The organism is Kaistia adipata DSM 17808, assembly GCF_000423225.1.
GTDB classification, from domain to species: Bacteria; Pseudomonadota; Alphaproteobacteria; order Rhizobiales; family Kaistiaceae; genus Kaistia; species Kaistia adipata.
In genome coordinates, this window is sequence record NZ_AUHO01000007.1 from 1 (window position 1) to 111281 (window position 111281).

The window sequence follows — 111281 nt, forward strand, 5'->3', positions numbered from 1 at the left end:
GGCCGGCGCGCGCAGCGAAGGTCAGGGGCGGCCATCGGCCGGCGCTTGCGCCTTGCCCTTGACCGCAGCGAGCACGCTGGCAGGCTGGCGGCGAAGCGGAGACAGGCCGGCATGGCATTATGCCGTCCTGCTGCTGGCGGGGGCGCTTTCCGTCTGCATCGGATCGGGCGTCGCTGTCGCGCAATCCGCGTCGGTCGAGCGCCCGGCCGCCGCCCATCCCTATGCGGCGCACATCGCCGAGGCGTCGCAGCGTTTCGGCATCCCCGAGCACTGGATTCGCGCGGTGCTGCGCGCCGAGAGCGCGGGCGACGTGCGCGCGATTTCGTCGGCCGGGGCCATGGGATTGATGCAGGTGATGCCCGACACATGGGCGGGCCTGCGCGTCCGCCATGGCCTCGGCCGTGATCCCTACGACCCGCGCGACAACATCATGGCAGGCACGGCCTATCTGCGCGAGATGTTCGACCGCTACGGCAATGTCGGCGCGATGCTTGCGGCCTACAATGCCGGTCCCGGCCGCTACGACGAGCACCACGCGACGGGCCGACCGCTTCCCGCCGAGACACGCGCCTATGTCGCCGCGCTCGCCCCGATCCTTGGCGGCGCGGCTCCATCGGATGCGCCGTTGCAACCACCGGCACCGCCGCCCGATTGGCGCGAGGCACCGCTATTCGTCATGCGCCCGGCCGACACGCGGGGTGCCGCCGCGCCGCCGTCCGAGGCGCAATCCAGCGACGGCCGCGCTGCCGTTCCGGCGCGCGACCCCGCCCGTGCGGAGCCGCAGGACGGCAGCATTTTCGTGGCGAGCGCCAGCGACGGGGGAACGCCATGAGGGCGGCGTTCCCGCGCTCGGCGGCGCTGGTTTCGGCATCCGGTCGGGCAGGTTTGCGCCCGGCAGGATTCCCGGCAGGAGGGGCAGAAAAGACAGAAAGGGCGGAGGGCAAGATTAAAGAAGACGGCACCATATCGGGCCGCTTCTGGAAATTGTTGTTGTCTGCACACTGGTTAGGTGGCCGGTTCCGGCACCATGGTTTTGAGGGGTCGCGTGCCGCGATTTCGCACAAAGCCTTGGCTTTGCTGGGTTTCGAGCGGCACCATAGGCCCATATCAGCCGTTTTTCGGTGGTTTTATCAGGAGTCGCGCCCATGAGCGCCGACGATGAAAACCGCTTCCGTCCGAAGCCGGGCCGTATCCGATCCGACACACCGAAGGCCGGCAAGACCAAGAGCTTTTTCACGCAGGTCAAGAAGATCACCCGGCAGCATCAGGCAGCAGCCTCCCGCGATCCTTCCATGCCGTCATCCGCTCGCCCGTCATCGCCGGGGCGGTCCCGTGCCGTGGTCGCCAGCGGCAAGGGCGTGAAGCGCGGCCGGGGCGCGAGCTTCGTGCGCGCTCGGAACATCTCCGGCCAATGGCATCATCGCCAGCCCGGCAGCCGCCGCGTGATCGTCAAGCAGCGCAGCGTTCGGGCCGCGTGGAAGGGCGCACGCGCCCGCGCGCATCTGCGCTATGTCCAGCGCGACGGCACGTCACGCGACGGCGAGCGGGGCCGGCTCTATTCGGCGACCGAGGACCGCGCCGATGGCGACGCCTTCCTTGATCGCGGCAAGGACGACCGCCACCAGTTCAGATTCATCGTCTCGCCCGAGGATGGCGCGGAGCTATCGGACCTCACGGCCTACACCCGCGATTTCATGAAGCAGGTGGAAGCCGACCTCGGCACGAAACTCGATTGGGTCGCCGTCAACCACTACAACACCGGCCATCCCCATGTGCATGTCATCGTCAACGGCCGCGACGAGATGGGCGAGGATCTAATCATCAATGGCGACTACCTCGCCAACGGCCTACGGGAGCGCGCCAGCGAGCTTGCCAGTCTGGAACTCGGCCCCGTCACCGAAATCGAGCAGACCCGCAAGCTGTCGGCCGAGATAGACCAGGACCGTTTCACCCGGATTGACCGCGCCATGGCCGAGGAAGCCGATGCCCGGTTCCTCGACCTGCGCCATGAACCGGCCGCACCGCGCCGCCAGTTCGAGCGCACCTTACGCCTGCGCCGTCTCGCCAAGCTGGAGAAGATGGGACTGGCGACCGAGCACGCGCCCGGCGTTTGGGAGTTGAGCAAGGACATGGAGCCGGCCCTGCGCGAGTTGGGCGAGCGCGGCGACATTATCCGCACCATGCAGAAGGCGCTCGGCCCGCAGGGAGGCGAACGCGATCCCATGAGCTTTCAAATCCATGACGGAGCGCCAGAGACACCCATCGTCGGCCGCGTCGTGGACAAGCACCTGTCGGACGAGCTGGGCGAGAACCTGACCATTGTGGTGGACGGGATCGACGGCAGGACGCACCACATCGCAGGCATCGCGCCCGAGCGGCTGGAGGACGCCCGCGTTTGCAGCGTCGTCCAGATCGGCCCGGCCGAGGCGACCGCCCGACCGTCCGAACGCGCCATTGCCGCCATCACCGAGGACGGCATCTATCGTCCGAGCCGCCATCTGGAGCAGGCGAAGTTCGAGGGCCGCGTTCCGGGCGGCGATTATGAGGGCTATGTCGATGCCCATGTCCGGCGACTGGAGGCATTGCGCCGCGCCGGGATCGTCGAGAGGATCGACGCCGACCAATGGCGCATCCCCGATGATCTGGTCAGCCGCGCCGCCGCCTATGACGCCGGCCGTGACCGGCAGGCCAGCGTTCGCATCCTTTCCCCGGTCGATCTAGGCAAGCAGATCGGATCGGACGGCACGACATGGCTGGACCGGCGATTGGTCCATGGCGAAACGGCCGACCTTGCGCCGGCCGGCTTCGGCCAGCAGGTGCGTGAGGCGATGGACCAGCGGCGCGAGCATCACATCGAACAGGGCGATGCCACCCGAGCACGGAACGGCCGCATCTTCTACCGGCGCAGCCTTCTCGCCACCTTGCGCGAGCGGGAGGTTGCCCGCATTGGCGCGGAGATGGCCGAGGGCAAGGGGTTGCCGTTCCGTGCCGCCACGGACGGCGAGAACGTCAGCGGCAAGTTCACCGGGACCGTTCAGCTATCGAGCGGCAAGTTCGCCGTGGTGGAAAAGAGCCATGAGTTCACGCTTGTCCCGTGGCGGCCGGTGATCGACCGCCAGCTCGGCCGCGAGATCACTGGCGTCGTGCAGGGCGGATCGGTGTCGTGGCAGTTGGGGCGAAGGCATGACCTTGGCCTTTAGCACATACGCGTGTTTCATCCGGTATCTATCATGCCCCGTGTATCTCACGCTGGATGCCGGCTATTGTAGGGGCCATCATTCAAGCGAGCAGTAGAAAAGAAGATATGCCGAGACCGAAACTTCATAGCGATGAGTTCATTCTAGATACCGCGCTAGGCATCCTTCTTCAGAAAGGTCCATCGGCCTTCACCCTCTCCGATGTTGCGGAAGCGGTCGGCATCTCGCGGGCTGCACTGATCCAGCGGTTCAAAGACAAGGCGACGCTGCATCTAAAGGTCATGGAGCGCAACACGCAGGAGGTGCGCGACTATTTCGCGGGTGCGAGTCCCGAAAAGGGCCTCGATCCGCTGTGGGCGATGCTCAAGGACCTCATCGCCGGTATGGGTGACGGTGCCGGAACGGAAGGCTACCTTCTTCTATTGTGGGGAGACGTTCAGGAGCCGTCGCTTCGCGCCCTTGCGGCGGAGCGGAACAGACTGGTCCTGAAAGCTATCGAGGCACGACTGCCCGCCGGGCCGCGCCCACCCGAGCATACCGCCGGCTTGATTCAGACGGTCATTCAGGGGTCTTGCATGCAATGGCTCGTTGAGCCGGAAGGCGAGCTAGCGGCTTTCATGACCAAGCGCACCCACATGCTTCTGTCCGTCCTCTATCCCGACCATGTGTTCGGGTAACACCATCTGGAGGGTTGTTTATAACAGTCGTGTCGGTTATTTATAAGGCGTGCGCCACGGTATCGCCGGGCACGGAAACCCGGAACGACTATCATGCCTATACAAGAACCCAGCCCGTTGGGGGGCGAACGACAAAAAGCACTGCCTGCGCCAACCTTGGCGCTGAACCTCATGGCCGACGAGTTCGATGCGTTGAACGCGAGCAGCGGGCCGCAAATCGCTTATCGCGACCTGTTCTGCCCACACATGGACCTGCCGCGCGCCTTGCGGAACTGGTCAGAGGCTCGGGGCGTCCAGTTGCGGAGCCTTCGCAAAATCACGCATGAGCGCGGCGGTCGGTCGCAGAAGGTGCTTTTCGGCCTTCATGACGGTTATGCCGTTGAAAGCGTTCTGATCCGTCGTCACGACGGACACACCGCCTGTATTTCGTCACAGGTTGGATGTGCCTTCGCCTGCCAGTTCTGCGCTTCCGGCCAAGCCGGCCTCAAGCGCAACCTTTCGGCGGGCGAGATTGTCGAACAGGTCGTTCAACTCGGGCCGAAGGTCAACCGGATCGTGTTCATGGGCATCGGCGAGCCTTTGAACAACTACGAGCAGGTGATGAAGGCGATTCGTATCCTGCGCGACCGGCGAGGGATGAATTTTCCCACCACGGGAATCACGCTTTCGACCATCGGCATACCGAAGGCTCTAGCGCAATTGCGAGAAGAGCATCTGGCGATCAATCTGACTATATCGCTGCATGCGACGACGCAGGAAGTTCGCGACCGTCTCATCCCCGGATCGCGTAAGCACGACATCAAGGAAGTCATCGCGCGCGCTTCGTCATGGGCGGAACGGCACAACCGGATCGTCACCTTTGTCTATCTGGTCCTCCCCGGCATCAACGACACGCTTGCTGATGCGAAACGGCTTGCCGGTCTCATGAACAAGCGAAGGGCGCGTGTGAACCTTATGCGCTGGAATCCTGTCGATGGCATCGCGCTTGATCGAACCGGCGACCGCAGCCTCGGACTTTTCCGTGAAGTGCTGGATCGCGCCGGTGTGCCGGTCGTGGTGCGGGATACACAGGGGCGGGATATTTCGGCGGCATGCGGTCAGCTCTGGTTGCGCGATCTGCGCGGAATCCCGGTCGAAAAACGCGGAGCCACAAAAAAGGCCGCCTAGCGGGAGCTTAGGATGCGGCGTTCGAAAAGACATGCGAACGATGCCTTCCGATCAAGTGAAACGCTGCTCGGGTCGCGCATACCTCTCTTGTCGCTGATCCAGACGCTTGCGGTCGCTGAATATCTCAACTTCCGCCACGCAGCGAACGCACTCGGGGTTGCACAATCCAGCGTCAGCGCCCGCGTGAAGGCGCTGGAAGAAGACCTTGGCATCCTCCTGTTCGAGCGTCGTGCGCGTGGCGTTCGGTTGACCGAAGCCGGACGCCACTTCGTCGAGCGGATCGCAGCCGGCGTCGATCAACTCGACCATGCGGTGAAGACCGCAGGCATGGCGGCGACGGGGGAATGGGGCCGCCTGCGCATCGGCGTCCATGCCTTGATTCCGCGCAGCTTCCTCGCCGATCTGATCGGGCAGTATCGGGAAAACCATCCCGGCATCGAGGTCGAAATCACCGAAGGCACGGCCCGCGATGCGGTCATGCAGCTTCGTGCCGACCGGCTGGACGTGGCGTTCGTCGCTGGCACACCAGAGCTGCCCGACTGCCATACACGGCCGGTCTGGACTGAATCGCTGGTAGCGGTGCTACCGGATAGGCATCGTCTTGCCGGGCAGCCGGCAATCACTTGGGCCGATCTGGTCGGCGAAACCTTCCTTGTCCGCTATGGTGGCACTGGCCCGCAGGTTCATGACCATATCGTGCTGCGCCTTGCCGGGCGCTGGCCCGCGCCTTCGATACTGCGCTTCGACGTAGGACGTGGCACGCTACTATCCATGGTCGGACAGGGATTCGGCATTACCATCGTCGGGGCAGCGACGGCACTGCTGCCGACTGCCGGCATCACCTTCCTGCCTTTCGCCGATGAGCCAGAGCCGGTTGCCTTTACCGCCGTCTGGTCGCCGTTCAATCGAAGCGCCGCGCTCCGTGATCTGCTCTCTCTCGCAAAAGAAATGGGTCGGCTGATCCGCGTCGACTGAACCTCTGCCCGTTCCAGCCAACCGCCAAAGCAAGGCATAGGGGTTTCATACGGCCAAGAATGACGGGAACGTCAACAGCGGGGGATTGGGTGGCTACGAGCCAGCGATACGGCATTGCGAGGCAACAGCTGATCGTATAAGTGATAGCTAGTCAAATTTGTGATCGTGGAGTGGTCAGCATGGGAAATCCAAAGTCAGCAGACAAGTAAGCCGCAACAGCAAAATTGTTGTTGCGGCGCTCTGTGAGACCAATCCCATGTGATTGCTGATGTGCAGACGCCGCCCGAGATTTCTTAATCGAGCGGTTGACTTATCATGACCATCACACGCCCTGCATGGGCCTATACGCTGCCGGCAGCCCTACTGCTGATGGCTCCCTTCGACATCCTCGCTTCACTGGCGATGGATATTTATCTCCCCGTCGTTCCAGCGATGCCCGGCATCCTGAACACGACGCCCGCCATGATCCAACTCACGTTGAGCCTCTATATTGTGATGCTCGGTGTGGGCCAGGTGATTTTTGGTCCGCTCTCAGACCGCATCGGGCGACGGCCAATTCTACTTGCGGGCGCAACGGCTTTCGTCATTGCGTCTCTGGGAGCAGCTTGGTCTTCAACTGCACCAGCCTTTGTCGCTTTCCGTCTGCTTCAAGCAGTCGGCGCGTCGGCCATGCTGGTGGCGACGTTCGCGACGGTTCGCGACGTTTATGCCAGTCGTCCTGAGGGTGTCGTCATCTACGGCCTTTTCAGTTCGATGCTGGCGTTCGTACCTGCGCTCGGCCCTATCGCCGGAGCGTTGATCGGCGAGTTCTTGGGATGGCAGGCGATATTCATTGCTTTGGCTATACTGGCGATGCTCGCACTCCTAAATGCGGGTTTCAGGTGGCACGAAACCCGCCCTCTGGATCAAGCGAAGACGCGCCGATCTGTTTTGCCGATCTTCGCGAGTCCGGCTTTTTGGGTTTACACCATCGGCTTTAGCGCCGGTATGGGCACCTTCTTCGTCTTCTTCTCGACGGCTCCCCGTGTGCTCATAGGCCAAGCGGAATATTCCGAGATCGGATTCAGCTTTGCCTTCGCCACTGTCGCGCTTGTAATGATCGTGACAACTCGTTTCGCGAAGTCCTTTGTCACCAGATGGGGCATCGCGGGATGCGTAGCGCGTGGAATGGCGTTGCTCGTTTTCGGGGCGGTCCTGTTGGGGATCGGCGAACTCTTCGGTTCGCCGTCATTCCTCACCTTCATCGTGCCGATGTGGGTCATGGCGGTCGCCATTGTCTTCACTGTGTCCGTTACCGCGAACGGCGCTTTGGCAGAGTTCGACGACATCGCAGGATCAGCGGTCGCGTTCTACTTCTGCGTTCAAAGCCTGATAGTCAGCATTGTCGGGACATTGGCGGTGACGCTGTTAAACGGTGACACAGCGTGGCCGGTGATCTGTTACGCCACGGCGATGGCAGTGCTGGTGTCGTTGGGGCTGGCGCTCCTTCGGCTCCGTGGGACTGCCACCGAGAAGTCGCCAGTCGTCTAACCGACGACTGGTGGCAGGCCCGCTCCGATGCGGCGCACTAACCATCGAAACCTCGTGAATGGCGGTATCCTGTCTGGCAGGATACCGCTCATTTCCCTTGTTCAGTTCATCGCCGTCGCCGAGCATCTGAATTTTCGGCATGCGGCCAAGGCACTCGGCGTCAGCCAGTCGAGCGTCAGCGCGCGTGTGAAAGCGCTGGAGGATAACCTTGGTATCCTGCTGTTTGAGCGCCATGCGCGGGGCGTTCGGCTAACAGACGCAGGCAGGCACTTCATGGAGCGTGTCACGGCGGGTGTCGATCAACTCGATCACGCGGTGAAGACCGCCGGCATGACAGCTCAAGGAGAATGTGGCCGGCTTCGCATCGGCATCCATGCCTTGATCCCACGCAGCTTTCTCACGGAGCTGATCCGTCATTATCGGGAAGCCCATACCGGCATTGAGGTCGAGATAACCGAAGGCACGGCCCGCGATGCGGTGATGCAGCTTCGTGCTGACCAGCTCGACGTGGCGTTCGTCGCGGGCAAGCCCGAGATGCCCGACTGCCATACCCGACCGATCTGGACCGAACCGCTGGTGGTGGTGCTATCGGATGGGCATCGCCTCGCCGGGCAGTCCGCAATCACTTGGTCCGATCTGGTCGGCGAGACTTTCATTGTTCGCTATGGTGGCACCGGCCCGCAGGTCCATGACCATATCGTGCTGCGCCTTGCCGGGCGTTGGCCCGCACCGTCGATCCTGCGCTTTGATGTGGGGCGCGGCACGCTGCTATCTATGGTCGGACAAGGCTTCGGCATCACTATCGTCGGCGAGGCCACGTCATTATTGCCGACGACCGGCATCGTCTTCCTGCCCTTCCTCGATGAACCGGAGCCGGTTGCCTTTACAGCCGTCTGGTCGCCGTTCAATCGCAGCTCCGCACTGAAAAATCTACTCAACCTCGCAGGCAAAATGAAGCGTGACGGCGATTCGCCCAATCGTTTCCTCGATGGCACTCGACCGGCACGATAACGGCAAAGGCGACCCGTCCTATTTGCCGCCGATAGTATCCAGCAGCCCTCCGGCATCCTCTTTCCTGTTGCCCGTCCCGATTTTGCCTACTCTCTGATCGGCTCCGTCTTTTTTTGCCGACTGGAGCCTGTATGCGCGGAGGCCGAATCCTTTGGGGGCAGATTGGTGCCGTCTTCACCATCGTTCTGGTGATGGTGTGGGCAGCGACGCAATGGACGGCGTTCCGCCTCGGCTTCCAGCCGCAGCTTGGAGCACCATGGTTCGAGCTGGCGGGCCTGCCGGTCTATTATCCGCCCGCCTTCTTCTGGTGGTGGTTTTCGTTCGACGCCTACGCGCCCGCGATCTTCGTCGAGGGCGGCATCATCGCGGTATCGGGCGGCTTCCTCGCCATCGCCGCCGCCATCTTCATGTCGATCATCCGGGCGCGGGAGGCGCGCAACGTCGCCACCTACGGATCGGCGCGATGGGCTGAGGACCGGGAAATCCGTGCGGCCGGATTGCTCGGCCCCGATGGCGTCTTGCTCGGCCGATACGACCGGGACTATCTGCGCCATGACGGTCCCGAGCATGTCCTATGCTTTGCCCCGACGCGTAGCGGCAAAGGCGTCGGGCTGGTGGTGCCGACGCTGCTGACATGGCCGGCATCCGCCATCGTTCACGACATAAAAGGCGAGAACTGGACGCTGACAGCGGGCTTCCGCGCGAAGCATGGCCGCGTGCTGCTGTTCGATCCGACCAACGCCAGATCGTCGGCCTACAACCCGCTGCTGGAGGTCCGGCAAGGGGAATGGGAAGTCCGCGACGTGCAGAATATCGCGGATATTCTGGTCGATCCCGAAGGCAGTCTCGACAAGCGCAACCATTGGGAAAAGACCAGCCATAGCTTGCTGGTCGGCGCGATCCTGCATGTTCTCTATGCGGAGAAGGACAAGACCTTGGCGGGCGTCGCCAACTTCCTGTCCGATCCCCGCCGCCCGGTCGAGGCAACCTTGCGCGCGATGATGGACACGCCGCATCTCGGCGAAGCAGGCGCTCATCCCGTCATCGCGTCGTCCGCCCGCGAACTGTTGAACAAATCCGAGAACGAGCGGTCGGGCGTGCTCTCCACCGCCATGTCGTTTCTCGGCCTCTACCGCGATCCCGTGGTGGCGCGGGTGACGGCGCGGTGCGACTGGCGCATTGCCGACCTGGTCGGCAGCCGCCAGCCCGTCACGCTCTATCTGGTCGTGCCGCCATCCGACATAAACCGCACCAAGCCGCTCATTCGCCTGATCCTCAACCAGATCGGCAGGCGGTTGACCGAGGAACTGACCACCTCCGGCAAGCGCCATCGGCTGCTGTTGATGCTGGACGAGTTTCCGGCGCTCGGCCGGCTCGACTTCTTTGAATCGGCGCTCGCCTTCATGGCGGGGTATGGAATCAAAGGCTTCCTGATCGCGCAGAGCCTCAACCAGATCGAGCGCGCCTATGGCCCGAACAACGCGATCCTCGACAACTGCCATGTGCGCGTCAGCTTCGCCACGAACGACGAAAGGACGGCCAAGCGGGTGAGCGACGCACTCGGCACCGCGACCGAACTGCGCGACTCCACCAACTACGCCGGGCACAGATTGGCCCCGTGGCTTGGGCATCTCATGGTTTCACGGCAGGAGACGGCCCGCCCGCTACTCACGCCGGGCGAAATCATGCAGCTTCCGCCCACCGATGAAATCGTGATGGTCGCGGGCACACCGCCGATCCGCGCGACCAAGGCCCGCTATTTCGAGGACGCGCGGTTGCAGGAACGCATCCTGACCCCGCCCGATCTGGTCGCCGCTCCGCTGGCGCCCAGTCCATCCGCCGATGATTGGTCCGGCCGTGTGGTCGCGGCGGAAAGCCATTCCGCGACCGACGCCGCACACGGGGCCGAGGGCGATCCGGCCAATGCTGGCATCCGCCGCGAGCCGGAGCTGCCTGAGCATGAGGAAATCGTCGCCCCGCCGCCATCACCCGAACAGGAGTTCGAGTTTGTGGACGACGAGCCGGACGTTGACGCGGCCAAGGCCCGCGCCATGCGCCAACGTATGAGGATGGTCGCGCGGCAGGTCGCATTGAACCCCGATGACGGAATCGACCTTTGAGGACACGACCATGGCAACCAGAACCCGCCTGAATCTCTATTTCGACCCCGCGCTCATTCCGCAGATCGAAGCGATGGCGCTGCGCCGCTCGGTGGCGCTGCGCCGTAATGTCTCAAAATCCGCCATCGTGGAGGCGGCGGTCATATCTTACCTGTCCGGCGATGCCGACGACCAGCTTGAAGCCGCCATGTCGCGCCGCATGGACAAGCTCGGCCGCCAGATCGACACGCTCGACCTGGATCTCGCCGTCCTCGGCGAGACGGTCGCGCAGTTCATCCATTTCTGGATGACCATCACACCGCCGCTTACGGGAGCCGCACAATCCGCTGCCCGAGCGAAAGGCGCGGAGCGGTTCGAGGGCTTCATGCAAAATCTCGGCCGGCGTCTGGCGACGGGCGACAGGTTCCTCAAGGAGCTGTCGCGTGACCTCGACTCACTTCCCGACGATCAGTTGCCGGACGAGTCCGAGAGCAACGGCGATCAAGAATGAGTATTCGGACCCATCCTATTTACCGCCGTTCGCCGCCGATCACCGCCGCCTCATAGATACTTGTTGAACCGGCCGCATTTCGGTCTCTCTTAATCGACCCCGATCTGGGGATTGCCTGTCGCGCCCCATGAAGAAACGGGGCCGACATGACCACCAACCACCAAAAACCGGAATCCATCGCGCGCGGCGCGCGCATGTTGCGCACCGCGCTCGGCCCCGCCATTGCCCGGCTGCTCGAAGACCCGGCCGTCGTCGAGGTGATGCTGAACCCGGATGGTCGCCTTTGGGTGGACCGGCTATCCGAAGGGCTTTCCGACACGGGCGAGCGACTGTCCGCCGCCGATGGCGAACGCATCGTTCGGCTAGTCGCGCATCATGTCGGCGCGGAGGTTCATGCCCGCAGCCCCCGCGTCTCGGCCGAACTGCCCGAGAGCGGGGAGCGGTTTGAAGGGCTATTGCCGCCCGTGGTCGCTGCCCCGACCTTCGCCATCCGCAAGCCCGCCGTCGCGGTGTTCACGCTCGACGACTATGTGGCGGCGGGCATCATGTCCACCGATCAGGCGGAAACGCTGCGCGAAGCCGTCGCATCCCGCGCCAATATCTTGGTAGCGGGCGGCACCAGCACCGGCAAAACCACGCTGACCAATGCGCTGCTCGCCGAGGTGGCGAAGACGGCGGATCGCGTCGTCATCATCGAGGACACGCGCGAGCTGCAATGCGCCGCGCCCAACCTTGTCGCCATGCGGACGAAAGACGGCGTGGCGACGCTTTCCGATCTGGTCCGGTCCTCGCTGCGCCTGCGCCCCGACCGCATCCCTATCGGCGAGGTGCGCGGATCGGAAGCCCTCGACCTGCTCAAAGCATGGGGCACGGGCCATCCGGGCGGGATCGGCACCATTCATGCAGGCACCGGCATCGGCGCGCTGCGCCGCCTTGAACAGCTCATCCAAGAGGCTGTCGTCACCGTCCCGCGCGCCCTGATCGCCGAGACAATCGACCTCGTTGCCGTCCTTTCCGGGCGCGGTTCCGCGCGCCGGCTGGCCGAACTCGCCCGCGTCGAAGGGCTGGGACCGGACGGCGACTACCGCATCACGCATCCCATCCCTTTGGCAATCCCCACCAGCACAGGAGAATCTTCATGATCCGCACGATTTCGCGCGGCTATCGCTTCGCCGCGACCGCCGCATCCACCCTTGTCATCAGCTTCATGCTCGCCCCGGCCGCCCATGCGTCCGGTTCGTCGATGCCGTGGGAAGCACCGCTCCAAAGCATCCTCCAGTCCATCGAAGGGCCGGTCGCCAAGATCATCGCCGTCATCATCATCATCGTGACCGGCCTGACTTTGGCCTTCGGCGATACGGGCGGCGGCTTTCGCAAGCTGATCCAGATCGTGTTCGGCCTGTCCATCGCCTTCGCGGCGTCGAGCTTCTTCCTGTCGTTCTTCTCGTTCGGCGGCGGGGCGCTCATCTGATGGCGGGCGGCCTCGAACAGCTCGACGCGGTGCCGGGGTTCACGGTCCCGGTCCATCGGGCGCTGACCGAGCATATTTTGCTCGGCGGCGCACCGCGCTCCATCGCGATTCTGAACGGCACGCTGGCCGGGGCCGTGGGCCTCGGCCTGCGCCTCTGGCTGGTCGGCATCGCCATCTGGGCCATCGGTCATTTCGCGGCCGTGTGGGCGGCAAAGCGCGATCCCCTCTTTGTCGAGGTCGGGCGGCGGCATCTGCGCATCCCCGGCCATCTGGCGGTGTGAGGGAGGCGCGTCGATGATGAACCTTGCCGAATACCGCAGCACCGCCACCCGACTCGCCGACTATCTGCCATGGGCGGCACTGGTCGGCTCCGGCGTCGTCTTGAACAAGGATGGGAGTTTTCAGAGGACCGCGAAGTTTCGCGGCCCCGATCTGGATTCCGCCGTCGCGGCCGAGCTGGTCGCCGTCGCCGGCCGCATCAACAACGCCGTGCGCCGTCTCGGCTCCGGCTGGAGCATCTTCGTCGAGGCACAGCGCAGCGAGGCGGCGACCTATCCCGATAGTCGCTTTCCCGATGCCGCGTCGGCGCTGGTCGATGCGGAACGGAAGGCTGGTTTCGAGGAAGCGGACGCGCATTTCGTGTCCGGCTACTTCCTCACCTTCCTCTGGCTGCCCCCGGCCGAGGAAGCCGCCCGCACTGAGGCATGGCTCTATGAGGGCCGCGAGAAAACCGGCGTGGACCCGTGGGAGCTGATGCGCGGCTTCATCGACCGCACCGACCGCGTGCTGGCGCTGCTCGACGGCTTCATGCCCGAGTGCCGTTGGATGGATGACGGCGCAACGCTGACCTACCTCCATTCCACCATCTCAACCAACCGCCATCGCGTGCGCGTGCCCGAGGTGCCGATGCACCTCGACGCGCTGCTCGCCGACCAGCCGTTGACTGGCGGGCTGGAGCCGCGCCTTGGCGACACACATCTGCGCGTCCTGACCATCGTGGGATTCCCGACCGCAACGATGCCGGGCCTGCTCGACGAGATGAACCGGCTGCCGTTCCCCTACAGGTGGGGCACGCGCGCGATCCTGCTCGACAAGACCGATGCGACCCGGTTGCTGACCCGCATCCGTCGCCAATGGTTCGCTAAGCGCAAGAGCATCGCGGCGATCTTGAAAGAGGTGATGACCAACGAGGCGTCCGCCCTTGTGGACACCGACGCGGCGAACAAGGCGCTCGACGCCGACATGGCGTTGCAGGAGCTTGGGGCAGACGTGGCGGGCATGGCCTACGTCACGGCGACCGTCACCGTATGGGATGCCGACCCGCGCGTGGCGCAAGAGAAGCTGCGCCTGGTCGAGAAGATCGTTCAGGGCCGTGACTTCACCGTCATGCCCGAGAGCGTCAACGCGGTTGACGCATGGCTCGGCAGTCTGCCCGGACACGCCTACGCCAATGTCCGCCAGCCGCCCATCAGCACTTTGAATCTCGCCCACATGATCCCGCTTTCAGCGGTGTGGGCGGGGCCGGAACGGGACGAGCATTTCGGTGCACCCCCTTTGCTCTTTGGAAAGACTGAAGGCTCAACCCCGTTCCGGCTAAGTCTCCATGTCGGCGACGTAGGACACACCCTTGTCGTTGGCCCGACCGGCGCGGGCAAATCCGTGCTGCTGGCGCTCATGGCCTTGCAGTTCCGGCGCTATGCGGGATCGCAGGTTTTCGCCTTCGACTTCGGCGGCAGCATCCGCGCCGCCGCGCTCGCCATGGGCGGGGATTGGCACGATTTGGGCGGTGGCCTCACGGAAGGAGATGAGGCGTCCGTTTCGCTCCAGCCACTTGCCCGCATCCACGACACCTATGAACGCGCATGGGCGGCGGACTGGATTGCGGCCATCCTCATGCGCGAGGGGCTGGCGATCACGCCCGAGGTCAAGGAACACCTTTGGACGGCGCTGACTTCGCTCGCTTCCGCGCCGGTCGAGGAACGGACCATCACCGGCCTTGCGGTGCTGTTGCAATCCAACGATCTGAAACAGGCGCTCCGTCCGTTCTGCGTCGGCGGTGCCTATGGCCGGCTGCTCGACGCCGAGACAGAGCATTTGGGATCGGCGGACGTGCAAGCCTTCGAGATCGAGGGCCTTGTCGGGACCGGCGCGGCCCCTGCCGTGCTTGCTTATCTGTTCCATCGTATCGGCGACCGGCTCGATGGCCGCCCCACGCTGCTCATCATAGATGAAGGCTGGCTTGCGCTGGACGACGAGGGTTTCGCCGGCCAGCTCCGTGAGTGGCTGAAAACGCTGCGCAAGAAGAACGCCAGCGTCATCTTCGCCACACAAAGCCTGTCCGACATTGACGGCAGCAACATCGCGCCCGCGATTATCGAGAGCTGCCCGACGCGACTCTTGCTGCCGAACGAGCGCGCCATCGAGCCGCAGATCACGGCCATCTATCGCCGCTTCGGCCTCAATGACAGGCAGATCGAAATCCTCGCACGGGCCACGCCCAAGCGGGATTATTACTGCCAGTCACGGCGCGGCAATCGCCTGTTCGAGCTTGGCCTGTCCGAAGTCGGCCTCGCCCTCTGCGCCGCATCCGCCAAATCCGACCAGACCCTCATTGCGCAGATCGTCGCCGAACGCGGCCGCGACGGCTTCCTCGCCGCATGGCTGCGCGAGCGCGGCGTCGATTGGGCGGCCGACCTGATCCCGAACCTCACCAATCTTGCCGACCGGCCGGAATCCGCCGCGCCGGCCCCGCTCGATAGCCACCCCACACAGGAGATTCTTCCATGACCTATCCCAAGATCGTTGGGGCCTCGGCCCTCGCGCTGGCGCTCGCCATGCCCGTCGCGCTTTCGCCCATGCTGGCAAGCCCGGCCCATGCACAATTCGGCTTCGGCCGGATCGTCTATGACCCGACCAACTATGCGCAAAACCTGCTTACCGCCGCGCGCACGCTGGAGCAGATCAACAACCAGATTCAGAGCCTCCAGAACGAGGCGCAGATGCTCATCAATCAGGCCCGCAATCTGGCGAGCCTGCCATATTCCTCGCTCCAGCAGCTCCAGCAGAGCGTCCAGCGCACGCAGCAGCTTCTCGGGCAGGCACAGAACATCGCCTTCGAGGTCGGCCAGATCGACCAAGCGTTCCAGAAGCAATATGGCAATGTCTCGCTTTCGGCGACCGACGCCCAGCTTGTCGCCGATGCGCGCAGCCGGTGGGAGAACACGGTCGGCAGCTTGCAGGACGCCATGCGCGTGCAGGCGGGAGCGGTCGGCAATATCGACAGCAACCGCGCCGAAATGGCCGCGCTGGTCGGCCAGAGCCAAGGCGCGACCGGCGCGCTGCAAGCCACGCAGGCCGGCAACCAGCTTCTCGCCCTCCAGTCGCAGCAGCTTTCCGACCTGATCGCGGTCATCTCGGCCAATGGCCGGGCCGACGCGCTGACCGAGGCCGAGCGCGCGACCGCTGCTGAACAGGGCCGCATCCAGCGCGAGCGGTTCCTGACACCCGGCACCGGCTACCTGCCGGGCAACGCGCAGATGTTCAACAACGGCAACAACTGACCGGGAGGCTCGCCATGGACGGCAAGATGCTGGCCCGGCTCGGGGCCGTGGTGTTCGTTGCGATTGCCTTGACAGTGACCGCAATCGACATGGCGCGGAAGGATGAACCTTCCGCGCCGCTCCCGGCCTCGGCCCTCCAGCCGCCGCCCGATCCCCTGCGCGCCAGCCTGCGCCGTTGCCAGCAGCTCGGCGAGGCCGCCGCAAGCGATGCCGACTGCCTCGCCGCTTGGGCTGAATCCCGCGACCGCTTCCTCGGCCGTGACCGCAGCGAGGCGCGCTGACCATGGGCAACACGGGCGTCATCGACAATTTCCTCGGAGTCTTCACCTCCTACATCGACAGTGGTTTTGGGCTGCTCGGCGGCGAGGTCGCCTTCATCGCCACAACGCTGATCGTCATCGACGTGACGCTCGCCGCGCTCTTTTGGGCATGGGGCGCGGATGACGACATTATCGCGCGGCTGGTCAAAAAGACGCTGTTCATCGGCGTCTTCGCCTACATCATCGGCAATTGGAACAACCTCGCCCGCATCGTCTTCGAGAGTTTCGCCGGCCTCGGCCTCATGGCCTCGGGCACCGGCTTTTCCGTCACCGATCTGATGCGGCCGGGCCGCGTGGCGCAGACCGGCCTCGACGCCGGCCGTCCGCTTCTCGATTCCATTTCCGACCTGATGGGCTGGATCAGCTTCTTCGAGAACTTCATCCAGATCGCGTGCCTGCTGTTTGCATGGGCGCTGGTGGTGCTGGCCTTCTTCATCCTCGCCATCCAGCTTTTCGTGACGCTGATCGAGTTCAAGCTGACCACGCTCGCCGGCTTCGTCCTGATCCCCTTCGGCCTGTTCGGCAAGACCGCCTTCATGGCCGAGAAGGTCTTGGGCAATGTGGTGTCGTCCGGCATCAAGGTCTTGGTGCTCGCCGTCATCATCGGCATCGGCAGCACCTTATTTTCGCAATTCACGGCCGGTTTCGGCGGGGCAACCCCGACCATCGACGACGCCATGGCGATTGTGCTGGCAGCCCTGTCGCTGCTCGGCCTCGGCATCTTCGGCCCCGGCATCGCCAACGGCATCGTCTCTGGCGGCCCGCAGCTCGGCGCGGGCGCGGCCGTGGGAACCGGCCTTGCGGTCGCAGGTGCAGGTGTCGCCGCTGGCGGCGGGGCTATGCTTGCGGCCAAGGGCGGTGCTGCCGCCCTCTCCGGTGGGGCCGCGGCCGTCCGCGGCGGTGCGACCGCCGCGGGCGCGGCAACCGCAGCCTATAGCGTCGGCGCGCTCGGCCAGTCCGGCGCGGTCGGTGTTGCTTCCGGCCTTGGTGGTGTTGCCCGCGCCGCAGGCTCGGCCGCCGTCTCTCCCTTGAAGCGCGCCGTCTCGAAAGCCACCGAGAGCGTCAAGTCCAGCTTTTCCGGTGGCGCACGCGCCGCCTTCGGTGTGACCGGCGGCTCATCCACCGCAGGCACGGTCGGCGGCGCGAGCGCCGATCCCACCGCAGCAGCATCCGGCCCGGCCGGCAGCCCGCCCGCATGGGCGCAACGGATGCGGCGCTCGCAGGCCATGAACCACGGCACGACCATGGCCGCCCATGCGGTGCGCTCCGGCGACAGCCACGGCTCCGGTTCCTCCATCAACCTTTCCGAAAGTGACCGCTCATGAGCATCTTCAAACGACCAGCAACCCACTACGGCAAATCGCCGGAACCCGAGACGCCCTATCAGAAGGCCGCGCAGGCATGGGACGAGCGTATCGGCTCGGCCCGCGTGCAGGCGAGGAACTGGCGTTATATGGCCTTCGGTTCCCTGATCCTGTCGGCCGGCTTCGCCTCGGCGCTGGTCTGGCAATCCGCGCGCGGGACCGTGGTGCCGTGGGTGGTGCAGGTGGACAATCTTGGACAGGCGCAGACCGTCGCGCCGGCCGCCGCCGATTATCGCCCGACCGACCCGCAGATCGCTTTCCATCTCGGCCGATTCATCGAGCAGGTCCGCGCGATCCCGGCCGACGCGATCATTGTCCGCCAGAACTGGCTTCGCGCCTACGAATGGACCACGGATCGCGGGGCGGCGGCGCTCAACGACTACGCCCGCGCCAATGATCCTTTCGCCAAGGTCGGCCGTCAACAGGTCGCCGTCGAGGTGTCTAGCGTCATCCGGGCGTCCCCCAACAGCTTCCGCGTCGCGTGGACCGAACGCCATTTCGAGAACGGCCAGCTTTCCAGCACGGAACGATGGACCGCGATCCTGACCATCGCCATCCAGCCGCCGCGCGATGCCGAACGGCTGCGCGCCAATCCGCTCGGCATCTACGTCAACGCAATTTCGTGGTCGCGGGAGATGAGCCAATGAGGACGATCACCCGCACCCCCACAATCGCGGCCGTGCTGCTTTCTGCCACCATGCTCGCAGGCTGCGCCACCAACCGGACGCCGCAATTCAGCTATGACGCCAGCGTACCCCCGCTGCCAACCGTGCAGGCGGCGGCAACCGATAACACGCCCCGGCCTTTGCGTGTGCCCCCTGCATGGACCGTCGCGCGTGGAGGAACCGCCGCAGGGACGCCGGCCGGCCGCGTCGAGAACGCCAATGCAGCCGCCCGCGTCGAGCCGCGCCGGGAAGGCTACTACAATGCAATCCAGATTTATCCGTGGTCGGAAGGCGCGCTCTATCAGGTCTATGCCGCAGTCGGGCAGATCACGACCATTGCGCTGGAGCCGGGCGAGAGCCTGACAGGCGCGGGGCCGATTGCGGCCGGCGACACCGCCCGCTGGATCATAGGCGACACCGAGAGCGGCAGCGGTGCGAACCGCCGCGTCCATATCCTCGTGAAACCGACGCGACCTGACATTTCCACCAACCTTGTCGTCACCACCGACCGGCGCACCTACATGATCGAGTTGCGCGCGCGGGAATCACTCTACATGCCGGCCGTCGCATGGGCCTATCCCGCACCGCCTGCCGGCCAGCGTCACACCGTTCCAGCCGCACCGATCATCCCGGCCGAGGCTGCGCGGAACTACCGCTATGCATTGCACGTGCAGGGCGACAACCCGCCATGGCGGCCGGCTTCCGTGTTCGACGATGGCCGGCGCGTCTATGTCGTCTTCCCGGCCGGGATCGTGCAGGGCGAAATGCCGCCGATTTTCGTGCTCGGCACGAATGGCGAACCGCAGATCGTCAACAGCCGAGTCCACCAGAACGTCCTGATCGTGGACCGCCTGTTCGGCGCGGCCGAGCTGCGCCTTGGCAACGGCAACCGCCAGCAGGTCGTCAGGATCGTTCGCATCAACCCGACGCAGGCCGCTGCCGCACAGCCCGCCAGCGCGACCGGAGGCTCCCCGTCATGACCGACAACACCATCAGCGACACCATCGCGCCCATGCGCCTGCGCGCCGAACCGCCGCGCGTCACCCGCCTGTCTCGCAAGATGCTGGCAGGCGTCGGCGCGGTCGCCTTGCTCGGCATCGGCGGCGCACTGATCTACGCGCTCCAGATCCGCGATGCAGGGCCGGGAGGCGAAGAACTCTATTCGACCGAGAACCGCCCAACGGCGGACGGCCTGTCCGGCTTGCCGCGCGACTATACGGGGCCGGTGCTCGGCCCGGCGCTGCCCGGCGACCTCGGCCGTCCGATCCTCGACGCGCAGAACAGGGGACAGCCGGTCGCGCCGCCCGTCATGACGACGCCCGCCGTCGATCCCGAAGAAGAACGCCGCCGCGCCGAGGAAGAAGCCGCGCGCTTGAGCAACGTGTTTTTCCAGTCCGGCCCACGCACGGGAGCGCCGGCAGGAACGTCCATGCCCGGCCTTGCAGGACTCGGCCTCGGCGGACAGCCCGCGACGCAAGACCGGCACGCGGCTTTCCTCAACGGACCCGTGGACCGGCAGACCATCGCGCCGGATCGCGTCGCGCCGCCGGCATCGCCCTACATCCTTCAGGCCGGGGCCGTGATCCCCGCCGCGCTCATCACCGGCATCCGCTCGGACCTGCCGGGCCAGATCACGGCGCAAGTGACCGAGAACGTCTATGACAGCCCGACCGGCAGCCTGCTCCTGATCCCGCAAGGGACGCGCATCATCGGTCAATACGATGACGGCGTGACCTTCGGCCAGCGCAGGGTGCTCTTGGTGTGGAATCGCCTGATCCTGCCCGGTGGCCGTTCCATCGTCCTTGAGCGCCTGCCGGGCGCGGACGCCAGCGGCTATGCCGGGCTGGAAGACGGGGTTGATTACCATTGGTGGGATCTGATGAAGGCCGCAGGGCTGTCCACGCTGCTCGCAGTCGGCACGGAGCTGGCGACCAGCGACGAGGACCGGCTTGTTCGAGCTATCCGCGACGGGGCGCAGGATACCGTCAATCAGGCGGGCCAGCAGATCGTGCAGCGCCAGTTGCAGGTTGCGCCGACTCTCACCATCCGGCCCGGCTTCCCGGTCAGGATCATCGTCACCCGCGACCTTGTATTTGAGCCGGCAGGAGGTTGACCATGACCAAGCTGAAACTCGGCCCGCTTCCCGACGACAAGCCCGTGAAGGTGACGGTGGAGCTACCCGCGCCGCTTCACCGCGATCTGACCGCCTATGCCGAGGTGCTGGCCCGCGAGAGCGGCCAGCCCGTCGCCGATCCCGTCAGGCTCATCGTGCCCATGCTGGAGCGGTTCATCGCCACGGATCGCGGCTTCGCCAAGGCACGGCGAGCCGCCAACTGAGTCCCATCCCGGCAGGGGTGCCGCCAGCGCATAGACGCAAATGCGGCACGCTACAGCCCGCCGACTGCCCTCCATGGTTCGCCCAATTCCGGGGCCTACAGCGCCCCGGAATCCACCAGAACCAAGGAGGATTCCATGTGTGCAGAGCGCCGTCGCGCCCGCAAAGGGCGACCGCGACAGCCGGTCCCCGAGACACTTCCCGACGATCTTTTCGACTATGCCGACGAACCTACGCCGGACGGCCGGGAGCGCCGCAGGTCGCCGCTTCGCATCGTCGATGTGGTGTCGTTGCCTGTCTTCGACGACTGGCCCGAGAAGGTGCCGATCACCGAGGAAGAACTGCAAATCTTCGAGCGGTATTTCGGTGACGTGCTCGACCGACTGTTCGGCCCAATCGACGATCCTGGCAATCAGGACTTGCAACGGTTATCCTCCGATGATAACACTAAGCCATGAGCGAGGATCGTGACCCGAGCCTCGACACGCTTCTGGACCTCGACGGACAGGTGCTCGTTGTCGATCCCGAGGGCGGCCATTGGGTGAAGTTCGTCGTCACCCGCGTTCCGGCCTCGCCGGAAAAGCCGCACGGCCTCGATTATTCGCTCACGCTTCACGGGCCTTCGGGCGAACGGTTGGTCGGATTCGATAACGCCCATCCGGTCGGCCGAGGAAGGCGGGGCGAGCCGATGGACCACCGGCATCGCCTCCAGACCGTGAAGCCCTACGCCTACGAGGATGCGGCCACGCTGCTGGCCGACTTCTGGCAGGCGGCGGACGCGGTGTTGAAGGAACGAGGCGTAACATGACCACATTGAAAGTCGGGATTGCCGACTACGACGAGATGAAGGCGCGCACCATGCGGATCGCCAAAGGCGAGGAAAAGCCCGCACCCGACGATCCGAAGGTGTGGTTCACATCCATGGAATCCTTCGCGCAGCTCCTTTCGAGCGGGAACCGCGAGTTGCTGCGCGTCATCGACGAGCAGTCACCCGGTTCGCTGGAGGAACTGTCGCGGATCACGGGACGGGCGAAGCCTAACCTGTCCCGAACCCTCAAGAAGATGGCGAGCTACGGCCTGATCCGTATGGACCCCGGCGAGGGCCAGAAGCTCGTCCCTAAGGTGCTGCATGACCGCGTGGAGCTGGAATTGCCGCTGATAGAACGTCGCACGGCGGAAGGAGTCCGGTCATGAATATGCAAAGTCCCCATGTTGCGCTGCGCGCCGCGCTCTACCTGCGCGTTTCCACCACGCGGCAGGCCGAGCATGACGTGTCGATCCCCGACCAGCGCAAGCAGGGCGAGGCTTATTGTGTCTCGCGCGGCTACCAGCTTGTCGAAACCTTCGTGGAAGCCGGCGCTTCGGCCACCAATGACCGCCGCCCCGAGTTCCAACGGATGATCGAGGCCGGCACGTCCAAGCCCGCGCCCTTCGATGTCGTCGTGGTCCATTCGTTCAGCCGGTTCTTCCGCGATCACTTCGAGCTGGAGTTCAACGTCAGGAAGCTCGCCAAGAACGGCGTCAAGCTGGTGTCCATCACGCAGGAGATGGGCGACGACCCCATGCACGTCATGATGCGGCAGATCATGGCGCTGTTCGACGAATACCAGTCGAAGGAGAACGGCAAGCACGTCATGCGCGCCTTGAAGGAGAACGCCCGGCAAGGCTTCTGGAACGGCTCCCTGCCGCCCATCGGCTACCGTGTCGTCGATGCCGAGCAGCGCGGCGCGAAGATGAAGAAGAAGCTGGAGATCGACCCGCTCCATGCCGACACCGTGCGGCTGATTTTCCGCCTTGCATCGGAAGGCGACGGCACGTCCGGCCCCATGGGCGTCAAGAACATCGTCAATCACCTGAACAAGCACCGCATGTTTACCCGCAACGGCGGGCGTTGGGGCATCGGCCAGCTTCACCGTGTCCTGACCCGGCGCACCTATATCGGCGAGCATCGCTTCAATCGCCGCTCCAATAAGGGCGTGGTGAAGCCGGAGGAGGAAATCGTCACCGTCGCCGTGCCGCCGCTGATCGACCTTGAGATATTCGAGGCCGTGCAGAATCGCTTGAAGGTCAACAATCCGAAGGTGACGCCGCCGCGCGTCGTCAGCGGCCCGAACCTGCTGACCGGCATCTGCCATTGCGGCAATTGCGGAGGCGCAATGACGCTGCGCACCGGCAAGAACGGCCGGTATCGCTACTATGCTTGCTCGATTCGGGCACGGCAGGGCGACACAGGCTGCAAGGGCCGCGCGATCCCGATGGATAAGCTCGACCGCATGGTGGTGACGCATATCGAGGAAAGGCTTCTCGACCCCGAGCGGATCGAAGACGTTCTCGCCTCGCTTCTGGATCGCCGGCAGGAAGGCGTCGAGCGGCGCAGCCAGCATATTGCCGAGTTGAACCATCGCGCGGCCGAGGCCGACAACCGCCTCAAGCGCCTCTACGATGCCATTGAAGCCGGTTCGCTCGACCCGGCCGAGTCTTCCCTTGGCGAGCGCATCGCGGGCCTCACGGCGCTTCGGGATCAGGCGCGGGCCGATGCCACGCGGATCGAAGCCATGCTCGCAAGCTCTACCCACCAGCGCCTCACCGGGGCAGCCGTGCGGGAACTGGCGAGCGAAGCACGCACCCGACTGCGGCTTGGAAAGGGCGGCTATCGGCGGGAACACGTCCGGGCCTTCGCCCAACACGTCGAGGTCGCAGACGACGCGATCTACATCAAAGGAAGCAAAAACGTCCTGTTGAGGACGCTGGTAGCCGCCAAGGGAGGGAAATCGGCGGGAATCGGCGTTCCCGGTTTTGTTCCGAAGTGGCGGAGGGAGCGGGATTCGAACCCGCGATACGGTTGCCCGTATACACACTTTCCAGGCGTGCGCCTTCAACCACTCGGCCACCCCTCCGTACCGGCACGCATCGCGTCCGGTTCCTTTGACAGCGTCGGAATTCGGCTTGTCGCCACGCGCTGCTCAGGACAGGCCGTGCGGTATCACGAAGCGATGGCCGGCCGCAAGGCTTCCGTCGCAATCGGGCGGAGATGGCGGTGGATCACGGGGCGTGTCGCTGCGGCACGCCGCATTGCCGAATGCGCGCCGAGCCACTATCTCTTGGCCAGTCGCGCCCCGACGGCAACCCGGCCGGGCGGCGCGCGGCGAGGGATCCTCGCATGTTCACGCTCTTCGTCCGCCTTCTCGGCCTCTTCGCCCTTGCCGGCGCCGTGGTCGGGCTCGTCGTCGACGGCACGAAGACGATCGCCGCCTCGTCGCTGACGGTCACCCCGCTCGGCCAGGCGTGGTTCTCCTTCGATCCCGGCAGCCTGACCGCGTTCCAGGGCTTCGTCGCCAGCCATGTCGAGGCCTATGTCGGCCCGTGGGTGTGGTCGCCGGTCGTCGAGTTCCTGCTGACGCTGCCGATCTGGTTCGTCCTGGGCGGGCTCGGCGCCTTCCTGCTTCTGGTCGGTCGCCGTCGTCGCTACCGCTCCATCGCCGCCTGACATCCCCTCAGACAAAGGAGACAAGCCATGAATCTCCTCGACCTCTTCGCGCGCAAGGCGCGCATGCCGGAGCCGGGCGAGGCGCTCCCCGGCCGCGCCCAGCCGATCACGACGCCGGGCGAGCATTTCGTCAACGGCCATCCGATTGCCGGGCCCTATCCGGAAGGAATCCGCACCGCCCTGTTCGGCCTCGGCTGCTTCTGGGGCGCCGAGCGCAAGTTCTGGCAGACCAAGGGCGTCTTCGCGACCGCGGTCGGCTATGCCGCCGGCACGACGCCGAACCCGACCTATGGCGAGGTCTGCACCGGCATGACCGGCCACAACGAGGTGGTGCTCGTCGCCTACGACCCGGCCGTCGTCTCCTATGACGACCTGCTCAGGGTCTTCTTCGAGAGCCACGATCCGACCCAGGGCATGCGCCAGGGCAACGACGTCGGCACGCAATACCGGTCCGGCATCTATGTCGCCGACGCCGCCGAGCGCCGCCAGGCCGAGGCGGCCCGTGATGCCTATCAGCAGGCGCTCGCGGCGCGCGGCTATGGCGCGATCACGACCGAGATCGTCGATCGGCCGCCCTTCTATTTCGCCGAAAAGGATCACCAGCAATACCTCGCCAAGAACCCGGGAGGCTATTGCGGTCTCGGGGGGACGGGCGTTTCCTGCCCGATTGGAACCGGAGTGACTGCCCAGTGACGGAAGTGTTGGTGGAGACCGATGATTTCGACAGTTCCGCCAGCGACGCGTTGATCGCGTCGCTGGCGGACAATGGTTATGCCGTCGTCGACAATATGTTCGACCCGGCGCTCATCAAGGCTCTCGCCGCCGATCTCGGTGCGATGGAGAGCTTTGGTGCGATGACGATGGCGGCCGTCGGCCGCGAGGCCGGCCGGCGCCAGGATGCCGATATCCGGCGCGCCGCGATCCGCTGGTTCGATGGCGGCACGGAGGCCGAGCGCCGCTTCCTGGCGGTGGCGGAGCTTCTGCGCATCGCGATCAACCGGCGGCTGTTTCTCGGCCTGTTCGACTTCGAGTGCAATTTCATCGCCTATCCGACCGGCGGCTTCTATGGCCGCCACCTCGACAGCCTGGCCGGCGCGAAGAACCGGGTCGTTTCCCTCGTCGTCTATCTCGATGAAGGCTGGCAGGCGGACTATGGTGGGGCGCTCCGGATCTGGTCCGGGCTGGAGGAGCATGGCGAGCCGGTGGCGGAAATCGTGCCGCAGGCCGGCCGCGTGGTCCTGATGATGTCGGAGGAGATCCCGCACGAGGTTCTGCCCACGCATCGCCCGCGCAAGGCCATCGCCGGCTGGTGGCGGGTCAACGCCTCGTCGGCCGGTCGCCTCGACACGGCGCGCTGAAGACCGGCGAGCGGCGCCAGCCGCTCCCGCACCCCACCAGCCGGACCTCGCCCGCCGTGGCGGACGGTCCTTCCCGCCACTGTAATGGAATGATCGATGTCCTCCGCGCTCTTCACGCCCATTCGGTTGGGTGAATTCACGATTCCGAACCGCATCGCCGTCGCGCCGATGTGCATGTATTCCGCCGATGACGGCTCGGCGACCGACTGGCATGTCCAGCACTGGATGTCGCTCGCCATGTCGGGCGCCGGCATGATTACCTTCGAGGCGACGGGCGTGGAGCGGCGCGGCCGCATCTCGATGAACTGCACCGGCCTCTATTCCGACGCCAACGAGGCCGCCATGGCGCGGGCGCTGGCGCCGGCCCGCCGGGTCGCCGCGCCGGGCGCCGTCTTCGGCGTCCAGCTCGGCCATGCCGGCCGCAAGGCCTCGACGCAATTGCCCTGGCTCGGCGGCGGGCCGCTGACGCCCGAACAGGATGCCTGGCAGACGGTCGGTCCCTCGGCCGTGCCCTTCGCGCCGGATTGGCCGGTGCCGGAGGCGCTCGACGAGGCCGGCATCGAGCGGGTCGTCGCCGCCTTCGTCCAGGCGGCGGAACGCGCGCATCGCATCGGCCTCGATTTCGTCGAGTTGCATGGCGCGCATGGCTATCTGCTGCACGAATTCCTGTCGCCGATCTCGAACAAGCGGAGCGATCGCTGGGGCGGCAGCCTCGAAAACCGCATGCGCCTGATCGTGACGGTGGCGCGCGCCGTGCGGGCGGCGCTGCCGGAGTCCATGTTCGTGGGCGCGCGGCTCTCGTCGACCGATTGGGTCGAGGGCGGCTTCACCGTCGAGGAGGCGATCGAGGTCGCGTCGGCGCTGAAGGCGGAGGGCGTCGTCTATATCTGCGCCTCGAGCGGCGGTAACGCGCATGACCAGAAGATCCCGCTCGGCCCGCTCTACCAGGTCGATTTCGCGACCCGGATCCGCGAGGGTGCCGGCATTCCGACCCGCGCCGTCGGGCTGATCACGACGCCGGCCGAGGCAGAGGCCCTGCTGCGCGAGGGCAGGGCCGACATGGTGGCGCTGGCCCGCGCCATCCTCGCCGATCCGCGCTGGCCGTGGCGCGCCGCCTATGAACTCGGCGGCGAGCCCTATGCGCCGCCGCAATATCTGCGCTCGCTGACCACGGTGAAGCACTGGGTGGTCGAGGAAGACGACGACTGAGGCGCGCGACGACGCCTCAGCCGGTGATCGCGAGATAGAGCGACAGGGTGGCCACCGACAGGACGGTGGTCGCCAGCACGACGCGGCTGGTGCGCACCGCCTCGCGTTCGTAGAACTCGGCCAGCATGAAGGGGCCTGTGCCGGTCGGCAGCGCCGCGAGCAGCACGGCCGTGTGCGCGGCGGCCGAGGGCAGGCCCAGCAGCGGCACCGCGACTAGCCAGGTGACGGCGGGCTGCGCCAGCAGCTTGAGGGCGACGAGCGCGGTCTCGACGCGGGCGCTGGCGGGGCGATGCCGCTGCGCGCCGTTGCCGGCCAGGAACAGGCCGAGGGCGATCAGCGCGCAGGGCGAGGCGGCGCCGCCGAGGAGCTGCAGGAAGCGGTCGAGCGGGCCCGGGAGCGCCCAGCCCGAGGCCATGAACAGCGCGCCGGCGACCGGCGCCACCAGCAGCGGGTTCTTCGCCAGCGCGACCAAGGTCCGGAAGGCGATGTCGCGCCGGCTCGATCCCGACCGGAGGCTGCTCTCGATCAGGATGATGGCGACGGCGAAGAGCACGCAGACGGTCAGGATCGTCGCCACCAGCGTCGGGCCCATGCCGGACCCGCCGACGACCGCCAGCACCAGCGGAAAGCCCATGAAGCCGGTATTGGCATAGCTGGCGTTGAGCGCGTCGATGGCCGCGTCGGCCAGCGGCGATCCCTGCCGCGTTCGGACCCACAGCGTCAGCGCGAAGATGACGGCGCTGCCGGACGCGAAGGCGAGGATGAAGCCCGGCTGCCAGATCTCGGCCCAGCTTGCCTTGGCCATGATGTCGAACAGGAGCGCGGGCAGCGCCAGGTAGACCACCAGCCGGTTCACCTCGCGCGTGGCGTGGGGGCCGAGCGCGTTGCTGCGTCGTGCGATCCAGCCGGCCAGGATCAACCCGAAGATCGGCAGGACGATGAGGAGATTGGAGAGCATGGCGGCCTCGATGGCGGATGGCCGCTTTCCTTATGCCGCTCGGGCGATACAATCCAATCCAACCATGACATCCGATCAATGCGATTGAGGTATCGATGGATACGCGGCAGATGCGTTATTTCGTGGCCCTGGCCGAGACGCTGCATTTCGGCCATGCCGCGGCGCGCATGAACATGACCCAGCCGCCGTTCAGCCGGCAGATCGCCAATCTGGAGCGCGAGCTCGGTGTCCGGCTGGTCGAGCGCAATTCGCGGCATGTGGCGCTGACCCAGGCCGGCGAGCGCTTTCTCGCCGATTCCCGCGCCGTGCTGGCCCAGTTCGACAATGCCTGCCGCGACGCCCAGCTGGTCGCGGCGGGGCAGAAGGGCGAGCTGCGCCTCGGCTTCATGATGAACGCGGCGCATCGCGTCGTGCCGCGCATCGTCAGCGCCTATGCGGAGCGCTGGCCGGATGTCCGGATCGTGCTCGCCGAAACCACGCCGGCGGATATCGAGCGGCGGCTGCTCTTTGGCGAACTCGACGCGGCCGTCACCTTTGCCGGCCGCAATTTTCCGCAGCTGGAAAGCGTGCCGATCTTCACCGACCGGCTGTGCCTGATCGTGCCGCCCTCGCATCGCCTCGCCAGGCGGGCGTCGGTGACGCCGCAGGACCTTGCGGAGGAAAGTCTGATCGCAGCGCCCGCCGCCGTCGCGGCGCCGCTGCGCGCGGCGATCACGGCCTATTTCGAGGCGGCCGGGATCGTGCCGCGCGTCCGGTTCGAGCCGCTGCTGCAGCACACCGTGATGCGCCTCGTCGCGTCGGAGCTCGGCGTGGCGCTGGTGCCGGCGTCGATCTGCGACGAGCGGATGCCCGACCTTGTCGCCCGGCCGCTCGCCGACGCGCCGACGCTCGACGTCGTCCTTGTCGTGCCGCGCCACACGATCAACCCGGCGGTCGCCTCGCTCGTCGCGCAGGTCCGGCCTGAGGTCGGGATGTCGCCCCGCTGGGAGCGCTAGGCGGCAGCGCAAGAAAGAGGGCGCCGCGGCAGGAACCGGGCGCCCTCGTTCTGGATCCCTCGATCTCAGTGCAGCGAGCCGGTCACCGGCTGGTCGACCGGCGCCTCGATGTCGGCCGGCGGCGCGCCGTCATAGGACATCGCCTGGCTCGGCTCCGGCTCGGGCGTGATGCCGGCGGGCGCGCCGATCAGCACCTGGCGGCAGGCGGGCGGCAGGTCGGCCAGCACCATCGGCCGCGGCTTCACGGCCGGCTTGGTCGGCTTGGTGGGCTTGGTCGGCTTCGGCGGCTGCAGCCAGGCCGTCAGTTCCTCGCCGCAGCCGTCGCCGGGCGGCGTCGCCTTCTGCGGCAAGCAGCTCGCCATGCCGGGCGGGCAGTCGAGCCGGACGTGGAAATGATAGGTATGGCCCCACCACGGGCGGACCTTGTTGAGCCAGGCCCGGTCGGCCCCGGCGCCGTCGCAGAGCGCCTTCTTGATCGCCGGGTTGACGAAGATGCGGGCGACGCGCGGATCGAGCGCGGCGCGGCGGATCAGCTTGTGCTGGCCCATGGTCCAGACGGAGCTGTCGATCTTGCGGGCCTTCTCGTTGACCATCGAGACGGCCGACATGTTCTCGCGCTCGTCGCGGGAAAGCCTGCGGTTCGGCATCGGCGTCAGCCAGAGGTCGACGTCGAGGCCGATCTGGTGGCTGGCGTGCCCGGTACGGGCCGGGCCGCCGCGCGGCTGGCCCATGTCGCCGACCAGCAGGCCCGGCCAGCCGTCCTTGGCCTTGGCGTCATGGGCGAGCTTCTCGGTGAAGGCGATCAGCTCCGGCGTACCCCAGTTGCGGTTGCGCGACAGGCGCATCGCCTGCCATTGCGGGCCGTTGACCGGCAGCGCCACGGCGCCGGCGAGGCAGCCCTTGGCGTAGGAACCGATGGCGCGCGCCTCGAGCGGGATCGGCGTCTTGACGTCGCCGAACAGGATCTTGGCCGGGGTCGTGTCGATCGATTCCGCCGCGGCCGGGACTACGGCGAGAAGCGGCAGCAGCATGGAGAGCGCCAGCGCGCGGATCGGGCTTTTCAGCATGTTGACACCTTCGGGTTCAGCGCTTCCACGCCGGGATTATCGGTCATCAAGATTGACGATTTATCAACCATGCGCCGGCTGTTCCTGGATCTACTCGCGGGATCAATTTTCCAGAACGGCGGGGTGTGCGTATCGGGATTGAAAAATGGTTCTGATTTCAGGGCATTTCTTGGTCGACTGGGCCTGGCTTCGGCTGGATTCCGCAATTGACCCGGGTGCCAGTCATGCGATACTCGCGCCAGAAATCTCGGCGGAGCCAAGCGCTCCGCGTTCAACACGCTGAGGGAATACGGAAAATGGCACTCAATCTGGGGGACGTCGTTCCCGATTTCACCGCCGACACGACCGAAGGAAAGATCTCCTTCCACGAGTGGCTCGGCGACAGCTGGGGCGTCCTGTTCTCGCATCCGAAGAACTTCACGCCCGTCTGCACCACCGAACTCGGCGCCGTCGCCAAGCTGAAGCCGGAATTCGACAAGCGCGGCGTCAAGGTGCTGGGCCTCTCGGTCGACAAGCTCGCCAACCATGACCAGTGGATCGGCGACATCCGCGACGCGACGGGCGCGACGCTGAATTTCCCGCTCATCGCCGACGAGGACAAGACGGTCTCGAATCTCTACGGCATGATCCATCCGAATGCCTCCGACACGATGACCGTCCGCTCGGTCTACGTCATCGGCCCCGACAAGAAGCTGAAGCTGACGCTGACCTATCCTGCCTCGACGGGGCGGAATTTTGACGAGATCATCCGCGTCATCGACAGCCTGCAGCTGACCGCCAAGTTCTCGGTCGCGACGCCGGTCGACTGGAAGCATGGCGAGGACGTGATCATCGTGCCGTCGGTTTCCGACGAGGCGGCCAAGGAGAAGTTCCCCGGCGGCTGGAAGGCGCTGAAGCCCTATCTGCGCTTCGTGCCGCAGCCGGGCGTCACCAAGGCGAACTGATCGCGGCGATTTCGACAGACATGACGAGGGCGTCGGCTTCGGCCGGCGCCCTTTTCGATTCGGGATGGCCTCAGGCGATGGCGACGATCTCGGCGTCGTGGCCGGCGACCGTGATCTCGTCGCCGACCTGGCGGCCGAGCAGCGCAATCGCCAGCGGCGCGACATGCGAGATCGTGCCGTGCTTCGGGTCGGCCTCGTCCTCGCCGACGATGCGATAGGTCTGGCGGCGACCGTCGTCGCGCAGGATCGTCACCGTCGCGCCGAACTGGACGGTGTTGCGGTCGACCGGCGGGGCCATCAGCTCCGCGCTGGCGCGGCGGCGCTGGAAATAGCGCAGGTCGCGACCGAGCGCGGCGATGGCGAGGGCGTCGTCCCGGCGGCGCGCGTCGGAGAGCGCCTCGCCGAGCCGCGCGATCTCCGCCTCGATCGCCGCGAGGCCTTCCGGCGTCACGAGGTTCGGATGGGGCGAGACGGGGCGTTCGGGCAGCTCGTCGCCCGCGTCGTCGTCTTCCTTGACAAAGGCCCTGCTCATGCGGGGAGGGTAGGGCCCCGCCGCCGCGCCGTCCACCGGGGAACGGACGCCGCGAGGCTGCATTCAAGAAAATGGCGCTCCGAGGGGGATCGGAACGGCCATGTCGGGTTCGAGACGGAGCGGCGGAGCCTGGCTCAATCGTCCATCTTCAGCGCGGCGATGAAGGCTTCCTGCGGGATGTCGACCTTGCCGAACTGCCGCATCTTGCGCTTGCCTTCCTTCTGCTTGTCCAGAAGCTTGCGCTTGCGGGTGATGTCGCCGCCATAGCACTTCGCCGTCACGTCCTTGCGCATGGCGCGCACGGTCTCGCGGGCGATGATCTTGCCGCCGATCGCGGCCTGGATCGGGATGACGAAGAGGTGCTGCGGGATCAGGTCCTTCAGCTTCTCGCACATGGCGCGGCCGCGCCGTTCCGCCTGGGTACGGTGCACCAGCATGGAGAGCGCGTCGACCGGCTCGCCATTGACGAGGATCTGCAGCTTGACCAGGTCGCCGGGACGATGGTCGGTCAGGTGGTAGTCGAAGGACGCGTAGCCCTTCGAGATCGACTTCAGGCGATCGTAGAAGTCGAACACCACCTCATTGAGCGGCAGGTCGTAGGTGACCATGGCGCGGGTGCCGACATAGGACAGGTCGGACTGCACGCCGCGTCGCTCCTGGCAAAGCTTCAGGATCGCGCCGAGATATTCGTCCGGCGTCATGATCGTGGCGCGGATCCAGGGCTCGGCGATCTCCTCGATCTTCATCACGTCCGGCATGTCGGCCGGGTTGTGCAGGTCGATCTCGCTGCCGTCGGTCATCTGGATCTTGTAGATGACCGAGGGGGCCGTCGCGATCAGGTCGAGGTTGAACTCGCGCTCCAGGCGTTCCTGGATGATCTCCAGATGCAGCAGGCCGAGGAAGCCGCAGCGGAAGCCGAAGCCGAGCGCGGCCGAGGATTCCATCTCGAACGAGAACGACGCGTCGTTCAGGCGGAGGCGGCCCATCGCGGCGCGCAGTTCCTCGAAATCGGCGGCGTCGACCGGGAACAGGCCGCAGAACACCACAGGCTGCGCCGGCTTGAAGCCCGGCAGCGCTTCCGCCGTCGGCTTCTTGTCGTCGGTGATGGTGTCGCCGACGCGCGTATCCGCGACTTCCTTGATTGAGGCGGTCAGGAAGCCGATCTCGCCGGGGCCGAGGCTCTCGACGGGCACCAGCTTCGGCGTGAAGTAGCCGACGCGCTCGACGTCGTAGACGGCGTCGGCGCCCATCATGCGGATGCGCATGCCCTTCTTGAGCTGGCCGTCGATGACGCGCACCAGCACGATGACGCCGAGATAGGCGTCGTACCAGCTGTCGACGAGCATCGCCTTCAGCGGCGCGGCGCTGTCGCCCTTGGGCGGCGGCAGGCGGGTGACGATCGCCTCCAGCACGTCCGGGATGCCGATGCCGGTCTTGGCCGAGATGAGCACGGCGTCGGAAGCATCGATGCCGATCACTTCCTCGATCTGCGCCTTGATCCGGTCGGGCTCGGCCGCCGGCAGGTCGATCTTGTTGAGGACCGGCAGGATCTCGAGGTCGTTGTCGATCGCCTGGTAGACGTTGGCGAGCGTCTGCGCCTCGACGCCCTGCGAGGCGTCGACGACGAGCAGCGCGCCCTCGCAGGCGGCGAGCGACCGCGACACCTCATAGGCGAAGTCGACGTGGCCGGGCGTGTCCATCAGGTTCAGGATGTAGCTCTTGCCATCCTTCGCCTTGTAGTCGAGCCGGACGGTCTGCGCCTTGATGGTGATGCCGCGCTCGCGCTCGATATCCATCGAATCGAGCACCTGCTCCTTCATCTCGCGATCGGACAGGCCACCGGTCGCCTGGATCAACCGGTCGGCAAGTGTCGACTTGCCATGGTCGATATGGGCGACGATGGAGAAATTGCGGATGTTGTCTTGCGCCGTGGTGCTCATGGCGCGCTCAATAGCATCAAGGTTGTTGGCCGCAAAGCGCTGAAAATTGCCTTTTTAACGCCGATCCGCATGGAGCACGCCAAGTTCGCCGGCACGGCGCACGATTCGGTCGGCGAGCTCGGCTACGAGCGGTCGTGAAAGCGTGTCCTGGGCGCCTGCGACGAGGGCTGAATCGCGCCAGATCGGCGGCATGTCGATCGGCGCGAGATCGACCAGTTCGCCGCGCGCGAGTTCGTCGGCGATCCCGGCCTCCAACAGGTGGCCGATGGCTTCGCCGCGCGCGATCAGCGCCCGGCCGGAGCCGAACAGCACCTGCGATGCGGCGCGGGCGCGGTGGCGCAGCGAGGTGATGGCGTCCGGCGTCACTTGCCACCAGTAGAAGGAGAGGAAATGCGGCGCGACGGCGAAGACGCGGTCGAGCGTCGGCGCCGGCCCGATCTCGCGGGCGAGCGCCGGCGAGGCGGCCAGAACCGCCTTCTCGCGGATGATCGCGATCGGCTCGAGCGCCTCGAGCAGCGGATCGAAATTCGGCCAGCCGATGAGGGCGAGGTCGATGCGGCGATCATGCAGCCATTCGGCGATGTCGCGATGACGGCCTTCCTCGAACAGCAGCTCGACGCGGGGATGCGCGCGCATGAAGTCGAGCACGGTCGGCGTCGCCAGCGGGTCGACCAGGCTGCGCAGCGAGGCGAGCGCGATGCGGCCGCGGTCGACATTGCGCAGCGCATCCTCGCTTTCGAGCAGGGTGGCGAGCACGCGCCTCGCGTAGGGCAGGAACGTCGCGCCGCGTTCCGTCAGCTCGACCTTGCGGCCACGGGTGAACAAGGTTCCGCCGACATGGCTCTCCAGCGTGCGGATGCGGGTGGAGATCGTCGCCTGGGTGACGTTGAGCCGGGCCGCCGCCTTGGTGAAGCTGCCGTCGCGCACGATCCGGTCGAAGCTGCGGAGCTGATCGATATCCATCGAGATTTTCTATGACGTCGTTCGAGAATAGCTATCGAACGAGTTTATCATTGACAAATTTTATCATGAAGCCCGATTTTCGGACATCGGCGCCAGGGAGACGACATGGCCACGACCACCATCCGCGAGTTGGATGCCCCCGCGGCGCGCGCCGCCGTTCCGGAGCTCGCCGTCATCCTCGTCGATGCGGTCGCGCATGGCGCTTCGGTGAACTTCCTGGCCGGGCTGTCGGAGGCGGAGGCAGCCACCTTCTGGCAGGGCCAGATGGAGGCGATCGAGGCGGGCGGCCGCGTGCTGCTTGTCGCCGAGGCGGACGGCCGGATCGTTGGCACCGTCGTCGTCACCTTCGCGCCGCAGCCGAACGGTCCGCACCGGGCCGAGATCGGCAAGATGCTGGTGCATTCCAGCGTCCGCCGTCGGGGCGTCGGCCGGCAACTTCTCGCGGCGGCGGAAGAGGTGGCGCGGCGCGCCGGCAAGACGCTATTGCATCTCGATACGCAGACCGGCTCGGCCGGCGAGGCGCTCTACCGCGCCACCGGCTGGATCGAGTTCGGCGTGATGCCGGGGCACTCGCTCACGCCCGACGGGCGGCTCGAAGCCGCGACTTTCTTCTACAAGACAATCTGATCGGCCTGAACCATGACCCTGATCCGCCCGGCCACCGAGGCCGATATTCCCGCCATCCTGGCGATCTACAACGATGCCGTCTTGAATACCGCGGCGATCTGGAACGACGACGTCGTCGACCTCGACAACCGTCTTGCCTGGTTCGCGGCGCGGCAGGGCCAGGGCTATCCCGTGCTGGTCGCGGTGGAGGGCGGGGACGTCCTCGGCTATGCGAGCTACGGCGATTTCCGTGCCTTCCAGGGCTATCGCTTCACCGTCGAAAACTCGATCTATGTGGCGAGCGCCGCGCGCGGCAAGGGCGCCGGCACGGCGCTGCTCGGCGCGCTGGTCGAGCACGCGGCGGCGAACGGCAAGCATGTCATGGTCGCCGGCATCGAGGCGGGCAACGAGGTGTCGATCCGCCTGCATGCCCGCCACGGCTTCGTCGAGACCGCCCGCATGCCGGAACTCGGCTTCAAGTTCGGCCGCTATCTCGATCTCGTCTTCCTGCAGAAGACGCTCGGCTGACGATCTACATCGCCAGCGCGCGGGCCCGCATGGCGAGGGCCGCGCCGTCGGCCACGGCGGCATAGGCGACGGCCTTCTTGCGGAACAGGATGAAGGCGGGGTGCACCTCCTTCGCCATCGGGCTCGATTCCCCGATCTCGGCAAGGACGTCGGCCGAAGTCTTGGCGAGCGCCTCGATCACGGTGTCGGGGAAGGCTTTCACCACCGTGCCGCGCTCGACCAGCATCGGCAGGGCGATGATGTTGTTGGCGGTGAAGTCGGCGGAGGTCGCACTGGCGGTTGCCTGCGCGGCGGCGCGGACGATCGCCTTGAGATCGTCCGGCAGGGCGTCGAAGGCGGCCTGGTTGACGGTCAGCTCGAGCGCCGTCGCCAGCTCGTGGAAGGCCGGCATGTAGCAGAAGGGCGCGGCGCGCGGCAGATTGAGCGCCAGGTCGTTCCAGGGGCCGACCCATTCGGCCGCGTCGATCGTTCCCGCTTCGAGCGCGGCGGCGATGTCGCCCTGCGGCAGCAGCACCGGATTGGCGCCGAGCCGCTTCAGGACCTCGGCGCCGAGCCCGGTGATCCGGATGGCGAGGCCCTTGAAGTCTTCCGGCTTCTGGATCTCGCGCTTGAACCAGCCGGCGGCCTGCGGACCGGTCGACCCCGCATAGAAGGGCAGCACGCCGAACGGCTCATAGGCACGCTCCCACAATGCCTGGCCGCCGCCCGTCGCGAGCCAGGCGGCATGCTCGCCGGCCGTCAGGCCGAAGGGGACGCCGGAGAAATAGTGGAACGCCGGATCCTTCGCCGCCCAGAAGAAGGGCGAGCCGTGGCCCATTTCGGCCTTGCCGGTCGAGACCGCGTCGAACACCTGGTTGGGCGCGACCAGGTCGCCGGCCGGGAATACCTGCACCGTCATGCGCCCGGCGGATAGCGCGGCGATGGTGTCGGCGAGGCGCTGCGCATTGGCGGCAACGCCCGGCGCATCCTTCTGCCAGCAGGTCGCCATCTTCCAGACGACGCTGTCGGCGGCGCGGGCGATGGCCGGCATGCCGAGGCTCGCTCCGAGCCCGGCTGCGCCGAAGCCGATCACGCGGCGCCGATCCACCATCTTCCGTTCCGACATGCAACCCTCTCGAAAAAGTCGATTACAGCCTATCAGTGCTGAATGACGGCTGAATACATATCAGGCGTGCGTGAACAGAAAACTCGCGTCCTTGACGCAGCCGGATCGGAACGCCAGTTTCTGTCCCGTGCATATCGTCAGGCGGCTTGCCGTCCTCATCCTGATCGCGATCAACCTGCTCCTGCCGGGCGGCGTAGCGCCTGCCCAGGCGATGCCGGTGCACGCGACGGCGGACTGTCCGCATGCGATGGCGCCGCAGCCAGGTCCGGATCGACACGGGCATGCGGGACTGCCGGTCATGGCGCAGTGCTGCTACGCGCTGCCGATGATGGCCGAGGTGGTCGGCGCCCCGCCGCTTCTGCCGGCGATGCCCGAGGCGATTCTGCGTCCGGGCTCCGATACCATGCCGGTGTCGATCGCGCTGGGACCGGATCTGCCACCGCCGCGCGCCTGATCGTTCGCGCGCATTCATCCTTCGCCGGCGCTCGCGGGTCCGCGACGGCGACAGCAGGGGACCCGCCTCATCACCATAAGAGAAACGATCATGAAATCCGTTCTGACCATCGCGGCGATCGCCGCTTCCCTTGCCTTCACAGCGCTGCCGGCCTCGGCGCAGGAGATGGACCACAGCAAGATGGACCATGGCGCCATGTCGGCGCCGAAGGCGGGCGACACCGCCTCGACCAAGGCGTTCCGCGCGGCCGACAAGGCCATGATGGAGGGCATGGCGATCGACTATTCCGGCAATGCCGATGTCGATTTCATCCGCGCCATGATCCCGCATCACGAGGGCGCGGTCGCCATGGCCGAGATCGAGCTGAAATATGGCAAGGATCCGGAGGCGCGGAAGCTGGCCGAGGCCATCATCAAGGCCCAGAAAGAAGAGATCGCCTTCATGAAGGACTGGCTCGCCAAGAACGCCGGCAAGAACAGCCAGTAGCAGGCTAACCAGATGCAAGCTCACGGCCGCCGGTTTGGCGGCCGTGATGCTTTGCGACGACTTCGCCGATATTTACCCTGAACCATGCGCGGCGATTGACACGCGCTCCGGCTGGATGTTCCTTCGCCTCTGGGGGCAAGGTTCGACGACCTGCCGCCTCGTCAGGCCCGTTGCCGTTTGGCGGCATCGAAGGAGATCGGCACTATGAAGATGCAAGCAAGGCTTCTCTTGGTCGGCGCGAGCATGGCCCTCGGCCTGTTTGCCGCGACCTTGCCCGCGGCAGCGCAGTCGACGGCCATGCAGTCCTGCAGCGACGACTGGGCCAAGATGAAGGCCGCCGGCACGGTTCCCGATGGCCAGACCTGGCCGAAATTCTGGAGCCAGTGCGCCAAGGATTACGACGCCGCCCATCCGTCCGAGGATGCGGCTCCGGCCGCCAAGTCGACGAACAGCAAGTCGACGAACAGCAAGGCGACCGACACCAAGGCGGCCAAGGCCAAGCCGGCCGAGAAGGCGGCGGAGCCGGCTGCCGCGGCTGGCGGCAAGTCGACGGCCATGGCCTCGTGCAGCGCCGAATGGGCCAAGATGAAGGAGGCCGGCAGCATTCCGGCCGGCCAGACCTGGCCGAAGTTCTGGAGCCAGTGTTCCAAGGATTACGCCGCCGCCAATCCGGCGGATGATGCCGCGCCGGCGAAGGCCGCCAAGGGCAAGGCCGCCAAGGCCGCCGACAACGCGATCGAGGCGGACGAAGGCATTGCGCTGCCCGATCCGGAGCAGGCCGCCAAGATGAACACGGCGGCGAAGACCGCCGGCAAGCGTCCGCTCACCCCCGGCCAGCAGGCGGCGATCGTGCGCATTCGCGCCTGCGGCGCCGAGTGGCAGGAGCGCAAGGCGGCCGGCAAGCTGCCGCAGGGCGCCAAGTGGCCGCAATACTGGAGCGACTGCAACAAGCGCCTGAAGGCCAAGGGCCAGTAAGGCAGGCGGGGTCGACCGAACCGAATTCCGCTTCGGGGGGCGATGAACGGCGTTCCGTTTTGAAGGAGAACCATCATGGGTATCTTTGACGGTATTGTCGGCAATGTCCTCGGCGCGCTTCAGGGCAAGAGCGGCGAGGGCGTCCAGCTGGACGCCCTTGGTCAGGCCCTGAACGGGGCGCTCGCGAACACGCAGTTCGGCAGTCTCGACGGCGTGCTGAACCAGTTGCAGAGTTCGGGCCTCGGGGCGCAGGTCGCCTCCTGGCTCGGCCAGGGCAGCAACCTGCCGATCAGCGCCGATGATCTTCGTTCGGCGCTCGGCAATGAGCAGTTGCAGACGATCGGCACCCAGCTCGGCATTCCGATGGATCAGGTCGGCGAGCTCCTGGCCAAGGTGCTGCCGCCCACGGTCGACAAGCTGAGCCCGGACGGCACGCTGACGCCGCCTCCGGTCTGAGGCACGGATCGATGACGTGATGCGTGGCCGGGGCTCGTCTCCGGCCATGTTCGTTTCTGGAGCCGCTGTTTCGCTCGGGTCCCGCCGGTGCCGTCGTCCGGTGGCTTATTGCACAGACTGGGACTGGAGATCGCAGGCGCGGGTGGTGCGCGCGGCGCGCTGACCTGATAGGACGGGGGCGAAACGATTTCTTAACCATGAGCCCGCCGTGACCATCGAATCCAGCCCCGCCGATCAGCTCGTCACGATCCGCGACTTCCTCCGCTATGCGATCAGCCGCTTCAACCAGGCGGGTCTGGCCTTCGGCCATGGCGCCTCGACGGCGTTCGACGACGCCGCCTATCTGGTGCTCGAGGGGCTGAAGCTGCCGATCGACACGCTCGAGCCGTTCCTCGATGCGCGCCTGATGCCGGACGAGCGCAAGCGTCTCGCCGACCTGATCGAGGCGCGCGTGACGACGCGCAAGCCGACCCCCTATCTGCTCAAGCGCGCCTATATCCAGGGCGTGCCCTTCTATGTCGACGAGCGGGTGATCGTGCCGCGCTCCTTCATCGGCGAGCTGCTCTACTCCGAGTTCTTCGGCGGCGACGAGTTCACGCTGGTCGAGGACCTGTCGTCGATCGAGACCGTGCTCGACCTCTGCACCGGCTCGGCCTCGCTGGCGATCCTCGCCGCGGACGTGTTCGGCAATGCCGAGATCGATGCCGTCGACCTGTCGCCGGATGCGCTCGAGGTCGCCAAGATCAACGTCGCCGAGCATGGCCTCGGCAACCGGATCGAGCTCTACGAGGGCGACCTGTTCGCGCCGCTCGGCGACAAGCGCTACGACCTGATCCTAACCAACCCGCCCTATGTCGACGAGATCGCCATGGAAGAGCTGCCGGAAGAGTACCGGCACGAGCCGGAGATGGCGCTGGCCTCCGGCCTCGACGGTCTGGACATCGTGCGGCGAATCCTCGAGGCGGCGCCTGCCCATCTCAATCCGGGCGGCGGCATCCTGTGCGAGATCGGCGCCGGCCGCGAGATCATCGAAGCGGAGTATCCGCATCTCGACTTCTTCTGGCTCGATACCGACGAGAGCGAGGGCGAGGTGTTCTGGCTCTCGGCCCAGAGCCTCGGCGTCGCCGATCTCGATACCGAGGACTTCGAGGACGAGACGCCCGCCGACGATTGATTGTCACGCCGGCAATCGAATTGGCCCTCTCCCGCGTCGCGGGGGAGGGCCTTTCTCATGCGCCGGTCAGGCGCCGATCTCCAGCATGATCGGCTCGGCCGCCGGCTTCGGCCGGCGCGCGCGCAACGTGACCAGCGTCACCAGCGCGGCGGCGAAGGTGATCGCGGCGCAGACGAGCATGGTGGCGCGGAAGGCGTCGCCATAGGCGTCGGCGGCGGCCATGCGAGCGATCGACGGGGCCAGCGCCGCGGCGGCATCGAGGTCGCCGCCGGCGATCGCATTGGCTGCGCCGGCGGGCATGCCGCCGAACCCGTTCGACACGAACACCGTCATCAGCGCGCCGACCAGCGCGATCGCGACCGTCTCGCCGGCGACCCGCATCGTGCCGAAGATGCCGGTCGCCATGCCGGCGCGTTCCGTCGGCACGACGCTGATGGCAAGATCGTCCATCAGGCCCCAGGGCAGCGCAGCGCCGGCGCCGATCAGGACGAGCGGCAGGATGAAGGCCGTGCCGGGGCTTCCGACGGGAACCAGCGCCAGCAGCAGCACGCCCACGCCGGCGACGACGAGCCCGAGCCCGGCCAGGATGCCGGACGGAATCCAGCGCGTGAGGTTGGCGGCGATGAACGGGATCGTCGCGATCGGCAGGCTGAGCGGCAGCAGCATCAGCCCGACTTCCAGCTCGCTCATGCCCTCGATCCGGATGAAGCGCGCCGGCAGCAGGATGAACGGCACGATGAAGGAGTAGGCGACCGCGACCGGCAATGCCTGCACCGAGACGAAGCGGGCATAGCGGAAGAGCGACAGGTCGAGCATCGGCCGCTTCTGCATGAGCTCGATGGCGATGAAGCCGGCCAGCAGGATCGCCGCGCCGGCGAGCAGCGCCACGACGAGTGGGTGGGCCCAGCCATGGTCGGGGCCCAGCATGATGCCGAAGATCAGGGCGACCAGCATGGCGGTGAAGCTCGCCGCGCCCCAGTGGTCGATGCCGGTCGCGCCGGGATCGCGCGTCTCGCGCATGCGCGGCACGCCGGCGACGAGGATGACGATGCCGGCCAGGGCGGTGGCGAAGAACAGGGCCCGCCAGCCGAGGCTTTCGATCAGCGCGCCGGCGATGATCGGGCCGAAGGCGATGCCGATGCCAAAGCCGGTGCCGAGCAGGCCGAGCGCGCGGGTGCGGGCCGGGCCCTCATAATCCTGCGCCACGGCGGCGAAACCGGCCGAGATGGTCAGCGCCGCGGCGATGCCCTGCAGCGCGCGCAGCAGGTCGAGGATCAGCACGTTCGGGGCGAGGCCGACGGCGAAGGAGGCGAGGGTGAAGCCGATCGCGCCGATCCGGAACATGCGCTTGCGGCCGAACTGGTCGGCGAGCGCGCCGCCGAGCATGATCGTGCTGCCGAAGGCGAGCATGAAGCCGTTGACGATCCAGACCAGCTGCGAGAGCTCGCCGGCGAAGTCGCGGCCGATCGCCGGCGTCGCGACGGCGGGGCCGGTGAAGGACAGCGGCATTATGACGGCAACGAGGAAAACGGCGGCGAGGACGAGATGTCGCCCCGCGGCCGCCTGGTGAGAGGCGTCGGTCATGATGGTCTCGAATCTGTTGGGCAGGGGCGGTCGTTGGCGGCCGCCCGTCGCAAAGGGTGAAGCGCGCGGCGGGAGAGGCGCCGCGCGCTCTGGTCACCACCGGCACAATTTATGTGTCGGTCGATACATAAACCATAATCGCTTGCTTCCCGCCGTCAAGCGCTTTATTTGTTGATCGATACAAAAAGAAAAGGGCTGCTGCACGCCATGAATGCACGCGGACGTCCCCGGAGCTTCGACCGAGCCGTGGCCCTCGAGCGGGCGATGGAAGTGTTCTGGGCTCGCGGCTACGCCGGCACCTCGATCTCGGAGCTGACCGAGGCGATGGGCATCAATTCGCCGTCGCTCTACGCCGCCTTCGGCTCGAAGGAGGGGCTTTTTCGCGAGGCGGTCGCGCTTTATGTGGCGACCGACGATTCCTGCACGCTGAAGATGCTCGAGGGCGATCTGACGACGCGGGATTCGATCGCCGCCATGCTGATCGCCAGCGCCCGCTCCTGCGCGCAGCCCGACAAGCCGACCGGCTGTTTCCTGATGCTGGGCGCCACCAATGGCGGTCCCGACACGGATTCGGCGCAGCAGTTCCTCTGCGACCAGCGCAAGGACATGGCGCAGCGCATCCGCGCCCGGCTGGAGCGCGGCGTCGCCGACGGCGAACTGCCGCCCGGCCTCGACCTCGCCCGCATCGCCGCCTATTTCGGCACGATCATCAAGGGCATGTCGATCGAGGCGCGCGACGGCGCCGATGCGGAGACGCTGATCTCCGTGGCGCATAGCGCCATGCGCGGCTGGGATGCGCTGACCTCGACGCAGGGTTGATGACCACGGCCGTGCCAGCCTAGGCTAGCGCCATGTCCGAACCTCGCCTTTTCATCATCACCGGCGCCATGGCGGCGGGAAAATCCACGGTCGCCCAGGCTGTCGCCGAGGCGCTGCCGAAAGCCGTGCATCTCAGAGGCGACGTGTTTCGCCGGATGATCGTCAGCGGGGCGGCCACCATGGGCCCGATCCTCGACGACGAGGCGCAGGCGCAGCTGAAGCTGCGCCACGATCTCGCCTGCGACGCGGCCCGGCGCTATCACGCGGCTGGGTTCTCCGTGGTCTATCAGGACATCCTGATCGGTCCCTATCTGCTCGCGGTGGCGGAACGCCTCGCCGATCTCGATCCGCGCATCGTGGTGCTGGCGCCGGACGCCGCGACGCTGGCGCGCCGCGACCGGGAAAGGCCCAAGACGGGCTACAGCGACGCTTTCCCGCCCGAGATCCTCGCCGAGGCGCTGGTCCGCGAGGCGCCGCGGATCGGGCTTTGGATCGACAGCTCGGCGATGAGCGTCGGCGAGGTCGTGGCCGCCATTCTGGCGGATGCGGCCGTCTGACACGGGCGTTCAACGAGCGTCGGCGACGGCCGATCGCGGCTGCCCCTTGCCGGGCGCGGGGCGGCGTCTCATTTGAAGCATTCCTGAATTCCGCCGAATTGTGATATGAGGCCGGCAACCAAGATGATTGATGGCCCTGATGCGCGCCTTTCGCGCCGGCCGCTCACCCGGAACCCGACAAGATGACCGCACCGCTCGCCGTGGCACCCGCTCCTGCTTCGTCCCCGCTTTCCGAGACGCCGTCGCTCGTCGGCCTGTCGCGGCCCGAGATCGGCGAGAAGCTCGCCGGCATCGGCATCGAGCCGAAGCAGATCCGCATGCGCACGGCGCAGATCTGGAACTGGATCTATGCGCGCGGCGTCACCGACTTCAACGACATGCTCAATGTCTCGAAGGACCTGCGGGCGACGCTCGCCGCCAACTTCACGCTGAAGCGGCCCGAGATCGTCACGGAGCAGATCTCCCAGGACGGCACGCGCAAGTGGCTGCTGCGCTTCCCGGCGCGCGGCGCCGGCCGGCCGGTCGAGATCGAGACCGTCTACATTCCCGAGATCGGCCGCGGCACGCTCTGCGTCTCCTCGCAGGTCGGCTGCACGCTGACCTGCTCGTTCTGCCACACCGGCACGCAGAAGATGGTGCGTAACCTGACGGCCGAGGAGATCGTCGGCCAGATCCTCGTCGCCCGCGACCGGCTGGGCGATTTCCCGGACAAGACGACGCCGGTCGGCGCCGCCGTGCCGTCCGAGGGCCGCCTCGTCTCCAACATCGTCATGATGGGCATGGGCGAGCCGCTCTACAATTTCGACAACGTCAAGCAGGCGCTCCTGATCGCCTCGGACGGCGAGGGCCTGTCGCTGTCGAAGCGCCGCATCACGCTGTCGACCTCCGGCGTCGTGCCGATGATCCCGCGCACCGGCGAGGAGATCGGCTCGATGCTGGCGATCTCGCTGCACGCCGTCCGCGACGACCTGCGCGACATGCTGGTGCCGCTCAACAAGAAATACCCGATCGCCGAGCTGCTCGAGGCCTGCCGCAACTATCCCGGCCTCTCCAATGCCCGCCGCATCACCTTCGAATATGTGATGCTGAAGGACGTCAACGACTCGGCCGCCGACGCGCGCGAGCTGGTGCGGCTGCTGCGCGGCATCCCGGCCAAGATCAACCTGATCCCGTTCAACCCGTGGCCGGGCGTCAACTACCAGTGCTCGGAGTGGGAGACGATCGAGGCCTTCTCCGACATCGTCAACCGCGCCGGCTACGCTTCGCCGATCCGCACGCCGCGCGGCCGCGACATCCTCGCCGCCTGCGGCCAGCTGAAGAGCGAGAGCGAGCGCATGCGCGTCCGCGAGCGCCTGGCGCTCGAGGCAATGGTCACCAGCGACGAGGACTGATGCGCGCCTTCCTCCGGATCGTTTTCCTCATTCCAATTGGGCTGATCGTGGCGATCCTTGCCGCCGCCGCGATCTATCTCGGCTCGTTCGGCTTCTTCGAGACGGAGAGCTGGGTCGGTCCGGACGGCGACATCACCGCGATCTTCGGCCCTGTCGTCATCGTGTTCTACGACATCACCCGCTTCGCGCTGCTGCCGTTCCTGGGCGGGATCTTGGTGGCCGAGATGCTCGGCATTCGGTCGATGATCCTGTGGACGCTGTTCGGCGGCGCCATCGGCCTTGCCATGCACCTCTCCGCCTATGGCACCGACTATTCGCCCTTGCCGCCGGTCGCCGCCGGGCTGGTCGCCGGCTTCGCCTACTGGCTGATCGCCGGTCGCCTCGCGGGCACCGGCTTCCGCGCCGCGCCTACTTCCCCTGCGCCAGAATAAGGCGGACGGCGAAGCCGCCCATCACGCTGGCGAACAGCCAGTCGACGACGCGGGTCGCCCGCGGCGAACGTTTCAGGAAAGTGGCGAGCGAGCCGGCGAACCAGATCATGGCGATGCTGATCGGCGTCGCCACGACGACGAACATCAGCCCGAGGAAGATCAGCTTGCCGCTCGCATGCGGGTCGGACGGCATGACGAACTGCGGCAGGAAGGTCACGAAGAAGACGATGATCTTCGGGTTCAGCAGGTTGACCATCAGGCCCTTCAGATAGACCTTGCTGATCGCGTCGCTCGAGCCCTTGCCGCCGACCGACAGCGCCGATCCGTGCCGGATCGCCTGCACGGCAAGATAGACCAGGTAGGCGGCGCCGACGACCTTCAGGATCAGGAAGGCGGTGGGCGAGGCGGCGAGCAGCGCCGACAGGCCGATCGCCACCGCGATCGTGTGCACCACCAGCCCCGTCGAGGCGCCGGCAAAGGCGGCGACGCCGGCCATGCGCGACTGGCCGATCGCCTTGCCCAGGAACAGCGTCATGTCGGGGCCCGGCGTTAGCGTCAGCGCGATGACGGCGGCGAGATAGGCGAGGAAGACGGACAGCGACGGCAGGAAGGTGAGCATGGCGGAGGCTCCGTTGGAGCCCGAGCTATAACACGAGGATTCGTCCGGCTCCTACGGTCTGTTTTCGCCCCGGAACCCGCGAGCCGGGGCGCCGTTGCGCCGTTGTCCCGGTGCCGGCTAGGCCGGGCCGGGGATAGTGACGAAACACACCGCGGTCGGCGTGCCGACGGCGATGTCCTGGCCGAGATGGCTGAGTCCGCCATCGTCGGGATCGACGGCGAACAGCGCGATGCGGTCGCTGTCCTGGTTCGCGACGGCGAGCGTGCGGCCGTCCGGCGCGAAGGCGAAGTGGCGCGGCGTCCGGCCGCCGCTCGCCACCGTGCTGCGCAGCCGGGCGATGCCGTCGTCGCCGATTGTGAAGATCGACAGGCTGTCATGGCCGCGATTGGCGACATAGAGGAAGCGGCCGTCCGGTCCGAGCCGGATCTCCGAGCAATGATTGCCGGAGCGCGCGCTTTCGGCGACGGTCGGGGTCACGTCGAGCACGGTGAAGCTGCCGGTCTCCGCGTCGAAGGCGAGCGAGGCGACGGTCGAGCCGAGTTCGTTGACGACATAGGCGAACGGCTTCGACGGATGGAAGACGAAATGACGGGGGCCGGAGCCCGGCGGCAGCGCGGTCTCGCCCGCCTTCTCCAGCGTCCCGGCCACGGAGTCGAGGCGATAGGTGACGAGACGGTCGATGCCGAGGTCGCTGACGACGACGTGGCGATTGTCGGGCGTCGCCAGCACGCAATGCGCATGCGACCGGTCCTGCCGGGCCGGATCGTGTCCCTTGCCGGGATGGGCGGCCGAGGCCGAGGCCGGCGCCAGGCCGCCATCGGCGCGGATCGGGAAGACGGCGACCGACTGGTTGGGCAGCTCGGTCTCGGGCAGCATCATGTAGTTGGCGAGCAGCAGGTTGCGGCCGGAGCGGTCGAGGCTCGCATGCGCCGTGATGCCGCCGAGCGCCGACTGGCGGTTGATATAGGCGAGCTTGCCGCTGGCCGGATTGATCCGGTAGGCGCTGATCAGGCCCTCGTTCCACTCCATCACCTCGCTCGTCGCATAGAGCGTGGCGCCGTCGGCGGCCGCGGCGAGGAAGGTCGGGTTCTCGATGCCGGCCTGGGTGGCGACGAGCGTCGCGGTCGCCGTTTCCGTATCGAAGGCGAAGACGGAAATGCCGCGCGCATTGGCCGAGGCAAAATAGGGCGTCGGGCGGCTGCAGCCTCCGACATAGACGAATACCTTCTGCTCAGCCAAGTCGATGCTCCCCCCGAATGCGGCCGATGTCGCCGTCCCGGTCGGTACGATAGCCATTTTCGGCCGGCCTCGTCACGGAGCATTCGCAATATTCACGGTTGCGATCCCTGGCAAACGCACTTCCGCGTTCCGCATGCTGCGACGGCGCGTCTGGCGCAATTTCGCCATCTGAGCCGGCTTAAGCTTCTGCCTCCATACGAAATGTTGGCGGGAGACCAACTTGTCCGGATGGCGCGAGCGAAAACGGCGGAAACGCTGGGCAGCTCGTTCCCTTAGCCGGCGATCCATGCTCTAGATCGCCGCGCCTGCCGCCGGGCAGGGCGCCGACACAGGCTGGTCGACGATCAGGAGGTTTTGTTCGTGATCCTTCCATTCGGGCAGCGCATCGCCATGCCCGCGCAATATGGGCTGACCTGCCTGTTCGTGCTGCCCTGCTTCGCGCTCCGCCTGCAATGGCCCTGGCACAGCTTCTCCTTCTTCCTGTTCGCGCCGGCCGTCCTGCTGGGAGCTGCCCTGTTCGGGCGGGGCCCCGCCATTCTCGCTACGGCGCTGACCTCGCTGCTCGCCGTCTTCTTCTGGCTGGAGCCGATCTACACGTTCCGCATGTCGTCGCAGCAGGTGCCGCCGCTGGTGCTCTACGCGCTGGTCTGCGCCGGCATCGTCGCGCTCTGCGAATGGTCGCGCGCGGCGCTTAATCGGGATCGCCGCGCGGCGCTCGCCGAGCAGCGCGCCGCGGCCGGCGCGCGCTTCGACGGCATCGATTTCTGGCGCGGCCTCATCCTCTGCACCATCTTCGTCAACCACGTCCCCGGCAACATCGTCGAGGCGATCACGCATCGCAATTTTGGCGCCTCGGATTCAGCCGAGGCCTTCGTCTTCCTGTCCGGCATGTCGCTGGCGCTCGCCTATGGCCATCGCCTCCAGCCCGGCGCGCAGACCGGCGTTCTCCTGGCGCTGCTGCGGCGCGTCCTGAAGCTCTATGGCGTCCATGTCGCGCTCTCCTTCGCGGCGATCGCCATCTTCTCGGCCGGCGCGCTCTACTGGCGCGATCCGTCGCTCCTGAAGGGGCTCGGCCTGCAGCTCTACGTCGCCGACGCCTGGACCTGCCTGATCGGCATCCTGACGCTTGGCCACCAGCTCGGCTATTTCAACATCCTGCCGCTCTATCTGGTGCTGATCCTCGCCGTACCGGCCCAGCTCTGGCTGGCGCGGATCGACATCGGGCTGATGCTGGTCGCCTCGGCGCTGCTTTATGCCGTGGCACGCGGCTTCGGCTGGAACCTGCCCAACTGGCCGGGGCAGGGCGGCTGGTTCCTTAACCCCCTCACCTGGCAGTTCGTGATGGCGATCGGCGTCGCCGCCGGGCTGACCTTGCGCCGGACGGGCACGGTCCCGATTCAGCCGGCGCTGGTCGCCGTCGCCGCCGCCGTCGTGGCCATCGGGTTCCTGATCTCGCCGAGCGGGCCGGGCGCCGTCCGCAACTGGATCGGCGTGCATGGTCATCTCGACGTCAACAAGTCGGCGCTGGGGCTGACGCGGCTGACGCATTTCCTGGCGCTCGCCTACGTCATCCATGCCTCCGGGCTGACGAAGCTCTGCCGCCGCCTGCCCGTGTTCGCGCCGCTCGCCGCGATCGGCCGGCACGGCCTTTTGATGTTCGCGCTGCTCTCGCTGCTGTCGGCCGTGGGCCAGGTACTGGTGAGCCATGTGCGCGCCGGCGCGCTGTTCGACATCGTCTTCCTGGGCGGCGGGCTGGTCCTGCTCTGGGTCGCCGCGCGGCTTGCCGATGCGGCGCGGCCGCTGCGGCCGCGCGTGGCGGCCGGCATGGCCCCGGCGCCGGCGGGCTGATCGAAGGCCGCCGCGGCGGCATGGCGCGGGCGGAAGCCGGCCCGGCACGCGATGTTGCCGTCGGTTGGCCGCCGAGCGACGTGCCGGGCGACCGGTTGCATGGTAGCCGGGAGCCTCGCGATCGGGTCGGCGGCCGGGCGATCGGACGGCGTTCGCGGCGGAGGAGAATTCCGAGGTTGCGAACTCTTCGTTGAAAGCTTGGCTTTCGGCATTGCTGCCGGCCGGTGCTTCGGTTATGTAGTCCGGCACGCGGCCCTGCCGCCTCCGGCCTGCACCCGTAGCTCAGCTGGATAGAGCGCTGCCCTCCGAAGGCAGAGGTCACACGTTCGAATCGTGTCGGGTGCGCCATTTCAGAACAGAACTATGAACGCCGAACGCCGCCGTTTCTACGCTTGAAGCGGCGACCAGCGTTCGCAGCAGTTCCGACTTCGATCCCATGATGCGAACCTCGTCGTCGGCAACCTCGACACGCTGCGCCAGCGCGCGTAGATGGTCGCGGCGGTAGCCGCCATCGTTGAGCCTGATCCGTTCACGGGCTTTGCGGGCAAACCCCTTGAGCATATCGGGGGTGACGCCCTGATTGCCTGAACTATCGAGCGCGAGCTGCGTGCGCTCCGCGTCGGCGGCGGCTTGATCCCGCAATGCCTTGAGGCTCACCATGCGTTCCTTTGCCATGGCGTCGTCCTTGTCCACCATGCCGGCTTCGATGGCGTCAAAGAGACGGCCGAGCCGCTGGTCGGCTTCCGTGATTCGCCTTTGAAGCTCGGCAAGATGCTCGCGGCGGCGCTCGGTGCGTTCCTGTCGGCGGTCGATGACGCTGGCAAGGACGGTTTCCAACCGCTTGGGCAGGAGCAGGCGGTCCCCGATATAATCGGCGACCGTATGGTCCAGCTTGTCCATGGGGATCGTGCGACCCTTGCAGCCGGTCTTGCCCTGCCGGGCCTTGGTCGAGCAGGTATAGTAGCGGTATGTCGCGCCCGTGCTGCCTTGGCCGGTGCGAAGCGTCATCGCTCCCCCGCACTTGGCGCAGAAGCAAATGCCGGTCAGGAGCGTCGGGCCGCTGGAGACACGTGCAGGCGTCACCATGGGATTGCGGGACTTGAGGCGGGCTTGCACCGCGTCGAACGTCTCGCGCTCGATTAGGGGCGGCACCGCCATGATGGCGACCTCGCTCTCCGGCTTCTTCTCCCGATCCTTGTGCGAGCGGGTGTTGAACCTGTGCTCGCCGATATAGGTGGTGCGGGTCAGGATGGCGTGGATTTGCGCCAATCCCCAACGCCCTCCGTCGCGGGTGAAGAAGCGGCGCTCGTTGAGATAGGTGGCGATGGCCTTGACGCCCATCGCGCCGGACGTGCCGTCTCCTTCGAGGAACAGGCGATAGATCAGCCGCACGGTGTCGGCGTGCAGCGGGTCGATCTCCAGCTTCTTCTTGATCTTCGATCCGCGCTGCTCGGCCGCGACGATGCGATAGCCGATGGGCGGCCGTGCGCCGTTCCAGAAACCCTGCCGGGCATTCTCGTTCATGGCGCGCAGGACGTGCTTGGCGTTCTCCTTGGACTGGTATTCGTCGAACAGCGCCATGATCTGCCGCATCATCTGGTGCATGGGATCGTCGCCCATTTCCTGCGTGATGGACACGAGCTTGACGCCGTTCTTCGCCAGCTTGCGAACGTAGAACTCCATCTCGAAGTGATCGCGGAAGAAGCGCGAGAAGCTATGCACCACGACAATGTCGAAGGGCGCGGGCTTCGACGTGCCCGCCTCGATCATGCGCTGGAATTCGGGGCGCTTGTCGTTGGTGGCGGTTGCGCCCGGTTCCACATAAGTCTCAACGAGCTGATAGCCGCGCTGCTCGCAATAGGCTTCGCCCTGCCGCTTCTGGTCGGGAATGGAAATATCATGCTCCGCCTGCCGGGCAGTCGAAACGCGCAGGTAGAGCGCGGCGCGGGCGGTAGTGGTTGGGCTGTGAATGTTCATGGTCGGCCTCCCATAGCTTTCTTCATCTTGGGGTGGTCGATCAGGGGCAACGCCAGCTCCACGCGGTCATGCACCACCTTGGGCGCGAGCTTACGCCCATGCCCCGGTTCGAGTCGCACAAGACCGTAGTTCTCCATGGTTTTCAGGGTGCGTGACAGATTGGAGCCGGCCCGGCCGGTGATTTCCGCCAGTTCCTCCAGCGATGCCGGGGCTTTCTCGGCGATGATGCGCAGCAGTTCGCGGTTGCCGGCCGACAGCACCTTGGCAAAGGATTCGGTCGAGGTGAACCACACCTTCGGATCGCTGGGCGCAGGTTTTTCCTCGCCGCGCGCGATCCGCATGGTGCGGGCCTTCATTTCTTCATAGTCGGCAATCCCGACTTTCAATGTGGTCATAGGGCACCTCGTTCCTTCAATACCGCGTCCACGGCCTGCCAGAAGTCGGCCAGCAGCGTGGCCGCATCCTCGTAGGCGTAAGGCTTCACGGTCTGAAAGCGGTGCCGATGGTCCATCGGCGCGCCGCGCCTGCCTCGGCCGACCGGATGGGCATTGTCGAAGCCGACCAGCCGTTCGCCCGAAGGCTCGTGAAGCGTGAGCGAATAATCGAGGCCGTGCGGCTTTTCCGGCGAGGCCGGAACGCGGGTGACGACGAACTTCACCCAATGGCCGCCCTCGGGATCGACAAAGAGCATCTGTCCGTCGAGGTCCAGAAGCGTGTCGAGGCTTGGATCACGATCCACGCTCACGTCTTTTTCCTATCAGTTTGTGATAGGTATTGCAAGCTGTCATTCGGCTTTCTCGGGTTCAAGAGTTCGTCGAACACATCGCCGAACCAACGCTCGAACACGTCAATCTCGGCTTCGGTGACGGGAATGTCTTCGGGCCAGTCGTCGGTGACACGCATCCTCTGCCCATCCGGGCCGAGAAGTGGCATGTTGCCGGCTCGCGTCCGGCCGTCGGGCGTAGGATCGTCGGCGTAGTCGAAAAGATCGTCGGGAAGTGGTTCGGGGATCGACTGTCGCGGTCGCCCTCTCCGGGCGCGGCGGCGCTCTGCGCACATGGAATCCTCCTTGGTTCTGTTGGAATCCGAGGCGCTCAAGGCCCCGGAATTAGGCGAACCATGGAGGGCAGTCGGCGGCCTGTAGCGTGCCGCATTTGCGCCTATGCGCTGGCGGCACCCCTGCCGGGATGGGACTCAGTTGGCGGCTCGCCGTGCCTTGGCGAAGCCGCGATCCGTTGCGATGAACCGCTCCAGCATCGGCACGATGAGCCTGACGGGATCGGCGGCGGGCTGGCCGCTCTCGCGGGCCAGCACCTCGGCATAGGCGACCAGATCGCGGTGAAGTGGCGCAGGCAGCTCCACGGTGATCTTCACGGGCTTGTCGTCGGGCAGCGGGCCGAGTTTCAGCTTGGTCATGGTCAACCTCCTGCCGGTTCGAATACAAGGTCGCGGGTGACGATGATCCTGACCGGGAAGCCGGGCCGGATGGTCAGCGTCGGTGCGACCTGCAACTGGCGCTGGACGATCTGCTGCCCCGCCTGATTGACGGTATCCTGCGCCCCGTCGAGGATGGCCCGGATAAGCCGGTCCTCGTCGCTGGTCGCCAGTTCCGTGCCGACTGCGAGCAGCGTGGACAGCCCTGCGGCCTTCATCAGATCCCACCAGTGGTAATCCACGCCATCCTCAAGCCCGGCGTAACCGGAAGCGTCCGCACCCGGCAGACGCTCAAGGACGATGGAACGGCCGCCCGGCAGGATCAGGCGGTTCCACACCAAGAGCACCCTTCGCTGGCCGAAGGTCACGCCGTCATCGTATTGGCCGATGATGCGCGTTCCCTGCGGGATCAGCAGCAGCGACCCGGTCGGGCTGTCATAGACGTTCTCGGTCACTTGAGCCGTGATCTGGCCCGGCAGGTCCGAACGGATGCCGGTGATGAGCGCGGCCGGAATCACGGCCCCGGCCTGAAGGATGTAGGGCGATGCCGGCGGCGCGACACGATCCGGCGCGACAGTCTGCCGGTCCACGGGTCCATTGAGGAAAGCCGCGTGCCGGTCCTGCGTCGCGGGCTGTCCGCCGAGGCCAAGACCGGCAAGGCTGGGCATGGCCGTCCCTGCCGGCGATCCCGTGCGCGGGCCGGACTGGAAGAACACATTGCTTAAGCGCGCGGCTTCTTCCTCGGCGCGGCGGCGTTCCTCGGCGGGATCGACGGCGGGCGTCGCCATCGTAGGCGGTGCGACGGGCTGCCCTCGGTTCTGCGCGTCGAGGATCGGACGGCCCAAATCTCCGGGCAGCGCGGGGCCGAGCACCGGCCCGCTATAGTCGCTTGGCAGACCGGCGAGGCCGTCCGCCGTGGGCCGGTTCTCGGTCGAGTAGAGTTCGCCGCCGTCCGGCCCTCCGTCGCGGGTCTGGAGCGCATAGATGAGTGCGCCGCCGATGCCGAGCAACGCAACCGCGCCGACGCCCGCCAGCATCTTGCGGGACAGGCGGGTGACGCGCGGCGGCTCGGCGCGCAGCCGCATGGGGGCTGCGGTTTCGGTGATGGTGTTGTCGGTCATGACGGGGAGCCTCCGGTCGCGCTGGCGGGCTGCGCGTCGGCGGCCTGCGTCGGGTTGGTGCGGACGATCCTGACGACCTGCTGGCGGCTGCCAGAGCCAAGGCGCAGCTCGGCCGCGCCGAACAGGCGGTCCACGATCAGGACGTTCTGGTGGACTCGGCTGTTGACGATCTGCGGCTCGCCGTTCGCGCCAAGCACGAAGATGGGCGGCATCTCGCCCTGCACGATCCCGGCCGGGAAGACGACATAGACGCGGCGGCCATCGTCGAAGACGGAGACGGGCCGCCATGGCGGGCTATCGCCCTGCACCTGCAAGGCGTAGCGATAGTTCCGCGCCGCCTCGGCGGGGATGATCGGGGCTGTCGGAACGGTGCGGCGCTGGCCGGGCGTCGCGGGATAGGCCCAGGCGACGGCGGGCATGTAGAGCGATTCCCGGGCGCGCAGCTCGATCATGTAGGTGCGCCGGTCGGTGGTGACGACAAGGTTGGTGGCGATGTCGGGTCGCGTCGGCTTCACGAGGATATGGACGCGGCGGTTCGCGCCCGAACCGGATTCCGTGTCGCCGATGATCCAGCGGGCGGTGTCGCCCGCCGCGATTGGCCCCGCGCCGGTCAGGCTCTCGCCCGGCTCCAGCGCGATCGTCGTGATCTGCCCGACTGCGGCATAGACCTGATAGAGCGCGCCTTCCGACCACGGATATATCTGGATGGCGTTGTAGTAGCCTTCGCGGCGCGGCTCGACGCGGGCGGCTGCATTGGCGTTCTCGACGCGGCCGGTCGGCGTGCCGGCAGCCGTACCGCCCCGCGCCACGGTCCATGCCGGGGGCACATGCAGCGGCCGGGGCGTGTTGTCGACTGCTGCCGCCTGCACGGTCGGCAGCGGCGGAACGCTGGCGTCATAGCTGAATTGCGGCATCCGATTGGTGGCGCAGCCGGTCAAAGCGATTGCCACGACCGTCACAAAAATAGCATACGATAGCGGCTTTAGGATTAGTAGTGAGGAACTGACAGGATGGATACTGTCCCGACGATTGTTGCCCGGTATATCGACGCCTACAACACGATGAATGTTCAGGCGATGCTCGACTGCCTGTCGGGCGACGTTCGGTTTATCAACAGATCGAACGGAGAAGTGACGAACGAGACGCATGGGATTGAGGCATTTCGCGCGTTGGCGGAACAGGGTGTTGAATTGTTTGCGGAAAGAGAACAGACAATTCTCGACTGCATCGCCATTGAGGACCGTGCAGCGGTGCGCATCGGCTATCGCGCCAAGGTCAAGGCCGACCTGCCCAACGGCTGGAAGGCTGGGCAGAAGATCGAGATAGCGGGCACCTCGTTCTTCATGATCTCCAAGGGAAAGATCAGCGAGGTGATTGATGCAAGCTGACGTTGTCATTGGCTCATCTCCCGCGACCACGAAATTGCATTGACGTAGATTCCCAGCGGATTGGCGCGCAGGCGCTCGGCGTCGCGCGGCGGCTGGATGACGATAGTGAGGATGGCCGTCCATCGTTCCGTGGTGGAAAGCTGGCCGTTCTCGAAATGCCTTTCCGTCCACGCGACGCGGAAGCTGTTGGGCGAGGCCCGGATGACGCTGGACACCTCGACGGCGACCTGTTGGCGGCCGACCTTGGTGAAAGGGTCATTGGCGCGGGCGTAATCGTTCAATGCCGCCGCGCCGCGATCCGTGGTCCATTCATAGGCGCGAAACCAGTTCTGGCGGACGATGATCGCGTCGGCCGGGATCGCGCGGACCTGTTCGATGAAGCGGCCGAGATGGAAAGCAATCTGCGGATCGGTCGGGCGATAGTCGGCATTGGCTGGCGCGACGGTCTGCGCCTGACCGAGATTGTCCACCTGCACGACCCAAGGCACCACGGTCCCACGCGCGGACTGCCAGACCAGCGCAGAGGCGAAGCCGGCCGAGAGGATCAGCGAGCCGAAGGCCATGAGCCGCCAGTTCCGCGCCTGCACGCGGGCCGAGCCGATACGCTCGTCCCACACTTGCGCGGCGCGCTGATAAGGCGTCTCGGGTTCCGGCGTCTTGCCGTAATGAGTTGCTGGTCGTTTGAAGATGCTCATGAGCGGTCACTTTCGGAAAGATTGATGGAGGAACCGGAGCCGTGGCTGTCGCCGGAGCGCACCGCATGGGCGGCCATGGTCGTGCCGTGGTTGAGGGCTTGCGAACGCTGCATGCGCTGCGCCCAGGCCGGAGGACCGGCGGATGGTGCCGGCGATGCGGGCGCAGCATCGCTCCCGCCGACCGTTCCCATGGTGGAGCTGCCGCCGCTTGCGCCGAATCCGGCCTTCGAACCTTCGGAGAAGCTGGATTTGACGGATTCGCTGGCCCGCGCGGCGGCGCGTTTGAGGGGTGAGATGGCGGCCGAACCTGCTGCGCGGCCGACGCCGCCGAGACCGGAGGCGACGCCTGCCGCGCCGGACTGGCCAAGCGATCCGACGCTATAGGCGGCGGTCGCCGCGCCCGCGGTGGCCGCGCCGCCGCGGACGGCCGCGGCCCCGCCGGACAGGGCAGCGGCACCACCTTTGGCGGCGAGCATGGCCCCGCCGCCAGCGGCGACGGCTGCACCTGCGACCGCAAGCCCGGTTCCCACGGCAGCACCCGCGCCGAGCTGCGGGCCGCCCGAAACGATGCCGTTTGCTATGCCGGGGCCGAAGATGCCGAGGCCGAGCAGCGACAGAGCTGCCAGCACAATCGCCATGGCGTCGTCGATGGTCGGGGTCGCCCCGCCGAAACCGGCCGTGAATTGCGAAAACAAGGTGCTGCCGATACCGATGATGACGGCGAGCACCAGAACCTTGATGCCGGAGGACACCACGTTGCCCAAGACCTTCTCGGCCATGAAGGCGGTCTTGCCGAACAGGCCGAAGGGGATGAGGACGAAGCCGGCAAGCGTGGTCAGCTTGAACTCGATGAGGGTCACGAAAAGCTGGATGGCGAGGATGAAGAAGGCCAACACCACGAGCGCCCATGCGAACAGCAGGCACGCGATCTGGATGAAGTTCTCGAAGAAGGCGATCCAGCCCATCAGGTCGGAAATGGAGTCGAGCAGCGGGCGGCCGGCGTCGAGGCCGGTCTGCGCTACGCGGCCCGGCCGCGTCAGACCGGTGACAGAAAAGCCGGTGCCCGACGCCATGAGACCGAGGCCGGCGAAGCTCTCGAAGACGATCCGGGCGAGGTTGTTCCAATTGCCGATGATGTAGGCGAAGACGCCCACGAAAAGGGTCTTCTTCACCAGCCGAGCGATGATGTCGTCATCTGCGCCCCATGCCCAAAAGAGCGCGGCAAGCGTCACGTCGATGACGATCAGGGTGGTAGCGATGAAGGCGACTTCGCCAGACAACAGCCCGAACCCGCTGTCGATGTAGCGCGTGAATACGCCGAGGAAATTGTCGATGACGCCCGTGTTTCCCATGGTCAGCGCGCCCCGCTGCGGTCACGGCCGAGGAAGCGGTCGCGGGATTCAGCCCATGCGGCGAGGCAGTCGGTGTCGCTCGCCGCCGCCTCGCCGAGTTGCTGGCAACGGCGCAGGGTTTCGCGCAGGGGATCGGCCGGGGGCTGGAGGGCCGATGCCGGCCGTGACGCGGAAGGCTCGTCCTTCCGCGTCATGTCGATTGCGGTCACTGTCAAGGCAATCGCAACGAACACCACGGCCCCGAGCCGGACCAGCATCTTGCCGTCCATGGCGAGCCTCCCGGTCAGTTGTTGCCGTTGTTGAACATCTGCGCGTTACCCGGCTGATAGCCGCTGCCGGGCGTCAGGAAACGCTCGCGCTGGATGCGGCCCTGTTCGGCGGCGGTCGCGCGCTCGGCTTCGGTCAGCGCGTCGGCGCGGCCGTTCGCCGAGATGACCGCGATCAGATCGGAAAGCTGCTGTGACTGGAGCGCGAGAAGCTGGTTGCCGGCCTGCGTGGCTTGCAGCGCGCCGGTCGCGCCTTGGCTCTGGCCGACAAGCGCGGCCATCTCGGCGCGGTTGCTGTCGATGTTGCCGACCGCACCCGCCTGCACGCGCATTGCGTCCTGCAAGCCGCCGACCGTGTTCTCCCACCGGCTGCGCGCATCGGCGACAAGCTGGGCGTCGGTCGTCGAAAGCGAGACGTTGCCGTATTGCTGTTGAAACGCTTGGTCGATCTGCCCGACCTCGAACGCGATGTTCTGCGCTTGGCTAAGAAGCTGCTGCGTCCGGCTCACGTTCTGCTGGAGCTGCTGGAGCGACGAATACGGCAGGCTCGCCAGATTGCGGGCCTGATTGATGAGCATCTGCGCCTCGTTCTGGAGGCTGGTGATCTGGTTGTTGATCTGCTCCAGCGTGCGCGCTGCCGTGAGCAGGTTTTGCGCGTAGTTGCTCGGGTCATAGACGATCCGGCCGAAACCGAATTGCGCATGGGCCGGGCTTGCCAGCATGGGCGACAGCGCGACGGGCACTGCGAGCGCCAGCGCGAGGGCCGAAGCCCCGACAAACTTGGGATAGGTCATGGAAGAATCTCCTGTGTGGGGTGGGTATCGAGCCGGGCCGGCGCGGCGGATTCCGGCCGGTCGGCAAGATTGGTGAGGTTGGGGATCAGCTCGGCCGCCCACTCGACGCCGCGCGCGCGTAGCCATGCGGCGAGGAAGCCGTCGCGGCCGTGTTCGGCGACGATCTGTGCAATGAGCGTCTGGTCGGATTTGGCGGATGCGGCGCAGAGCGCGAGGCCGATTTCGGACAGGCCAAGCTCGAACAGGCGATTGCCGCGCCTCGACTGGCAGTAGTAGTCGCGCTTGGGCGTGGCCCGTGCGAGGATTTCGATCTGCCGGTCATTCAACCCGAAACGCCGGTAAATCTCGGTAATCTGCGGCTCGATGGCGCGCTCGTTCGGCAGCAGAAGCCGCGTCGGGCAGCTCTCGATGATCGCGGGCGCGATGTTGCTGCCGTCAATGTCGGACAGGCTTTGCGTGGCGAAGATGACGCTGGCGTTCTTTTTGCGGAGCGTTTTCAGCCATTCGCGGAGCTGGCCGGCGAAACCCTCGTCGTCCAGCGCAAGCCAGCCTTCATCTATGATGAGAAGCGTCGGCCGCCCGTCGAGCCGGTCGCCGATGCGGTGGAACAGGTAGGACAGCACGGCCGGGGCCGCTCCAGTCCCGACAAGGCCCTCGATCTCGAACGCCTGCACATCCGCCGAGCCGAGATGTTCGGCTTCGGCGTCGAGCAGCCGGCCATAGGCACCGCCGACGCAGAACGGCCGGAGCGCCTGTTTCAGATCGTTGGATTGCAGCAGCACCGCAAGGCCGGTGATGGTGCGTTCCTCGACCGGGGCCGAGGCCAGCGAAGTCAGCGCCGTCCAAAGATACTCTTTGACCTCGGGCGTGATGGCGATGCCTTCCCGCATGAGGATGGCGGCGATCCAGTCCGCCGCCCATGCGCGTTCATAGGTGTCGTGGATGCGGGCGAGCGGCTGGAGCGAGACGGACGCCTCGGCCCCTTCTGTCAGCCCGCCACCAAGGTCGTGCCAGTCGCCGCCCATGGCGAGCGCGGCGGCGCGGATGCTGCCGCCGAAGTCGAAGGCGAAGACCTGCGATCCGGCGTAGCGCCGGAACTGCAAGGCCATAAGGGCGAGCAGCACGCTCTTGCCCGCGCCCGTGGGGCCGACGACAAGGGTGTGCCCTACGTCGCCGACATGCAAAGACAACCGGAACGGGGTTGAGCCTTCGGTCTTTCCAAAGAGCAGAGGGGGCGCACCGAAATGCTCGTCCCGTTCCGGCCCCGCCCACACCGCCGACAGCGGGATCATGTGGGCGAGATTCAATGTGCTGATGGGCGGCTGGCGGACATTGGCGTAGGCGTGTCCGGGCAGGCTGCCGAGCCATGCGTCAACCGCGTTGACGCTCTCGGGCATGGCGGTGAAGTCGCGCCCCTGAACGATCTTCTCGACCAGGCGCAGCTTCTCGTCGGCTAGGCGCGGGTCGGCATCCCATACGGTGACGGTGGCCGTGACATAGGCCATGCCCGCCACGTCCGCGCCGAGTTCCTGCAAGGCCATGTCGGCGTCGAGCGCCTTGTTGGCCGCGTCGGTGTCCACCAGCGCGGACGCCTCGTTGGTCATCACCTCTTTCAAGATCGCGGCGATGCTCTTGCGCTTCGCAAACCATTGGCGGCGGATGCGGGTCAGCAGCCGCGTCGCGTCGGTCTTGTCGAGCAGGATCGCGCGCGTGCTCCACCTGTAGGGGAACGGCAGGCGGTTCATTTCGTCGAGCAGGCCCGGCGTCGTCGCGGTCGGGAATCCCACGATGGTCAGCACGCGCAGATGCTTGGTCCCAAGGCGCGGCTCCAGCCCGCCGGTCAAGGGCTGGTCGGCGAGCAGCGCATCGAGGTGCATGGGCACCTCGGGCACGCGCACGCGATGCCGGTTGGTCGAGATGGTGGAGTGGAGATAGGTCAGCGTCGCGCCATCATCCATCCAACGGCACTCGGGCATGAAGCCGTCGAGCAAAGCCAGCACGCGGTCGGTGCGGTCGATGAAGCCGCGCAGCAGCTCCCACGGGTCCACGCCGGTTTTCTCGCGGCCCTCGTAGAGCCATGTTTCGGCGCGGGCGGCTTCCTCGGCCGGGGGCAGCCAGAGGAAGGTCAGGAAATAGCCCGACACGAAATGCGTGCCTGCTTCCTCGAACCCGGCTTTGCGCTCGGCATCGACCAGCGCCGATGCCGCATCGGGAAAGGTGCTGTCGGGATAGGTCGCGGCCTCGCTGCGCTGCGCCTCAACAAAGATGCTCCAGCCGGAGCCGAGGCGGCGCACGGCGTTATTGATGCGGCCGGCGACGGCGACCAGCTCGGCCGCGACGGCGGAATCCAGATCGGGACCGCGAAACTTCGCGGTCCTCTGAAAACTGCCGTCCTTGTTCAAGACGACGCCGGAGCCGAGCAATGCGGCCCATGGCAAATAGTCGGCGAGCCGGGCGGCGGTGCGGCGATATTCGGAAAGGTTCATCATGGCCGCGCCCTCACACCGCCAGATGGCCGGGGACGCGCAGATGCCTACGCCCGACCTCGACGAATTGGGGATCGCGCTTCGCCGCCCATACGGCTGCGAAATGGCCGATTGCCCAAATGGCGATGCCGACCAGCCAGAGGCGCAAACCGAGGCCCACGGCTCCGGCCAGCGTTCCGTTCATGATGGCGATGGAGCGCGGTGCGCCGCCGAGCAAAATATGCTCGGTCAGCGCCCGGTGGACCGGGACCGTGAAGCCCGGCACCGCGTCGAGCAGTTCGAGGCCGCCCGCCATCAAACGAGCGCCCCGCCGCCGAACGAGAAGAAAGACAGGAAGAAGCTCGATGCGGCGAACGCGATGGACAGGCCGAAAACGATCTGGATCAGGCGACGGAAGCCGCCGCTGGTATCGCCGAACGCGAGGGTCAGGCCCGTCACGATGATGATGATGACGGCGATGATCTTGGCGACCGGCCCCTCGATGGACTGGAGGATTTGCTGCAAGGGCTGTTCCCATGGCATCGACGAACCGGACGCATGGGCGGCCGGGGCAAGCATGAGGCTGATGGCAAGGGCAGATGCGGCGGTCGTGGCGAAGCGATAGCCGCGCGTAAGGGTGCGGATCATGAAGATTCTCCTGTGCTGGTGGGGATTGCCGAAGGGATGGGATGCGTGATGCGGTAGTCGCCGTCCGGCCCCAGCCCCTCGACGCGGGCAAGCTCGGCCAGCCGGCGCGCGGAACCGCGCCCGGAAAGGACGGCAACAAGGTCGATAGTCTCGGCGATCAGCGCACGCGGGACCGTGACGACAGCCTCTTGGATGAGCTGTTCAAGGCGACGAAGCGCGCCGATGCCGGTGCCGGCGTGAATGGTGCCGATCCCGCCGGGATGGCCCGTGCCCCATGCTTTGAGCAGGTCGAGGGCTTCCGATCCGCGCACCTCCCCAATCGGGATGCGGTCGGGGCGCAGGCGCAGCGAGGACCGCACAAGGTCCGACAGGCTGGCGACGCCATCCTTGGTGCGCAGCGCCACCAGATTGGGCGCGGCACATTGCAGCTCGCGGGTGTCTTCGATGATGACGACACGATCCGCGCCCTTGGCGACCTCCGCCAAAAGGGCATTGGTGAGCGTGGTCTTGCCGGTGGAAGTGCCGCCCGCCACCAAGATATTGGCGCGGGCTGCGACGGCTTCGCGCAGCGTTTCCGCCTGATCGGCAGACATGATGCCGGCGGCCACATAGTCGTCGAGCGTGAACACCGCGACGGCAGGTTTACGGATGGCGAAGGCCGGCGCGGCGACCACGGGCGGCAAAAGGCCCTCGAACCGTTCCCCGCTCTCGGGCAGCTCTGCCGAGACGCGGGGGCTGCGGGCATGAACCTCTGCGCCGACATGATGCGCGACCAGCCGCACGATGCGTTCGCCATCGGCGGCGGACAGGCGTTCGCCCGTGTCGGAAAGCCCTTCGGACAGCCGGTCCACCCAAAGGCGACCGTCCGGGTTCAACATTACCTCGACCACGGCCGGGTCTTCGAGCAGCCGGGCAATGGCGGGGCCGAGCGCGGTGCGCAACATGCGCGCGCCGCGCTGGATCGCTTCCTGTCTGTGGTGGTTGGTGGTCATGTCGGCCCCGGCTTCTGGCGGGGCGCAACAGGCGGTCCCCGGATCGGGGTCGATTAAGAAAGCCCGGAATTGGGCCGGTTCAACAAGTATCTAAGCGGCGGCGGCAATCGGCGGCCATCGGCGGTAAATAGGACGGGTCCGAATACTTATTCTTGATCGCCGTTGCTCTCGGATTCGTCCGGCAACGGATCGTCGGGAAGTGAGTCGAGGTCGCGCGACAGCTCTTTGAGGAACCTGTCGCCGGTCGCCAGACGCCGGCCGAGATTCTGCTGCCTTTCCACCTCTCCTTTTTGCTACCGAAGTTGCGATCAGGCTTGTCGCACGTTATTGATGGTCATGCCCTATGTTAAAAATGACGACGTTCTCGTGAGGTATGAGACGTTTGGTGATGAAACGAACCTGCCTCTTGTCCTGATCTTTGGCATCAGCATGACCTGTGAGGACTGGTTAGAACTTGGCTACATCTCAGGATTGGCTAAGGAATTTCATGTCGTATGTGTCGAACCTCGCGGGCACGGGCTAAGCACATGCCCCACGAATTCGTCCTCTTACGCATTGCCCAAAATGGCTTCTGACATTGAAACGGTAATCAACACCCTAGATCTAGTAAATCCATTAGTCTGGGGATACTCGCTCGGCGCAAAAATAGCGCTCGCTGCCGCCGTTCAAAATCCAGAGGCTTATCGAGGATTGATTCTTGGGGGGTTCGAGCTTCACTCTGAAGTCGATTTGGCGACAGATATGGTTGCCGAAACATTTTCCAGTGGAGCACAAGCTTGGCTTGCTGTTTGGATGCAAATGTTCGATGTGCCGGACGGCATGGCCACCCGTCTTGCTCGCGTCAACACCAACGCACTTCATGCATTACGCACCGCTGAAGCTGAATGGCCGCCCTTGGGTGCGGCTTCTGAGTCGTTCACTGCGCCAGTTTTACTTTATGCAGGCGAAAAGTGCTTTTTTCGGAATGCAACAGCCGCCGCCGTCGCACATTTCCCATCAGCACGGTATCTCGAACGCCCTGGGCGAAATCACTTTGATCTGATGCCTGATAGCGCGTGGATAACCGGAGAGGTAGTTCAGCAATTCGGAAGCTCTAGATAACATTGATGCGTTGACGGAGAGAAGTAGGCGAACCTAGCGCCGCGCATAGCGACTATAGTCGGTGCAATAATCTTCATCAGCGCTCCTGCGTTGGATGATTGTTCAACCCCGGAAGACCTTCTTCAGGCCCAACATCTCTCGTAATCTCCTTCAAGAACCTGTCGCCCGTCGCCAGACGCCGGCCGAGATTCTGCATGAATCCTTCAAACCGTTCCGCACCTTTCGCGCGGGCAGCAGATTGCGCGGCTCCTGAAAGCGGCGGCGTGATGGTCATCCAGAAATGGATGAACTGCGCGACCGTCTCGCCGAGGACGGCGAGATCTAGGTCGAGCGTGTCGATCTGGCGGCCGAGTTTATCCAAGCGGCGAGACATGGCGGCTTCAAGCTGGTCGTCGGCATCGCCGGACAGGTAGGACATGACCGCCGCCTCCACGATGGCGGATTTCGAGACATTGCGGCGCAGCGCCGCCGAGCGGCGCAGCGCCATCGCCTCGATCTGCGGGATGAGCGCTGGGTCGAAATAGAGATTCAGGCGGGTGCGTGTGGTCATAGGCGTGTCCTCAAAGCTCGATTCCATCATCGGGGTTCATCGCCACCTGCCGCGCCACCATCCTCATGCGCTGGCGGATAGTGCGGGCCTTGGCCGCGTCAACATCCGGCTCGTCGTCCAGAATGTCGAACTCCTGTTCGGGGGATGGCGGCGGGGTGACGATTTCCTCATGCTCGGGCAATTCCGGCTCGCGGCGGATGCCGGCGTTGGCCGGATCGCCCTCGGTCGCATCTGCGGCGACCGTTGCGGAACGGCTTCCCGCCGCGACCACGCGGCCGGACCAGTCATCGGCGGATGGGCTGGGCGCCAGCGGAGCGGCGACCAGATCGGGCGGGGTCAGGATGCGTTCCTGAAACCGCGCATCCTCGAAATAGCGGGCCTTGGTTGCGCGGATCGGCGGCGTGCCCGCGACCATGACGATTTCGTCGGTTGGCGGAAGCTGCATGATCTCGCCCGGCGTGAGCAGCGGCCGAGCCGTCTCCTGCCGTGAAACCATCAAGTGACCTAACCACGGTGCAAGGCGATGGCCGGCGTAGTTGGTGGAATCGCGCAACTCGGTCGCGGTGCCAAGCGCGTCGCTCACCCGCTTGGCCGTCCGCTCGTCATTCGTGGCGAAGCTGACGCGGACGTGGCAGTTGTCGAGGATGGCGTTGTTCGGCCCATAGGCGCGCTCGATCTGGTTGAGGCTCTGCGCGATCAGGAAGCCTTTGATTCCATACCCCGCCATGAAGGCGAGCGCCGATTCAAAGAAGTCGAGCCGGCCGAGCGCCGGAAACTCGTCCAGCATCAACAGCAGGCGATGGCGCTTGCCGGAGGTGGTCAGTTCCTCGGTCAACCGCCTGCCGATCTGGTTGAGGATCAGGCGGATAAGCGGCTTGGTGCGGTTTATGTCGGACGGCGGCACGACCAGATAGAGCGTGACGGGCCGGCGGCTGCCGACCAGATCGGCAATGCGCCAGTCGCATCGTGCCGTCACCTGCGCCACCACGGGATCGCGGTAGAGGCCGAGAAATGACATGGCTGTGGAAAGGACGCCGCTGCGCTCGTTCTCGCTCTTGTTCAGCAGCTCGCGGGCCGACGACGCGATGACGGGATGAACGCCAGCCTCGCCGAGATGCGGCGTATCCATCATGGCGCGCAAGGTCGCCTCGACCGGGCGACGCGGATCGGACAGGAAGTTGGCAACGCCCGCCAAGGTCTTGTCCTTCTCCGCATAGAGGACATGCAGGATCGCGCCGACCAGCAGCGAATGACTGGTCTTTTCCCAATGGTTCCTTTTGTCCAAGCTGCCTTCGGGATCGACCAGAATATCCGCGATGTTCTGCACGTCGCGGACTTCCCATTCCCCTTGCCGGACCTCCAGCAGCGGGTTGTAGGCCGACGATCTGGCGTTGGTTGGATCGAACAGCAGCACGCGGCCATGCTTCGCGCGGAAGCCCGCTGTCAGCGTCCAGTTTTCGCCTTTTATGTCGTGGACGATGGCGGATGCGGACCATGTCAGCAGCGTCGGCACCACCAGCCCGACACCTTTGCCGCTGCGCGTCGGGGCGAAGCATAGGACATGCTCCGGGCCATCATGGCGCAGGTAGTCCCGGTTGTATCGGCCGAGCAGGACGCCATCGGGACCGAGCAGGCCGGCGGTGCGGATTTCCCTATCCTCTGCCCATCGCGCCGAACCATAGGTGGCGACGTTGCGCGCCTCCCGTGCCCGGATGATCGACATGAGGATGGCGGCGGCGATGGCGAGGAAACCGCCCGATACGGCGATGATGCCGCCCTCGACGAAGATCGCGGGCGCGTAGGCGTCGAACGAAAACCACCACCAAAAGAAGGCCGGCGGATAATAGACCGGCAGGCCAACCAGCTCGAACCACGGATTGCCAAGCTGGGGCTGGAAGCCGAGACGAAACGCTACCCATTGCGTCGCCGCCCACGTCATCACCAAGACGATGGTGAAGACTACGGCGATCTGACCCCAAAGGATTCGGCCTCCGCGCAATGCAGGCTCCAGTCGGCAAAAGAGACGGAGCCGATCAGAGAGTAGGCAAAATCGGGACAGGCAACAGGAAAGCGGATGCGAGAGGGCTGCCGGATACTATCGGCGGCAAATAGGACGGGTTGCATTCACCGCCATCCGGCCGGGTGATCGCCGCTGCTCAACTGGTCGGGCGAATCGCCGCAATGGATGCCTCGGATAGCCCTCGCGTCATGTCGCCGCTGTCACATATGTAACTTGCATAATGGAAGTAACGCCATTATGGATGTGCCATGCAACGAACAAGCTTTCTATCATCCGAATGTCCCGCAGCCCGAGCGCTGGAAAGCGTCGGTGACTGGTGGAGCATCCTGATCCTGCGGGACGCCTTCCAAGGGTTGAGCAAATTCGATGAATTCGAGAAGAATCTCGGTATTTCCACGAACATTTTGGCGAGGCGATTGAAACATCTCACAGCCGAAGGGTTGTTTGAAAGGCAACGATACAATGATCATCCGCCTCGATTTGAATACGTCCTTACCGACAAGGGGCGAGATTTCTATCCGGTAGCAATCGCCCTGTTCGCATGGGGAAACCGGAATCTTGCGCCCAATGAAATAGCCATGCGCCTTGGCGACAGGGAAACCGGTAGGGAACGAAACGCCATCATAGTCGATGCGGATACTGGAGAAAAAATCACTCCTGAAAACACGGTTCTTCTAGCAGGCCCAGCGGCGACGGAAGAAACGATGCGCGTCATAAACCGTGTGAAGCGGGTAAACTCAGAAAAAGCGGAATAATCAAATGCGTCGAATTGTTATAACCGGCATGGGTCTGGTGGGCCCTCTTGGTTCCGGGACCGAAACAAGCTGGAAAAGGCTCTTGGAAGGAAAATCAGGAATTAGGAGTTTGCCCGATGAAATCTCCAGCGACCTGCCGGTGAAAATCGGAGGACTCGTTCCCAGCCTGATTGAAGATTCCGAAGCCGGTTTCGATCCCGATGTGATCGTTGACACAAAGGATCAACGAAAAATGGATCGCTTCATTCTGTTCGCACTAGCGGCCGCGATGGAGGCTCTTGAAACGGCGGGATGGCATCCTACGTGCGACTACGAACGTGAGCGCACGGCGACAATTATTGCCTCTGGTATAGGCGGATTTCCTGCAATTGCTTCAGCAGTTCGTATAACGGATACACGGGGAGCACGGAGGCTATCACCCTTTACCGTGCCATCGTTTCTGGCCAATCTCGCGGCAGGACATGTTACCATCAGGCATGGATTTACAGGTCCTATTGGCACGCCTGTAACCGCCTGCGCTGCCAGCGTTCAAGCCATCGGCGACGCCGCGCGGCTGATACGCTCTAACGAGGCCGACATCGCTCTGTGCGGCGGGGCAGAAGCATGCATTGATAAGGTTAGTCTTGGGGCATTTGCTGCCGCGCGAGCACTATCCACCGGCTACAATACTACCCCGGAACTGGCGTCGAGGCCGTTCGACACCGGGCGCGATGGTTTCGTAATGTCTGAAGGGGCGGGTCTGATCGTCATAGAGGAATTAGAACATGCCCTCGCTCGGGGTGCCAAGCCCATAGCGGAATTGGTGGGATACGGCACAAGCGCCGATGCACATCATATGACTGCCGGTCCAGATGACGGCCGAGGCGCGGCCCGTGCGATGGGAATTGCACTCCACAGTGCTGGGTTGAAACCAATCGATATTCAACATTTGAACGCACATTCCACCTCCACCCCCGTAGGAGATCGAGGAGAAATTGCCGCGATACAATCCGTGTTCGGCAATCATGATGTGGTCGTAAGCGCCACGAAATCGGCTACGGGGCACCTACTTGGTGCCGCAGGCGGTATTGAGGCAATCTTCACGGTGCTCGCTTTGCGCGATCAAATTGCTCCCCCAACGAGAAACTTAGAAACCCCCGATCCTGTTGCCGCTGGTATCGACCTCGTTCGCCAATCTGCGCGGCCCATTCTCATGGAACATGCCATTTCCAACGGATTCGGCTTTGGCGGTGTTAATGCAAGTGTCGCTTTCCGGCGATGGCAGTAACAGTCCCGGACTGTGCTTCCGCAAACACTTCGGTTCGCTACGCAACGATGGTCAGATAACGCTTTTGAGAGGAAGGTCGAATAGAGCATTGATCCTATAGCGCCGGTCCTATCTGCCCGCGCAGACCTCGCTGCTGAGCTGGCGGTTGATGACCGGCCGCCACGGGACAAGGGTGCATTTATGGCTCTTTTCAACCACAGCGAACTGGCTGCTGGATAATTGTACGGTGCCGGTGGACTTGTCGCTCACGCCTTCGCTATCCGTGGTAGTATCGAACGGTAGTCCGTGCAGACCTTCCGGCCCATGTCGTTGGCGAGGCTGAGCAGGTTGCGAAGCGCCGCGCTGCGATTGGACGGCGACCAGACAGCCGAGAAGGCGACCGGCTCCGGCTCGTCGGTGAAGGGCAAAAAGACAATGCCGTTTGTCGGCAACAGCGCCGTGGCCGCGCCGACGATGGTGATGCCAAAGCCCTGTCCGACCAAAGACAAAAGGGTGCCACGCCCCACGTCGAAGCGCAGGATCGACGGCGCAGGCCAGCGCTCGGCATGGCGTAGCACGATATGGCTATGAACCTGCGGTCCAGTGCCGCCATGCCGGACAAGGAACGTCTCGCCTGCCAAATCGGGCCATGTGGCGGCTGACCGCTTGGCGAGCGGATGCCGTTCCGGTAGCACCGCCAAGAGCGGTTCGGTCCATGTGCGACGGGAATGGCAGTCGGGTGGTTGGGGCGTGCCCGCGACGAACGCCACGTCCAACCTGCCGGCGCGAAGCTGCACCACCGCTTCACGGGCCGGGCCTTCGGCGATCTCGACTTCAACATCGGGGTAATCCTTGCGGTATTGGCCGATCAGCTTTGCGAGGAAGCTATGCGGAATCAGGGCATGGATACCGATACGAAGCCGGCCGCTTTCTCCGGCTGCCGCCATGCCGGCGGTTTTCACCGCATGGTCGAGTTGGTCAATACCTACGGCTATCCGCTCGACGAAATGGCGTCCGGCCTCGGTCAGCCGAACGCCGCGCGCATGACGCTCGAACAAGAGGATGCCGAGGTCTTCTTCCAGTGCCTTCACGCGGGCGCTGACGCTGGACTGTGCAACGCCGAGCGCGTTGGCGGCGTGACGGAAGTTGAGATATTCGGCGACAGCGAGAGTGTGAACTAAGGTCATCATTGGCACTCGCCCCGAAAGGAGATGATTGCTCAACAGATTTAATCCGTCATTTCTCCTAAGTCTACGCATGCCAAATCGCCATGACTAAATCACAATGAAGTTGCGAATGGTCTGCGTAGTATTGGCAGACATATTAAATAGAGGATCGCGCCGACAATCCAAACCCAACCGTTCCATGCCCCGGCGGTGGCAGAATAGAGTGCTGTGAAGCCAAGCGGTCCTGCGATAGAGCTTAGATTGGTGAGGCTCGTTAGCGTTCCTTGCAAAGCCCCTTGCTTGTTACTGCTGACATTGTTTGAGAGCATTGCCTGCAAGGCCGGCATGCCAACACCCCCGGCGGCAAGCAGCAACAGAATCGGGAACACCATCCATCCCTGCGTGGCAAAAGCCAGAAGAACGAAGCCAGTCGCATCCGCAGCCATGCCAAACAGCAGCGTGCGCCGCTCTCCAAGCCGGCTTGAAAGCGGGCCGGTAACAAACGCTTGGAAGATCGCATGTGTTGCCCCAAACGCCGCGAGCGACAAACCAACGGTCGCGGTGTTCCACTGAAAACGGTCCTCGCCATATATGACCCATAGGGCTGCAGGCACTTGGCCGATCAGTTGAATAATGAAGAAAACTGCGAAAAGCGCACCTAGCCCGCGCAATGCATCATCCAGCCGTAACAGAACGAATGGTTTGATGCGAACCGGCTTTCCGGTCCCGCCATGGCTGTGATGAGTCTCCTTGAGGAAAATGCAGGCAAGCAGGAACGCGAACCCGTTGAGAAGGGCGGCGGCGATAAACGGGGCATGAGCAGAGATACCACCGAGCATGCCACCAAGTGCTGGCCCGGCAATCATGCCCGCCCCATAACAGGCCCCCATGTAGCCGAACCAGCGTGCGCGAGAACCTTCCCCCGTCGAATCGGCAATGGTTGAGGCTGCTACAGCTCCGGTTGCGCCCGTGACGCCGGACACGAGTCGGCCGATATAGAGCACCCATAAGACCGGCGCTGATGCCATAATCGTGTAATCGACTGCGGCTCCTGCAAGAGAAGCCAGAAGTACCGGACGCCGACCGTAAGAATCCGAAAGCTGTCCAAGCATGGGCGCGAAGACGACCTGCATCAATGCATAGAGCGACAGCAAGGCACCATAGTGTCCAGCGACCTGCTCTGCTGGCACAAGCTCACGCAGAAGCGTCGGAAGGACGGGCATGATGAGGCCGAGACCCATGGCGTCAAGACCCACGATCAGCAGGGCAATGATGGCAGAGCTGCGCACCTGAAACTCCAGCGCCGCTCAATGGAGCGACTTTATCAACGATAAGGAGATGGACATAGAACTTATCGGTGATAAATTGTCAAGCACTGGCGAAGGAACGTGAATGACCAAACTGGACAAGGGCACCGTGATCGCGGCGGCGCTAGAGCTGTTGAACGAGGTTGGCATGGACAGCCTGACGACGCGGAAGCTCGCTGAACGCCTCAAGGTTCAGCAGCCTGCGCTTTACTGGCATTTCCAGAACAAGCGAGCGCTGCTTGATGCGCTCGCCGAGGCGATGCTGGCGGAACGCCATACCCGCTCGCTACCCGAAGAGAATGAGGACTGGCGGGTGTTCCTGAAAGAGAATGCCCTGAGCTTCAGAACGGCGTTGCTCTCTTATCGCGACGGCGCGCGTATCCATGCCGGCACTCGACCGACAGAACCGAATTTTGGCACCGCCGAGACGCAAATACGCTTTCTCTGCGCGGAGGGCTTTTGTCCGAAGCGCGCCGTTTGGGCGCTCCGGGCGGTCAGTCACTATGTGGTCGGTTCCGTTCTCGAGCAGCAGGCATCTGATGCCGATGAGAGAGTTCCGGACAGGCCAGATGTGTCCGAGCAAGCACCGTCGTCCTTCCTGCACGATCTGTTTCACGAGTTGGAAACAGACGGCATGGATGCTGCGTTCAACTTCGGACTCGACAGCCTCATCGCTGGTTTCGAGCGGCTGCGTTCATCTACAACAGATTAGAGGCTTATGCCCCTTTGCCGCCCCAACTGCCACGACACCGATCCGCTTTGCACGATGCCCATGACCTCACGGCCGAGCTGGCGGTCGATGACCGGCCGCCACGGGACAAGGGAAATGAGCGGTATCTTGCCAGACAGGATACCGCCATTCACGAGGTTTCGAAGATTATTGCGCCGCATCGGAGCGGGCTTGCTTCCAGTCGTCGGCTAGACGACTGGCGACTTCTCGGTGGCAGCATCACGGGATCGAAGGAGCGCCAGCCCCAACGACACCAGCACTGCCATTGCCGTGGCGTAACAAATCACGGGCCACGCTGTATCGCCGTTTAACAGCGTCACCGCCAATGTCCCGACGATACTGACTATCAGGCTTTGGATGCAGAAGTAGAACGCAACCGCTGATCCAGCGATGTCGTCGAACTGCGCAAGTGCGCCGTTGGCGGTAACGGACACCGTGAAGACAATGCCGACCGCGACAACCCACATCGGCAGGATGAAGCTGAAAAATGACGGCGATCCGAAAAGTTGGCCGATCCCCAACAGGATCGCGCCGGAAACGAGCAACGCCATCCCGCGCGCTACGCATCCCGCGATACCCCATTTGGCAACGAAGGACTTTGCGAAGCGGGTTGTCGTGACCATGACCAGCGCGACAGTCGCGAAGGCCAAGCTAAATCCGATCTCGGAATAGCCGGCTTGGCCTATGAGAACACGGGGGGCTGTCGAGAAGAAAACGAAGAATGTGCCCATGCCGGCACTAAATCCGACCGTGTAAACCCAAAAGGCCGGACTCGCGAAGATCGGCAAAACAGATCGTTGCGTTCTGGCCTGATCCAACGGTCGGGTTTCATGCCACCTGAAACTGGCGTTTAAGAGTGCGAGCGAAGCCAGTGCAGCCAGTGTGATGAAGATCGCCTGCCATCCCCAAAACTCGCCGATCAGCGCACCGGCTATAGGGCCGAGCGCAGGCACGAACGCCAGCATCGAACTGAAAAGGCCGTAGATGACGGCACCTTCGGGACGATTGGCATATACGTCGCGCACGGTCGCGAAGGTGGCCACCAGCATGGCCGATGCTCCAACAGCCTGAACCAGACGAAACGCAACAAAGGCTAATGCAGTTGAAGAACAAGCCGCTCCCAGAGACGCAGCAACGAAAGCCGTTGCGCCTACAAGCAGGATCGGCCGTCGCCCGACGCGATCGGAGAGTGGCCCAAAGATCACTTGGCCCACACCGAGCATCACCATGTAGAGGCTCAACGTGAGTTGGATTATGGATGGAGTCGTGTTCAGGACGCCCGGCATCGCCGGAACGACTGGAAGATAAATATCCATCGCCAGCGAGGCGAGGATGTCGAAGGGAGCCATAAGCAGCAAGGCTGCCGGCAGCGTATAGGCCCACGCGGGGCGTGTGGTGGTCATGACGAATCAACCGCTCGATTAAGGATACCGGGCAGCGTCTGCTCGTCAGCAATCAGATGGGATTGGTCTTACAGAGCGCCGCAACAACAATTCTGATGTTGCGGCTTACTTGTCTGCTGACTTGGAATTTCCCATGCTGATGGCTCCACGATTACGAAATTGAATAGCAGCTCTTATCGAATTAGTTGTTGCGTTGCAATGCGGTATCGTTGGCTCCTATAGCCCCAACCCCCGCTGCCGCCCTAACTGCCACGACACCGAACCGCCCTGCATGATACCCGCGACCTCGCGGCCGAGCTGGCGGTCGATGATCGGCCGCCACGGGACAAGGGTGAACTCGTGGCTCTTTTCCACGATGGCGAACTTGCCGCTCGTTAGCTGGACAGTCCCGGTGAACTTGCCGCTGACACTCTCACCATCCTTGGCGGCGCGGAACGGCAGCGCCTTGCCCTCGGCCATCTCCGCACCGGCGCGCGCAACTTCCCGCTCGCGCAGGGTGGCGAGAAGATTGCGCCGGTAGAAGATTCGGCCGTCCCTGTTGCGCGTGGCGTCGCGCTGTTCGATATGATGCTCGCGGCGCTGGTCCATGGCTTCGCGGACCTGTTGCCCGAAGCCGGTCGGCGCAAGGTCGGCCGTTTCGCCATGGACCAATCGCCGGTCCAGCCATGTCGCGCAGTCCGAACGTATCTGCCTTTGCAGATCAACCGGGGAAAGCACGCGAACGCTGGCCTGCCGGTCGCGGCCGGTATCGTAATCAGCCGCGCGGCTGACCAGATCATCTGGGATGCGCCATTGGTCGGCGTCGATGCGCTCGACGATGCCGGCCCGGCGCAGCGCCTCCAGCCGCCGGACATGGGCATCGATATAGCCCTCATCGTCGCCGCCGGGAACGCGGCCCTCGAATTTCGCCTGCTCCAGATGGCGGCTCGGCCGATAGATGCCGTCCTCGGCGATGGCGGTGATGGTGCGGTCGGACGGCCGGGGTGCCACCTCGGCCGGGCCGATCTGGATGACGCTGCCAATGCGGGCGTCCTCCAGCCGCTCGGGCGTGATGCCGGCGATGTGGTGCGTCCTACCGTCGATCCCGTCCACCACGATTGTCAGGTTCTCGCCCAACTCGTCGGACAGGTGCTTGTCCACGACGCGGCCGACGATAGGCGTCTCGGGCGCTCCGTCATGGATTTGGAAGCTCATGGGATCGCGTTCGCCTGCCTGCGGGCCGAGCGCCTTCTGCATGGTGCGGATAATGTCGCCACGCTCGCCTAGCTCGCGCAGGGCCGGTTCCATGTCCTTGCTCAATTCCCAAACGGCGGGCGCGTGCTCGGTCGCCAGCCCCATCTTCTCCAGCTTGGTAAGGCGGCGCAGGCGCAAGGTGCGCTCGAACTGCCGCCTCGGCTCTGCCAGTTCATGGCGCAGGTCGAGGAAACGGGCATCGGCTTCCTCGACCATGGCGCGGTCGATCCGGGTGAAACGGTCTTGGTCGATCTCGGCGGATAGCTTGCGGGCCTGCTCGATCTCGGTCACGGGGCCGAGTTCGAGACTGGCAAGCTCGCTGGCGCGTTCGCGCAGGCCGGCGGAAAGGTAGTCGCCGTTGATGACTAGATCCCCGCCCATATCGTCGCGGCCGTTGACGACGATATGCACATGGGGATGGCCGGTGTTGTAGTGATTGACGGCAACCCAATCGAGTTTGGTGCCAAGGTCAGCTTCCACCTGTTTCATGAAATCGCGGGTGTAGGCCGTGAGGTCCGACAGCTCCGCCCCCTCCTCGGGCGAGACGATGAATCTGAATTGGTGGCGGTCGTCCTTGCCGCGATCAAGGAAGGCGTCGCCATCGGCGCGGTCCTCGGTCGCCGAATAGAGCCGGCCCCGCTCGCCGTCGCGTGAGGTTCCGTCACGCTGGACATAGCGCAGATGTGCACGGGCACGGCCGCCCTTCAATGCGGCCCTGACGCTGCGCTGCTTGACGATGACGCGGCGGCTGCCCGGCTGGCGATGATGCCAGTTGCCCGAGATATTGCGGGCACGCACGAAGCTCGCGCCCCGGCCGCGCTTCACGCCCTTGCCGCTGGCGACCACGGCACGGGACCGGCCCGACGATGACGGGCGGGCGGATGACGGCATGGAAGGGTCGCGGGAGGCTGCCGCCTGATGCTGCCGGGTGATCTTCCTGACCTGCGTGAAAAAGCTCTTGGTCTTGCCAGCCTTCGGCGTGTCGGATCGGATGCGGCCGGGCTTCGGTCGGAAGCGGTTTTCGTCGTCGGCGCTCAAGGGCGCGACTCCAGCCCAAACCGCCGGAAAACCGCCGATCTGCGCCTATGGTGCCGCTTGAAACCCTGCAAAGCCAAGGCTTTGCGCAAAATCGCGGCACGCGGCCCCTCAAAACCATGGTGCCGGAACCGGCCACCTAACCAGTGTGCAGACAACAACAATTTCCAGAAGCGGCCCGACATGGTGCCGTCTTCTTTAATCTTGCCCTCCGCCCTTTCTGCCTTTTCCACCCCTCCTGCCGGGAAGTCAGCCGGGCAAGAACCTGCCTGACTGGACACCGGAATGAGCGCCGCCGAGTGCGGGAACGCCGCCCTCATGGCGTTCCCCCGCCGCTCGCGTCGGCGACAAAAATGCTGCCGTACTGCGGCTCCGCACGGGCAGGGTCGCGCGCCGGAACGGCAGCGCGGCCGTCGCCTGATTGCACCTCGGACGGCGGCGCGGCGGTAGCTCGCGTGTCGGCCGGGCGCATGACGAATAGTGGTGCCTCGCGCCAGTCGGGCGGCGGTGCCGGTGGTTGCAACGGCGCATCCGATGGAGCCGCGCCGCCAAGGATCGGGGCGAGTGCGGCGACATAGGCGCGCGTCTCGGCGGGAAGCGGGCGGCCCGTCGCACGGTGCTCGTCATAGCGGCCGGGGCCGGCGTTATAAGCCGCGAGCATCGCGCCGACATTGCCGTAGAGGTCGAACATCTCGCGCAGATAGGCCGTGCCTGCAAGGATGTTGTCGCGCGGGACGTAGGGATCGCGGCCGAGGCCATGGCGGACGCGCAAGCCCGCCCATGTGTCGGGCATCACCTGCATCAATCCCATCGCCCCAGCCGACGATACGGCGCGCACGTCGCCCGCGCTCTCGGCGCGCAGCACGGCGCGAATCCAGTGCTCGGGGATGCCAAAACGCTGTGACGCCTCGGCGATGTGGATCGCATACGGATGGGCGGCGACCGGGCGCTCGACCGACGTGGATTGCGCGACAGCGACGCCCGATCCGATGCAGACGGAAATCGCCCCCGCCAGCAGCAGGACAGCATAATGCCATGCCGGCCTGCTTCCGGTTCGCCGCCAGCCTGCCAGCGTGCTCGCTGCGGTCAAGGGCAAGGCGCAAGCGCCGGCCGATGGCCGCCCCTGACCTTCGCTGCGCGCGCCGGCCGTCTGGCCGCCGAGCGGGACGAAGGGATGAGACGGCTTTTCCGCGAACAAAGGGATGACGATCTTGGACCGGATGGCGGGCCGTACGCGCGCGGCCGTCATTCCTCGTCCTCGACTTTCCGGGGGTGCTTCCAACGCAGCGTCCAGACCGAAGGATCGTCGTTGGACTGGAACAGCTTGGCGCGGATCGGGGACGGAAAGATCGGTCCCTCCAGCCTCATCGACACGAAGTCGCCGGCATTTTCGCTTGCGTCCTTCCATGCCGGGCCGGCGTCCGGCCCGTCCTCACTATCGAGGCGCAGGCGATAGTCGGGCGCGTTCTTCATATCGCTCGGCTTGGCCGGAACGATGAACAGCTTTTCGTGGAGGCCGAACGAATGAAGCTCCCCGGCATAGCCGGTTTCGGTGCGGGTGAAGGTGCCTATTTCTGCCATGGAAAATCTCCTGTGATTGGCTTTCGGGGATCGTTTCAGTGCGTCGGCGTGCGCCACTCGTAGCGGCCGACGCCTTCCTCATCGGTCCAGAGCGGGACCGCTCGACCGATGACGGAAGCTGCGGGGATGGGTCCGAAATAGCGGCCGTCGAGGCTGTCGCGGACTTCCCAGTTCATGAGGAAAAGCTGGTCGTCGCCGATGACGCGGCAGCCCTGCCAGACGGGCAGATCGCGGCCGAGGTTATCGCGCTCCAGCGCCTCGCCCATCTCGATCCCGTTCACCGTGATCGTGGATCGCAAGCGGCAAACCCGCTGCCCCGGCAGGCCGACGACGCGCTTCAACAGCGGGACGCCGCGCGCGATATAACCGCGCTCGACCATGAAGGCGGCGAGCGGTTCGGGCGGCATGACGGCGACCAGCTCGGGCACATCAAGCGCGTCGGCCGGCTCGACGGTGTAGAACCCGACCGGCGCGCTGGCGGTGGCGTTCCATATGAGTTTCGTCGGTGTCTCGACCGCGCTTGCGGCGGCGATGCCGATGACGGCGAGCGCCGTCACCGTGAGGGTGCGGCTGCGCGTCATGGGGCGATCCTTCGGCAGTGAAGCCAAGCGGCGTGTCGCTCGGGGGTGTAGGCGTGCGGCTCCAGATTGGCGGTTAAACGGTTGTGGACGTGCCGCCAGTGATCCGGCGAGGCATCGGCCGGATCGAGGCCGAGCGCATCCACGGCGTCGATAGCTACAAGCGCACGCTGCACCTTGGGCCAGCTATCGAGGCGCAACAGGATTTCGCCGCCGGGGCGCACGAACGGCAATGTCTGGAACGGCTCGCCCCGGCCGATGGCGCGCACGATGTCGATGCGGGAAACGACAGTGCCGTGCTCGCCCTTCGCCCATCGCACGAAGGCAAAGACGCTGCTCGGCGCGAAACCGACGACGCTGCGGCGACGGTCGATGATCTGCTCGTAGGTCTTGCGGCCGAAGCGTATCCAGTGCTCGACCTTGCGTTTCTCGAAGGTCAGCTCGACCAATGTGGTGAAGGGCGCAGGCCCGTCCGGCAGCGGACGGCCGTGCGCGCTGCGGTGGGCGCGACGGGTCATTGTTCGTCTCCGGGGATGTGCTGGGGGCTGCGCGGGCACAGCGCGTCGAGCGCGGCCCTCATGGCTCGCCCCTTCGGGCAGAACCGGCACCACGCTTCGCCTGCGCGCGCGTCAAACAAAGAGAGTTAGATTCTCTGTTAGATAAGTTAGCGGTCGGATTCCGCGTTTCAGGCCAAAGCGTTAGCTGCGGTTCGTGCGCCTGATCTGCCGATAGTCGTGCGCCTGATGTGCCGATACCCCGTGCGCCTGATCTGCCGATGGCATTAACAGGGTTATCAACAGTGCCTGTGGACAAGCTTTCGGGGCGGATGCGCAGCAACTCGCGGCCGTCTTCCCGCTCGATCTGGAGCAGGTAGCCGGGAAGTTGCTGGCGGGCCGCGATCCGGCGCAGGTCGAGCGCGAAGTCGGACGGCCGGGCGAGGCTGCCGGATTTCTGGTGAAGGTGCGCGACCTCGAAAACCCAGCCGTGGCGCTGGTGCCCGGCGTGCTTTCGGGCGACGCGGTAAAGCCATCGCTCGATGCCGCCAGTCAGCCGGAAATAGGCCGGGTCGATGGTCAGGACCAGCGAACGGTCGATGACGCTGTTGTAGAACCATTCGGGCAGGACGAACTCCATGCCCTCGACGCGGCCGGCGCGCGTCGTCATTTCCTCCCACTCGTTGATCCATGAGAATTGCCGGCGACGCCAATGCGGGCCGTTGCGGATGGTGGTGGCGATGACGGTCGATTGCAGCCGCGCCAGCGCGGCTTTCAGAAGCCGGTATTGATGATTGCCGGTCGGCCGCCCGATGGCGCGCAACAGATGGTAAGGCGTAAACCGGACAAAGCGCGAAGTGGTGAGGCCGTTGTTCTCGGCCGCAACGATCTGCGAGGCCGCCCATATCAGCACATCGGCGTCCCATATGGTCGCCATGCCGTGCTCGGGCATCCCGAACACCTGCACCTCTATGTCGGCGGCCTTGTAAAGAATCGGCTTGGTGCGCGGGGTCTTCGCCAGCGAGAAGAACGGCCGTTCCATCAAGTCGCGCTGGTCGCGCGGCGGCGCGTCGCCGGTTGCGACCACGAAGGGGTCTAGGCGGCTACGCTCGCTGTCCTCGGTCGGCTGTGCGGGATCGTGGTCGTCCTCGCGCAGCATCTAGCAGTCGCCCCGTTCTTCGGGCGTAAGCGGACGCGCGGGAAAGACGGTGCCGGCGGTCTTGTCGCGGGTGGATTTGCGCTCGCCCGCCGCGCTCCAGTCTTCCAGATCGCGGACGGTATAGAGGACGCGCCCGCCGACCTTGCGATAGGTCGGGCCGGTGCCATAGGTGCGATGCTTCTCAAGGGTGCGGATGGATATCCCGAGGAAGCGGGCGGCTTCCTTGGTGCGCAGCAGGCGCGGCGGCAGGCCCGCAAGCGGGTTGGGCATGGATCACCTCCAGTCGGGATTGGGCTGCCGGGGGCGGCAGCGGACTGTGGCGAACCATGGCGGGGGATCGGCGGCGCGTAGCGTGCCGCATTTGCGCCTATGCGCTAACGGCACCCCCCTTCGGGGCGGCGCGCGTCCAATATGATGAGGGATTTCAGCGGCTCAACGCCTGCCATGCCGAATAGGCAAAGACATTTGCGCACGGTTCGGCTAGGAATGTAGGCGGAGCAGACGCGCTGCTCTGGGGCGTCGAAACCCCTCACGAATGGCTGGTGCTGGCCAGAACGGCACCAACTCCTTGACCTATGGTCGGGGAGCCTGTGGCGTATACAACAGGCTTTCCGAGCTAAAGGCCATGGGGCCGTTTCGTGACGGTTTCGAACTCCCCGATCACCAAGAGTCAGAGAGAATCGTTTGCGGGGGCGCACCGCAGACAAAAATCTCTCGGATACGGGGAATGACTATGCGGGTTCCCGTCGAACTCGATCCCGATGTGGACGACATCGCGCCGACAGGCGACAGCATAACCGTCTATGACGAACGGCATTTCGTGACGTATCTGCGCCTTCTCGATGCGAAGGCCGAAGATGCGGACTGGAAGGAGGTCGCGCGGATCGTGCTGCACCGCGATCCCGTCGCCGAGGAACTTCGGTCGCGCCGATGCTGGCAAAGTCATCTGGAGCGCGCGCAATGGCTGTCGCGTGAAGGCTATCGGAAGATTCTGGAGCAGGCGGTAGCCAACAAGGTATGAAGATCGGAGACAATTTCAGCTTGTTTCTTGTCGCAGATTTCGGGATTGTTGCGACAACTACCCGCAAGTAGATTTACGCAAGCTATGGATGAATATAGGCAAGCTATGGATGAATATAGGGAAGTAAACTGCGTGGCGATGCCAGTGCCGGCGGGTTTATCGGAAGAGGTGAAGGGATATTCGTGGGCGCGGAATAATGTCGGTGAGTCCGGGGGAGTGGTATATCGGCTCTACGGCAAGGCAGGTGCACCCGATCTCTTCCTGAAGCATGGTCGCGATACCGTTGCCAATGATCTCGTGGATGAGATGGTTAGACTGCGTTGGATGGCCAACCACATCGCGGTTCCCACCGTCACGCATTTCGTCAGCACTACCGACGAAGCCTGGCTCCTTATGACGGCCTTGGCAGGTGAAACCGCATATCAGGCTCTGGAAGCGCGTCCAGAGGAGAGAACGACCATTGTTGATGCGCTGGCGGACTTCCTTCGGACGCTACATGCAATTCCGATCAGCGAATGTCCATTTACCAGCGATCATAGCTATCGACTCGGACTGGCGCGCAAACGGATCGACGCCGGCTTGGTCGAAGAAGACGATTTCGATGAGGAACGCGAAGGCTGGACAGCAGAACAGGTTTGGCAGGAAATGCATCGACACCTGCCTTTCATGGCCGATCAGGTTGTCACACATGGGGACTTCTCGCTCGATAACCTTCTTATGGTGGATGGTGTGGTAATCGGCTGTATCGACGCAGGCCGTGTCGGTATTGCCGACCGCTACCAAGATTTGGCGATACTCTGGAACTGTCTCGGAGAGTTCGATGAGGCGTTACAGGACAGGTTTTTCGCCCGGTACGGCGTTCCTAAGCCAGATCCAAGCAAGCTGCTATTCCACCTGATGTTGGACGAGCTTTTTTGATATTAGACGACAGCTACCACGGCAAATGAAACACAGGCTGGCAGTGGCAGAACCACCAAACTCCGTCATTCTCGAAATTGCATCCCTTGCGAGATAGGGGGCGAGAAGCGTAAGTGCTATTTTTAACGGCCCCTATCGATCTGACCGGCAAATACCATCACCGTCACGCAATTTCTAAAATTCTCTAACAGATCGGCCGGTCTCGGAGAAGCAAGGGGTTTCCGTGTTGCATGTCATTGTCGTAAGTGGCACAAATTTGCGACACGATTTTCGACAGATAGGGCTCGCAGACGATTAACGCTTGCAGGGTTTGATCGGGTAATGAAGCAACAGGCGATAGCCGCCGCGCATCATCTTGATGCCATGCGCAACTAGGCGGCGGGCCTTGTTCTTGCGCGGGTCGTTCTCAAAATCCTCCTTCCTGCCGCGAAAGCCGAGCAGGACTTTGGCGATGGTGCGGTAGCTTTCGCCGCGGAACCGTGCGTCGAGCGCACGCAGGGACAGGATGTGCCATTGCCGGAGCTGGGCGGGGATCGCCCGGAAGTCGGGACCGGGCGCGCGGCCATTGAGGGACCGCCAGAATCGACGGACAGCGTGAGCGCGCAGCTCCAGAAAGGCGTCCATCGGTAGCGTGACGGCGTAAAATGCGGCGGTGTCCGGCACGGCCACGGGTAGCCAGAATTGATGCGCAACGCCGTCCGCCTGCCAGATGCCGTGCCAGCCATCGGCAGCGCGGCGCATATCGAGGCCGTCGAGATGCGCCAACGTCAGTACCGGTTCGGTGTCGTCGTCCTTGTGATTGACTGGCGACAACATCACGGCTTGCGGTTGAAGGCGCGGACTCCAGATCGGCGATTGCCGATCATGCGGCGCGTCGGGATCGCACGGGAAATCGCAAACCCCAGCGATGCGCGAACTCTTCGAGGTCGCGGGCAGCCGCCCCTGCGGTCAATGCGATGGTCCGGCAGTCCCGACGATATTCGTCGTTGCGGCGCAGGTATTCCCAAGCGAAACCAGCGGCAGGGATGTGCTTTGTGTGCCCGTATGCCGCCGGTGATCGCCAATCGATGTTGAGCATGGCGTCACCTCCCCGAGCCGGGATGCTGGGCAGCGCCCGGCAAGAAGAGGTTCAATCATCACTGGAAATATAGAAGCCGCTCAAAGCAGATACCTTGAGCGGCTAACCCGATCATTTTTGGTATTTTTGGCGACAGCCCGGCGACTCCGCGACGCCTGCCCGTATGAGGACGGACAGGCAGTCATGTTTTCACCTGTTGGAAAACACATGGACCTCGCCGTGCGCGGTCTCGATAGTGAACAGGTCGCCGCCCATCTCGGCGTCGCGCGCCATCCTCTCCCAATCGACATAGTAGCGCAGCGCTTCGGGGATCGTGACGCTCTCGGTGGTCAATTCCTCCATGTAGTCGGCGAGGCTGGCGAACTGACCATGATAGCAATCCTCCAACGTGGATTCGGCTTGGTCCATGTCGCCGCTGAACTGCTCCAGCAGGCCCGCGCCAAGTGCGCCATGCTCTGCGATGAAACTGGCCATCCGCGCCACGATGTCGATGCCGGCATATTCCGAGATGCTGACGCCCTCGAAGCCCTCGTAATCGTGAATGGCGTATTCCTCCGCGTCCTCGACAGGGGAACGGGCAAGCATCGCGGCAATCGCGCCCCTAATCTGGTCCGCGTCCTGATCCGCGTCGATCCAAGCGCCATGCAGATAGCCGTTGTTGTAGGCGGCAAGGCAAGCGACATAGATGCGGGGGGTACTGTCGGATACGTTGGTCATGTCTCTGATCCTCGGGTCTGAAGGTCAGCGAAGCGGAACGCCGCGCCTGACCTTCTGGCCGTCGCCGAGACTGGGGTAGCAACGAGCAAGGGCGGCCGGGGTGGAGGGGGATCACCCGGTCTGCACAAGCGAAGCGCGGAAGGCCGGGGATACCGCCCCGGACGGTTCCACTTACCTTGCTGGCGCGAGGGCAACGCCCTTAGTGACTATCTTGAAGTAGACGAGGCAAGCAGCCAGTTCGGCCAGAGCAAAGTCGAGATCGAGCGCGTTAACTGGATCAGGATGTAGCAACGCGCAGGACTGGAGACACTGGCATCCGGACCGCCGTTCCTTGTGGAATGATCTCTCTTGCGGATGTGTATCCATTGGGTACACTTCCCACATGACCAAAAAAGATGTCGGGTTGCGCATCAGGTTGGACCGGGATCTGCGGGACGAATTCGTCGCGGCGTGCCAAGTCCATGATCGCCCAGCGGCACAAGTGCTTCGAGAGTTCATGCGCGAGTACGTCCGCGAATGCATAGCGTCTTCCGCCGCCAGAGCTTCGCAGCGAGAAACGAGAGGGAAAGAAGAATGACATCGGCGAGCCTGTCCAGAGAAGGGCAAGACTTTAGCTCGACGGATGCGAGGGAGCTGGCATGAGCAATGTCAACGTCAGGCGGTTGGTCGAGAATATCCGTTCTGGCACCAATGTTTACACGCCGCTGGTGGAGTTAGTGGTAAACGCCATTCAGGCAATCGACCAAAAGGGCGTCAAGAATGGCCTGATCCAGATCGAAATCCTTCGAAGCGGACAGGCAGACATCATTGACCGTCTTGAGGATATCGACGGGTTTATCGTCAAGGACAACGGGGTCGGCTTTACAAAGAGCAACCGGGATTCATTTGATACCCTCTATACTGAACAGAAGATCGCCGATGGCGGTAAGGGGTTCGGCCGTTTCACCTGCCTCAAGTATTTCAACCATGTGAAGGTGACGAGCACCTTCGCCGTTGGCGATGCGTTTCACCATCGATCCTTCAGGATGGGCCTCGACAAGGATATCATCGTTGACGAGCAAACGTCCGCTTCAGAAAAGCGGGAGACCGGTACTGCCGTTGAGATTTCCGGCATTAAGTCGGTCAGATTCCCGGACAAGCGCCTTGAGACCGTCAGTCGTGTGATCGTCGAACGGCTGCTGCCGTATTTCGTGGATAAAGAGCGGGTGTGTCCGCGTATCGTGATCAGGGAGGCGAAGGAGCCGGCTGGCGGCGTCTCGCTCAACGATTATTTGGGTAAGGGGGACAGCCAGATCGTCGAGATGAGTGTCGAGCACGGCACCTTCACGCTCACGAGCAACGAAGAGGCCAAAGAGTTCCAGGTCCGCGTTTTCAAACTCTATGCTCCGAGGTCGGCCAAGAGCAAAGTCAGCCTAGTCGCGCACCGGCGCGAAGTGACTGACAACCCGCTTCAAACCTATATCCCTGAGTTTGCCGAAGAGTTCTATGACACCGGTCCCGAACAAGACCTGTCCAAAGGGCGCAACTTTGTCGTCAAGTCCTATGTCTTTAGCGACTACCTGAATGACAACGTATCTCTCGAAAGAGGCGAGTTCCGCTTTCAGACCGATAACGATCTGCTCAACGGCATTTCCCAAAGCGAGATAGAGCAGAGGGCCGCAGAAATCGCTCAGTCGGCAGTCGGTTCGGAAATTACCGAGCGGAAGAGGCGCAAGCAGGCGCGTATCGCCGACTATGTTTCGGCCGATGCACCCTGGCATCGGACGCTCGCGAATGAGGTCGATTTCGACGCCTTACCCATGCGGCCGTCCAATCAGGATATCGAGCTTCATCTTCAAAAAAAGAAATACGAAAAGGAAATCCGGACGCGGTCACAGGTCGCCGCACTGCTGAAATCGGAAAACTTCGATGAGCTAGGTGAAAAGATTAATCAGCTCATGGATAGCATTTCCGACACCAGCAAGAATGATCTCATCCACTACGTTTCCATGAGAAAGTGTGTTCTCGACCTATTCTCCAAGTCTCTGGAAATCGATGCCGGTGGAAAACACAAATCGGAAGGCGACGTGCATGACATCATCATGCGGCGCAAGAAGGACTCAGAAGACCTCGACTACGATGCGCATAATCTTTGGATGCTGGATGAACGACTGAATTTCTCGTCCTACGTTTCTTCCGACAAGCCGCTAAACAGAGCCAATGGCGACAGAACAGATATCACCATCTACAATCGGCGCGTGGCTTTTCGGGGGCAGAACGAGGCCAGCAATCCCATCACGATTTTCGAGTTCAAGAAGCCGCAGCGCGACAATTTTGCTGACCCTTCATCAAAGGAAGATCCGATTCAGCAGATCGTTCGCTATGTGAACCAAATTCGAGAGGGAAAGTTCAAGACTCCTACAGGACGAGACATTGTCGTCAACGGTACGACGCCATTCTACGGATACGTAGTTTGCGACCTCACCGCCAAGGTCAGAAAATGGCTTGAGTTCGAAAAAGATTTCACACCTATGCCTGACGGGCTTGGATGGTTTCGATGGTTCGGCAACAACAGTCTTTATATGGAGGTTTTAAGCTGGACTAAGCTTCTTCGGGACGCAGAGATGAGAAACAAGATATTCTTCAATAAGCTTGGAATAGACTGAACAAATTCGTACAAAAATTCGAAGGGGGGCTTATGGGAACGGCGAGCGACAGGGAAATCAAGGGCGCGTGGGTAATTCACCATGGTCGCAAGCTCGTTCTGGATGTGAACGGACCAGCGGAGTTTCCCGCTATCAACGAAGCAGCGAAAGCCGCTACCCTCCTTACGAAACTTGGCCAGACAAACCAAGCTACTGTCACCAAGGTTGAAGCCCGCGCCATCGCTGTGGCCTCGGGCCTCGATCCCCGCTTGGAGCTGAACGGGCTTCTCCAAGTTCTTGAGCGTAAGCGCTTGATCGATCAGTCCAAGGAGGACATCTCTATTCTGGGCGTCACGACGCGCGGTTCGCTTGGGCACGCCACTGACATCTACAACGAGGCTGAGCCGAGCACCTACGAAGAAGCGTCAATCACCTTGGCGGAAGTCGCTTCGGAAGCGCCCATCCGGCGCGCCGATGTCTCTCAACGGATTGGCGATACGCACAAGCTCACGAATGCCCAGGTCGACGATTTTCTCGATCGCGCTGAGGGCATTGGGTTCGTCGATAAGGAGGGCGATGGCAACGACCGGTTGCTGTTCAACGGCAACCTTTTCCGCCGGTCGTCCGTCGCAAAAACCCAAAAGGTACTGACCTCGCTCGACGATGCCGAACAGCGTCTAATTAGCGAAATCTCCGAACAACTGTCGAAGAGCGGATGCTTGAGCGTACAGCACGTTGAGCACGTTCTGTCGAAGCCGCTCTTTGAAAAGCTGGTTGCGGCAGCCGTCTATGATCTCAACGAGGTCACGAACGAGCAGGGCAGCCATGTATACGTCACTGCACCAGCCGCCTTTCATAAGTTTGTCGATCCGATGGTGGATGATTGCTTCGACATGGCTAAATCGCTTGTGGCAGCGCTCACCTACGGCATGATTTCTCGACCATCCTCCCAAGGCAGGATCACGCAGCTTCCTGCACTTGTGAGCAAGCTGATATCCGGCCGTGAGGTTGGACCGACAACTTCTATCGGGCAAGACTATCGGGTTCTTGAGGTCAACGGCGTCGTTAAGCTCCGGCGAGACGCGAGTTATTCTAATCGCTACTATCTGCGGCTACTTAAGAGGGAGGTAGGCGAGCTTGCGTTGCAGGTACTCACGCAGGGTAATGCCTATGCCCAATCTCTAGCCGATCTGCCGAGCGCGCCCATGGCAGGATACGTCGGTCCCGAGGAAAGCCGAACATCAATTCGTAAGAACCAATCCCCGTTGAGCAAGCGAGCGACGCGGGACGTGCTTGAGGCCGTTCGCGGCGGGCGGGTGCTGTGATGAACGATAAAGTACAAACACCCAAAGGGGCCGTCTTGGAGGAGGTTCTGCGCGCCTACTTCTTGCGTGCTGGGTTCTTCGTCATTCGCGGGGTTCCGTTTCGTTTTGCGGATGAAGACCTCACTGACGTTGACCTTTGGTTATACGAGCGTCCAACCGGCACATCTCGCCGGGTGCAGATTTGCGACATCAAATACAAGCAACGTCCAAAGGCAGTTGAGCGCATTTTCTGGACAAGCGGACTGGCCGATGCGCTCGACGTTGATGGTGCATATGTTGCAACGACCGATAAGCGTAAAAATCTACGGTCCGTGGCAGAGAAGCTGGACCTTCAACTAATCGATGGCACAGACATTCAACGCATTCAGAACAGTCAGGCTGTTCTCTATCCGGAGCGAATGGGTGATGAGCAACTGATCGCCGAATTGCAGGCCGTGGATAAGAGCTTCCGAAACAAGAACCTTCAGGAGGCACGGTTTGATATACTGTCGTCTCTATCGGAGGGGTTTGGCGCTCCGTCCGCAGTCAGAGCTTTGGAAGGCTTCTCTCGGTTGGCCGCGGCCGCCGTTGCTTATCATCCGGATTCACAGGCTGCTCGCTCGGCTGGCCGCTTGGCCTACCTTGCTGGGGCCATCGCTTGCCAGAGCCTCGATTACGTAAGCGTCGGTGCGGCATTTCGGACAATAGACGAGAGGCGGGACTTGATCCTGAGGGCTGTGCGGCTGGGTGCATTGGGCAATGACGATGGGCAGCAGACGCTTCGCTTGGCTATGGCACTGGTCGAAAAATACGCGCCCGGTGGCAGGGGAACCGCTATGGCGGTAGAAGCCGGTTTAAAGCGGGATCTGGATCAAATCCCAGCCGAAATCGTCGCGGATCAAGCGGTACGGCTCCTCAAATCGGACCAGCTTTTCGTGACCGGGCGCGAGCTTGAAATGGCGAGCTACCACATCGCGCTGCCGACGTTTGATGGTCTCAGCGTCCAAACAAAATCGATGCTCGGAGCACTTCTCGACTATGCAAATGTCGATCGTCAACGATTCGCGAATGCATGGAAATCAACCTCTGGCGCAACTATCGCATCTGCCCAGGCGATGACTGAACAGGTCGAGAAGGATGCCTTGGAGCAACCCAACCTCTTCGGAAACGACGTGCGTCCACCGGGGACCTGAGACCAAGCCCAGGACGTTGATATAATAGTTGAACGACGGGGTCGGGGACACATGGGTAATCCACAAAATTTCAGCATCGACGTTCCTCGCAGATGCCAGATACTTCTTGAACAGCTTTGGCCTTTAGTCTCGAACAAATCCGATGGACGGATTCTTCCGTTGAACGCATCATTCCTCTTGGCGCTCTCAACGCCAATGGTGAATTTGCCCATCGAGAGGATATGGAAGCCGCAAAAGGGCAGAGCGGTCGGCCATCTCAATGATGCCGTTCTCGACGCCACATTAGCAAGAGCGGTAAAGGCGGATATCGGTGAGAGCGCTGTCGCCAAGGCACCATTCTATAACGTAGGCGCGTGGCGATATCATTATTTGCCAAAGGACGCGGCACTACCAGATCTTTCCAAGCAAGGTCTGCCGATGGACATTCAACAAGCTCTTGCCGCAGACCTCGCGCTAACCGCCGCCGGCGCGTTAGCCACGGAAACATTCTGCAGCATTCTGCGTAACGGGTTGGCGCACGGAGGCGTCCTATACCTCGATAGCCAAGGCCAAACGACGGAAGGGGCGCCAGTTACGAGGTTCTGCTTTGTTAGTACAAAGCAGAAAGATCGTGCCGTCGTGGGCCTCCATTTTCTTCAGATCACGATGAAAGATTATCGCGCTTTCCTCGGAAATTGGGTCGACTGGCTTCATGGAGCTGCTGCCAAGCCTATTCCGGCGAAGGCAAAATAATGGTGGCGTACTATTTGGCGAGGTTCGCGATTTTTCTAATATCTATTGAATAAATTCAGATCATGATGCGATAAAAGGAATCAATCAGCAGTATAGCTGAAGAAGGGGGAATTATGGCCGACGACGCGCCAGCACCGCGTGACATTCATCTGCTGACAATCGACGCCCTGCTCGCCGATCTGGTCGGTGGGCGTGCCGTGGCTCTCGGCGGTGGCGATGAACTCGCGATGGCTTCGGATGACGCGCGGGCGGTCCTCGACTGGTATCGGCAAAATCATGGCAGATGGCAGGCAAATCTGTCGGCCGGAGATACCGAGGCGATCATAGACATGATCGGCACGCCTCCGCCGACGATCGAAGCATCGGCCGAGGACGGTGGTAGCCGCGCCATCAAGACTTTGCGTCTGGTGAAGGTCGAGGCGCACCGCTTCGCGGGGTTACACGCCTATGGCCGACCAAGCGCCCCGCCGGCATCTTTCGTATTTGAACCGGGAAAGCCCGTGACGCTGCTGGAAGGCGTGAACGGTTCGGGCAAGACCTCGATCGCCAATGCGATTGTCTGGTGCCTGACCAGCCACCTGATCCGGTCGCAGCGGCCGCCAGAAGAGGGGCCGCTGGATTTTGCATGTGAGATTTTGCGTGACGATGGCGCGACCACGACGCACCCTATGTCGGCGATCACCCCGTTGCCGCCCAAATCGGCCGAGCTTCCCGCGGATGGCCAGCCGATCCCCGCAGATAGCTGGGTCGAACTGACATTTTTGGATTCGACTGGCACCCCATTGCCACCGCTACGTCGTTCACAAATCCGCACGACTCGCGGCAAGATTAACGAAACGCCTCCTGATCTGGGCGCTACGGGCATCGATCCTATCGCATGGCGGATCGCTACGATCATGCCCGCATTGCTGCCGTTCCTTTCGGTCGGTTCGACATCTCAGCTGGGCGAAGCGGTGGCACGACTGACTGGTCTGGCTGACCTCGTGGACCTCGCGCGGCACGCCGAAAAGATGGCCGGTCGTCTTGCCAAGACCGCGACGCCCGAGCTTGAAAAGCAGAGAGTGGAGATCGCGGGCCGCTATCAGCAAGCGGCCGACGACCTCGCCGCAATCCTCACCGAAACACCGAGTATCGCATTTGAAGGAGACCGGCCGACGGTAGATGCCGAAGGCGCACAAGAACGAATCGCTGAAATCGCGAAGCATTTCGTCGAACTCAAAGCCAAGGCATTGAGCGAAGCGCAAGAGGTGCTCGGTACAGGGTTTGACGCGGAGAACAAGCAGGCCCGCGACGATCTTGAAGCCAGCATTCGCCCGGCAATCGAAGGGCTAAAGGTCATCGGCGAATTGCCGTCGATTACCCGCCTTTCCGCGCTGAAGGTGGACGCTGCCGAGACCGCCAAAGTCGTTGAATTGCTGGCGCAGGTGGAGGCTGAAGCCGCGACGCTGTCGACGTTGGCTGCCGATCCCGATCGGGCGCGTCGTGCCCAACTCTATGCCAAGGTATCGGCGTGGATGCACGATCATGACCATATCGACGACGGCACTTGCCCCGTTTGCGTCGGTCAACTTCACGGCGCGTGCGATCCGGTGACAGGGGTGCCCGTAACCGATCATCTCGTCGAGGCAGCACGCGACCGGGAGGTGATTGCGCGGACGATCGCCGAATGGTCGGCGCATTGGTGCGGGCGCCTCCTTCAGGAACTGCCGCCGGCGATAAGTGGCGAAGTGCGCCATGACCTGCCCACCTCTCCTGCCGCGCTGCTTCGGGCTGGTTTGGCTGACGATCTTTTTGCAACGGAACCGTTCCGCGGCACCTTGGGGACGTTACGCACTGATGCCGTTGCGTTGATCGACGCACGGCTTGCCGCACTTCCAGAATTTCAGGAACCGGCTGGTCGATCGCTGCCCGCCGCTTTGCAGGCAGGCTCTGCCCGGCTGCAACAGATGATCGATCGCATCGTGCGTGCATTGGCTTTCGCTGAATGGCGGGAGCAGAACGGGATGGCGCTGACAGCCTTTGTGCACACGGTGCGACGCGGCGGCGATGGGGATGCAGACGCAGATCGGGCGATCGGCAGGCGCTTGACCTCGCTTCTTCGGATCGTGGAAGGCGTCGCCCCGCTCAATTCAGCGAGCGAACAGGTGCGCCGAATGGAAGCCGCGCGCAAAGACTGTGACGCCAAAAAAGACCGTATCGCGGCTTGCGCGCGGGCGGTCACGGCGCTCAACCTTCTCGTTCCGCTCGGCGGTTTGGCGCAGACGCAGGTCGACACGCTGCGCCGCAAACTCCACAATCGGTCTGAATACTGGCGCCGCGCGATCTATCGCAATGCCACGACCTTTGCGCCCGACCTCATCGGTACGGACATGAATGCGCGAGGTGTGCTGGACCTCAAGGTCGGCCGCGAGGGCGTCACCGCGCCAGCGCAGCACATTTCCAACGCCTCCGCTCTGCGCGGTGCACTGTTCGGCTTCTTTCTCGCTTTCCGGGAGCATGTGCTTGCAACGCGTGGCGGGCTTTCGCTGCTCATTCTCGACGATCCGCAGGAATTGCTCGATCACGACAACCGTCAGAGACTGGCGCATGGGCTTGCCGCAGTTGCCGAGGCAGGCGCCCAACTGCTCATCACCACCCACGATCGCCGTTTCGCCCGTTCAGTCGTTGCGGAGAATCGTATGGCCGATCGTGTCCAGCATCTCTCTGTTCACGCTGTCAACAGCGTCCATCCGACCCTGAGCTTGTCGCCGACCATCGAGGAGGTCGACCGGCTCCGGCAGGCATTCATCAACAATCCGGATTCAGCGGTCGCGGCACAGGATTATGCATCTAACCTGCGCGTCTTTATCGAAGCACGTCTAGGCGATCTGTTCGATGATTTGGCGGAGCCGGCCCACGCGACATCGACGCAGGCGCTCACCCTCTTCCCTCTGCTTGATCGACTGCGCGCGCTGATAACCAATGGCGGCGGCGAGTTGTTCTCCAATCCGGTCCTGCGGCGTTTCGTCGGTGACCCTGGGCTAGTCGATGGGGCGGATCCACGACGCGTCCTCAACAAGGCCCATCACAGCGAACGGGCATCCATCACGTATGTCGATGTGAAAGACGTCGAACCGGCATTCGTTCGACTGCGGACCGGGATCGAGAAGGTGCACGAGCAGTTCCGATTGCATCGTTGGCGTGAACCGCTGGCGCCGACCGATGCCTCGGAGACCAACGTCGTGTCTCTGCCAACGATGGCGCGACCTACATTTTCGGTGCCGATCTGCCCCGACATTGCAGCCTTCTCCCGCTCGGTACCGGCCGGCGGCTCCCAGGACATGGCCACCGAACAACTCAACGGCGAATGGTTCGACGGAAAGGCTTTGTTCTACGTTCGAGGCGAGACACTGGGCTTCGCAGTTCCATCCGGCGCGGTCGCAATCGTCGAGGCGGAAGCCTATCCCGGCCGCGACCGAAACCTCGTGATTGCTCGGCATCAGGGTAACGTGCTGGCGCGGCGGCTGCTCAAGGCACCCGGCTCACTTGGTATTTCACTCGCGACGCAAACGCCTGATCCCCGAATCCCGCGCCCGACGATGACCTATGACGAGAGTAAGGTTCGACTGTTTCGCATCGTTGGCGCGATTTTCACCGATATGGCTCCGCCATCCGGTGGTGGCGAAGCGACGGCAATCGACATGGTGCAGGAACTCGGTCGGATCGAGGTCGCTTACCGGATCCGCGAAGACAGCGCCGTGCCCCTTGCATTACCCGGCCAGATCATTCTGGGCGGTGCGGAACTGACCCCAAGCGAACTCGACGCATGGGAAGGGAAACTCGCCGCCGTTACGCTCGACGACGGGACAAGCATCTTTAAGCGCGTTGGCGCAAGCCTTTCTGGCAGCCTCGCTCACCTCCGCCAGTTCGAGACGATCGGCGGCCTTGGGTCGTCGATGGTGGTTGCCACCGAGGTATTGGACGGTGCCGCCAGCGCGCCGGCGATGGTTTCTGCGCGCCGGGTTTTGGGCGTGCTCTATGACCAGACTTGAAAGCTGATATCTTCTGGTACTTCCTTTGATTTTCAATGCCTTATGTCAAGAGTGAAAGCGTCTGAATACCCGCGCAATGTCCGGGGTGCATTTAGAGAGCTATAGCGTAGACATAGTTCTCATCATCACCCGGCGGGGCGCACCATTTTCCGCTTAATATCGTGATAGTATTGCGTTCGCCGAACGCCGACGTTCGCGCGCGAACTCGACCTCGCCGAACGGTGCTGGACGGCGCTCCGGCGGGGCTGACCCGTCCGATGCCGCGCCAGTCATGGTGCTCCAGCAAGGAGACGCGAGCTTGAACACGACCTGTCCCGCTCTCACGCCTGCGGAACGACGCCATGCGGAAATACAGGAGCGGGTGGAGCAGGCCATGATGGCCGCGATCGAGACCGCGATCCGGGCCGCCAGTGAACGGGCGGCCGAGGCGTTGCGCTGCGCCGGCTTCGACGAGCCGTCGCCGGCTTACGAATATTTCGTCGCCCACGCGCATCAGCAGCTGTTCCTGCGCCTGTGCGGCGCCGACACCGAGACCTTCGAGGGCGGCGATCCCGAGATCGCCACCTTCGTGATCCGCAATGCCCGGAACATTCGCGACCACTATTGGGCCAAGGACCGGCCCGCGACACCCGAGGACGCCGAGGCCTGAGCCATTGCCGCGCGGGGCTCAGTCGGCCGGAAGCTCGAACCGGTGCATCTCGTCGTCGAGGCCGCGATAGGTCCAGGCGAGTGCCTTGAAGAAGGCGTGGCCGGCGTCGTTCTCCCGATCGACGAAGGCGAGCCAGCCCGTGTTCCTGGCAAATTCGTGGGAACTTTCAGTTGGCTGGCTCAGGCGCGAGCGCAAATTTGACGCCTTGGGTCTGAAGATAATCAAGTATTGCATAAATCATGATCAGGATGCCGGCCAATTCCAGCGTCTCTTCGATCGTTGAGGCGAATAGATAGGACGCGTTGAAGAAGGTTTCGTCGGCCAGGAATGCGCCGATCCCTTCGAAGAGCAGCGCGCCAGTCACGAATACCGTGCCTGCAATGAAGAATAGTACTGCTGTGCGTCGAGGCAGCGCGACTAGCCAGCGAACATAAATCACGCCAACAATACCCACGACAAAAGCCGCAGGTATGATCCACGAGAAAAAGGGATGGCTGGTGCCGGGGATAACGTAGCCCTCAGCCCGCCACAGGCCATGCATGTCCGTTGCCTCGTCAAGCGACATGTAGAAGAACATCGCTGCCAGACCCCACCATGCGACAGAGGGGAGCGATTTTAAGCGCTGTACCCATGCAGCAACAGCCAGAGTACAGGCCGTCGCGAATAGTTGAACGATAGAAAACCAGGTTGGAATGTTCATCTCACGATTGAGGTCGAACAGATGTCCGGCGCGATCTATTGGCAGCATCGCAATACCGCAGGCTCTCGTGTACCAGCACATCATGATGAGAGAGTGCATGGTCACTAGAAATGCGATTGTGATTGTCAAAGCCAACGCAATGGACGATGGGCTGATACTGAAGTGCCGGTGTGCCGGTGCCTGTTTCATGGTGCCCCCGAAGGCATTTAGCGGCCTGGTTTTGTTGCAACGACAGGTTCGCTTCAACGAATTGGCTGCTACCGTTGCTTGTTTTTTCTCTGCCGTCAATTTCCGAGGCGTCCCGTTGAAGCTAGACTTCCAGGTATTGGTCGTCGAGTTCGGGCGCGGTCTGCATGGGCAGGCGCAGGCGCATGGCGTCGGGCTTCAATCCTTCGCCACTACTTGGCCGGGAACTCGCGACCTCTGGAACCAGTGTCGGCGTCCGGCGTTGATGGTCTCGAACGCAGCCGCCCGAGGCTTCTCGCATCGGCGGCGTTTGCGTTAGAAGCTGGTTCGCGAAAAATGCGGAGAAGGCAACGGGTTGGGGCCGTCCGGTGTTGCTGGAATGGTCGAACGCTCTGGTTCTTGAGCCGAGGGTAGATCATGGCGCCACGGTCGTTTTGGAAGGGTTATCTGAAGCTCTCGCTCGTGACCTGTCCGGTGGCGATGGTGCCGGCGACGACCGACAATGAGAAGGTGCGCTTCCACACGCTGAACCGCGCCACCGGAAATCGCGTCGTCAGCCAGTATGTCGACGGCGAGACCGGCGACGTCGTCGAGGACGACGACCAGGCCAAGGGATACGAGCGCGGCGAGGACGACTATCTCCTGCTCGAGGATGACGAGATCGCCTCCGTCGCGCTGGAGAGCACCCGGACCATCGACATCGAGAGCTTCGTTCCGCGCGAGGACGTCGACTGGATCTGGTACGACAAGCCGCACTACCTCGTGCCCGACGATCCTGTCGGTGAGGAGGCGTTCGCGGTCATTCGCGACGCCATGGGCTCGACCGGGACGGTCGGCATTTCGCGGCTGGTGCTCTACCGGCGCGAGCGCGCCGTGATGCTGAAGCCGCGCGACAAGGGCATCGAGCTCTGGACCCTGCATTTCGGCGACGAGATCCGCGAATCCGGCGCCTATTTCGAGGCGATCGGCGGCGCCGAGGGCGATCCCAAGCTGATGGAGATGATGCAGGCGCTGATCGAGGCGCGGACCATCGAATGGTCGCCGTCCCTCGTCAGCGACCCCGTCCAGGAGAAGCTGCTCGAGATCATCGCCGCCAAGAAGAAGGGCAAGAAGCCCGCGCTCGCCAAGCCGAGGCCGAAGAGCGAGGACAATGTCGTCAGCATCTTCGACGCGCTGAAGCGCAGCCTCTCGGCCGAAACGAAGCCGAAGAAGGGTTGAGCGCCCGCTGCCTTCGTCAACCCGATCCGCCGGCGCTCACTTGCCGTCCTTGCCGGGGGCACGCGCCCTGGCCGTGCGCGCGGTTTCCAGCGGCGCCGCCGCCTTGCGGAAATCGGCCCAGGGATCCTGCTTCAGGGCCGTCAGCCGTGTCGGCAGGTTGAGCACGGTGAAATGGGCCGGGCCGATGCCGGGGGCGAGTTCGTCCCAGGCGAGCGGCGCCGAGACAGGGGCGCCGGGGCGGGCGCGGGTGGAGTAGGGCGCGACGGCGGTCTGGCCGCGCTGGTTGCGCAGATAGTCGATCAGGATCCTGCCGGTGCGCTTCGCCTTGGTGATGGTCGCGACATAGGCGTCGGGGCTGTCGGCCGCCATCGCGTCGGCCAGCGCCTTGGTGAACGCCTTGGCCGCCGGCCAGTCCGCCCTTGGCTTCAGTGGCGCGACGACGTGCAGGCCCTTGCCGCCGGAGGTCTTCACGAACGCTGCCAAGCCGGCGTCGTCGAGGCGCTGGCGCACCTCCTCGGCCGCCGCGATCACCGCCGTCCATTCAACGCGCTCGCCGGGGTCGAGATCCAGGATGATCATGTCCGGCCGCTCCCAGTCGGCGACCGTCGAGCCCCAGGGATGGATTTCGAGCACGGCGGACTGCACGAGCGCGATCAGCCCGTCGAGGTCGTCGATGCTGATCAGCTGTTCGATTTCGGGCGTGGCCGGGTCGTCGACCAACCGGATCGCCGGGTAGATGCCCTTCCACGCATTCTTCTGGAAGAAATTCTCGCCCTCGATCCCGCTCGGGCAGCGCAGAAGCGAGAGCGGCCGGCCGGTCACGAAGGGCGCGATGCGCGGCCACACCTCGGCGTAGTAGTCGGCCAGTCCTTCCTTGGTGACGCCGACGTCGGGCCAATAGATGCGGTCGGGATGGGTGAGCTTGATGCCGTGCTGGATCACCTCTGCTCTAGGCTTCGCCTTCGAAATCGTCTTGCCGGTCTCCGTCATTCCGGGCACCTCCCGCGTGATCTCGTCCGCCGCCTTGTCTTCGCGCAAGCCGCGAAACGCAGCATGGCGGAGATGCCCGTCGGCGGTCCAGGCCCGGAACTCGACCTCGGCGACCAGCTCGGGACGGACGAAGCGCACCTGTCGGGCTTCCTCGGCCGTCAGCGGGCGACCAAACGGGTTGGTCGTCGTTCGCATCCGCTCCAGACGCGCATAGAGCTCCTCGGCGAGGCGGGCGCTGAAGCCGGTGCCGACGCGGCCGACGGGGATCAGCGCGCCATTGTCATGGATGCCGAGGACCAGCGAACCGATCGCGCGCCGCGAGGTCGAGGAGGGGACATAGCCGCCGATGACGAATTCCTGCCGGCCCGAGCATTTCGCCTTGAGCCAGCTCTTGCTTCGCCCGGAACGGTAGGGCGCGTCGGAGCGCTTGGAAACGATGCCCTCGAGGCCGAGGCGGCAGGCGTGCTCGAAGACGCGTGCGCCGGCGTCGACGAAATGCTGGCTGAAGCGGATGATTGGCCCGCCGGCGGCGATCACCGCCTGAAGCGTCGCCTTGCGGGTTTCGAGCGCCACCTCGCGAAGGTCGTAGCCGTCGAGGTGGAGCAGGTCGAAGGCGTAGAAGACGAAGCGGTCGCTGCGGCCTTCGCTGAGATCGGCCTGCAGGGCGGAGAAATCCGAGACGCCGGCCGAGGTCTCGACGACCAGCTCGCCGTCGATCAGTGCGGTGCCGACAGGCAGCGCCTGCAGCGCCGCCGCGATCTCCTTGCCGAACTTCTTCGTCCAGTCGAGGCCGCTCCGGGTCGAGAGCTTGACGCGACCGGCGCTCACATGGGCCTGCAGACGATAACCGTCAAACTTGATCTCGTGCAGCCAGCGTTCGCCGGCCGGCGGGCTGGTCGCGAGCGTCGCCAGCGCCGGTTCGACGAAGGCCGGCATCGTCGCCTTCTTCGCCCCTTCGATCGTGGCGGGGTCGGGCAGGGCAGGGAGGGCGGCGTCAGGGGCTGAACTGTCCTCTCCCTTCGCCCCGCGGGACCGGGACGCAGCCTTCTTCTTCGCCGACTTCTCGATCTTGCCCGTCTTCGACGACCAGCCCGGCTCCTCGCCCTCGACATCGGCGATGGCGCGGCCGGTCTTCGCCGAATCCGGCTGCTCCTCCAGGATGTCGGGCGCGCCGGGCGGCCGGGCCGCGTCGTCCTCGGCCTTGATCAGCAGCCAGTTCTCGCGCTTTTCGCGCGGCTTTCCCTGCATTTTCACGAGATGCCAGCGGCCATGCAGCTTCTCGCCATGGAGCTCGAATTCGAGGTGGCCCTTGGCATAGCCCTTGTGCGGGTCGCCGACCGGCTCCCAGGTGCCGCGATCCCAGATCAGCACGGTGCCGCCGCCATACTCGCCCTTCGGGATCGTGCCCTCGAAGCCGCCATAGTCGAGCGGATGGTCCTCGACATGCACGGCGAGGCGCTTCTCGGCCGGATCGAGGCTCGGCCCCCGCGTGACGGCCCAGCTTTTCAGCACGCCGTCCATCTCGAGGCGGAAATCATAGTGCAGGCGGGTGGCGTCGTGCTTCTGGATGACGAAGCTGTGCCCGGCCTTCGCCCTGGCGCGCCTGCGGCCGGACGGCTCCGGCGTCGTCTTGAAGTCGCGCTTGCTGCGGTAGGTCTCGAGCGTGGCCACCATGCCCCCCTTTCATCCTGGCCGTTCGGAAGGGTCAGCTCGCCTTGCGCCGCGGCGTCGTCGGCTTTGGCGCCGGCTTGGCGCGCGCGGCGGTCTTGGCGCGGGCGCTGGTCCGCTGTTTTGCCGGCGCAGCTTCGGCCTTCGCCGGAACCGCTCCCTTGCCGACGCCGGCGCTTTCGCGCAGCGCCGCCATCAGGTCGACGACTTTGGCGGTCTTCGGCGGGGTGGGCGCGGTGAAGCTCCGGCCTTCCAGCTTCGCCTTGACCAACTCGGCAAGCGCTTCCTCGTAGCGGTCGTGGAAGACGGCCGGATCGAAATGGCCGCGCTTGGTGGCGATGATGTGCTCGGCGAGTTCCAGCATCTCGCCCTTGATGGTGAGGTCGGGGAGGCTGTCGAACACCTCGCGCGCCGGTCGGACAGCGTAGTCGAAGCTGAGCGTCGTCGCGGCCATTCCGTCCTCGTCGGCGCGGATCAGCACGCTGCGCATCTTGCGGAACAGCACGGCGCGGGCGATCGCGGCGGCGCCGCTCCTACGCATGCCGTCGCGGATCAGCGCATAGACCTCCTGCGCCGTCTTGTCGGCGGGGGTGAGGTAGTAGGGCCGATCGAAATAGATGTCGTCGACGGCGTCGAGGGCGATGAAATTGTCGACGGCGAGCGTCTTGTCGCTCTCCGGCTGCACCGAGGCGATCTCCTCGGCGTCGATCTCGATATATTCGCCGGGGCTGATCTCATAGCCCTTCACCTGGTCTTCCGTCGCCACCGGCTTGCCGGTCTCCTGGTCGACATATTGCCGCCGGATGCGGTTGCCGGTGTTGCGGTTGATGGTGTGGAAGGCGATGCGCTCGGAGGTGGAGGCGGCCGTGTGGAGCGCGACGGGACAGAGGATCTCGGCGACCTTCAGGTAGCCCTTCCAGACTGCACGGGGAGCCATCGGCATACTCCTACGCCACGCTTCGCCGCCCGGCGGCAAGGACCCTCTGAAAACGAGTCCAATGACGCAGCCGCCGATTCAGTTCCCGATTGTGTGCGGTCGTGGGAAGGAAGTGGCGGGCCGGTGGTCCGGCCCGCCGCCATCGTCCTAGGCGAAGGGCGTCTCGTCGAGGAAGCGCTCGAGCACGTTCCAGGTGATGCGCGAGACGTTGTTGTCATAGTCGTTGTGCAGCAGCGAGCCGCACCAGGCGATCGACGAGGTGGCGAAGATCGCGCCGCCCGACGGCGTCTCGCCGAAGGCGAGGTCGGCGTGGACGCGCTCGTTCTGGTCGCCGCCGAGATTGGGCGGCACGACGCCGAACTCCTCGTTGACCAGCATCATCATGCCGCTGTGGCCGTCCGAGGAGGCGAGGCGCAGCATGTTGGGCGGGCCGCCGAGATTGGGCGTGATGCAGTCGAGCTCGATGCCGGCGGCGCCGCCGCCGACCAGGCCGAAATCGCCGATGATCTCGTCCGGCACGTCCTTGAAGATGAAGGCCGCGCGCGGATTGTCCGCGTCGGGCGCGCGACGGTAATAGGTCGAGATGTCGAAGCCCTGGGCGATGAAGCCGACGCCGGCCATGACGTTGGGCGCGCGGCCGATGCGGCGCCAGAGGCCGCCGAACTCGCCGTTGAACGACTGGTAGTATTCGCCGGGCTCCGCCGCCCAGGTGCGGATGCCGTCCTCGGCGCGGCGCACCTCGATGACACCGGGCTCCGTCTTGTGGAAGCCGATGCGCCAGTACCAGCCATTGCCGCCCATATACATGAGCCGGCCGCCGCGATCGATCCACGCCTTCATGCCGTCCCACATCGCCGTCGAATGGTATTCGGGATGCGTGCCGGTGATCACGACGCGGTAGTCGGCGAGGAGGTCGTAGCCTTCCTCGTGCAAATCCTCGTCGGTGATCAGGTCGTAGTCGACGCCCTTGTGGTCGAGCCAGTCGAACAGGTGCGTGTCGGCATTGTACTGGTAGAGCGCCGAGCCGGGGCCGCCGAGCCAGGAATGATAGCGCGGCGAGAAGTTGAGGTTGGGCCGCAGCCGGCTCGAATAGCAGACGCCCGAGCCGTCGGCATGGGTGTCATATTGCGAGCCGCCGAGTTCCGGGTGGTCGTACATGTAGAGGTCGGCATGGCCGAAGGTCAGCAGCCGGCCCATCTGCCGCTCCGCGCCGCGCGCCGTGATGTGTTCGGCGTGGTTGCAGTAGGAGAGATAGGACATGGTCGGCGCCAGCACGACGACGGACGGGCGCTTGCCGCGCTTCGCCTTGTCGCGCGGCGGGCGCACGAAGAACGGGATGTAGGTCTCGCGCGTCGCCGTCTCGTCGCTGTCGCCGGCGCGGGCATGCAGCGCATAGGCGCCGCTCTTCAGGTCCTCGGGGATCGTCAGCGTGACCGAGGTCTCCCACTGGGCATCGTAGATGTCGTCATGGTGGAAGTGCACGGCGCCGTAATGCTCGGGCTTGCGCGGCCAGGCGTGCTCCTCGCCGGTCCAGTTGTGGCCCTTCATGCCGCGCGCCGGCATCTGCATCAGCCGGCCGTGCCGTCCGAACGGGCCGACGTCGATGGCCCGCACGCTCTCGATCTCGCGGGAGAAATCCCAGTGCGCGATCACCGCGGTGCGCAGGTCGCGCGGCGCGACGCCGGCCAGCAGCGCGTCATGATCGGCATGGGAGCGCAGGCCGGTGAGCAGCATCGGGCCGTCGATCTTGCCGTCGAAATGATGGCCGACGGTGCCGTCGGCCTCGGGTCGGCCGGCGAGGTAGAAGGGGGATTTGACGGCCGGAACCGAGAGCCGAACACGGCCGCGGAACTGGCCGTGGTCGCGGATCACCGCATAGGCGGCAAGCGGGCGCTGGTCGAGCGTGACGGCGCCGCTGGCCGGATCGAAGGTGACGGCCAGCTGGTACCACTGCCGTTCCAGCATCGGATGGTCGACGCGCACGGTCTCCGTGCCGCCCGCGCCGTCGCCGACGGTGAGCGACAACCGGCCCTCGTCGCCGATGCCGACCGAGATTCCGGCGTTGGTGGCCGCGTCCCACTTTGCCGCGATTACCTGCTCGCCACGCGTCGGCAGGGTCGGCCAGACGAAGGCCAGGAAGGTGAAGGGGTGGGCCGAAATCGCCGGGACGCCGTCGGCGATCATGTAGGAGCCGGCGTCGATGCGCTGCGGCTTGCCGGCATGGGTGCCGTCGATCTTGGTCGGCACATGCGGGAATTTCAGGCCGGGGCCGGCCGGGTTGCAGTCTCCGTTCACCACCCGGACGAGCCGGGCCTCGAATTGTTCGCCTTCCTCGAGCGAGATCTTGAAGGCGATGTCCTCGCCCGGCGCTACGCTGTAGCGGTCCGGGTAGCCGACGATCTTGAGCATGGAATGTTCCAGATTGGCGCGTGAAAACGGGATCGCCGGAGGGCGATCGGCTGGTCTGGCCTGGGACTAGTCGCGGAGCGGACGGTTGATGCTCTCGCCGGTCAGGAGGCGCCAGCGGCGGCGGAAGACTTCCCACTCCGCCTCCTCGATGTCGGTGAAGACGAGGTTTTCCTCGACCGCGATCGGCTCGCGGCGATCCGCCGGCATCATGCCGAGCACCCATTCCTCGAACGGGCGGCGGCAGATCAGCACCACCTGGCGGCCGGACGGATCATGGCGCATGAGGTTGAGCAGGCGCTGCAGGCCCGGGCTGTGCGCACCGATCGGCTTCTGGCGAAATTCCTCGATGTAGTGTCGATCGATCTCGGGATCGATTTTGTAGACCATGAAGCACTCCCCCTTGCGCATGCGATTCTACAGTGGGAACTGAAGCAGCTCCGACAAGACAAGGCCAGCCGCGCCGAGCAAGGCGGCGCGGTCCTCCGTTTCCCCGATGGCGAAGCTGATCTCCCCCCCGCTTCGCGATGGTACGAGGGCGCGGACATGTCCGGCAATCGCCTCGGCCATGAATTCCCCACCGCCGACGACGTCGCCGTGCAGGATGTAGAAGTTCGGCGCCACCGTCTGCTGCAGATTGGCGATGCCGACCGCGACGTTGCGGGCATAGAGATCGAGCAGCGCCGCCGCCCCGGAAGAGCCAGCCTTGGTCAGGGCGACGAGACGGCCCGAATCGATCGCATCCGGATCGTCGATGCCGATGGCGCGCGCCTGTCGGCGCAGCCAGCCGAGCGTCGCGATCGTCTCCCAGCAGCCGCGCCGGCCGCAGGAGCAGAGGTCGCCGTCGACCTGCACGAAGGTGTGGCCGAGCTCGCCGCCGGCGCCGCTCTGGCCGCGATAGAGATGGCCGCCGAGATAGAGCGCGCCGCCCAGCACCTCGCCCGTATAGACGGCGGCGAAGGTCTGCTGCCCGCGTCCCTTGCCGAACCAGCGATCGCCAACGAGCAGCGCGCGCGGATGGTGGTCGAGCAGGGCAGGGAGGCCGAAGCGCTTCGTCAGCATGTCGCCCAGCTCGAAGTCGTTGAGCACGGGGGCGAGGTTGACGGCGATGACCGCGCGGCGGTCGGTGTCGACCATGCCGCCGACGGCGACGCCGATGCCGAGTGGTTCGCGCCGCGCGGAGGCCAGCGTCCGTGTCGTGCAGCGCTCGATCGCCGATCGGACATCCGCGATCTGCGGCCGCTCCTCCGGAAAACGCTCGCTCTCCAGCGCCGAGATCGAGCCCTCGAGCGTGACCAGGCAGGTGTGGACGGCATCCGGCATCAGCAGCATGCCGCAGATCGGTCGTGCGTCGGGTGAAAACCACAGCGGCCGCGCCGGCTTGCCGCCGGCCTCGCTCGGCCGGATGGGACGGCCCTCGACGAGCACCTGCTGGTCGAGCAGCGGCTGGACGATGCCGGAAATGGTGGTGCGGTTGACGCCCGCCAGGCGCGCGAGCTCGGCCCGGCTGGTCGGGCCCAGGTCGAACAGCGCCTGCAGCACGCGGCCGCGATTGGCCGATCCGACCATCGAGGACGAGAGCAGCGACCGCCCGAGCCGCGCCGGCTTGCTGTCGCCGGGCGCGTCCTCTTCCTCGGTCGGCCAGAGCTGCGCCGGATGTTCGCGCTCCATCGGTCCTCGTCATGCGGCTTGCAGGGAAACGTGGGCCAGCTCTTAGCAGGAATCCGCGCTTCTTCGCCTGCGGGTCATCGACTTCCGAAATAATTCTTAGCCCAGGCTCGGGGCGTTGACGAGATAAAATGTTTGTGCGAGCCTCAAACTAACAAGATGATCCAAGCGTCGTGGCAGCCTTCGTCGGGAACCGGAGCTGCGAATTTCGCGGCGCTCAAGATTGGTCATGAAGAACGGGCGTCGGGCACGGATCCGGCGTCAATAAACTTCCAGGAAGGAGAGTGGGGACATGAACGACTTCAATATTTCTCGCCGCAATCTTCTGAAGAGCGGCGTGGCGCTCGCCGGAACAGCTGCGATCGGCGGTGCCTGGCGGCCGCGCCGGGCGATGGCTGCCGATAAGACATTGCGCGTGCTGCTCGCCGGCGACCCTTTCTACTATGCGATCGAGGGGTTGAAGGACCAGTTCGAGCAGGAGACGGGCGTCAAGGTCCAGATCGAGGCGATCTCGCTCGAAGCCCTGCAGGCCCGCTTGACCTCGTCCTTCGTCAGCAACGAGCCCGACGCCGACGTCATCTCCGTCGACCAGATGTGGCTCGGCCAGTATCTCGAGAGCAAGTGGATCACCCCGCTCAACGAGATGATTAAGGCCGACAGCGACGTCAACATCGAGGACTTCATTCCGGAAGTGATCTACTCGATGAACACCTGGCGTGGCGAGGTCGGCACGCTGCCCGTCGCCGCCTATGGCCAGATGGTGCTCTATCGCAAGGATTTCGCCGAGAAGGCCGGCGTCGCCGTGCCGGAGGATGGCAGCTGGACGTGGGAGCAGTATCTCGCCGCGATCCAGAAGATGAACGGTCAGGATTTCGACGGCCACAAGATGAGCGGCACCGTGCTGGCCGGTCAGCAGCCGGCGCCGGTCGTGCACATGTACACCCAGCTCGCCGCCAGCATGGGCACGCGCTGGTTCAAGAACTTCCCGGCCGGCACGCCCTGGGATTTCCAGCCGACGATCAACAGCCCCGAGAATCTCGCGGCGCTCAAGATCTTCGCCGAGCTGTACAAGAACGCCCCGGCGGAATCGGTCGGCTACAACTGGTTCGACGCTGGCATGCGCTTCGCCAAGGGCGATGTCGGCATGTTCTACTGGTGGACGCCCTATGCCTACCTTTGCAAGAAGGACGGCTATATGAGCGGCAAGGACTCAGTCGTCGCCGACAAGCTCGGCATGGCCCGCCTGCCCAAGGGCCCGAACACCGAGCAGGTCGTCTCGCTCGGCGGCCATAGCCTCGGCATCACGGCGAACACCGCCAACCGCGACGCGGCCTGGCAGTTCGTGAAGTGGGCGACCTCGGCCAAGACGCAGAAGGCGATGGGCCTCTACGACAAGTATGGCCACCAGTTCTCCGACTTCGCCCGCAAGTCGCTCTATTCGGACGCGGAACTGCTGAAGATCTACCCGCATCTGACCGCCCAGCTCGGTGATCTCGAGCGCGGCAACGGCAAGATCGTCCGTCCGCCTTGCCCGGTCTACACGACGCTCGAGGGCATCTACGGGCTCAACCTGAACAAGGTGCTGACCGGGCAGCTGACGCCGGAAGCCTGCCTGTCCGAGACCTCGACCTTCTTCGAGACCATCCTCAAGGGCAACTTCCTGATCCCGTACCAGCAGCCCTCCTTCGATGACACGCTGGCTGCGACCAAGAGCCTGGTGAAGTCCCTGGCCTGACGTCGGAAGGCCGGGGTTCCGCGACAGGGACCCCGGTTCGACTAAGGGCGGAGGAGGCGATCCTCCCGGCCTCCTCCGTCCTCTTTTCGAATGGAGCGTCCATGTCCGCTGTTACCCTCGCCGCGCCGCCCAAGGCGCGACGGCGACTGCCCGACTATACCCCGTGGCTGCTGATCAGCCCGTCGATCCTGCTGCTTCTCGCGCTGATCGCCTTCCCCCTGCTCTTCGCGCTGAAGAACAGCTTCTATTTCTGGAACCTGCAGATGGGGCCCGCGCCGATGGGCTTCATCGGCTTCGACAACTACAAGATGGCGTTGTCGAACGGCATGTTCCTGGGCTCGCTCTGGACCACGCTGCAGATGACGCTGGTCGGGACGGCGGTCGAGTTCTGCCTCGGCCTCGCGATCGCGCTGCTGCTGCTGCGCCGGCTGCCGGGCATCAAGCTCACCCGCGTGCTGCTGATCATGCCGACCACGATCGCGCCAATCGTCGTCGGCTTCCTGTTCCGCTACATGTACGACCCGAATGGCGGACTGATCCCCTGGCTGCTGACGTCGGCGGGCATTCCGCTGCCGGCGGCCGGCCTGCTCGGCTCGCCGTCGACGGCGCTCTGGGCCGTGCTCTTCGCCGACATCTGGCAGTGGACGCCGTTCTTCGCCATCGTGCTCTATGCGGCGCTGCTCGCCGTGCCCGGCGAGATCGTCGAGGCGGCGCGGGTCGACGGCGTCTCGCCCTGGAAGCAGTTGCTGCACGTCAAGCTGCCGCTGATCCGCAAGACCGCGCTGATCATCGTCATGCTGCGCTTCATGCAGATCTTCAACACGTTCGACCTGGTCGTCGTGCTGACCAAGGGCGGGCCGGGAACCGCCAGCCGCACCCTCGGCTACAGCCTCTATCAAGCCGGCATGGTCGATTTCAACATCGGCCTCTCCAGCGCCATGACCTGGATGATGGTGATCATCGTCAACGCGATCATCGGCCTGTTCGTCTTCTTCGCGTTCAAGGATTGGGACTGACATGGAAGGCACGGAAAGCACGACCGGCCGCCTGCTCGGCCTCGCAGCGATGGTGCTGCTGCTGCTCGTCTTCATCGGCCCGATCCTCTGGTTCGTGCTGCTCGCGATCCGCCCGGCCGAGACCTATTTCGCCATGCCGCCGGTGCTGTCGTTCACGCCGAACTGGGAATCGATCCGCTACACCTTCTTCGATCCCGGCAATAACGCGCCGCAACTCGGCAACAGCCTGATCGTCGCGATCGGCGCGGTGGCGCTCAACCTGCCGTTCTCGTTCCCGGCCGCCTATGCGCTGTCGCGCTACAAGATCCGCGGCCGCAAGCACATCATGCTCTGGTATCTCGGTCTCCTGATGGCGCCGCCGGTCGCCTTCCTGATCCCCTATTCGATCCTCGCCAGCATGGCGGGGGTGAAGGGCACCTATTTCTCGATGATCCTGATCTCGCAGACCCTGACCATTCCGTTCTCGGTCTGGCTGATGCGCTCCTTCATCGACGAGGTGCCGATCGAGATCGAGGAGGCGGCCCGCATCGACGGCGCCGGCACGACGACGATCCTCTTGAAGTTCATCCTGCCGATGGTGATGCCCGGCCTCATCGTCACCTCGATGTTCGCCTTCGTGTTCTCGTGGAACAACGCGGCCTTCCCGCTGGTGCTCGCCAACCGCAGCACGACGACTCTGCCCATCGGCACGCTGCAGTATTTCGGCACCGCCGGCGTCACCTGGGGCTTCATCGCCTCGGCCGCCGTCGCCGCCATGATCCCGCCCATGCTGATCTTCCTCGTGCTCGACCGCTATGTCGTCCGAGGCCTGACTTTTGGTTCCGTGAAAGGATGATACGGAAATGACGTCATCGCGTAGAATTCGTTTCGGCGTGGTGGGGGCGGGCCTCTGGGGCTCGTTCCATTGCAGGACGCTGAGCTCGATCGCCGGCGCCGAGCTGGTCGCGGTCTGCGACCTGAACCCCGAGCGCGTCGCCGAGATGCAGACGCAGTTTGGGGCGGCGAAGACCTATACCGACTATCGCGAGCTGATCGCCGACCCTGACATCGACGCCGTGACGGTGGCGACGCCCGATTTCGCCCATGGCGACATCGTGCTGGCGGCGATTAAGGCCGGCAAGCATGTGATGAGCGAGAAGCCGCTGGCGACGACCTTGGCCGAGGCCGAGGCGATCGCGGACGCGGCCGAACTGAGCGGCCGCAAGGTCATGGTCGACTTCCACAATCGCGTCAGCCCGGCGATCGTCGCGCTGCGCGACACGATCGCGGCCGGCGACATCGGCCTGCCGCTGCACGGCGCCGCGCGCCTCTCCAACACGCTGTTCGTGCCGTTCGAGCTGCTCTCCTGGGCCGGCAAGTCCTCGGCGCTCTGGTTCCTCGGCAGCCATTCGGTCGATGCGCTCCGCTTCGTCATGGGCTCCGAGGTCAAGCGCGTCCAGGCCATGGTGCGGCGCGGCTTCCTGGCCGGGCAGGGCGTCGACACGGCCGACGTGCATGTCGCGCTGCTGGAGTTCGAGAACGGCGCCGTCATCTCGCTGGAGAACAGCTGGGTGCTGCCGAACGACATGCCGAACATCGTCGATTTCCGGATCGAGATCGTCGGCGAGAAGGGCCTGCTCCAGGCCGAGCCCACCCAGGCAGGGCCCTTCCGAAAATTCACGGGACCCGGTCTCCGGACCGCCGATCTGTTCGGCGTCACTCCGGCGGCTGGTGGCCGCATCGGTGGCTTCGTCATGGAAGCGATCGCCCGCTTCATCGATGCCGTCGCCACCGATGCGCCTGTCATTGCCGATGCGCGCGACGGCCTGCAGGTGACCCGCGTGCTCGCGGCGATCGAGAAGGCCGCCGCGACCGGCGCCACGGTCACCCTCGCCGACGGCGTCTGACGGGCGCGGCGACCGCGCAGCAATAAAAAAAGGGCGGCGGTGCGGGTTTTCCGCACTGCCGCCCTTCCTGTTTCCGAGGGCGTCTACTTGACCGCGCCGGCGGTCAGGCCCTTGACGATGTAGCGCTCGAGGAAGATGCCGACGATGGCGAGCGGGGCGATCGCCGCTGTCGACAGCGCCGCCATCGACCACCAGTTGATGCCCTGCGAGCCGGTCTGGCTCGCCACCATCACCGGCAGCGTGTTGGCGTTGGTCGCGGTCAAAAGCGCGGCGAAGAAGTACTCGTTCCAGCACAGGACGACCGACAGGATGAAGGCCGCGACCATTCCCGGCAGCGAGATCGGCAGCACGATCCGGAGAAACGCGCCCCAGGTCGAGCAGCCGTCGACGAGGGCCGCCTGCTCGAGCTCGACCGGGATGCCGCGGAACTGGTCGCGCATGATCCAGATCACGATCGGCAGCACCATCAGCGTGTAGACGACGATCAGGCCGATGTGGGTGTCGAGCAGCGCCAGCTCCTTGTAGAGAACGAGGAACGGCATGGCGAGGACGACCGGCGGCAGGATCAGCTGCGACAGGAAGAAGAACGAGATGTCGCGGTTGCGCCAGATCGCGAACTTGTAGTCGAAGCGGACCAGGCCATAGGCGGCGAGCGAGCCGAGGATGACGGCCAGCAGCGACGCGCCGATCGACATGATCGCCGAGTTCAGGAAGCGCTTCATGAACTCTTCGCGCACCGTCGAGGTATTGAAGATCGTGTCCGGCGACAGGCCGATCGAGCGCCAGCCGCGCCAGTCGGGCCAGAAATCGACGAACGGGATCAGGTGGCCCTGGGTGACGTCGACCGCGACCTTGAACGAGGTGGTGACCGTCCAGTAGATCGGGAACAGCGCGATGAAGGTCCACAGCAGCAGCAGCGTGTAGATCGCGACCCTGCCGGCGATGCGCTTCGAATTGCTGGCGAACTCGCTCGGCGGTTCGCGATAGGCGTAGGGCTTGCTGCGGGTGGCCATTCCGGTTTGTGCTTTCGTGCTCATGGCCATCACCCGGTTACCCGCTTCATCCAGCGGCTCGAACCCCAGAGCAGCAGCGCGATGAAGATGGCGATCAGGATGAAGTAGAACTCGGCCACCATGGTGCCGTAGCCGACGTTCGAGCGGTCACGATATTCGCGGAAGATGAAGCTCGACACCGTATCGGTGGCGCCGCCGGGGCCGCCGGAGGTGACGGTGATGACGATGTCCGCCAGCTTCAGCTGGAAGATGACGCGGATGATGATCGCGGTGATCGAGACCGGCAGCATCAGCGGGAAGATGATCTGCCAGAATGAGCGCCAGGGGCTGGCGCCGTCGACCTTGGCCGCCTCGAGGATCTCCTTCGGCAGCGCCTGCAGGCCGGCGAGCAGCAGGATCATCACGAACGGGATCCAGACCCAAGCGTCCATCGCCATGATCGAGAAACGGGCGATCCAGGGCGAGGCGAAGAAGGCCGGGTTCTCCCAGCCGAGCAGGCGGGCGAGCGTCGCGGCGGGACCGAAGCGGTACTCCATCAGCGACTTGCCGACCATCCAGCCGACGGCGACCGGGCTCAGCATGAACGGCATCAGGAAGGCGACGCGGAAGAATTTTCGCGCCCGGATTTCGGCGTTCAGCAGCATGGCGAGGCCGAAAGCGATGGCGTACTGCACCAGCACGGCCAGCACGTAATAGACCATGTTGCCGAGCGCGTTCCAGAAATAGGCATCGTTCATCAGCGCCCAGAAATTGGCGAGGCCGTTGAACGAGCGCCCTTCGAACGAGGCGAGGTTCCAGTCGGTGAAGGCGATGTAGAGGCCGGCGACGGTCGGGAAGATCACCACCGCCACGGTGAACAGGATGGCCGGCAGCACGAAGAGCGCGCGCTTGCCGCCTTCGCCGCGGATCATGACCTGGCCGACGCCGAGCGCGACGCCCCAGGCGAGATAGGCATAGAGCACCGGTCGCCAGTTGGCGAAACCATAGGTGGTCTGGCCGGCGGCGTAGAGGCTCTGGAGGAGCGCGAAGGCGGCGAGCGTGATCGTGGCCAGGATGATCAGCCATCGACCGGCCGCGCGGCGACCCTCGGGAATGTCGTAAGCTGCGCCCGTGTCGTGCGGCGCGGCCGTAGTGGACGTCTGCATGGGTGTTCGCTTCGTCAATGAGCGCCGCGAACGGCACTCCCAGAAAAAACCGGCTGGCGACGCGTTCGCGCCGCCAGCCCTTGATGATCAGCAGGCGTGACCCGCTCGCTCAGAGTCCGAGCGAAGCCTTGTAGAGCTCGATCTGCTTCTCGCGACCGATCTGGTCCGTCAGCTTCTCCCAGGCGGCGGCGATCTTGTCGGCGCCTTCCTGGGCGGTGTTCTGGCCGGCGAAGGTCTTGGCCAGTTCGTCCTCGGCGATCGAGTAGTACTGGAAGATGCCCGGGATACGCGGCTCGATCGCCGCGTTCGGGTGGTTGTAGCTGTCCCTGTTGGCGCCGAGATAGGCGGTGATGAACGCCTCGTCATAGCCGGCGGCGACCCATTCCGGGATGTTGAACTGGCTGTTCCGGTAGGGCTGGAAGCCCGACGGATAGGCCGACATCCAGAGGCCGATGTCCTTGCCGCCGAGATGGGCGGCGGCGGACCAGGCAGCCTTCTTCTTCTTCTCGTCCGCGTCGACGCGCGACATCACGTAGACGCCCCAGCCGAGGAAGGCCATGTTCGGCGCGTAGTTCGGGCCGCTCGCGAGCTTGTCCCACTGGCCGGTCTTGGCGTTGTAGACGTCGTCGGAGCCCGGCAGGATCGAGAAGCCGGTGACGTCGCCCACCACCGAGGTGTCGCTGGTCTTGGCGTTGGAGCCGACGTCGCCCCACCACGAGACCATCGAGCCGGTGCCGCCCAGGAACTGCTGGAAGGCGGTGGTGTTCGGATCGGCGTTGATCTGGTCGGCCGGCTCGGACGGCAGCGCGTCGATCACGTCCTGGATGGCGCGCACCCAGGCCGGATTGTTGACGCGCGGCTTCATCGTGTCGGCGTCGAACAGCCAGGCCTTGTCGTCGGGGTGCTTGGCATAGGCGGTGGCGCGGCTGCCGAGGAAGTAGAAGCCGAAGCCGCCCCACGCCTTCGGGGCGTCGAGATAGCCATAGGCGTCCTGGCCGTTGATCTTCTTGCCCTTGAGGAACTTGGTCGCGGCCTGCACCTGCTGCCAGGTCTTCGGCGTGCCCCATTCGCCCGCGTTGCCTTCTTCCTTCCACGCCTTGGCGAGGTCGGCATCGGCGAACACGTCGGTGCGATAGTTGAAGGTGTGGCAATCGCCGTCGATCGAGACGCGGTAGGTCTTGCCGTTCCAGGTGCCGACCGGCGCCTTGAGGTAGCCGACATAGTCGTCCATGTCGATCTGGGCCTTGACCCAGTCCGGCATCTCGGAGGCGAGACCCTTGCCGCAGACGTCGCCCTCGAAGGGCGCGCCCATCTCGAGGATGTCGAAATCGACGGTGCCGGTGGCGATCGACTGCTGCAGGCGGGCGTTATAGTCGGCCTGGGCCAAGTCGATCCAGTTGATCTTGGCGCCGGTATAGGCCTCCCACGGCTTCAGGAAGCCGCGGAACAGCATGTTGTGCAGGTTCTGGTTGTTGAGCCCCATGAAGGTCAGCTCGACACCGGCGAACTCGCCTTCCTTGACGTTCTTCTTGGTGGCGTCCAGCACCATCTCGCCGACCTTCTGCCAGTCGGCATCGGTGGGCGAGCCGGCGCCGACGCCTGGCACCGCCAGCAGCTGGGCGCGAAGGTCGCCGGCCTGCGCGGCGGCCGGCTGCGTCATCGCGCCGAGCACGGTCGAGCCGAGCGCGCCGGTGGCGGCCAGCGCGCCGAAACCGGCGGCGCCCTTCAGGATGCCGCGGCGGCTGGCCTGCCAGCTCAGATAGCGATCGTAATCCTGTGTCTTCATATAACGTCCTCCCAAATGATGTGCGGTGGCTTCCGCTGCGCGCCTCCGTGCCGTGTTCCGGCCGCCGGCGCGCTCGCAGATCCCCCGCTTGCGAAAGCGCAACGCGGCGCCTCCGCTCGTCCCCCTCAGCGCCGCCCTCCAGCGGCGCTATCCATCGCAGTGAAGATGGCAGCAAGAATGCCCCGGATTCACTGGGCGACAACAAGAGCCATAAATCTGCGACACGTCAATCCGGAACATCGACGTGTCACCATGCGTGTGCATGACCGTTGATTTTGCTGATGAAACAGTAAGGCTGAACTATGTTCAAGCCATGGGCATGCAACGCCCGACTTATAGTCGGACGTTGCCTGTTTCTTGCGCCGAAAGCCGGCTTTTCCCTAGAGGTCGGCCGTCGCCAGGAGGGCTTCCACTTCGGCCAGGCGCGGCATGGACGGAGCCGTGCCGTGGCGGGTGACCGAGATGCCGGCGACCGCGCAGCCGAAGCGGGCCGCCGCGATCGGATCGGCGCCGCGGGCGAGCGCCGCCGCGAAGCCGCCATTGAAGGCGTCGCCGGCGCCGGC

At 64.5% G+C, this 111281-nt stretch carries 109 protein-coding genes, 2 tRNA genes and 5 pseudogenes (1 of these 116 running past the window's edge); 62 read left to right on the forward strand and 54 right to left on the reverse strand.

The window, feature by feature from the left end; genetic code table 11:
* The 25 genes and pseudogenes from G539_RS0104845 to G539_RS26540 form a co-directional block, all read left to right on the forward strand.
* A partial coding sequence (locus G539_RS0104845) for a lytic transglycosylase domain-containing protein (protein WP_029074203.1) occupies positions 1-832 on the forward strand: 832 nt, incomplete at its 5' end.
* Positions 833-1292: 460 nt separating this feature from the next.
* Positions 1293-1793: pseudogene (locus tag G539_RS27735) on the forward strand (relaxase/mobilization nuclease domain-containing protein); the annotation flags it as partial.
* Between the two features lie 174 nt (positions 1794-1967).
* A complete protein-coding gene (locus tag G539_RS27505; protein ID WP_211657334.1) occupies positions 1968-3200 on the forward strand; it encodes a DUF3363 domain-containing protein in 1233 nt (410 codons plus the stop codon).
* Between the two features lie 104 nt (positions 3201-3304).
* Positions 3305-3874 (forward strand): TetR/AcrR family transcriptional regulator, encoded by a 570-nt coding sequence (locus G539_RS0104855; RefSeq protein WP_029074205.1) that lies wholly within the window; start codon positions 3305-3307, stop codon positions 3872-3874.
* A 171-nt stretch (positions 3875-4045) separates the two neighbouring features.
* Positions 4046-5041, forward strand: a complete 996-nt coding sequence (rlmN, locus tag G539_RS0104860) for a 23S rRNA (adenine(2503)-C(2))-methyltransferase RlmN (RefSeq protein ID WP_207896397.1) — start codon at positions 4046-4048, stop codon at positions 5039-5041.
* A 12-nt stretch (positions 5042-5053) separates the two neighbouring features.
* Positions 5054-6016, forward strand: a complete 963-nt coding sequence (locus tag G539_RS0104865) for a LysR family transcriptional regulator (protein ID WP_029074207.1) — start codon at positions 5054-5056, stop codon at positions 6014-6016.
* A gap of 315 nt (positions 6017-6331) precedes the next feature.
* Positions 6332-7546, forward strand: a complete 1215-nt coding sequence (gene floR / locus G539_RS0104870; protein ID WP_029074208.1) for a chloramphenicol/florfenicol efflux MFS transporter FloR — start codon at positions 6332-6334, stop codon at positions 7544-7546.
* A 54-nt stretch (positions 7547-7600) separates the two neighbouring features.
* Positions 7601-8557 carry a LysR family transcriptional regulator gene (locus G539_RS23700; protein WP_035830405.1) on the forward strand — a complete coding sequence of 319 codons (957 nt, stop codon included), beginning with the start codon at positions 7601-7603 and terminating at the stop codon, positions 8555-8557.
* Positions 8558-8688: 131 nt separating this feature from the next.
* Complete coding sequence (locus tag G539_RS0104880; RefSeq protein WP_029074209.1) at positions 8689-10677, forward strand: conjugal transfer protein TraG; 1989 nt, start codon at positions 8689-8691, stop codon at positions 10675-10677.
* Positions 10678-10687: 10 nt separating this feature from the next.
* Positions 10688-11167 carry a hypothetical protein gene (locus tag G539_RS0104885; RefSeq protein WP_029074210.1) on the forward strand — a complete coding sequence of 160 codons (480 nt, stop codon included), beginning with the start codon at positions 10688-10690 and terminating at the stop codon, positions 11165-11167.
* Positions 11168-11313: 146 nt separating this feature from the next.
* A complete protein-coding gene (gene trbB / locus G539_RS0104890; protein WP_029074211.1) occupies positions 11314-12309 on the forward strand; it encodes a P-type conjugative transfer ATPase TrbB in 996 nt (331 codons plus the stop codon).
* Positions 12306-12638, forward strand: coding sequence for a TrbC/VirB2 family type IV secretion system protein (locus G539_RS0104895; RefSeq protein ID WP_029074212.1), 333 nt, complete (start codon positions 12306-12308; stop codon positions 12636-12638). Before trbB (G539_RS0104890) ends, G539_RS0104895 begins: the two co-directional genes overlap by 4 nt.
* On the forward strand, positions 12638-12919 hold the full coding sequence (locus G539_RS0104900; RefSeq protein WP_029074213.1) for a VirB3 family type IV secretion system protein: 282 nt from the start codon (positions 12638-12640) through the stop codon (positions 12917-12919). The genes G539_RS0104895 and G539_RS0104900 overlap by 1 nt, the downstream gene beginning before the upstream one ends.
* A 13-nt stretch (positions 12920-12932) precedes the next feature.
* Complete coding sequence (trbE, locus tag G539_RS0104905) at positions 12933-15425, forward strand: conjugal transfer protein TrbE (RefSeq protein WP_029074214.1); 2493 nt, start codon at positions 12933-12935, stop codon at positions 15423-15425.
* The gene (gene trbJ, locus G539_RS0104910; RefSeq protein WP_029074215.1) at positions 15422-16198 is read left to right on the forward strand and encodes a P-type conjugative transfer protein TrbJ; all 777 of its coding nucleotides are present in this window, start codon (positions 15422-15424) and stop codon (positions 16196-16198) included. The genes trbE (G539_RS0104905) and trbJ (G539_RS0104910) overlap by 4 nt, the downstream gene beginning before the upstream one ends.
* Before the next feature lie 14 nt (positions 16199-16212).
* A complete protein-coding gene (trbK-alt, locus tag G539_RS0104915; RefSeq protein ID WP_029074216.1) occupies positions 16213-16479 on the forward strand; it encodes a putative entry exclusion protein TrbK-alt in 267 nt (88 codons plus the stop codon).
* 2 nt (positions 16480-16481) lie between these two features.
* The gene (gene trbL, locus G539_RS0104920) at positions 16482-17843 is read left to right on the forward strand and encodes a P-type conjugative transfer protein TrbL (protein ID WP_029074217.1); all 1362 of its coding nucleotides are present in this window, start codon (positions 16482-16484) and stop codon (positions 17841-17843) included.
* The gene (trbF, locus tag G539_RS0104925; RefSeq protein WP_029074218.1) at positions 17840-18529 is read left to right on the forward strand and encodes a conjugal transfer protein TrbF; all 690 of its coding nucleotides are present in this window, start codon (positions 17840-17842) and stop codon (positions 18527-18529) included. Before trbL (G539_RS0104920) ends, trbF (G539_RS0104925) begins: the two co-directional genes overlap by 4 nt.
* Positions 18526-19527, forward strand: a complete 1002-nt coding sequence (gene trbG, locus G539_RS0104930) for a P-type conjugative transfer protein TrbG (RefSeq protein ID WP_029074219.1) — start codon at positions 18526-18528, stop codon at positions 19525-19527. Before trbF (G539_RS0104925) ends, trbG (G539_RS0104930) begins: the two co-directional genes overlap by 4 nt.
* Complete coding sequence (locus G539_RS0104935; protein WP_029074220.1) at positions 19524-20660, forward strand: TraB/TrbI/VirB10 family type IV secretion system protein; 1137 nt, start codon at positions 19524-19526, stop codon at positions 20658-20660. The genes trbG (G539_RS0104930) and G539_RS0104935 overlap by 4 nt, the downstream gene beginning before the upstream one ends.
* 2 nt (positions 20661-20662) lie before the next feature.
* Positions 20663-20884 (forward strand): DUF2274 domain-containing protein, encoded by a 222-nt coding sequence (locus G539_RS0104940; protein ID WP_029074221.1) that lies wholly within the window; start codon positions 20663-20665, stop codon positions 20882-20884.
* 135 nt (positions 20885-21019) lie between these two features.
* Complete coding sequence (locus G539_RS0104945) at positions 21020-21340, forward strand: hypothetical protein (protein ID WP_029074222.1); 321 nt, start codon at positions 21020-21022, stop codon at positions 21338-21340.
* Complete coding sequence (locus G539_RS0104950) at positions 21337-21690, forward strand: toxin-antitoxin system TumE family protein (protein WP_029074223.1); 354 nt, start codon at positions 21337-21339, stop codon at positions 21688-21690. Before G539_RS0104945 ends, G539_RS0104950 begins: the two co-directional genes overlap by 4 nt.
* Positions 21687-22076 (forward strand): HVO_A0114 family putative DNA-binding protein, encoded by a 390-nt coding sequence (locus G539_RS26045; protein WP_051231117.1) that lies wholly within the window; start codon positions 21687-21689, stop codon positions 22074-22076. The genes G539_RS0104950 and G539_RS26045 overlap by 4 nt, the downstream gene beginning before the upstream one ends.
* A gap of 2 nt (positions 22077-22078) precedes the next feature.
* Positions 22079-23113: pseudogene (locus G539_RS26540) on the forward strand (recombinase family protein); the annotation flags it as partial.
* A 576-nt stretch (positions 23114-23689) separates the two neighbouring features.
* On the opposite strand, the gene G539_RS0104965 reads toward G539_RS26540, so the two are convergent.
* Positions 23690-23779: transfer RNA gene (locus G539_RS0104965), tRNA-Ser, on the reverse strand.
* A 263-nt stretch (positions 23780-24042) separates the two neighbouring features.
* Here G539_RS0104965 and G539_RS0104970 point away from each other — a divergent pair.
* The 4 genes from G539_RS0104970 (at position 24043) to G539_RS0104985 (ending at position 26936) form a co-directional block, all read left to right on the forward strand.
* Positions 24043-24369 (forward strand): hypothetical protein, encoded by a 327-nt coding sequence (locus G539_RS0104970; protein ID WP_029074225.1) that lies wholly within the window; start codon positions 24043-24045, stop codon positions 24367-24369.
* A gap of 27 nt (positions 24370-24396) precedes the next feature.
* Positions 24397-25062, forward strand: a complete 666-nt coding sequence (gene msrA / locus G539_RS0104975; RefSeq protein ID WP_029074226.1) for a peptide-methionine (S)-S-oxide reductase MsrA — start codon at positions 24397-24399, stop codon at positions 25060-25062.
* The gene (locus G539_RS0104980) at positions 25059-25727 is read left to right on the forward strand and encodes a 2OG-Fe(II) oxygenase (RefSeq protein ID WP_156911829.1); all 669 of its coding nucleotides are present in this window, start codon (positions 25059-25061) and stop codon (positions 25725-25727) included. The genes msrA and G539_RS0104980 overlap by 4 nt, the downstream gene beginning before the upstream one ends.
* A 96-nt stretch (positions 25728-25823) precedes the next feature.
* The gene (locus G539_RS0104985; RefSeq protein ID WP_029074228.1) at positions 25824-26936 is read left to right on the forward strand and encodes an NADH:flavin oxidoreductase/NADH oxidase; all 1113 of its coding nucleotides are present in this window, start codon (positions 25824-25826) and stop codon (positions 26934-26936) included.
* Positions 26937-26952: 16 nt separating this feature from the next.
* On the opposite strand, the gene G539_RS0104990 is transcribed toward G539_RS0104985, so the two are convergent.
* Positions 26953-27894 carry an AEC family transporter gene (locus G539_RS0104990; RefSeq protein WP_029074229.1) on the reverse strand — a complete coding sequence of 314 codons (942 nt, stop codon included), beginning with the start codon at positions 27892-27894 and terminating at the stop codon, positions 26953-26955.
* A gap of 110 nt (positions 27895-28004) precedes the next feature.
* Between G539_RS0104990 and G539_RS0104995 the strand changes: the two genes are divergently transcribed.
* Positions 28005-28889, forward strand: a complete 885-nt coding sequence (locus G539_RS0104995) for a LysR family transcriptional regulator (protein ID WP_245576804.1) — start codon at positions 28005-28007, stop codon at positions 28887-28889.
* A gap of 65 nt (positions 28890-28954) precedes the next feature.
* Here G539_RS0104995 and mepA read toward each other — a convergent pair whose 3' ends face one another.
* Entirely contained in the window at positions 28955-29956 is a 1002-nt protein-coding gene (gene mepA / locus G539_RS0105000; protein ID WP_029074231.1) for a penicillin-insensitive murein endopeptidase, read from the reverse strand.
* A gap of 296 nt (positions 29957-30252) precedes the next feature.
* On the opposite strand from mepA, the gene G539_RS0105005 reads away from it, so the two are divergent.
* Positions 30253-30900 (forward strand): peroxiredoxin, encoded by a 648-nt coding sequence (locus G539_RS0105005; RefSeq protein WP_029074232.1) that lies wholly within the window; start codon positions 30253-30255, stop codon positions 30898-30900.
* Positions 30901-30970: 70 nt separating this feature from the next.
* On the opposite strand, the gene greA is transcribed toward G539_RS0105005, so the two are convergent.
* The 3 genes from greA to G539_RS0105020 all read right to left on the reverse strand — a co-directional run bounded on the left by greA (position 30971) and on the right by G539_RS0105020 (position 34335).
* Positions 30971-31432: a transcription elongation factor GreA gene (gene greA / locus G539_RS0105010; protein WP_029074233.1), complete on the reverse strand. Its 462-nt coding sequence runs from the start codon at positions 31430-31432 to the stop codon at positions 30971-30973.
* A 134-nt stretch (positions 31433-31566) separates the two neighbouring features.
* Positions 31567-33372: a translation elongation factor 4 gene (gene lepA / locus G539_RS0105015; RefSeq protein ID WP_035830410.1), complete on the reverse strand. Its 1806-nt coding sequence runs from the start codon at positions 33370-33372 to the stop codon at positions 31567-31569.
* 54 nt (positions 33373-33426) lie between these two features.
* Complete coding sequence (locus tag G539_RS0105020; RefSeq protein WP_029074235.1) at positions 33427-34335, reverse strand: LysR family transcriptional regulator; 909 nt, start codon at positions 34333-34335, stop codon at positions 33427-33429.
* A gap of 105 nt (positions 34336-34440) precedes the next feature.
* On the opposite strand from G539_RS0105020, the gene G539_RS0105025 reads away from it, so the two are divergent.
* Positions 34441-34962: a GNAT family N-acetyltransferase gene (locus G539_RS0105025; RefSeq protein ID WP_029074236.1), complete on the forward strand. Its 522-nt coding sequence runs from the start codon at positions 34441-34443 to the stop codon at positions 34960-34962.
* A 12-nt stretch (positions 34963-34974) separates the two neighbouring features.
* Positions 34975-35469: a GNAT family N-acetyltransferase gene (locus tag G539_RS0105030; protein WP_035830411.1), complete on the forward strand. Its 495-nt coding sequence runs from the start codon at positions 34975-34977 to the stop codon at positions 35467-35469.
* Between the two features lie 4 nt (positions 35470-35473).
* On the opposite strand, the gene G539_RS0105035 is transcribed toward G539_RS0105030, so the two are convergent.
* On the reverse strand, positions 35474-36574 hold the full coding sequence (locus G539_RS0105035) for a TRAP transporter substrate-binding protein (RefSeq protein WP_245576805.1): 1101 nt from the start codon (positions 36572-36574) through the stop codon (positions 35474-35476).
* A gap of 91 nt (positions 36575-36665) precedes the next feature.
* Here G539_RS0105035 and G539_RS0105040 point away from each other — a divergent pair, with 91 nt between their 5' ends.
* From G539_RS0105040 to prmB, 5 genes are all read left to right on the forward strand, one after another.
* Entirely contained in the window at positions 36666-37028 is a 363-nt protein-coding gene (locus G539_RS0105040) for a hypothetical protein (protein ID WP_156911831.1), read from the forward strand.
* A gap of 90 nt (positions 37029-37118) precedes the next feature.
* Entirely contained in the window at positions 37119-37514 is a 396-nt protein-coding gene (gene copM, locus G539_RS0105045; protein WP_029074240.1) for a CopM family metallochaperone, read from the forward strand.
* A gap of 204 nt (positions 37515-37718) precedes the next feature.
* Positions 37719-38489 (forward strand): hypothetical protein, encoded by a 771-nt coding sequence (locus G539_RS23705; RefSeq protein WP_156911833.1) that lies wholly within the window; start codon positions 37719-37721, stop codon positions 38487-38489.
* 75 nt (positions 38490-38564) lie between these two features.
* On the forward strand, positions 38565-38945 hold the full coding sequence (locus G539_RS0105055; RefSeq protein ID WP_029074241.1) for a YidB family protein: 381 nt from the start codon (positions 38565-38567) through the stop codon (positions 38943-38945).
* Between the two features lie 208 nt (positions 38946-39153).
* Complete coding sequence (prmB, locus tag G539_RS23710) at positions 39154-40119, forward strand: 50S ribosomal protein L3 N(5)-glutamine methyltransferase (RefSeq protein ID WP_051231121.1); 966 nt, start codon at positions 39154-39156, stop codon at positions 40117-40119.
* 66 nt (positions 40120-40185) lie between these two features.
* Here prmB and G539_RS0105065 read toward each other — a convergent pair whose 3' ends face one another.
* Positions 40186-41703: an MFS transporter gene (locus tag G539_RS0105065; RefSeq protein WP_029074242.1), complete on the reverse strand. Its 1518-nt coding sequence runs from the start codon at positions 41701-41703 to the stop codon at positions 40186-40188.
* Between the two features lie 264 nt (positions 41704-41967).
* Here G539_RS0105065 and G539_RS0105070 point away from each other — a divergent pair, with 264 nt between their 5' ends.
* The 4 genes from G539_RS0105070 (at position 41968) to G539_RS0105085 (ending at position 44901) form a co-directional block, all read left to right on the forward strand.
* Complete coding sequence (locus G539_RS0105070; RefSeq protein WP_156911835.1) at positions 41968-42522, forward strand: TetR/AcrR family transcriptional regulator; 555 nt, start codon at positions 41968-41970, stop codon at positions 42520-42522.
* Between the two features lie 32 nt (positions 42523-42554).
* A complete protein-coding gene (locus G539_RS0105075; protein ID WP_029074244.1) occupies positions 42555-43079 on the forward strand; it encodes a P-loop nucleotide/nucleoside kinase family protein in 525 nt (174 codons plus the stop codon).
* A gap of 182 nt (positions 43080-43261) precedes the next feature.
* Entirely contained in the window at positions 43262-44470 is a 1209-nt protein-coding gene (rlmN, locus tag G539_RS0105080; RefSeq protein WP_029074245.1) for a dual-specificity RNA methyltransferase RlmN, read from the forward strand.
* Positions 44470-44901 (forward strand): hypothetical protein, encoded by a 432-nt coding sequence (locus G539_RS0105085; protein WP_029074246.1) that lies wholly within the window; start codon positions 44470-44472, stop codon positions 44899-44901. Before rlmN (G539_RS0105080) ends, G539_RS0105085 begins: the two co-directional genes overlap by 1 nt.
* Here the strand turns inward: G539_RS0105085 and G539_RS0105090 are convergent.
* Together G539_RS0105090 and G539_RS23715 are read right to left on the reverse strand one after the other, a co-directional pair.
* Complete coding sequence (locus tag G539_RS0105090; protein ID WP_029074247.1) at positions 44879-45520, reverse strand: LysE family translocator; 642 nt, start codon at positions 45518-45520, stop codon at positions 44879-44881. The genes G539_RS0105085 and G539_RS0105090 overlap by 23 nt on opposite strands.
* A 117-nt stretch (positions 45521-45637) precedes the next feature.
* Complete coding sequence (locus G539_RS23715; protein WP_051231122.1) at positions 45638-46759, reverse strand: lactonase family protein; 1122 nt, start codon at positions 46757-46759, stop codon at positions 45638-45640.
* A 360-nt stretch (positions 46760-47119) separates the two neighbouring features.
* Here G539_RS23715 and opgC point away from each other — a divergent pair, with 360 nt between their 5' ends.
* On the forward strand, positions 47120-48607 hold the full coding sequence (gene opgC, locus G539_RS23720) for an OpgC domain-containing protein (protein ID WP_156911837.1): 1488 nt from the start codon (positions 47120-47122) through the stop codon (positions 48605-48607).
* A 271-nt stretch (positions 48608-48878) separates the two neighbouring features.
* Positions 48879-48955: transfer RNA gene (locus G539_RS0105105), tRNA-Arg, on the forward strand.
* Here G539_RS0105105 and G539_RS26545 read toward each other — a convergent pair.
* The 7 genes from G539_RS26545 to trbG (G539_RS0105140) all read right to left on the reverse strand — a co-directional run bounded on the left by G539_RS26545 (position 48926) and on the right by trbG (G539_RS0105140) (position 54053).
* Positions 48926-50584 carry a recombinase family protein gene (locus G539_RS26545; protein WP_029074248.1) on the reverse strand — a complete coding sequence of 553 codons (1659 nt, stop codon included), beginning with the start codon at positions 50582-50584 and terminating at the stop codon, positions 48926-48928. The two genes, G539_RS0105105 and G539_RS26545, sit on opposite strands and share 30 nt — an antisense overlap.
* The gene (locus tag G539_RS0105115; RefSeq protein ID WP_029074249.1) at positions 50581-50979 is read right to left on the reverse strand and encodes an HVO_A0114 family putative DNA-binding protein; all 399 of its coding nucleotides are present in this window, start codon (positions 50977-50979) and stop codon (positions 50581-50583) included. Before G539_RS0105115 ends, G539_RS26545 begins: the two co-directional genes overlap by 4 nt.
* Entirely contained in the window at positions 50976-51329 is a 354-nt protein-coding gene (locus G539_RS0105120) for a toxin-antitoxin system TumE family protein (RefSeq protein ID WP_029074250.1), read from the reverse strand. Before G539_RS0105120 ends, G539_RS0105115 begins: the two co-directional genes overlap by 4 nt.
* Positions 51326-51643, reverse strand: coding sequence for a hypothetical protein (locus G539_RS26935; RefSeq protein WP_029074251.1), 318 nt, complete (start codon positions 51641-51643; stop codon positions 51326-51328). Before G539_RS26935 ends, G539_RS0105120 begins: the two co-directional genes overlap by 4 nt.
* A 135-nt stretch (positions 51644-51778) precedes the next feature.
* A complete protein-coding gene (locus tag G539_RS0105130; RefSeq protein WP_029074252.1) occupies positions 51779-52000 on the reverse strand; it encodes a DUF2274 domain-containing protein in 222 nt (73 codons plus the stop codon).
* Between the two features lie 2 nt (positions 52001-52002).
* A complete protein-coding gene (locus G539_RS0105135; protein ID WP_029074253.1) occupies positions 52003-53139 on the reverse strand; it encodes a TraB/TrbI/VirB10 family type IV secretion system protein in 1137 nt (378 codons plus the stop codon).
* Entirely contained in the window at positions 53136-54053 is a 918-nt protein-coding gene (gene trbG, locus G539_RS0105140) for a P-type conjugative transfer protein TrbG (protein ID WP_200523655.1), read from the reverse strand. Before trbG (G539_RS0105140) ends, G539_RS0105135 begins: the two co-directional genes overlap by 4 nt.
* 96 nt (positions 54054-54149) lie before the next feature.
* Here trbG (G539_RS0105140) and G539_RS0105145 point away from each other — a divergent pair, with 96 nt between their 5' ends.
* Positions 54150-54527, forward strand: a complete 378-nt coding sequence (locus G539_RS0105145) for a nuclear transport factor 2 family protein (protein WP_029074878.1) — start codon at positions 54150-54152, stop codon at positions 54525-54527.
* 5 nt (positions 54528-54532) lie between these two features.
* Here the strand turns inward: G539_RS0105145 and trbF (G539_RS0105150) are convergent, their stop codons facing one another.
* Genes trbF (G539_RS0105150) through trbB (G539_RS0105185) form a run of 8 tightly spaced genes read right to left on the reverse strand, consistent with a single transcriptional unit; the run spans position 54533 to position 61739 of the window.
* A complete protein-coding gene (gene trbF / locus G539_RS0105150) occupies positions 54533-55222 on the reverse strand; it encodes a conjugal transfer protein TrbF (protein ID WP_029074255.1) in 690 nt (229 codons plus the stop codon).
* Entirely contained in the window at positions 55219-56574 is a 1356-nt protein-coding gene (gene trbL / locus G539_RS0105155; protein WP_029074256.1) for a P-type conjugative transfer protein TrbL, read from the reverse strand. The genes trbF (G539_RS0105150) and trbL (G539_RS0105155) overlap by 4 nt, the downstream gene beginning before the upstream one ends.
* A 2-nt stretch (positions 56575-56576) precedes the next feature.
* Positions 56577-56843 (reverse strand): putative entry exclusion protein TrbK-alt, encoded by a 267-nt coding sequence (gene trbK-alt, locus G539_RS0105160; RefSeq protein ID WP_029074257.1) that lies wholly within the window; start codon positions 56841-56843, stop codon positions 56577-56579.
* Between the two features lie 14 nt (positions 56844-56857).
* Positions 56858-57634, reverse strand: a complete 777-nt coding sequence (gene trbJ, locus G539_RS0105165; protein WP_029074258.1) for a P-type conjugative transfer protein TrbJ — start codon at positions 57632-57634, stop codon at positions 56858-56860.
* Positions 57631-60123, reverse strand: coding sequence for a conjugal transfer protein TrbE (gene trbE / locus G539_RS0105170; RefSeq protein ID WP_029074259.1), 2493 nt, complete (start codon positions 60121-60123; stop codon positions 57631-57633). The genes trbJ (G539_RS0105165) and trbE (G539_RS0105170) overlap by 4 nt, the downstream gene beginning before the upstream one ends.
* 10 nt (positions 60124-60133) lie before the next feature.
* The gene (locus tag G539_RS0105175) at positions 60134-60415 is read right to left on the reverse strand and encodes a VirB3 family type IV secretion system protein (protein WP_029074260.1); all 282 of its coding nucleotides are present in this window, start codon (positions 60413-60415) and stop codon (positions 60134-60136) included.
* Entirely contained in the window at positions 60415-60747 is a 333-nt protein-coding gene (locus tag G539_RS0105180) for a TrbC/VirB2 family type IV secretion system protein (RefSeq protein WP_029074261.1), read from the reverse strand. Before G539_RS0105180 ends, G539_RS0105175 begins: the two co-directional genes overlap by 1 nt.
* Positions 60744-61739 carry a P-type conjugative transfer ATPase TrbB gene (trbB, locus tag G539_RS0105185; RefSeq protein ID WP_029074262.1) on the reverse strand — a complete coding sequence of 332 codons (996 nt, stop codon included), beginning with the start codon at positions 61737-61739 and terminating at the stop codon, positions 60744-60746. The genes G539_RS0105180 and trbB (G539_RS0105185) overlap by 4 nt, the downstream gene beginning before the upstream one ends.
* A gap of 336 nt (positions 61740-62075) precedes the next feature.
* On the opposite strand from trbB (G539_RS0105185), the gene G539_RS26550 reads away from it, so the two are divergent.
* Positions 62076-62840, forward strand: a complete 765-nt coding sequence (locus G539_RS26550; RefSeq protein WP_158581548.1) for an alpha/beta fold hydrolase — start codon at positions 62076-62078, stop codon at positions 62838-62840.
* A gap of 76 nt (positions 62841-62916) precedes the next feature.
* Here G539_RS26550 and G539_RS0105195 read toward each other — a convergent pair whose 3' ends face one another.
* Both G539_RS0105195 and G539_RS0105200 read right to left on the reverse strand, forming a co-directional pair.
* Entirely contained in the window at positions 62917-63390 is a 474-nt protein-coding gene (locus G539_RS0105195) for a hypothetical protein (RefSeq protein WP_029074263.1), read from the reverse strand.
* 10 nt (positions 63391-63400) lie between these two features.
* A complete protein-coding gene (locus G539_RS0105200) occupies positions 63401-65389 on the reverse strand; it encodes a conjugal transfer protein TraG (protein ID WP_029074264.1) in 1989 nt (662 codons plus the stop codon).
* Between the two features lie 269 nt (positions 65390-65658).
* Here G539_RS0105200 and G539_RS26555 point away from each other — a divergent pair, with 269 nt between their 5' ends.
* Positions 65659-66165 carry a winged helix-turn-helix transcriptional regulator gene (locus tag G539_RS26555; RefSeq protein ID WP_031623797.1) on the forward strand — a complete coding sequence of 169 codons (507 nt, stop codon included), beginning with the start codon at positions 65659-65661 and terminating at the stop codon, positions 66163-66165.
* 4 nt (positions 66166-66169) lie between these two features.
* Positions 66170-67432: a beta-ketoacyl-ACP synthase II gene (gene fabF, locus G539_RS26560; protein ID WP_084639837.1), complete on the forward strand. Its 1263-nt coding sequence runs from the start codon at positions 66170-66172 to the stop codon at positions 67430-67432.
* A 123-nt stretch (positions 67433-67555) separates the two neighbouring features.
* On the opposite strand, the pseudogene G539_RS27515 reads toward fabF, so the two are convergent.
* From G539_RS27515 to tet(G), 3 genes and pseudogenes are all read right to left on the reverse strand, one after another.
* A pseudogene (locus G539_RS27515) lies at positions 67556-67741 on the reverse strand (DUF3363 domain-containing protein); the annotation flags it as partial.
* Positions 67678-68601, reverse strand: coding sequence for a LysR family transcriptional regulator (locus tag G539_RS27520; protein WP_035830423.1), 924 nt, complete (start codon positions 68599-68601; stop codon positions 67678-67680). The pseudogene G539_RS27515 and the gene G539_RS27520, both read right to left, overlap by 64 nt.
* A gap of 89 nt (positions 68602-68690) precedes the next feature.
* Positions 68691-69866 (reverse strand): tetracycline efflux MFS transporter Tet(G), encoded by a 1176-nt coding sequence (gene tet(G) / locus G539_RS0105220; RefSeq protein ID WP_001257840.1) that lies wholly within the window; start codon positions 69864-69866, stop codon positions 68691-68693.
* A 103-nt stretch (positions 69867-69969) separates the two neighbouring features.
* Here tet(G) and tetR(G) point away from each other — a divergent pair, with 103 nt between their 5' ends.
* Positions 69970-70596 (forward strand): tetracycline resistance transcriptional repressor TetR(G), encoded by a 627-nt coding sequence (gene tetR(G), locus G539_RS0105225; RefSeq protein WP_000163574.1) that lies wholly within the window; start codon positions 69970-69972, stop codon positions 70594-70596.
* Here the strand turns inward: tetR(G) and G539_RS27390 are convergent.
* The 10 genes and pseudogenes from G539_RS27390 to G539_RS0105270 form a co-directional block, all read right to left on the reverse strand.
* A pseudogene (locus G539_RS27390) lies at positions 70593-70709 on the reverse strand (DUF3363 domain-containing protein); the annotation flags it as partial. The gene tetR(G) and the pseudogene G539_RS27390 sit on opposite strands and share 4 nt — an antisense overlap.
* 93 nt (positions 70710-70802) lie before the next feature.
* Positions 70803-72017: a chloramphenicol/florfenicol efflux MFS transporter FloR2 gene (locus tag G539_RS0105235; protein WP_000214125.1), complete on the reverse strand. Its 1215-nt coding sequence runs from the start codon at positions 72015-72017 to the stop codon at positions 70803-70805.
* A 216-nt stretch (positions 72018-72233) separates the two neighbouring features.
* On the reverse strand, positions 72234-73631 hold the full coding sequence (locus G539_RS27695; protein ID WP_407931788.1) for a DUF3363 domain-containing protein: 1398 nt from the start codon (positions 73629-73631) through the stop codon (positions 72234-72236).
* Between the two features lie 9 nt (positions 73632-73640).
* Positions 73641-74141 (reverse strand): annotated as a pseudogene (locus tag G539_RS27740) (relaxase/mobilization nuclease domain-containing protein); the annotation flags it as partial.
* 460 nt (positions 74142-74601) lie between these two features.
* A complete protein-coding gene (locus G539_RS0105245; RefSeq protein WP_050450562.1) occupies positions 74602-75534 on the reverse strand; it encodes a lytic transglycosylase domain-containing protein in 933 nt (310 codons plus the stop codon).
* A complete protein-coding gene (locus G539_RS0105250) occupies positions 75531-75923 on the reverse strand; it encodes a DUF736 domain-containing protein (RefSeq protein WP_245576806.1) in 393 nt (130 codons plus the stop codon). The genes G539_RS0105245 and G539_RS0105250 overlap by 4 nt, the downstream gene beginning before the upstream one ends.
* Positions 75902-76447, reverse strand: a complete 546-nt coding sequence (locus G539_RS0105255) for a S26 family signal peptidase (RefSeq protein WP_029074269.1) — start codon at positions 76445-76447, stop codon at positions 75902-75904. The genes G539_RS0105250 and G539_RS0105255 overlap by 22 nt, the downstream gene beginning before the upstream one ends.
* Positions 76444-76962 (reverse strand): DUF2840 domain-containing protein, encoded by a 519-nt coding sequence (locus G539_RS0105260; protein ID WP_029074270.1) that lies wholly within the window; start codon positions 76960-76962, stop codon positions 76444-76446. Before G539_RS0105260 ends, G539_RS0105255 begins: the two co-directional genes overlap by 4 nt.
* Before the next feature lie 58 nt (positions 76963-77020).
* The gene (locus G539_RS0105265; RefSeq protein WP_029074271.1) at positions 77021-78097 is read right to left on the reverse strand and encodes a replication initiator protein A; all 1077 of its coding nucleotides are present in this window, start codon (positions 78095-78097) and stop codon (positions 77021-77023) included.
* Positions 78098-78367, reverse strand: coding sequence for a helix-turn-helix transcriptional regulator (locus tag G539_RS0105270; RefSeq protein ID WP_018426335.1), 270 nt, complete (start codon positions 78365-78367; stop codon positions 78098-78100).
* 463 nt (positions 78368-78830) lie between these two features.
* Between G539_RS0105270 and G539_RS0105275 the strand changes: the two genes are divergently transcribed.
* Positions 78831-79118, forward strand: coding sequence for a DNA -binding domain-containing protein (locus tag G539_RS0105275; protein ID WP_029074272.1), 288 nt, complete (start codon positions 78831-78833; stop codon positions 79116-79118).
* 105 nt (positions 79119-79223) lie between these two features.
* Entirely contained in the window at positions 79224-80036 is an 813-nt protein-coding gene (locus G539_RS0105280; protein WP_033450617.1) for an APH(3')-I family aminoglycoside O-phosphotransferase, read from the forward strand.
* Between the two features lie 294 nt (positions 80037-80330).
* Here the strand turns inward: G539_RS0105280 and G539_RS0105285 are convergent, their stop codons facing one another.
* The 3 genes from G539_RS0105285 to G539_RS0105290 all read right to left on the reverse strand — a co-directional run bounded on the left by G539_RS0105285 (position 80331) and on the right by G539_RS0105290 (position 81831).
* Positions 80331-80852 carry a DUF2285 domain-containing protein gene (locus tag G539_RS0105285; RefSeq protein ID WP_029074274.1) on the reverse strand — a complete coding sequence of 174 codons (522 nt, stop codon included), beginning with the start codon at positions 80850-80852 and terminating at the stop codon, positions 80331-80333.
* 46 nt (positions 80853-80898) lie between these two features.
* Entirely contained in the window at positions 80899-81114 is a 216-nt protein-coding gene (locus tag G539_RS26575; RefSeq protein WP_080700689.1) for a transcriptional regulator domain-containing protein, read from the reverse strand.
* A gap of 189 nt (positions 81115-81303) precedes the next feature.
* The gene (locus G539_RS0105290; protein WP_029074275.1) at positions 81304-81831 is read right to left on the reverse strand and encodes an antirestriction protein ArdA; all 528 of its coding nucleotides are present in this window, start codon (positions 81829-81831) and stop codon (positions 81304-81306) included.
* A gap of 638 nt (positions 81832-82469) precedes the next feature.
* Between G539_RS0105290 and G539_RS0105295 the strand changes: the two genes are divergently transcribed.
* From G539_RS0105295 to G539_RS0105315, 6 genes are all read left to right on the forward strand, one after another.
* Positions 82470-84476, forward strand: coding sequence for an ATP-binding protein (locus G539_RS0105295; RefSeq protein WP_029074276.1), 2007 nt, complete (start codon positions 82470-82472; stop codon positions 84474-84476).
* Positions 84477-84508: 32 nt separating this feature from the next.
* Positions 84509-85780, forward strand: a complete 1272-nt coding sequence (locus G539_RS0105300; protein ID WP_029074277.1) for a hypothetical protein — start codon at positions 84509-84511, stop codon at positions 85778-85780.
* Positions 85780-86952, forward strand: coding sequence for a hypothetical protein (locus tag G539_RS23745; protein WP_051231123.1), 1173 nt, complete (start codon positions 85780-85782; stop codon positions 86950-86952). The genes G539_RS0105300 and G539_RS23745 overlap by 1 nt, the downstream gene beginning before the upstream one ends.
* 159 nt (positions 86953-87111) lie before the next feature.
* Entirely contained in the window at positions 87112-87684 is a 573-nt protein-coding gene (locus tag G539_RS26945; RefSeq protein ID WP_131023353.1) for a hypothetical protein, read from the forward strand.
* 113 nt (positions 87685-87797) lie between these two features.
* Entirely contained in the window at positions 87798-91715 is a 3918-nt protein-coding gene (locus G539_RS0105310; RefSeq protein WP_029074278.1) for an ATP-binding protein, read from the forward strand.
* Between the two features lie 298 nt (positions 91716-92013).
* Entirely contained in the window at positions 92014-92364 is a 351-nt protein-coding gene (locus G539_RS0105315) for a hypothetical protein (RefSeq protein ID WP_029074279.1), read from the forward strand.
* 18 nt (positions 92365-92382) lie between these two features.
* Here the strand turns inward: G539_RS0105315 and G539_RS26950 are convergent, their stop codons facing one another.
* Both G539_RS26950 and G539_RS26955 read right to left on the reverse strand, forming a co-directional pair.
* Positions 92383-92559, reverse strand: a complete 177-nt coding sequence (locus G539_RS26950) for a hypothetical protein (RefSeq protein WP_156911839.1) — start codon at positions 92557-92559, stop codon at positions 92383-92385.
* Positions 92531-93253 (reverse strand): hypothetical protein, encoded by a 723-nt coding sequence (locus G539_RS26955; RefSeq protein WP_156911841.1) that lies wholly within the window; start codon positions 93251-93253, stop codon positions 92531-92533. Before G539_RS26955 ends, G539_RS26950 begins: the two co-directional genes overlap by 29 nt.
* A 414-nt stretch (positions 93254-93667) precedes the next feature.
* Here G539_RS26955 and ku (G539_RS0105335) point away from each other — a divergent pair, with 414 nt between their 5' ends.
* Positions 93668-94468: a non-homologous end joining protein Ku gene (ku, locus tag G539_RS0105335; protein ID WP_029074282.1), complete on the forward strand. Its 801-nt coding sequence runs from the start codon at positions 93668-93670 to the stop codon at positions 94466-94468.
* Between the two features lie 36 nt (positions 94469-94504).
* Here ku (G539_RS0105335) and ligD read toward each other — a convergent pair whose 3' ends face one another.
* The 5 genes from ligD to G539_RS23750 all read right to left on the reverse strand — a co-directional run bounded on the left by ligD (position 94505) and on the right by G539_RS23750 (position 102140).
* Entirely contained in the window at positions 94505-97132 is a 2628-nt protein-coding gene (gene ligD, locus G539_RS0105340) for a DNA ligase D (RefSeq protein ID WP_029074283.1), read from the reverse strand.
* Positions 97133-97163: 31 nt separating this feature from the next.
* Positions 97164-98063: a non-homologous end joining protein Ku gene (ku, locus tag G539_RS0105345; RefSeq protein ID WP_029074284.1), complete on the reverse strand. Its 900-nt coding sequence runs from the start codon at positions 98061-98063 to the stop codon at positions 97164-97166.
* A 147-nt stretch (positions 98064-98210) separates the two neighbouring features.
* Positions 98211-100472, reverse strand: a complete 2262-nt coding sequence (locus G539_RS0105350) for a N,N-dimethylformamidase beta subunit family domain-containing protein (protein WP_029074285.1) — start codon at positions 100470-100472, stop codon at positions 98211-98213.
* Between the two features lie 66 nt (positions 100473-100538).
* The gene (locus tag G539_RS0105355) at positions 100539-100859 is read right to left on the reverse strand and encodes a N,N-dimethylformamidase alpha subunit family protein (RefSeq protein ID WP_051231124.1); all 321 of its coding nucleotides are present in this window, start codon (positions 100857-100859) and stop codon (positions 100539-100541) included.
* 27 nt (positions 100860-100886) lie between these two features.
* Complete coding sequence (locus G539_RS23750; RefSeq protein WP_035830431.1) at positions 100887-102140, reverse strand: ROK family protein; 1254 nt, start codon at positions 102138-102140, stop codon at positions 100887-100889.
* 289 nt (positions 102141-102429) lie between these two features.
* Between G539_RS23750 and G539_RS0105365 the strand changes: the two genes are divergently transcribed.
* The 4 genes from G539_RS0105365 to G539_RS0105380 all read left to right on the forward strand — a co-directional run bounded on the left by G539_RS0105365 (position 102430) and on the right by G539_RS0105380 (position 106774).
* Entirely contained in the window at positions 102430-103872 is a 1443-nt protein-coding gene (locus G539_RS0105365) for a substrate-binding domain-containing protein (RefSeq protein WP_029074287.1), read from the forward strand.
* A 101-nt stretch (positions 103873-103973) separates the two neighbouring features.
* Positions 103974-104888, forward strand: coding sequence for a carbohydrate ABC transporter permease (locus G539_RS0105370; protein WP_029074288.1), 915 nt, complete (start codon positions 103974-103976; stop codon positions 104886-104888).
* A 1-nt stretch (position 104889) separates the two neighbouring features.
* The gene (locus G539_RS0105375) at positions 104890-105723 is read left to right on the forward strand and encodes a carbohydrate ABC transporter permease (RefSeq protein ID WP_029074289.1); all 834 of its coding nucleotides are present in this window, start codon (positions 104890-104892) and stop codon (positions 105721-105723) included.
* A 7-nt stretch (positions 105724-105730) separates the two neighbouring features.
* The gene (locus G539_RS0105380; protein WP_035830432.1) at positions 105731-106774 is read left to right on the forward strand and encodes a Gfo/Idh/MocA family protein; all 1044 of its coding nucleotides are present in this window, start codon (positions 105731-105733) and stop codon (positions 106772-106774) included.
* Positions 106775-106857: 83 nt separating this feature from the next.
* Here the strand turns inward: G539_RS0105380 and G539_RS0105390 are convergent, their stop codons facing one another.
* From G539_RS0105390 to G539_RS0105405, 4 genes are all read right to left on the reverse strand, one after another.
* Positions 106858-107817, reverse strand: coding sequence for a carbohydrate ABC transporter permease (locus G539_RS0105390; RefSeq protein WP_425402341.1), 960 nt, complete (start codon positions 107815-107817; stop codon positions 106858-106860).
* Positions 107817-108932 (reverse strand): carbohydrate ABC transporter permease, encoded by a 1116-nt coding sequence (locus G539_RS0105395; RefSeq protein ID WP_029074292.1) that lies wholly within the window; start codon positions 108930-108932, stop codon positions 107817-107819. Before G539_RS0105395 ends, G539_RS0105390 begins: the two co-directional genes overlap by 1 nt.
* 109 nt (positions 108933-109041) lie before the next feature.
* Complete coding sequence (locus tag G539_RS0105400) at positions 109042-110718, reverse strand: ABC transporter substrate-binding protein (RefSeq protein ID WP_029074293.1); 1677 nt, start codon at positions 110716-110718, stop codon at positions 109042-109044.
* Between the two features lie 380 nt (positions 110719-111098).
* On the reverse strand, positions 111099-111281 hold the 3' end of the coding sequence (locus G539_RS0105405; protein WP_029074294.1) for a ribokinase. It continues 756 nt past the right edge of the window; only the last 183 of its 939 coding nucleotides appear in the window; its start codon lies off the right edge, out of view; its stop codon occupies positions 111099-111101.

What these genes read in the sequence shown, in the direction of transcription:
- G539_RS0105275 (WP_029074272.1), top strand. Translation starts at nt 78,831, where the DNA reads ATGCGGGTTCCCGTCGAACTCGATCCCGATGTGGACGACATCGCGCCG.
- G539_RS0105025 (WP_029074236.1), top strand. Translation starts at nt 34,441, where the DNA reads ATGGCCACGACCACCATCCGCGAGTTGGATGCCCCCGCGGCGCGCGCC.
- trbE (WP_029074259.1), bottom strand. Translation starts at nt 60,123, where the DNA reads ATGATGAACCTTTCCGAATATCGCCGCACCGCCGCCCGGCTCGCCGAC.
- G539_RS0104990 (WP_029074229.1), bottom strand. Translation starts at nt 27,894, where the DNA reads ATGCTCTCCAATCTCCTCATCGTCCTGCCGATCTTCGGGTTGATCCTG.
- G539_RS0105400 (WP_029074293.1), bottom strand. Translation starts at nt 110,718, where the DNA reads ATGAAGACACAGGATTACGATCGCTATCTGAGCTGGCAGGCCAGCCGC.
- ku (WP_029074284.1), bottom strand. Translation starts at nt 98,063, where the DNA reads ATGGCTCCCCGTGCAGTCTGGAAGGGCTACCTGAAGGTCGCCGAGATC.
- G539_RS0105030 (WP_035830411.1), top strand. Translation starts at nt 34,975, where the DNA reads ATGACCCTGATCCGCCCGGCCACCGAGGCCGATATTCCCGCCATCCTG.
- G539_RS26935 (WP_029074251.1), bottom strand. Translation starts at nt 51,643, where the DNA reads ATGTGCGCAGAGCGCCGCCGCGCCCGGAGAGGGCGACCGCGACAGTCG.
- G539_RS0105180 (WP_029074261.1), bottom strand. Translation starts at nt 60,747, where the DNA reads ATGATCCGCACCCTTACGCGCGGCTATCGCTTCGCCACGACCGCCGCA.
- G539_RS0105395 (WP_029074292.1), bottom strand. Translation starts at nt 108,932, where the DNA reads ATGCAGACGTCCACTACGGCCGCGCCGCACGACACGGGCGCAGCTTAC.
- G539_RS0104880 (WP_029074209.1), top strand. Translation starts at nt 8,689, where the DNA reads ATGCGCGGAGGCCGAATCCTTTGGGGGCAGATTGGTGCCGTCTTCACC.
- G539_RS0104885 (WP_029074210.1), top strand. Translation starts at nt 10,688, where the DNA reads ATGGCAACCAGAACCCGCCTGAATCTCTATTTCGACCCCGCGCTCATT.
- G539_RS0104970 (WP_029074225.1), top strand. Translation starts at nt 24,043, where the DNA reads ATGTTCACGCTCTTCGTCCGCCTTCTCGGCCTCTTCGCCCTTGCCGGC.
- trbK-alt (WP_029074257.1), bottom strand. Translation starts at nt 56,843, where the DNA reads ATGGACGGCAAGATGCTGGTCCGGCTCGGGGCCGTGGTGTTCGTTGCG.
- G539_RS0105135 (WP_029074253.1), bottom strand. Translation starts at nt 53,139, where the DNA reads ATGACCGACAACACCATCACCGAAACCGCAGCCCCCATGCGGCTGCGC.
- G539_RS0105145 (WP_029074878.1), top strand. Translation starts at nt 54,150, where the DNA reads ATGGATACTGTCCCGACGATTGTTGCCCGGTATATCGACGCCTACAAC.
- G539_RS0105380 (WP_035830432.1), top strand. Translation starts at nt 105,731, where the DNA reads ATGACGTCATCGCGTAGAATTCGTTTCGGCGTGGTGGGGGCGGGCCTC.
- G539_RS26575 (WP_080700689.1), bottom strand. Translation starts at nt 81,114, where the DNA reads ATGCTCAACATCGATTGGCGATCACCGGCGGCATACGGGCACACAAAG.
- ligD (WP_029074283.1), bottom strand. Translation starts at nt 97,132, where the DNA reads ATGGTGGCCACGCTCGAGACCTACCGCAGCAAGCGCGACTTCAAGACG.
- trbF (WP_029074255.1), bottom strand. Translation starts at nt 55,222, where the DNA reads ATGAGCATCTTCAAACGACCAGCAACTCATTACGGCAAGACGCCGGAA.
- G539_RS0104940 (WP_029074221.1), top strand. Translation starts at nt 20,663, where the DNA reads ATGACCAAGCTGAAACTCGGCCCGCTTCCCGACGACAAGCCCGTGAAG.
- G539_RS0105070 (WP_156911835.1), top strand. Translation starts at nt 41,968, where the DNA reads ATGGAAGTGTTCTGGGCTCGCGGCTACGCCGGCACCTCGATCTCGGAG.
- G539_RS0104855 (WP_029074205.1), top strand. Translation starts at nt 3,305, where the DNA reads ATGCCGAGACCGAAACTTCATAGCGATGAGTTCATTCTAGATACCGCG.
- G539_RS23750 (WP_035830431.1), bottom strand. Translation starts at nt 102,140, where the DNA reads ATGGAGCGCGAACATCCGGCGCAGCTCTGGCCGACCGAGGAAGAGGAC.
- G539_RS0105355 (WP_051231124.1), bottom strand. Translation starts at nt 100,859, where the DNA reads ATGGTCTACAAAATCGATCCCGAGATCGATCGACACTACATCGAGGAA.
- floR (WP_029074208.1), top strand. Translation starts at nt 6,332, where the DNA reads ATGACCATCACACGCCCTGCATGGGCCTATACGCTGCCGGCAGCCCTA.
- G539_RS0104865 (WP_029074207.1), top strand. Translation starts at nt 5,054, where the DNA reads ATGCGGCGTTCGAAAAGACATGCGAACGATGCCTTCCGATCAAGTGAA.
- G539_RS0105245 (WP_050450562.1), bottom strand. Translation starts at nt 75,534, where the DNA reads ATGACGGCCGCGCGCGTACGGCCCGCCATCCGGTCCAAGATCGTCATC.
- G539_RS0105085 (WP_029074246.1), top strand. Translation starts at nt 44,470, where the DNA reads ATGCGCGCCTTCCTCCGGATCGTTTTCCTCATTCCAATTGGGCTGATC.
- G539_RS0105020 (WP_029074235.1), bottom strand. Translation starts at nt 34,335, where the DNA reads ATGGATATCGATCAGCTCCGCAGCTTCGACCGGATCGTGCGCGACGGC.
- G539_RS0104945 (WP_029074222.1), top strand. Translation starts at nt 21,020, where the DNA reads ATGTGTGCAGAGCGCCGTCGCGCCCGCAAAGGGCGACCGCGACAGCCG.
- G539_RS0105310 (WP_029074278.1), top strand. Translation starts at nt 87,798, where the DNA reads ATGGCCGACGACGCGCCAGCACCGCGTGACATTCATCTGCTGACAATC.
- msrA (WP_029074226.1), top strand. Translation starts at nt 24,397, where the DNA reads ATGAATCTCCTCGACCTCTTCGCGCGCAAGGCGCGCATGCCGGAGCCG.
- trbB (WP_029074262.1), bottom strand. Translation starts at nt 61,739, where the DNA reads ATGACCACCAACCACCACAGACAGGAAGCGATCCAGCGCGGCGCGCGC.
- G539_RS27520 (WP_035830423.1), bottom strand. Translation starts at nt 68,601, where the DNA reads ATGATGACCTTAGTTCACACTCTCGCTGTCGCCGAATATCTCAACTTC.
- trbJ (WP_029074258.1), bottom strand. Translation starts at nt 57,634, where the DNA reads ATGACCTATCCCAAGTTTGTCGGGGCTTCGGCCCTCGCGCTGGCGCTC.
- G539_RS0105260 (WP_029074270.1), bottom strand. Translation starts at nt 76,962, where the DNA reads ATGACCCGTCGCGCCCACCGCAGCGCGCACGGCCGTCCGCTGCCGGAC.
- G539_RS0105065 (WP_029074242.1), bottom strand. Translation starts at nt 41,703, where the DNA reads ATGACCGACGCCTCTCACCAGGCGGCCGCGGGGCGACATCTCGTCCTC.
- trbL (WP_029074217.1), top strand. Translation starts at nt 16,482, where the DNA reads ATGGGCAACACGGGCGTCATCGACAATTTCCTCGGAGTCTTCACCTCC.
- G539_RS26045 (WP_051231117.1), top strand. Translation starts at nt 21,687, where the DNA reads ATGACCACATTGAAAGTCGGGATTGCCGACTACGACGAGATGAAGGCG.
- trbG (WP_200523655.1), bottom strand. Translation starts at nt 54,053, where the DNA reads ATGCCGCAATTCAGCTATGACGCCAGCGTTCCGCCGCTGCCGACCGTG.
- G539_RS0105255 (WP_029074269.1), bottom strand. Translation starts at nt 76,447, where the DNA reads ATGACGCGCAGCCGCACCCTCACGGTGACGGCGCTCGCCGTCATCGGC.
- G539_RS0105265 (WP_029074271.1), bottom strand. Translation starts at nt 78,097, where the DNA reads ATGCTGCGCGAGGACGACCACGATCCCGCACAGCCGACCGAGGACAGC.
- G539_RS23705 (WP_156911833.1), top strand. Translation starts at nt 37,719, where the DNA reads ATGAAGATGCAAGCAAGGCTTCTCTTGGTCGGCGCGAGCATGGCCCTC.
- G539_RS0105375 (WP_029074289.1), top strand. Translation starts at nt 104,890, where the DNA reads ATGGAAGGCACGGAAAGCACGACCGGCCGCCTGCTCGGCCTCGCAGCG.
- G539_RS0104950 (WP_029074223.1), top strand. Translation starts at nt 21,337, where the DNA reads ATGAGCGAGGATCGTGACCCGAGCCTCGACACGCTTCTGGACCTCGAC.
- G539_RS0105130 (WP_029074252.1), bottom strand. Translation starts at nt 52,000, where the DNA reads ATGACCAAGCTGAAACTCGGCCCGCTGCCCGACGACAAGCCCGTGAAG.
- mepA (WP_029074231.1), bottom strand. Translation starts at nt 29,956, where the DNA reads ATGCTGAAAAGCCCGATCCGCGCGCTGGCGCTCTCCATGCTGCTGCCG.
- G539_RS0105035 (WP_245576805.1), bottom strand. Translation starts at nt 36,574, where the DNA reads ATGTCGGAACGGAAGATGGTGGATCGGCGCCGCGTGATCGGCTTCGGC.
- trbB (WP_029074211.1), top strand. Translation starts at nt 11,314, where the DNA reads ATGACCACCAACCACCAAAAACCGGAATCCATCGCGCGCGGCGCGCGC.
- G539_RS26550 (WP_158581548.1), top strand. Translation starts at nt 62,076, where the DNA reads ATGCCCTATGTTAAAAATGACGACGTTCTCGTGAGGTATGAGACGTTT.
- rlmN (WP_207896397.1), top strand. Translation starts at nt 4,046, where the DNA reads ATGGCCGACGAGTTCGATGCGTTGAACGCGAGCAGCGGGCCGCAAATC.
- trbJ (WP_029074215.1), top strand. Translation starts at nt 15,422, where the DNA reads ATGACCTATCCCAAGATCGTTGGGGCCTCGGCCCTCGCGCTGGCGCTC.
- G539_RS0105270 (WP_018426335.1), bottom strand. Translation starts at nt 78,367, where the DNA reads ATGCCCAACCCGCTTGCGGGCCTGCCGCCGCGCCTGCTGCGCACCAAG.
- G539_RS0105290 (WP_029074275.1), bottom strand. Translation starts at nt 81,831, where the DNA reads ATGACCAACGTATCCGACAGTACCCCCCGCATCTATGTCGCTTGCCTT.
- G539_RS0104935 (WP_029074220.1), top strand. Translation starts at nt 19,524, where the DNA reads ATGACCGACAACACCATCAGCGACACCATCGCGCCCATGCGCCTGCGC.
- G539_RS0105195 (WP_029074263.1), bottom strand. Translation starts at nt 63,390, where the DNA reads ATGACCACACGCACCCGCCTGAATCTCTATTTCGACCCAGCGCTCATC.
- trbK-alt (WP_029074216.1), top strand. Translation starts at nt 16,213, where the DNA reads ATGGACGGCAAGATGCTGGCCCGGCTCGGGGCCGTGGTGTTCGTTGCG.
- rlmN (WP_029074245.1), top strand. Translation starts at nt 43,262, where the DNA reads ATGACCGCACCGCTCGCCGTGGCACCCGCTCCTGCTTCGTCCCCGCTT.
- G539_RS0104985 (WP_029074228.1), top strand. Translation starts at nt 25,824, where the DNA reads ATGTCCTCCGCGCTCTTCACGCCCATTCGGTTGGGTGAATTCACGATT.
- G539_RS0105350 (WP_029074285.1), bottom strand. Translation starts at nt 100,472, where the DNA reads ATGCTCAAGATCGTCGGCTACCCGGACCGCTACAGCGTAGCGCCGGGC.
- G539_RS26555 (WP_031623797.1), top strand. Translation starts at nt 65,659, where the DNA reads ATGCAACGAACAAGCTTTCTATCATCCGAATGTCCCGCAGCCCGAGCG.
- trbE (WP_029074214.1), top strand. Translation starts at nt 12,933, where the DNA reads ATGATGAACCTTGCCGAATACCGCAGCACCGCCACCCGACTCGCCGAC.
- G539_RS27695 (WP_407931788.1), bottom strand. Translation starts at nt 73,631, where the DNA reads ATGGGCGGGGATCTAGTCATCAACGGCGACTACCTTTCCGCCGGCCTG.
- G539_RS0105055 (WP_029074241.1), top strand. Translation starts at nt 38,565, where the DNA reads ATGGGTATCTTTGACGGTATTGTCGGCAATGTCCTCGGCGCGCTTCAG.
- trbL (WP_029074256.1), bottom strand. Translation starts at nt 56,574, where the DNA reads ATGGGAAACACGGGCGTCATCGACAATTTCCTCGGCGTATTCACGCGC.
- G539_RS0105285 (WP_029074274.1), bottom strand. Translation starts at nt 80,852, where the DNA reads ATGTTGTCGCCAGTCAATCACAAGGACGACGACACCGAACCGGTACTG.
- G539_RS0104895 (WP_029074212.1), top strand. Translation starts at nt 12,306, where the DNA reads ATGATCCGCACGATTTCGCGCGGCTATCGCTTCGCCGCGACCGCCGCA.
- G539_RS0105300 (WP_029074277.1), top strand. Translation starts at nt 84,509, where the DNA reads ATGGGAACGGCGAGCGACAGGGAAATCAAGGGCGCGTGGGTAATTCAC.
- G539_RS0105175 (WP_029074260.1), bottom strand. Translation starts at nt 60,415, where the DNA reads ATGGCGGGCGGCCTCGAACTGCTCGACGCGGTGCCGGGCTTCACGGTC.
- G539_RS0105075 (WP_029074244.1), top strand. Translation starts at nt 42,555, where the DNA reads ATGTCCGAACCTCGCCTTTTCATCATCACCGGCGCCATGGCGGCGGGA.
- G539_RS23745 (WP_051231123.1), top strand. Translation starts at nt 85,780, where the DNA reads ATGAACGATAAAGTACAAACACCCAAAGGGGCCGTCTTGGAGGAGGTT.
- G539_RS0105295 (WP_029074276.1), top strand. Translation starts at nt 82,470, where the DNA reads ATGAGCAATGTCAACGTCAGGCGGTTGGTCGAGAATATCCGTTCTGGC.
- G539_RS0105390 (WP_425402341.1), bottom strand. Translation starts at nt 107,817, where the DNA reads ATGGCCATGAGCACGAAAGCACAAACCGGAATGGCCACCCGCAGCAAG.
- G539_RS0104900 (WP_029074213.1), top strand. Translation starts at nt 12,638, where the DNA reads ATGGCGGGCGGCCTCGAACAGCTCGACGCGGTGCCGGGGTTCACGGTC.
- G539_RS0105280 (WP_033450617.1), top strand. Translation starts at nt 79,224, where the DNA reads ATGGATGAATATAGGGAAGTAAACTGCGTGGCGATGCCAGTGCCGGCG.
- G539_RS0105005 (WP_029074232.1), top strand. Translation starts at nt 30,253, where the DNA reads ATGGCACTCAATCTGGGGGACGTCGTTCCCGATTTCACCGCCGACACG.
- G539_RS26955 (WP_156911841.1), bottom strand. Translation starts at nt 93,253, where the DNA reads ATGAAACAGGCACCGGCACACCGGCACTTCAGTATCAGCCCATCGTCC.
- G539_RS26545 (WP_029074248.1), bottom strand. Translation starts at nt 50,584, where the DNA reads ATGAACATTCACAGCCCAACCACTACCGCCCGCGCCGCGCTCTACCTG.
- G539_RS27505 (WP_211657334.1), top strand. Translation starts at nt 1,968, where the DNA reads ATGGCCGAGGAAGCCGATGCCCGGTTCCTCGACCTGCGCCATGAACCG.
- G539_RS0105235 (WP_000214125.1), bottom strand. Translation starts at nt 72,017, where the DNA reads ATGACCACCACACGCCCCGCGTGGGCCTATACGCTGCCGGCAGCCTTG.
- G539_RS0105370 (WP_029074288.1), top strand. Translation starts at nt 103,974, where the DNA reads ATGTCCGCTGTTACCCTCGCCGCGCCGCCCAAGGCGCGACGGCGACTG.
- ku (WP_029074282.1), top strand. Translation starts at nt 93,668, where the DNA reads ATGGCGCCACGGTCGTTTTGGAAGGGTTATCTGAAGCTCTCGCTCGTG.
- G539_RS0104995 (WP_245576804.1), top strand. Translation starts at nt 28,005, where the DNA reads ATGCGTTATTTCGTGGCCCTGGCCGAGACGCTGCATTTCGGCCATGCC.
- greA (WP_029074233.1), bottom strand. Translation starts at nt 31,432, where the DNA reads ATGAGCAGGGCCTTTGTCAAGGAAGACGACGACGCGGGCGACGAGCTG.
- G539_RS0105115 (WP_029074249.1), bottom strand. Translation starts at nt 50,979, where the DNA reads ATGACCACATTGAAAGTCGGGATTGCCGACTATGAAGAAATGAAGGCC.
- trbG (WP_029074219.1), top strand. Translation starts at nt 18,526, where the DNA reads ATGAGGACGATCACCCGCACCCCCACAATCGCGGCCGTGCTGCTTTCT.
- lepA (WP_035830410.1), bottom strand. Translation starts at nt 33,372, where the DNA reads ATGAGCACCACGGCGCAAGACAACATCCGCAATTTCTCCATCGTCGCC.
- copM (WP_029074240.1), top strand. Translation starts at nt 37,119, where the DNA reads ATGAAATCCGTTCTGACCATCGCGGCGATCGCCGCTTCCCTTGCCTTC.
- trbF (WP_029074218.1), top strand. Translation starts at nt 17,840, where the DNA reads ATGAGCATCTTCAAACGACCAGCAACCCACTACGGCAAATCGCCGGAA.
- G539_RS0105090 (WP_029074247.1), bottom strand. Translation starts at nt 45,520, where the DNA reads ATGCTCACCTTCCTGCCGTCGCTGTCCGTCTTCCTCGCCTATCTCGCC.
- G539_RS0105365 (WP_029074287.1), top strand. Translation starts at nt 102,430, where the DNA reads ATGAACGACTTCAATATTTCTCGCCGCAATCTTCTGAAGAGCGGCGTG.
- fabF (WP_084639837.1), top strand. Translation starts at nt 66,170, where the DNA reads ATGCGTCGAATTGTTATAACCGGCATGGGTCTGGTGGGCCCTCTTGGT.